This window comes from Pseudoalteromonas sp. T1lg24 (assembly GCF_002964745.1).
Lineage (GTDB): Bacteria > Pseudomonadota > Gammaproteobacteria > Enterobacterales > Alteromonadaceae > Pseudoalteromonas > Pseudoalteromonas spongiae.
Window position 1 is genome coordinate 1509461 of sequence record NZ_PQCB01000033.1, and the last position, 115343, is coordinate 1624803.

The window sequence follows — 115343 nt, forward strand, 5'->3', positions numbered from 1 at the left end:
AGCGATGACGCGATAGTCAGAGCTGAAACTGCATTAAAAGAGTTTGCGACAACGCTGCAAGGGTTTAACGCAAATCACGTAAAAATTGTAGCAACATACACGGTACGAAAAGCAAAAAATAAATATCACTTTATTCAACGTGCGAAAAAAATCATTCCATTTAATATTGATGTAATTTCTGGATTGGAAGAAGCACGATTAATTTACCAAGGCGTTGCTAATTATCGTGTTGATAACGATACAAGACTGGTGATAGATATTGGCGGTGGCAGCACCGAGTTTATTGTTGGTAAAGGACCCAATACGCATCAGCTTGCTAGCCGAAGCATGGGATGTGTTACATTTCAGCAATTGTTTTTTGCTGATAATAGTATTTCACATGATAGTTTTAACCGTGCCATTGTTGCTGCGAGCCAAGAAATTGAGCCTATTCTTAATGCCTATCAAAACACCAATTGGCAGTGCGCTATTGGTACATCGGGTAGCTTTAAAGCAATTTTGAGTATCGTACAGCACACACTCGTTAATGACTCAGAGCATGATCAAATCACATTATCAGACTTAAACGTAATCAAACATAAGTTGATTTCGTTTGGCGATATTAAACATATCGAGTTGCCTGGGCTGGGTGACGAGCGTAAGGGTATTATCTGTTCTGCTGTTGCGATTGCCATTGCGTGCTTCGAGTTACTCAACATAAAGTCGTTAACGTATTGTGATTTTTCATTACGCGAGGGTGTATTACACGAGTTAATTAATTGCAGCGACAATCATAACCTAAAGCAGCAAAGTATTGATAACTTCGCCCAGCGTTTCGACTGTGATAAAAGTCAATCTAGTCGTGTAAAAGCGATGCTTACTTGGTTGTTTGAACATGCAAACAAAGGTTGGAATGTAACCTTGCAATTGCAGAAAATCGTTTTTTTTGCTGCAGACGTCTATGAAGTAGGCTTAAGCATAAGTTCGTCTAACACTCGTAAGCATTCAGCTTACATAATCGCGAATAGTTTACTTCCCGGTTTTAGCCAAGAAGAGCAGCAGCTGTTAACCTTACTAGTGCGGAATCATCGAAAGAAATTAAAGTTAGAGTCTGAACAGCTTGAATCAAACACAGATTTTAAAGAATTTATACAAGCGATTTCTATCTTTAGATTAGCACTGTTGTTTACACAAAAGCGTCAATGTGACTTTGTTAAAATTGACCAGATCAGGTTTTTGGAGCACTCGATAGATGTAACGTTTGAGCAAAATTGGTGGCAAGAACAACCTCTATTACAAGCCGACTTCGAAAAAGAAGCTATGTTACTGGAACCCCATGGCATCAACTTAAATTGCTTAAACCGTTAATATTAAAGCAAACTATAACCTAGCCGATATATAGGTAAGTTCTAGGAGTAATGTATGGATATTTTAATCCCATTTTTGCCGCGTATTAACACTGTGCACCCAGTGGACAAATCTACCTTATATGTCGTTGGCGTGAGCGACAATAAGACTACAAAAGTGCGTCTTAAAAAGAATGAGGCGACTCTGTCCGAACTTAAAAAACAAAAAGAAGATACGACAAAAGAAAGCCATACAAGTGAAGATGATGAGGAGCATATTGACACTTGGGCTTGATTCTCACCTAAGAGCTAATGTTTTAACACCGCCTTTAGTCTTATTAATACGCGCAAAAATTGCTGAGAACCGATAAAGCTATCTGTAGGGTGCTGGTTTATTGAAAGTGGATTTACCATAACACCCAGTACATCCTACTTAGCCAATCAACACTGAAATACACCCTTTAACACATAAACGCCCCGGCTTTGTTGAGGTTCTAATACGCTTCTAAGTCAAAAGAGTGGGGGACAAAATATGCGTTGTGTGTGTAAAGAATGTGATTTACAGGTGTGGAAAGGCTATGGGGAAATAGGGTTTGGTTGTAAATGCGGTTATTCATGGTTACCTGAAAAGTACTATGCTGCGCTTGATGGTAAGGGAAGATTTAACTTTAGCGCTTTTTCAACGCATTTAAACACAACTAAAGGTACAGCAAGTAAACACGCTTGCCCGCAATGTTCAAATACACTTGTTGATAAAAACTTGGATGAAATAACACTTACACATTGTGAGAATTGCAAAGGCGTTTTGTTTAACCTTACGCAATCCCAAGCTTTTTTTAAATATTATAAATTACCTAACTATGATAACCGTGCGTTATACATGCTAAGTGATTTGCCATTTATTGCGCTTTTGTTTAGTTGAGGTGTAAAGAACACATCATACTGAATAATTGTGAAAGTTCAAAACGGTGCTAATGCGTTAAACGCTTACATTTTTCACACCAAAGATATGCGAAGTACTGTTTATTACAAGAGGAAAGTAACCTTACGAGGAACTCAAAAAAAGGCCCAATCTTTGAGTAATTCGGAATCTTTATAAGCTGGGCCTTTAGGGTTTAATTATTTACCTTTGGTCGGGGTGGTAAACAGTCGAGCGATAATATATCAGTAAGCTCGGGCCAAGGTTTGTCATAAGCTTGTCAAATTGTGAAAAAGTGTAGCATCTAACTTGCTTTCAATATTTTCGCATTGTCGACGCAATTAAGCCAAACTAGACCAAAACCGATTATATAGTTCTCAAGCTTATATTGCCTTATTTGTGAAATTAGCGTCGCTTTGTCTTTATCATCAAGTCCAAGTAAATTTACGGTTGCTAATAACACGCTTTGACTAACTTCTGAATAATCATATTGGTACATAGGTTTAGAGCGCTTACCAAAATGCCCGTTTAAACCAAGCCGGCTGATTAACCCTGGGTATTTTTGTCCAAGTGTTAAACCGCGGTTTAAAGGTTTATTCGTTTTATCCCAAGGTAATGCAGCAAGTTTCGGCGATAAATCAGATATTAGTTTGCGATGAAAAGCACTGTGTAATTTGTACTTGGCAGGTAGATTCAACATGGTACACACGACCTCATCATTTAAAAATGGGTGTGTGCGATTATAGTAACTGTCGAGTAATTGCTGTCCAGCGACAACCATTCGCTGGCAACGGGCTTTTAAGTAAAATTGATCTGCCTGCTTCGCTGCATCGACATATTTACAGATGTGCGCTTTCATAAAGTCGTTAACCGTTTTTTCTATACTTACACTGTCTTTTAAAAGTAGTTGAGCGATTGGCAACGTTTGTTTTGTTAATTCTTCACTAATATAACGTTTGATGCGAGGCACTGTATACTTGTTAAGTGAGCTTTGCCCAAAGAAACGAAAACCAGGCATGCCTCGGTCGTAGTAAAACGCACGATACGTTTCTGCGCCCGTACCGGTTATAATTGTTCGACCTCGGGTTTGGTTTAATAGTTGCTCGTCGATTAACGCATGCGCATGGTGAAACGGGACTTCTCCAATGCTTGCGTTGGTAATTCTTTTTATCGTTTGTATATCAAAATTCGTGGTTGAATTTTTTGAATGGAACAGTTTCAAATTACATGCATTAGCAAGCTTAATCGCATACTGAACATCCGTACTATTAATTTCGCCATAACACAGTCCTTCGGGTTTCAAGTTCAAAACCTCACATGCAGACAATATAGCGCGAGAATCGAGACCGCCTGACAATGACACTAACGGGTAACTATCGTTTTTGAAGCACTTTCTTACTGCTTCGATAAACGCATCTTTTGCATGGCTATATTTGGTGGTTTTGTTTAAACATTTAACATATTGCGCCTGTATTTTTTGTTTCTCAAGTGTGTGGTTGTTAAGGTTAACCTTAATCAGAGATTCACCAGTAAAATGTTGGGTGTGCTTAATTATACAATCGCTGTTAAAAAGCTGGCCCAGTGCAAGCAGGTTACGCAAGGCTGTCTGATTAAATTCAACGTTATCTTCTAAGCAATTGATTAGTGCAGTTCGCGAGCTTGCAATAATGGTATGTTGTTGATGCTGATACACCAGTAACGGAAACGTACCAAATTCATCACTTGCGGCGTAAACTATGCGGGTTTCTTTATTAATTAGGACCCAAGAGCGACCGGTATAACACTTTTTTAGTCCATTCAGTAGATCAGCGGTTATTTGCCTGTCTTGATTTCGATAGGCAACATCACCCCAAATATAAATGTCGAACAGATGTGTCGAATGACAGGTTGAGGCAAGGCTAGTGTTAAAGTCGGTGATATTTGCTTGAAACCATTCGCCAATTTCGTTTCCAATAGATTTTGCTACGTTAAGACTAAATTGCGCCATATCAGGTACTCAAATAATAGTTTTCTTTATCTGAGCAATGAATGTGCCTTAGTTAATCCATTGATTTTTAATGAATACTAAGGCAGATTCAGGAAGCTTTCGCATTATGCGACGCAATTTAAGTTTAAATCTACTCAATTACCATTAGTTTTCGGTACGTATCATAGGCAAATTGATCTGTCATATTGCCGATAAAATCTTGTATTAAACGTGCACGATAATAAAACTCGTAGATTGGGTCGTTTTGTTTCAACGCATCTAATGTATCGACCGATTTTTTATATACGGACAGATATTTCGATGAAATTCGGTTTAGTAAGCGCGATTCAACCGAGAAATTAAATTCACCAGCGAGTAGTTTATTAAAGTCGTTCTGGGAATAGTCGAGCAAACACGCATATTCGTTAAGCAACGTAGTAATAATCTTGTGTCCTTGTAATTCAAGCTGCTGTACTTCGTGATGACAAAATACATATTTAAACGCTACTGACTTAAGGGCTTTAGTAATCGCATGTTGATAGCTATTATCTTCTAAGAGAGAGGCATTAAAGCTACCATGGAAAATTTCTTCAATATTATCGCAAAATCGAATTGCACTGTGTTTTACTAACGGGTGGAGCAAGTTAACGCGCAGACGAATGAAGAAATTGTTTTCGATATTGTAATCGTGTTTTTGTGCGTAATCGTAGGCATGTTCGCACTTACGCTGCATAAATGAGTTAAGTTCATCTTCATTAATATTAAACTGTGATAGTACATTGCGGTACTCTCGGTCTAATACGTCTATTAAGAAAGGGATGGAGATTAATCCTTTTTCTACTGCATCCTCTATGTCAGCTAAACAGTATGCAATATCGTCTGCGGCTTCCATAATGTAACTGGCAGGATGGCGACGACCTAACTCTATGCCAAGTTCGCCACAAAGCGTTTCAATAAATTCACTTTCACTAAAGTAATAGCCAACTTTTTTCATTAAATACTGTTTATTTACTGGCACTTGCTGTTTAGGCAATGTGCCACAACGTGTGTATTTTAAGATACTGGCTGTTTGACAATAGGTTAGGTTAAGCGCAAATAAGCTGTGAACATTTCTTATCGCCTGTGCATTGCCTTCGTAATGACAAAGTTCGTGTAGTATCGATTGCGTAGGTGAAAGAGGGGTATCTTCACCCATATTTTTAGAAAATGCGTGCTTTGAAAGCGGATGAGCCTTTAAGTATTTAGTAAACCAAGCATTTATCGCGGCTTCACCAAAATGACCAAACGCAGGATTACCGATATCGTGCATCAAGCACGCCATTTCAACTAAACTTTCTAATTCACGCTCAAGAGGCTTTAACCCGTATTGGGTTAGCTGGATTTCGCTCAGTGTATTAAATATGGTGTGTACAATAAATCGGCCATTTTGTTGCACTTCGAGAGAGTGGGTGAGACGTGAACGAACGGCAGCATTACGCTCAAGGGGAAATACTTGTGTCTTTTGCTGTAATCTTCGCAATCCTGAGCTATTTATAATACGTCCACGATCGCTCTCAAGTGCGGTTTTTGTATTGTTCGTTTGATTCAACGGACGTTTAGCATTTATTTTTTGTTTGAAATCCATAGCGATATCGTTTTTCTGTTTTTTACAATTTAACACTCAGGCAAAACGGATTCTAGCGTGTTTTACTTGGTTCACTTAATGTTCAGTTTGATTTTGGCATGATGATGCTAACTTAAAGCCTAAAAGATGATTTTAAGTTTATATCCCGAGTATTTATGAGTTTATGAAAAGCAAAAACCCGCTGGGCTAGCGGGTTTTTTATTTTTAGTATGTCACCGTTAAATCTACTTCATGTACGGTGAATGATCCATTTCCATTATCTAAACGACACTCAACTTGATTTGTACCTGTCGATTTTGCAGATATATAACCACTTGAACTTAATTCAACGATGTCTGACGAGAATCTTAGCTGCCAGTCAGCTTGTGTCGTTACATCAATTCGCTGCTGAACACTTGTGTCTTCAATCAATACGTAAACGGCGTAACACGCCAATTGTTGGGATTGACCCACTCGCATATTAATTGGTTCAGGGTTTACTTCCATATAATAAAGCGAGAACTCAGAAACGGTTAGTTTAGCTTCACCTGAAGTGCCATTGGAGCTTGCGATAACGTTAGTTACGCCACGTTGCTTAGTCGTTACTTTACCATTGCTTTCGTTAACGGTAGCGATTGAATCATCTTCAATCGTCCAATTTACCGATTCTGTGATATCAAGCTCAGTGCCGTTTGCGTATACCCCTTTTGCGGTATATTGGATTGTCTGTGACTCGGGAACAACCTCATTAGCAGGCGAGACAATTATCTCTTTAAGTTGTGATGCATATACTTCGACATCGGCTGTATCACTCATCCCTGCATAGTTAAACAGTAATTCTGTGTTTCCGGGGCTTACACCTACTACAAAGATATTTGGGCCTTGCGGGTTCACAAATGCTATGGATTCATCAGCCATGCGCCATTGACCATCTTGTGTTACATCGAGTGTATTGCCATCAGAAAAATCAGCGTAGGCTTTTGCTTTTACTTCAGATTTACCATCGGCACTGACGTGAACCGAAAATGAAGTTGGGTCAATATACACATTTGACAGAGTTGGGCCAGTAACGGTTACAACGGTAGTATCAAACTCTCCCTTAAACATCGCTTTGATTTTCGATGTACCAACCGCAATTGCGCTTGCAGTTCCGCCTTCTGCGCCTGTCGGCACGATAGATACCACCGAGGTATCAGACGATGTCCAAGTTGCCTGTGTTGTCACATCTTCAATATGGCCAGAAACGTAAGCTGCAATTACCTTAAATCGACCTATTGTTTCAATTGGCACTTCTGGGTCGTTAGGTGATATTTCGAGATATTCGACTGGATCATCGAATACATTTAGTTGAGTCGAGCCTGTTTGACCTTGGAATGTTGCATTAACCTGTGTTGTGCCAATTAATGTACCATTTACGAGACCTGGGGTTGAAATGAATGCCAACGAATCATCATCAATTGTCCAATCACTGGTATTGGTAACGTCAATTAAATTCGTAAAATCATTGTCATATATAGCGTAGGCACTGAGCTGACGAGAACCGTTAACGTAGACATTAACATTTGCAGGCTCAATCACAATACCGGTTAATTGTGGCGGTAGTGCTAACACAGTTAGTTGACCATTACCCGTTAGCCCAGCATAAGTGGCAGAAATTCTAGCAACACCATCATTATTACCGGTCGCGAGACCGCCGTCTGCTCCTGAGGTAATAACTGTTGCAACGCCTGTATTATCCGATTTCCATGTAGCAAGTGTTGTAACATTGGTAAAAGAACCATCAGGGTGAATTGCTTGTGCTTGAAAATTAAAGGTTTCACCTTCATTAATTTGTTTTAAGAATGGTGTAACAGATATACGGTCAATTGCTTTGCCTGTCACTGTGATATCTGCAAGAGCAATTTTACCTCTATATTCAGCTTGTACTTGGGTGTAACCTTGCTGATTCGCTGTTACTAGACCCGACGTTGAAACCGTAGCAATCGAAGTATCACTAATTTGCCAATTTGAACTGTTAGTAACTTCGAAACTTGTACCATTAGAGTAATTTACGAAAGTTTTAAATTGTTTTGTTTCACTTACATTGAGTTCAGCGCTAACTGGCGAAATAGTTAATGAATCGATAACTGCGGCTGTTACTATAAGCTCACCTGTAGACGTCAGCCCCTGATAATCAGCTTGAACGGCTGTAGCACCTTCAACTAGTGTTGCAAATAAACCATTACCATTATGAACTGCAATCGATTGTTCTAAAGATTGCCAATTTACCAATTTAGTAACATCAAAGTTACTTGAGTCACTGAAATAAGCATGCGCTTTGAACTGTATTTCTGAACCAGCAGGCGTCTCTTGAGGGGTAGGATAAACAACAAGTCTTTCAATAATAGCAGGACCAACAGTCAGGTTAGCGTCATTCGATGTAATACTGTTATAACTAGCAGTTATTGTTACATCACCTTCAGCATTACCAGTTGCTAACCCCACAGCATCAATCGATGCAATACTAGTATCATCACTAAACCAGGTTGCAAACGTGGTAAGATCTTTGTTTGATGCGTCAGTATAAATACCAAATGCCTGATACTGTACTTGACCACCTACATAGGTTGTTTTTGTAACTGGTGATATGTTGATGGATACAAGCTCAGCATCTGTAACGGTAACTTCAGCTGTTCCTATCATACCGTCATAACTCGCACTAATCTGAGTAGTGCCAACAGCCTGGGTCCATGCGAAACCAGCATTAGCACCTATTGAATCGACATTCGCAATTGATGAGTCATTAGATTGCCAAACGGCAAGAGAAGTAACTTTTTCACTGTGTCCATCAGAATAAAATGCCTGTGCATCAAATTGACCTTGTGTACCGAGTGGTACAGAAACTGTTGCAGGCGTCACTTGTAGTTTTGTAATAACGGCATCAGTAACAGTAATTTCAGCACTATCAGACATCCCTTCGAATGTACCTGTAATTTGGGTTATACCTTTACTATTAGCTTTAGCAAGACCTTTGTTATCAATACTTGCAATTGTTGACGTTGTGGCAGACCAATCAGCAGATAAAGTAACGGAAATTTGTGTTGCGTCAGTATAATGAGCAACTAATTCAAATTGAGTAGTTAAACCTATTGGTATTGAAGTCGTTTTAGGTGTAATTACAACATTAACAAGTTCTGCATTTATAACTTCAACCGCTGAAGTATCAGTCATACCATCAAAGCTTACCTCAATAATTGTATTTCCTTTATCGTTTCCCGTTACAAAGCCACCTGTTGTTATATTACCAACACTCGCAACTGAACTGTCGTCACTAATCCAAGTAGCAAGTGATGTAACATCCTTACTCGAAAGGTCAGTATAATATGCTGTTGCTTTTAATTGAGTAGACGTACCTTTAGCGATAATATTTGCTTTAGGGCTTACTTCAAGGTGTGTGATAACCGCTTCATTAACTTTGAGTGCTGCTGTTGCTGTTTTTCCTTTTACATTTGCACTTATCGTTACGGAGCCTTGTAAATTCCCCCTTGCTAACCCGGTATTTGAAATAGAAGCAATTGTATTATCACTGCTTTGCCATGTTGCTTGTGCTGTTAGATCGCGGGTTGAACTGTCGGTATAAATACCCAGTAAATTATATTGTTGCGTAGTGCCAGCTGGAATACTTGCAATTTCCGGTGATATAACTAAGGTAACAAGCTCAGCATCGGTAACCGTTGCATTAGTTTTACCGGTTTGACCGTCAAATTGGGCTGAAATTTCTGTGGTCCCAACATTTTCACCAAACGCGAGGCCTGGGTTTACTGAACCTGTTTCGATAGACACGATACTTGCATCTGCCGATTGCCAAAGCGCTTGAGTTGTCACATCTTTTATTGTTTTGTCAGAATAGATAGCTTTAGCAGTGTATTGTCCTTGGCTGCCTTTTGGTTTTTTAATATTTACTGGTGTGACTTGTAGCTCAGTGATAACTGCCTGTGTGACTGTTAGCACACCAGAATCATTCATGCCTTGATACTGACCAGTAATATTTGTTTGACCTGCAGTGTATGTTGTAGCTAAACCTGCAGTATTCATTGTTGCGACAGCGCTTGCGCTAGAGATCCAACTGGCTGATGATGTTACATTATTAGATGTGCCGTCAGAATAGATTGCACGAAGGGTATATATTTGATTAACACCAGCTGCAACAGTTGCAACTTTTGGCTCTAACACAACTTGGTCAAGTATAGCTTCTGTGACGGTGATTAACGCGTCATCTTTCATTCCGTTATAAGTGGCTGTTACGGTTGTTTGACCAATTTCTAATCCATATACCAATCCACCACTAGCGCCTGAAGCTGTCACAGCTGCAATACTGCCATCAAATGATTTCCACGTTGCGATTTGGGTGATATCTGCAGATGTCGAATCTGTATAGTAGGCTGTTGCTGTTAACTGACCTCTATGGCCTTTAGCTATTTTTAAAGAAGTGGGCATCACTGCGATATGGGTAATCTCTGCAGAAGTAACGGTTAGTTTTGTAGATACTTGTTGATCTTGAACTGTCGCAATAATGTTAACGCTACCGGTATTTGCACCGACTGCGATTGAAGGTGAGGATATATAGGCAATATTGTTATCACTTGATTGCCAAGTTGCTTGACTAGTTAAATCTTTAAAACTGCCGTCAGTATATTGACCTATAACTTCATATGATTGGCTATTACCTTTTGCAATAGTTGAATTAGATGGGCTTATTACTAAGGAAACAAGATCAGCTTCTGTAATAGTTAGCGAGGTACTGTCTATAAGTGATTCAAAGCTAGCCGATACATTTGTTTGCCCTACAGATTTACTAATTGTATAGCCACCATTTAGGCCAGAGGTTTCGATGGCAGCAATGTTTGTATCACTAATTTGCCAAGTAGCAATGTTCGTTACATCTACTGTGTGCCCATCAGTATAGTGTGCTGTCGCGGTATATTGGCCTTCTGTACCAAGTGGTACTTGTGCATCAACTGGGGTAATAACCAGTTTTTCTGATACAGCTGCGGTTACAGTAAGTGAAGTACAAGCTTGTTTATCTAAATAATTAATACAGATTTGGGTAACGCCAGGGGTATAAGTCTTTGCGATACCAGATTGGGCACCAGTGAAGCCAATATTAGCTATTTCTTGTTCAGAACTTGACCAAACACCTAACTGAGTAACATTTTGTACAGATTCATCAGTAAAACGAGCATAACCGGAATATGAAACATGGGTACCTAAAGGCGTTATATAATTAATAGGTGTTAATGTCAGTTCAACAAGTTCAGCATTCGTTACTTCAACAGAAGTGTTGGCTCTGAGGTTTGCAAATTGAGCTGAAACGGTGGACTTACCAACACTGGTAGCAATTGCATAGCCAGCGTCATTACCATTTGGTGAAATTAAACCAATGTCATCCGCTAAACTCCATGAGCTGCTAAGGGTTACATCTTCAACGTGACCATCACTGTAAAGTGCTTCAGCTTTATACTGGCCTTGAGTACCCAAGGGAAATACACCATCTTGAGGTGTAATTAATAAACGTTCTGCAACAGCATCTGAAACAGTCACAGAAGTTGAGTCAGTTAAGTGAATATCTTCATAAGCAAAGGCTGCTGAAATAGACGTTGAGCCAACACTTGCAGCATTAAACACTTGTGTTCTATTAAATTGACCAATTGTATCGTCTTCAATTTTCCAGCTTGATTGCAGTGTTACATCTATAGACTGTCCATTTTTAAGAATTAAGTTCGCTTGATATTGTGCTTGTGTACCAAGAGGGAGTCGTTTATCGATAGGTGTTATCACAAGTGACGAAACAGGGCTATCAATAATCGCAAGTTGACCTTGGTTTTCGAGTGACTTAAATATAGCTCTGACATAAGTAATACCTGTTTGTTTTGCAACTACAGAAATAGAGTCTGAATCGTTTACTTGGATCTCAGCTAGTTCAGCGTCTTGAATTTGCCAGTTAGTAGATTGTGTTACATCAAATCGTTGACCACTTTGATAACGCGCATATGCACGGTACTCTGTCGTTAACCCTACTAGTGTTTGATGCTGCAGTGGCGTAACATCAAGCCCAATTAAATCAGCATCATTGACGGTTAAGGCAGTGTCATCTGATACGGTGACACCATTACTTGCTGAATAACTTGCAGAAACAGTTGTGGCTCCAACGCTAACCGTTGTTGCCAAACCAGAGGCTGTAATTGTTGCAATAGAATTTTCAGCGATTTGCCAAGACGCACTGTCAGTAACATCATGTGTCGAGCCATCACTCAAGGTGACCATGGCGGTGTAGTTTATATCAACTTCAGTAGGCACAGTGACATTATCAGGCGTAACGACGAGTGCAACGGGGTAGGGATCACAGGGATTATTATCACCACCACAATCACTTTTAGGGAGGCCAGAATTATCACCACCACAAGCACTGAGCAGTAAAAATGCATTTAGGGTCAATAAAAACTTAACAAACTTAGCCATTTACTGAACCTCTTTATTAATTCTAACTTCAATTTCTGACGATGTGACTACTGCACGACGATTATGTTTTCGATGATCTTCTGTATCATTATCCATAATGGGGTGAGTTTCACCAAAGAATGCAACTGTAATTCTGCTTTCGTCGATTCCATGATTTGCTAGATAATTTTTTATCGCTTCAGCACGTTGTTTTGAAAGCCGGTTGTTATATTCAGCTGAGCCTTTACTGTCGGTATACGCTTTGATGGTAATCTGAGTTGTTGGGTAGCTTTTTATATGTGTTAAAAACTCATTAAATTCAGTTGAGGGCACAAAATAACTACTATCGAATGCAAATAAGGTAGTAATTGATTGTTCTGCCACTACTTTTGTTAGTTCTTTAACCGCTGGTATTTGAATGGATTTTTCTTTTGTAGTTTGCTGAGGTTTTGCAGCAGGAACGATATGCTGTGGATCAGTTTGTTTTTTACGTTTAAATTGATATGACAAGCCTAGCCAACCAATATGGCCATTACTGCTCCCAATTTTTTGGCTACCTAAGTCATTTATATATTGATAGGTTAAACGCGCTTGCCAGTTTTCAGCAAAATTGTATTTCAAGCCGAGTGATGCTGTAGTGGTAAAACCATCATCTTTACGCTTTTGTGAAGGTGATTGTGTTTCACCATACCAATTAAGCACACCTACTTTTGCGAATGTGTAAAAATTATCACTCAGTTCTAAATCATAGCCAATCGCAGCATCCCATGCTTTAATTTCTCCTTGGTAAGGTACATTAATACCACTTTCAAAATACGTTGCATTTACATCACCTAAGTCTATCAAGGATGATTCAATGAAATAATTGTTTTTAAATTGATACCCAATTAAACCACTAAACGCTGTGTCACGTTTATCACAATTAACTGCCCAAGGCTCGCAACCGTGTTGATAACGAATTGAGCCAATTTGAGCGCCAAGGTAAATAAAGTCACTTTCGAATTGTTCGTGCTTTGCCAAATCTTTATTTGCTAGTGCGTGAGAAGTATGACAAGAAGTTAAAAACAGGGTGATAACCGATAACTTCCATTTACTAGTGAGAATTGTCATTACGAAATCCTAATTAATCCTTTTAAGTCTATTTTTATCAGTTAATTGTTTAAAAACAAAACAAACTGCAACATTTTTTAAAATTTAATACTATTTTTTCAACCTTTTTTGATCTCGATGCGACTAAGTAATAAATACTCAATATCTGGGATGATAAAAATGGATTTAAGTTACTTTTTAGCAAACTATGCAGACCTTCTAAGCCTATTACTTTCGCCGGTTGTAAGCCTATGGCTTTGTTTTATCGCAACACAATTACTCGTAAAGTCTAAGCAGCAGGCCGTTTAAGCAACAAGATCATTAAATTACTAACTTAAAATCAATTTTTTTGGTGATTTTGCTTAAAAAATGACAAATACGTATTGCCAAGCCAGAAAAAATGCATAACTATAGGGTCTGCAAAGGCAAAATAATAAAGATAGGAATCTATAATGAACAAAGCACAATTAGTTGAAAAAATCGCTGCGGACGCAGAAATTTCTAAAGCAGCAGCAGCTCGCGCATTAGACGCATTCACTGGTGCAGTGTCTACATCATTAAAAGACGGTAACTCTGTAGCGCTAGTTGGTTTCGGTACTTTCTCTGTTAAAGCACGTGCAGCGCGCACAGGCCGTAACCCACAAACTGGTGAAGAAATTCAAATCGCTGCAGCTAACATCCCTACTTTCAAAGCAGGTAAAGGTCTTAAAGACAGCGTTAACTAATTTGTAAAAGTTATCATCCCAATAACTTTAAAAAGGAGCGTTAAGCTCCTTTTTTATTGTCTGTTATTCAACTGTGACTTAAACCCATCTGGTAATTATTCGATAAAATGGTGCTGGGTAGAAACATGCTAACCAGGCTGAACCTGCAACGTAGTTATTTACATTGAATAATCCAACCTAGTTTGCAAAACAGCGTAATTTCCTATTTACTTTGGTCTTAACGCTTTGTCGCCACGACTTAAACCAACTGCGCCAGATCGCACAACCTCAATCACCTCAGTTTCATTTTTTAAGGTATCAATAAAAGATGCGAGCTTGTCAACTGCGCCAACTAACTGCAGTGTGTAGGTTGTTTTACCCATATCTAAAATTGATGCACCGAAAATATCAACCACACGGGTTACGGCCGCACGTGTTTTCTCTTCATGAGCCATCACTTTAACTAACAATAACTCACGTTCAATATGACTTGCATCACTCAGGTCAATCACTTTATGTACATCTACTAACTTATTAACTTGCTTAGTGATTTGTTCAAGAATACGGTCATTACCTGTGGTGGTTATTGTGATGCGCGATAATGAGTCATCATCAGTTGGACCCACAGTTAAGCTGTCAATGTTGTAGGCGCGCTGCGAAAATAAACCAACAATACGTGATAGGGCGCCTGGCTCATTTTCTAAAAGAATGCTTAAAATATGACGCATTATGCTTTTACTCCTTTTTTCAGCCACATCTCATCAACTGAGCCATGACGAATTTGCATTGGGTACACGTGTTCATTTTCATCTACATTGATGTCGATAAATACCAGTTTGTCTTTATGGGAAAATGCTTCTTTTAACTTTTCATTAAGTTCGCTTGGGTGGTCAATGCGAATACCAATATGGCCATAACTCTCTGCGAGTTTTACAAAATCAGGCAGGGATTCCATATAAGAACATGAGTGGCGACCTGAATAAATCATGTCTTGCCATTGGCGTACCATGCCAAGTGATCGGTTATTTAAAGACACTATTTTTACTGGCAAGCCATATTGCATACAGGTTGATAATTCTTGAATATTCATTTGAATCGACCCATCGCCGGTAACACATACTGATTCTTTTTCAGGAAAAGCGAGTTTTACTCCCATCGCTGCAGGAAAGCCAAAACCCATAGTGCCAAGGCCACCAGAATTAATCCACTGACGTGGTTTTGCAAAAGGGTAGTGTTGTGCAGCAAACATTTGGTGCTGACCCACGTCTGAACTAATATAGGCATCACCCTTGGTTACTTCGTAGAGCGCTTTAATTGCGGCTTGTGGTTTAATTTTCTTTGAGTCATTTTCAAAACTTAAACAACGCTGTTCGCGCCAATTATTAATTTGTCGCCACCAATCTTCTTGCGCAGCGCGGTCAATTTGAATCTCGCTTTTACTAATCGCACTTTGCAATTGTGCAAATACAGTCGCAAGATCGCCAACAACCGGTATATGACAGTGAATGGTTTTAGAGATAGACGTTGGGTCAACATCAACCTGCACAATGGTTGCGTTGGGGCAAAACTTCTTAACATTGTTCGTTACGCGATCGTCAAAGCGTGCACCTAATGCAAGAATAACATCGGCATTTGCCATTGCTTTGTTTGCTTCCAAATTACCGTGCATGCCAAGCATGCCAATAAAGTTAGGGTGTGTGCCTGAAATACCACCTAATCCCATAAGGGTGTTGGTACAAGGCGCATTCAAGCTTTCAACTAGCTCTGTTAATTGCTCTGATGTATCTGATAATACAACGCCGCCACCTGAGTAAATAACAAGGCGTTTAGCATTTAAAATAGCCGATGCTGCTTTTTTGATTTGCTTTGGATGACCTTTGGTATTGGGGCTGTACGAACGCATCGATATGTCATCTGGCATAATGTAATCAAACGCAAGTGCCGGATTCAATATATCTTTTGGCAATTCCACAACAACGGGGCCAGGTCGACCTGACGCAGCAAGATAAAACGCTTTTGCTAGGGTTTCTGGGATCTTTTCTGCATCACGACAGTTAAAGCTGTGTTTTACGATTGGACGTGAGCAACCAACAATATCCGTTTCTTGAAAGGCGTCATCGCCAATTAAATTGGTGGGTACTTGGCCAGATAAAACTACCATTGGAATTGAATCCATATAAGCAGTTGCAATACCAGTAACGCAGTTAGTTGCACCAGGCCCTGATGTGGCAAGTACAACGCCCACTTCACCTGTTGCGCGCGCAAAACCATCGGCCATATGTGTCGCTGCTTGCTCGTGACGCACTAAAATATGATCAAGCTCATTCTCGGCAAATAGGGCATCATAAATATCTAATACGCTACCACCGGGATACCCAAAAATATATTTAACCTTAAGTGCTTTTAACGCTTTAACAACAAGCTCAGCACCAGACATTTTATTACTGTCCATCCTCATTCCTCTGTGCAGTAGATAAAAAAAACCCCCGCTAGTTGCGGGGGCTTATTAAATTCAGTATGACAAAATTAACTAATAGCTCCCCGCTGGCGACTTAATTAAGACCAGGACGAAGACTGTTAGTAGAAGAAATAATGTCATTTAAATTTGCTCTAAAAATTGATTAACGTATTTGTATTATTTTTGTTAACCGTTGTCAACGGTGAATTCTTCAATTGACATAAATAATTCATTATTATCAGTATTAAAATTAAAAATGTGGTTTTTCTGGTTATCTTTGATTGCCGGTGAATTGAAAATGCAATCTTTTGAAAGTGTATACAATAATTTGTTATTACTGAATTAGTACGTTAATTTATGTCGGAATTTTGTACATAAAAAAAGGCCCAATTAGGGCCTTTATTCAAATAGGAAAATAATTATTTATTTTCTTCTTTTTTCGCTTTTAAATTTGCTGCGTGGTCAATCTTGTACTCTGGCATTTCAGTTTTACCATTTAACAAGTAGTTATCCATCCAACGCATTAAACGTAGGCTGTAATCATATTTAGCAGCCATACGCTTGTTACCGTGACCTTCGCCTGGGTAGTAAATTAAGCGTACGTCTTTACCTTGTACTTTCATATAACGGTAAAGTTCCATTGATTGTGCTGGGTGAACACGAGGATCGTCTTTACCGTGCATGATCAATAATGGTGTTTTAGATTGACCAGCCCAATAAATAGGTGAACGCTCTAAATACCATTGCCATTTGTCCCAAGGGTAAGAACGCGCGTGTACTAGGTGCATTTCGTTCGAAATGTCAGTAGTACCAAATTTTGATAATTGGTTAGTTACACCAACAAACATTACCGATGTTGCAAAATGTTCAGTGAGTTTTGTAGCAGCCCATGCTGACGCATAACCACCGTACGAACCACCTGTAATACCAACGCGTTTAGTATCAACTAAGCCTTTATCGACAAGGTGTTGCTTGAAACGAACAAGATCGTTGAACTCTTCGCCTGCATAGTCATTTTGACCAAGTTTAGAGTAGTCAACGCCTTTACCTGTCGAACCACGGTAGTTAGGGTACAGAACTGCGTAACCACGTGCAGCAGCTACTTGACCAGGACGAGAGTAATTAGTTACCCACCCATCTTTGTCGTGACTTTCAGGGCCACCGTGAACCGACATAATTAGCGGATAACGAGTACCTTCTTGATAATCTAATGGATAAACAAGTACGCCATCTAAACGTGTTCCATCTTCGGCTTTGAACGAGATAGTTTCTTGTTTAGCTAGACGTTTGTCGTTTAACCACGCGTTTGAATCTGATACGCGAATATCTTTTTTACCACGTAGCATAAACGCTTCAGTCGGGTGTTTACGTGAGTGACCCGCAAACGCAACTGTCTTATCTGAATCTGAAATAGATAAACGGCCAGCAATTAATTTACCGCGTTTAAGCTTGGTTTTGTATTTACTTGAGCCCGGCTTAATTGTTGCGATAAAGCTCTCAGTATCAATTTGCGCAACGAAATGCAGGGTATTTGACTTATTTGCCCATTCGAAATCGCTGATGTGGCCTTCAAAATTAGGTAACCAGTTTTCAATTTTACCTGATTCTGCATCTGCCAAATATAAGCGGCCTGTTGCTGGGTCGTGCTTGTCTTGTGCACCAAGAATTGCAACATACTTACCATTTGGTGAAAATTCAGCTGCGCCTAATTTGCCTTCAGTTGCAAATGAAGTAACTACTTTTTTGCTCGAAAGATCAAAGATATGCCATGTTGATTTCATGTACTTATCGTCGATAAGTGCTGAAGGCTGTGTTTTAACTAGTAGCTTTTTAGCATCACTTGACCAGTTAACATCGCTTACGTATTGATCAATTCCTAACCCTTCAAGGGCGATTGGCTTTTCGTTTACAGCTAAATCAACAACCATTAATTCTGCAGTTGTTAAACCAAGCTCATAAGTTTCTGCTTTAAAGCCTAATTTTGCCAATTCTTTGTCTGTTTTCGGTTTAGCAGGCTTTGCAATTATCGCAACCTGTTTGTTGTCTGGACTTAGGTCATAAGACGAAATAGACGTGCCTTTTAAGGCAATTACTTTTTGCCATTGACCACCATTTACCGGAATGCGGTAAAGGGTTTTAAATTTGTCTTCTTTAAACTTTGCTAAGAAGTAAACAAACTTACCGTCCGCAGAATACTCAAGACTTGAGATATTTACTTTACCAGTAATGAAAGGGCGCTCATTACCTTTAGCGTCAGTAAGATAAAGTTCGCTGTAGTTAAAACCATCTTTTTCGACATAAATTTCACGTGGCACAGAGCGGGTAAATGCAACTGCATCGCCATCTGGGCTAATTGCAGTTTGGCCAACTGATTGGATTTTTGTTAAATCTTCTAGTGTTAGTGTGTCATTAGCAAAGGCAGCGCTTGTAGATAAACCTAGCGCGACAGCTAATGCTGATTTGATTAGTTTCATTGTGTCCTCGTTTACTGATTGTCAGCGGGTAGTAGTCTAAAATGACGAAAGTAAAAGGCAAGAAAATGCGATAAAAAAAGGTGACTTACGTCACCTTTTTAAAAATTATAATGCTTCGATAACTGCTTGGGTAAAGTCAGTCGTTCCGTGGCTACCACCTAAGTCGCGTGTAGTACGGTCGCCTGTTTTAATTACGTGAGCAATGGCTTTACGAATACGCTCAGCTTTTTCTGCTTCACCTAAATACTCTAGCATTTGAATAGACGCAAGAATCACAGATGTTGGGTTTGCAAGGTTTTTACCAGCGATATCTGGTGCACTACCGTGTACCGCTTCAAAAATAGCAGCATCTTTACCAATATTTGCACCTGGTGCCATACCTAAACCACCAACAAGGCCAGCACATAAATCAGAAAGAATGTCACCGAATAGGTTAGTTGTAACCATCACGTCGAATTCTTCTGGGTTCATTACTAGCTTCATGCATGTCGCATCTACAATCATTTCAGCAGATTCAATTTCAGGATAACGCTCAGCAACTTCACGCGCTACTTTCAAGAAAAGGCCCGATGTCGATTTCAGAATGTTTGCTTTGTGTACAGCAGTTACTTTTTTACGACCTTCACGTTTTGCTAGTTCGTAAGCGAAAGTAACGATTTTCTCAGCACCTTCACGTGTGATCTTTGACATTGCCTCTGCTTCAGTACCATCTTCAGATACAACTTGGCCAAGACCAGAGTACATGCCCTGTGTATTTTCACGGATTGTAATGATATCAATGTCGTCGTAACGCGCTTTAGTACCTTCAAATGACTTAACTGGACGAACGTTAGCGTACAAGTTAAACTTTTTACGTAATGTAACGTTAATTGACGTAAAGCCTTCACCTACAGGTGTTGTTAGCGGGCCTTTTAAAGTGATTTTGTTGCGTTCGATTGCATCAAGGGTTGCTTGTGGTAAAAGCTCACCTGTTTTTTCAAGTGCAGCAAGACCCGCATCAACAAATTCATACTCATAATCGCAACCAACTGCATTTAGGATCTCAAGCGCTGAATCAATGATGCTTGGACCAATACCATCGCCTTTAATAACCGTAATGGTTTGCTTAGACATTAAATTTTCCTTTAACTGAATCGAGCTACCCGGTTGGGTAACTGTGTACGTGAGATTGTCACGAACAAGCATAGCATCGTGATGCCAACTGGTTAGTTATTAATGCTTGCTCATATTATTATTCAACGGCTATTTATAGCAATTTTTAGCAGATTAATCCACAAAAGGCGTAAAAATGACGGTATTTGTAATTATAAAACCCTGTTAACAGGACTAAAGTCTAATAACTTGGTTAAATAATTATCTAAATTTTCTATTTGAAGTTGTTGTTGAGCATAAATCATCTGCTGCTTTATGTGCGCCGGTTGTTGCTCTAACGTTTGGCCTAAGTAAACCAAATTACAAATTACTAAGTGGACAAAACACGCACTGTGTACCTCTGTACCCTCAGTTAATTGATACCCATTTTGGCTAATTTCAAAAAACGGATTTGCTTTTACCTGATCAGGTAATTCTTGGTTATGTAACGCATAGAAATTAACTAACGAATTGATATCTGTAATGCTGTGTTTGGGCGTAGTGGTGTTTATCGGCAAAACTATGCCGTGCGGAAACAGTTTAAACGTAAATGCGATGTACTTTAATGCGTAATTGATGACTTTTTGACATGGAAAATGCGGGTCGATTATTTTGTAGCTTTCAATAAACGCAATCAACAACGAAACGCGATTTTCAACGTAATGCCAATTGAGCTTTCCTAAACTGCGTAAACGTTGCAATAACTGCTGATTTTCTAATAAGTCAGGTAATTGCTCAATGCCTACTAGTGCAATGGCGTGCCTAATATCTGATATGGGATTGTGTGAAAATCGCTGTGCTAAATTAAGCACTAACGTGTTGGCATTTGGATTTTTTGCAAGCTCGCCAAGTAATTTTCCAATACTAAAATGCGCCGCTTTTCGAATTACGTGTAAATCATGAGTAGTAAAGTATTCATTAATATGAGGTGCGTTGACGAACTTCACTAGCTCCGGCAATTTTTGCCACAAACCAATAAGCGATTCAATTTGATTCGTCGCGGCAACGCGATGCTTAACTACACGTGCACTGGTTTTTACTTCTTTAAATGACTTACTATCGGTGTGGTAACACAGTAATTTATTGTTTGATACTTGTCCCAATACACGTAATTCGAGCCCTTCGTTTCGAACCGTCTCTCCGGGTAATGGGTTATTAAATAGTTGGCCAAGTTCAGTTAAAAGTGACTTATCTTCAGTACGGGTTGCCTTTAAATAAACAGTGTGTATTGCGTCACGTAAGGTGCGCGCTGGCATATCATCAACACAGGTAATCGCTTTTGCCAGTACGTAACTTAAACGCACAATTCGGTTATCGATAGAATAGTGCGGTTGCTGTTTTATTTTAGCGACAAGATCGGTTTGCAATAACGGCAATTTGCTTAAATGTGGTTTAACAAACTGATAGGTGTAGCGATAACGGTTTTTGTAGCGCTCATGTTGTTTTGCATTTAACAATGTTTTTGCAGCAACACAATTAAGTTCGTTAGATATGGATACACAATGCGATATCGCACTTTGCAGTAATTTTACGCACGCGATACGATTTAAACCGCTTATCTTTGCAAAAATACAAATTAAAATACATTGGCGACTAATCAAATTAGTTGCGTAACTGTACTTTGCGTTATAAACAGCAAGGGTTGCTATCGAGACGTTTTGATTAGCGTGAAATGTTTCTTCAATGCGTGTCGCGGCATCAACAAGTAATGGGTAGGCTGAACGCCATTGGGTTTTGTCATTATAAACGTTAAATAGTTTGTCTAAACTATCCACGCTCTCCATTAATTGCTGGGCTAAATCCACTCAAATGTTCACTTATTCTTCGTTAATTAACTCTATCATACGCAATTTCTGCGCCAGGACCCCACGCAACGAGTTGTTCATTTTTGAAAAACATCCCTGTGCATTCATCTTTGGTAGTAATACCATCAGAATGTTCATGCTGCGTGCGGTAATAGATAATTTGAAATACGTCGTCACCTTTGCGCTTTGCAAACGTTAAGTCAGGTGACCCTAAGTTGTTAAATACTTGATCTAAAAACACAGGAGAGTCGGCCTTTAATTTACTAAGATACCGTTTATTGAAAGATTCCCTATCTTGCCAATACATGCCTTGTGGGTCGTCTTTATAAAAGTTGATAATAAGGCCCGCGGCAATCGCATAAATCCCTAACCCTAAGACAATGTATTTCAGAATTTTATTATTCATACTAAGAACTCGGTAAACGTAGCGCCTTCAAACTGAAACCAAGATGAATATCTTGGCGCAAACTTACCAATAGCTTAGCACGAATATACGCATCATGATTGTCGTTTAACTTGTTGAAAACACGTTTTAACTCATCTGGATAGTCAGTCGCTAAAAGGGCATCTTCAACTGACGGGAATTGCGTTAATAAATTGACTGCGCCTTGCTTGCCAATTCCACTTACCCCCGGAATATCATTCGTTTTATCGCCGTTGAGCGCCCAAAAATCGGTGAGTTGTGAGGGGGCTAACGAAAATTTATCAATTACAGACTGAATCGAAATATATTCGCTTTTAAAGTAGTCATACACATGAATGTAGTCGCCAAGTAAAGGCAAAAAACCTTTGTCGGTAGAGACTATTGTTGACGTTACTTTATTGGTAGACGCTTTACTTGCCAGTGTTGCGATTACGTCGTCTGCTTCATCGTGCTCAGGAACATAAACCGTTATGCCAAGTTCTGAAAATGCTTGGTAAAGTTTTGGCAATGCGTCAGCCAACTCATTAGGCATTGGCTTTCGTGATTGTTTGTAATCTGCATAATAGTGATAGCGCCAGCTCGTATCACCATCAAACACGGCAATAGCATGTGTAGCGTTCGTATTTTTTAACAGTTTTCGCGCCGCATTAACGACCCTAAAATAGGTATTTTTGGCAGCCAAATTTGCATCATTTCCTGCTTGTTGACTATCAACAGCATAAATTCGCCTTATTAAATTAAGCGCATCAATGAGTAGTAAATGAGTTGCCATGAATACCTTAACGTTAAGAAAAACTAATACGCGTTGTAAATGAACTAAATTATGAACATAAAAAAGGCGCTAATGAAGCGCCATTTTACCTGTTTTTGTTCAGAATATTAAGTTTCTATACGATAGCAGGGGGTATAAACCGCACCAGGTAGTTTCATTCTTCCTTGAGCTACAAATGCAGCGAGCAGCTTATCCATTTTAGTCATTAATTCTTTGTCGCCCGAAAGTGCAAACACACCATTGCGCTTAATCGCTTTAATGCCTTCATCTTTAACGTTACCGGCAACAATGCCAGAAAACGCACGCCTTAAATTAGCGGCTAATTGCTCTTTCGGTTGGTTCAAGTTTAAATTAAGGTTTGCCATATTATTATGTGTTGGCTCAAACGGTAATTGAAATTCAGGCTCAATTTTCAAAGACCAGTTATAGTGGTAAGCATCGCCTCGTTCTTTACGGTATTCTCTAACGTTAGCCATATTTTGACTAAAATACTTACCAACTGCTTCAGGGTCATCAATGATCACTTTAAATTTAGAAAGTGCTTCGTCGCCAAGGGTCTCTTTTACAAAGTTAACCAGCTCATCAAAATAAGCACGCGACGATTCAGGGCCAGTTAACACCACCGGCAGTGCTTGTTTTGCGTTATCAGGGTGAAGCAAAATGCCCAATAAATAAAGTAATTCTTCGGCTGTGCCTGCACCGCCCGGAAAAATAATTATACCGTGCGCAGTTCGAATAAATGCCTCTAAGCGCTTTTCGATATCAGGTAAAATTACCAGCTGATTAACAATTGGGTTAGGGGGCTCGGCCGCAATAATACTTGGTTCAGTTAACCCTAAGTAACGGTTTTGCGTAAAACGTTGTTTTGCATGTCCAATTGTGGCGCCTTTCATCGGGCCTTTCATTGCGCCTGGTCCACAACCAGTGCATATATTTAAATTACGTAAGCCTAGTTGATACCCAACTTCTTTGGTGTACTTATATTCAACTTCTTTAATAGAATGCCCGCCCCAACACACGATCATGTTGGGATCTTCGCTTGGCTTTAATACCCGAGCATTACGCAGCATATCGAATACAACATGGGTAATGTGCGATGAACTCGTAAGGTTAATTTTGCCATCTTGATATTTGTCTTTAATAAACACAATGTCGCGAATAACTGCGAGTAAATGTTCGTTAATACCGGTAATAATTTTACCATCGACAAATGCATGCTCAGGGGGGTTAATAAGTTCTACTTTGATACCGCGCTCACGACACAGTAAATTGATATCAAAGTCTTGGTATTTATCGTAAATTTCAACACTAGAATCGGTATGACTACCGACATTAAGAACTGCGAGCGAACAATTACGGAATAAGCGATAAAGCTCGCTGGTTGATGAGCGTTTAAGCGCTTCAACTTCTAATTGTGAAAGTAAATCTAACGCGCCTGTTGGATTGATCTGTACTTGCATAGGCGACTCCTTGTACGTCTAAACTATATTTAAATTATGCAAATTATAATAAGCACTTAATTTAAATATAGTTTTTTATCATCACTAAGCAAGCTAATTTTTTAGAACAATGCGGTCACGTCCTGAGTTCTTCGCTTGGTACAAAGCTTCGTCTGCTCGGTCGAAGGCTTCTTGCATTGAATCGCCTTCTTTTAACTGTGTTGCACCAAACGAGATAGTAATGGTTACTGCTTTTTGTTTAAATTTAAATGGAATTGCCTTAACGGAACGCCTTAGTTTTTCCAGTGGTACCGAAATTTGTTCTAACTTGCTATGGGGCATAATAAGTACAAATTCTTCACCACCAAAGCGAGCGATAAAGTCGGTAACACGAATGGCTTTTTTGAGTGCTTTAGCCACTACTTGCAAGGTTTTATCACCCGCGCTATGACCGTAATTATCATTAATCGCTTTAAAATGGTCGATATCTGCAACCACAATACACAGGTCGTGGTGGTCGCGCTTAAAAGTGTTGTATTCAAGCGCAAAGCGTTCATCAAACGCTGCGCGATTTGGCAGTTGAGTTAGGCTATCTTGTAAACTCTTGAAACGTTGCTCGGCTAGACGCTCTTGATATTGCTCGGTTTCTTTCTCGAGTTTATTAACACGCTCACCCATTTCTTTTAACGTAGTGACCAGCTCTTCTCGTTCTTGTTGCTCTAGCTTTTCTTTATTTGCGAGATCAACCGTTAACGATTCCATTTTTTCGGAAATAAGCTGTTTTAGCGTGGTTATATTTTGCGCTTCATCAACATCTTGGCTAATGGTGTGCATTTTGTGCTGAATTTGCGCGTTTAAATCTTCCATTTGCGAGTTTATTTGGCTAGAGCGTTTTACTGACTCCATTAAACTCGCTTGCAATAAACTTAGCGTTTCATTGATTGCAAATAAGAACTTCTGTGCAGACGCACGTTCTTGAGAAATTGTTTCAACAATAATTCGAATAATTTCGACGCAACAATCCAGTAGTACAGGTAAACTAAATTCCTGTGACACTTTTTGTTTTATTGAATCAATGCGTTTACCACTTTCGCCTTCAAACGCTAATTCACTGAGTAAATTTTGTAACTCTTGCGCAAGTTCTGCAGATTCTACTATGGCGTCGCTACCGTCTGCTTGGTGTTTTTTCTCTAACACTGCATGATAAATTTCTACAAGGCGCGTTAATACAGGAATAAACTCGGTGGTTGCTTTTACATTCTCTAAATCACTTGTCAGTAAAATGCGAAGATTGCGACGTAAATCGTCAGGCAATCCCTTTTGGCGTTGAAGCTTTCTGCCAGCGGAGTCGACGCTTTGGTGTAACGCCTTTAGATTGGTTTCTGCGCGAGTGGCTTGCTCTTTAAATAGTTTCGAGATCTCTTCAAGTAGCGGGACTAACTGTTCGTAATCAACACCTTTTTGAATCGTACTGCGATACTTTGCTAAGCGATTATCTAATTCAAGGTCTAAACCTTTGCAAACTAACGATAGTTTGGCGATGAATTGAGTTAAATAGTCAACTTGTACTTTATAAGCATGTTCGAGTTGTTTACGCCCTTTGATTGCTGAGTCTAACTTTGTGCGTAGAATACTAACTTGCTGAGACACCGTAATTTTTACCTATTTCTTTTGAGCAGTTGAAGTTTATCTCAATGCGCTGTCAATTTCGAGTCAAAATATGCTTATACTAAAGCATAGTTGCTTTTTAAGAATTTGTTCTTATTCGACTAAATACATAAAATTTAAATAGTTAGCTTAGCTATTGTTGTGATGTTCTGGATTAAGGTTTTGAATCTTCTAAGGTATAGCGATTTTGTTGCAAGTTGATTGTTGTTAATTTAATGATAATCACACTAAACGGTTATAATCATTTTGTTACATCATGGTTACTCAATTATTCATAACGTTACATATAGAATATAAACAGTAGGCGACTACCTCAGATGCTGGTATTAAAAAGTGAAAATTGCTAGGGTTACGTAATTTTCTACTTTGCTTAATGGTATTATGAAACGTTTTATTCCTGCTTTTCTTCCGTTTGTTACGGCGTCATTATTTTATACAAGTCCGGTATTTGCCAAGGTTGATTATCAACTAACGATTGCACAAGGTGAACATCATTTAGGTGATGTCAGCGCCGAGTTTCCGAGTGGTTCAGAACAATTAATCGTAAAATTACCTTCGTGGCGTACTGGCCGTTATGAATTACTGGATATGGCGAACGGCATTCGTTTATTTAGTGCACAAGACGAAAGCGGGAAAGCGTTAAATTGGCAAAAAATTGATTCTAACTCTTGGCAGATTAGCACCACACCTAATCAAAAAGTAAAAATCAGCTATCAAGTTTACGCAAACGAGTTAGGCATGCGTTCACGTCATATCGATGATAGCCATGCATTTATCGATGCATCAGGCTTTTTTATGTTTTCAGAAGCCTATCGTGACCAAAAGGTGACTGTGGACTTAAACGTACCATCTGATTGGCGCAGTGTATCAGGCATGGATAATGGTGAGCACGCACATCAATTCGTCGCCGATAACTATGATATTCTTGTTGATTCACCCATTGAAACCGGTATTAATAAGCTATTCAAATGGCAAGTAGATGATCGCGACTATGAACTTGTTGTATGGGGTGAGGGTAACTACGACACTGATAAAATGATTACTGACCTTAAAAAGTTAGTTAAAACAGGTTCAGATATTTGGCACGCCTACCCATATAAACGTTACGTTTTTATGGTACATGCGACCAGTGGTGCAAGAGGTGCGACAGAACACCTCAACTCAACCATCATCCAACGTCAGCGTGATTCTTTTCGTGAAAGAGATGATTACATAGGATTTATTACCACCGCCTCTCACGAATTTGTTCACACTTGGAATGTAAAAGGGTATCGCCCACAAGGCTTAACGCCTTACAACTATACAGACCATAATTACACAGATTTACTTTGGGTAGCGGAAGGCTCAACCAGCTATTTTGACGACTTATTGTTAATTCGTGGCGATATTATTACGTTGAAAGAATACTTTAAGGGGTTGTCTAAAAACATTAATAAACACCTTGCACGACCTGGTCGTGAAATCCAATCGGCATCTGAAACCAGCTTTGATAAATGGATAAATCAAGGGGGAGATCATGATACTAACTTTTCGACCAATATTTACAGTGAAGGTGCCTTGTTATCGTGGGCGCTAGATGTAAAACTTATTTCAGATAGTAATGGTAAGGTCAGTTATCGCGATGTACATCGTGCGCTTTATAAAGATTTTGCCTTGCCAAAAGGATTCACTAGCGGCGATGTAAAAACGATTTTAAAGGCGGTATCTGGCAACGATTACACTGCGTGGTGGCAACAAAATATTGATAGCCCCGCAATGCTTAATTTTGATGACATGCTAAATACTGTTGGCCTTAAGTTTGATTATCCAAAAAGCGTAAGCTTTGCTGCAAGTGCTGATTTAAATGGTGATTATAAAGAAGGCCAAGTTTTTATAAATAAAGTTAAGCGCGAAGGAAGCGCATGGAAAGCAGGATTAACTACTAGCGATATTATTGTTGCGATTAACGGTCAGCGAATTAGCGAACCATTTGATAAATATCTAAAACGCTTTAAGCCAGGTCAATCAATTGATATCAGTTATTTTAGACGTGACACCTTACATTCAACTAAATTATTACTGAGTGAAAAAGCGAGTAGCCCTAAGGTTATTAGTTTAGTTAAAAAACCATCTCGCAAACAAAAAGCATTGTTTAAAGCGTGGTTAGGTGTCGATTACCCTAAGAGCTTATAAGTTACGATAAAATGGCGCGCTCAACCAGTGTTGAGCGCGCCACTTTAATCTTTAACAAACCATTCCTGTTATTATTCATTTCCACTAAACGTGCTTAGTCAATAACGCATTGAAAAATTGTTGTTTACTTTGACAACATTACACTCAAAAATAACACGACTCAATTACACCCCAAGGAATAGTCGTGTTTAAAAATATACTTAAGCCAGCGCTCTTATTGATGGTACTTGTTAGTGTTTCTGCTTTTTCAAAGGATTATAGTAGCCTTTATAAAAAGCTCGATAAATCTGTCGTTATTATTTATTCAGACAGCCAAGAAGTAAGAGCTGAAGACGACAAGTTAGTGACCAAAACAGCGAGCAGCTTGGGCTCAGGCACGCTGATAAATCAACAAGGTTTAATATTAACCGCGGCGCACGTAGTAAATAGTGCAGATGAACTTACGGTTACGGTAAAAGAACGCGGTACTTACAAAGCAAAAGTATTGGCTAGTTTTGAAGCTGCGGATATTGCGTTAATTAAATTGATCAGCAACGAAACTGATTTTCCGTTCGTAAAACTGGGGGATTCAAATAATGCTGAAATTGGTAATGAGGTGTTTGTTATTGGCACGCCTTATGGGTTAGAACACACATTAACAGTAGGGCACTTCAGTGGTAAACGCATTTATCAGCGCCCTGGATTTAATAAAATTGAGTTTATTCAAACAGACGCTGCAATAAACCAAGGTAATTCCGGTGGCCCATTATTTTTAGATAATGGCGAATTAATTGGTGTTGTCAGCTATATCCAATCTCGTTCTGGCGGTAACGAAGGTCTTGGTTTTGCTGCAAGCACTGCAATGGTTAAAGATATTTTAATCGCGCAACCTATGGTGTGGTTTGGTTTTGAATACACTTTTTTAACACCGGTAATGGCAGCTGCATTAAATATTCCGCAACGAGCAGGGTTATTAGTTGAAAAAGTAACAACGCAAAGTTTTGCGGAAAAACTCGGGCTTAAAGGCGGAATAGTGCCAGCCATTATCGATAACAACCCAATTATCTTAGGAGGGGATGTTGTTTTGTCGATTGGCCCGCATATATTAACGGGTGAAGAGCAAAATTATCTTAATATTCTAAATTATATGCGTTCACTGAAAGGTGGCGATAAAGTAACGTTTAAAGTGTTGCGCTTAGGTCATGAAATAGAACTTGAAGCAGCATTACCAAATTTAAAAATTAAACTTATGTAAAACATTAAGCTCAAAGTTAAAAATAAAATTAGCACCTTAGTATCGTAAAGGTGCTAATTATTACCTTAATTAACAAGCTGATATCGAACGCGCTACAAATAAAAAAGAATATTTAACCCTTTCTTTTCAGGTAGTTTATACTTATGATAACGTCACATTAAAAGGAGTTTAATAATGGCAAAATCACAAGGCAAAGGATCTGTTCATAAAGACATCATATTGTACTTTATTCTTGTACTGGCAATCGCCGCAATTCCAATCTTATATTTTCAATTTATTTAGTAAGCGGTATCAACACGCACGGTATTTGACTGTAGATAAACGATTCTCACCGTTGACCCTTTGCTAAATTGCATGTGGCTGTCGTAATCTTGTATTACCATAACGCGTTGTTTATCTTCAGTTAAAATCATCATTTCAATCAGCTTTACAGTACGCTGTCGGTAATCCGGAATATTATTTTTAGCAATCGACGCGCCAATGATAGAGCCCAGTATGGTTGCGGCAACTTGACCGCTTCCATCACCAAATTGGTTACCAATAACGCCGCCAAGAGTGCTCCACCAAAGTGTTTCCAACCCGCTGATTTATCGCGTATCAATTCAGTATCAGTAATATGGCGAACAGTCTCTACTTTGCCATAAACCACTTTTTCTACGGGAACCGCTTTATTACGCTCATAACCAAGGGTTTTACAACTCACTATAGCTAAAACGAGTGTCGAAATTATGACAAAAATGCGCATATTCATAGCATTACCAACCTACACGTTTTTTCTCACGATTTTTACGGATCTCTGTTTCATCAGCCCATTCAACTAAGCCAGTTTTAAGGTCCATTAATCGCATAGTGAATTTGTAATAAACATCTTGTTTGTCTTTGTTGAACTTTACAATGCTTGAAAGATTGCCATATAACATATATTCAGCGCCAACATGCTGTCCAAAAGCAATCGCCTTACTTTGATCCACCATGCCACCATCTTGCTGAAACGTTAATTGCTCACGGGCTGCTTCAACACGCGCCATATCAACAAAACGCACGCTTCCAGAGCGTAATAGTTTAGTTGATATAGAGTCTGTAATCGATTCTGTATCTATGTGTTCGCTGGTTTTGTTCTTGATACGTTCAACGAAAAAGATAGGTCTGCCATTTTGACTAAACTCTTTCATCGCAGCAGAAACCAATAGCGAATCCGTCATTTCAGCCGCGACTTTTTGTAAGTCGGTCGAACCAAAACCAATGTCGACTGTTTCTACTTCTGTTGCATCGCCATATGTCACCACTTCTCGGTTTGCACACCCACTAATCGCTAATGTTGTTAATAGGCTTAATGTAAATAAACTGTTTTTCATAGTAATTCCTTAATATTTTTCGCACAGAGCTTATGTACTAAAAGCGATAAATTGTTTCGTTGATTTCGCGTACATACAAACGAAATTTCACAACGTCTTTTGTTGGTGCAATTGCACCTAAATTTACAACTTGATGACCGTGAAGTGGCAATGACTTCCACGGCTCTTTACCTTGCTCAATTACAAAGCCGTCTTTATCAAACCAATTAAAATGGTACTGTAGGTTTTGCGTTTTTTTATAGCTGCTGGTTAATTCTAAATTTACGTCAAGCAGGCCATTGGTTGTACGCGTGAGTACATTTGAAATGACTAATCGTTTTGCAAGTGTTGGATTATCAACTTTTAAATGCGCCTGCCAATTATCGTTTGCTGTGATCTGTTCGGTTCCTGTTCCAGATGTGACGGGCTTGCCGGCACAACCTTGTAACAACGCAAAGAAAATTAAAATGCCAATTATGTTTTTCATATTCATCACCTATATCGTATAAACCGTTGTATTTAGTGTCGAACCAAGATTAACGACCTTAATCAAAACGGATTTGTTACCATCTGTTGAAAACGAAACGGGATGTGTTATCCCATTTAAATTTATCGAAAGCGTATGCTCACCGCTTGTAAGATATGTTTTTGCAATTTGATAATTATTCGCGAGCGTTAACCACGAGCGAGTATCTGCACGCTCGCTCGCAAGGTTGTAAAGTGTTGCGATTATATTGCCAACATCACCGCCATTGCGCGCGGCGCTTTTTCTAAATTGCTCTTTTGCGATTAGCCGTGTTATTTGCCTTGCAACGATTCCGGGCATACGCTCCTTTAAATCTTTTGCCGCAAGGGCAGAGAGTTTAACGATTGTCTCGCTTTGTAATGTTTGTTCGCCAATATTAATAGATAGAGGTGCTGCGTATTCATGGTTATTTGCATAACTTGGTAATGCAACACTATAAAAACGAATATCATCGCGGGATGTAAATATTGGCAAATCGATACGAGCTTCTGTTTTTTCAGGAATTAAGCCTTGCTCTATTAACACAAGCACTGGCACTTGGTTATTCTTCGTTTGGGGCAAATCAGCATTAAATCGCGCTTTGAAGTAGTCATATTCGTCACTAAAGCCAAGGTACTTAGCTAAACGCAAAATATCTTGCTGTAAATAGGTGTTTTCAGAATATATATCGATTGCACGTTTGTAATCGATATAAGCGGCATTGTATTCACCCGTAGCTTCGTATAAAAAACCTGACAAATAAAACGTAAACGCATTTTGAAAGCCATTTTTAACCGAGCCAATCATATCGTCCATAGTTGGATAGCGGCTGTATAGGTCGTTTAAATCTAACGATGTTTTTGCTGCTGCTTTTTCTAATTCGTTTTGATTTTTTTTAAGTGCCTGTTGCTGTATTAAATTAGCGCGTCTAACTTCTACTAACGCACCTTCTATATTTTTTAAAGCGACATAGTTAAGCGATTGCAGCGTGTGCACCATAGTTTGTTCAAAGTAGGGGACGCGGTAGTCTCTTACATTGTCATTAGTTAAAAACGACGCCGTTGTTTGCAATCCTTCACTGATTTCAATATTTGCTGCAAAATTTTGTTTATCAATCTGATGCAGGGCGTTTTCGAATGCAACTTTGCTGTCTGTGTAATTTTCAGAGAGTTGTGACACCCTTGCATTTTCAAGCTGACCTAGCGTATTAGATACGTTATTTGCTGAATGTGTTGGTAGCAAACTTGCGGCTTGTTGCATGTTTGCGCTCTGTAATGCGTTACGAGCAGGGGTGAGTTGTTCAGTGTAGTTGGAAAATAGCTGTCCGCTGGTTATGCTGCTGCAAGCAGACAAAAAAACCAGTGCACATGTAATAATTGAAGCATGAAATACTAAACGCAAATTTCACCTAACAGCCATATTCATTAAATTAAATTCATATACAGTATGAGCGTCTAAATAGTTTATTTCACGTTTTATGTTGTTGAAATTTGTAAGTGATTAATAACAAAAAAGCCATGCAATGCATGGCTTTTTTGGAGCTAACCTTAATTAGTTAAACGTTGGCATTGAACGCTCATCTCTTCTTGGTCTGCTTTTCTTTTTAAATGTTTTAATAGAACGATCATCGTTGCTACGCTCACGTTTACGAGGTGGACGCTTACCACGATTTTCAGAATCATATTGACCCGTTGCACCTTCAACAATGCTTGGGTTAATTTTATGACGACGAATTGTCACGTTCTTTAATTTTTCAAAACCTTGGCTAGGCAACGTTTTTGGTAATTCAACGTGACAGTGGTTATCAAACAGTTTGATATTACCGATTTCACGAGAATTAATACGTACTTCATTAGCAATTGCGCCAACGATGTCACTTGGTTTAACACCTTGTGCACGACCAACTGCAAATTTATAGGTAGCGAAATCACCTGGATTACGACGTTCACGACCGCCTTCACGACGACCATCTCTGCCACCGCGCTCACGGCCACCTTCACGACGACCATCACGTGCGCCACGCTTATCTACCGGATCCGCTTGTGGGAATAGTGGTAGTTTTTGCTGTAGCTGATACAACATTGCAGCTGCTAATTGTTCCGTTGTAATTTCACTTTCTTCAGTGAACTTTGCAAGTACCTCAGTGTATTTTTCAAGGTTCGGGCTTGCTGCAACGCTTAGTAGCTTTTCTTTTGTTTTTTCAATGCGGTGCTTGCTTAATTGGCTTGCATCAGGCATTTCGAATGGCGTGATCTGACCTTCAGTTGCACGCTCTAGACGGTTAAGAAGACGCATTTCACGGTGTGATGCAAATAGAATCGCTTCACCTTCACGACCAGCACGACCAGTACGACCGATACGGTGAACATATGATTCACTATCAAATGGTAAGTCGTAGTTAATTACGTGGCTGATACGTGGTACGTCAAGACCACGCGCTACAACATCGGTTGCAATTAGAATGTGAATACGACCATTTTTAAGTTGGTCAACGATGCGTTCACGGTCTTGCTGCTGCATATCACCATTTAGTGCAGCTGCCTTGAAGCCTTTGTTTACAAGGTGCTCGGCTAGCGTCAAGGTGTCATTACGAGTACGTACGAAAACAATCATTGCATCGTAATCTACAACTTCTGCAATACGCTCTAGACCCGCTGTTTTACCAATAGCACCTACACGCCATGCACGTTGCGTGATGTTAGCTTTTGCTTGTTTTTCAACAGCAATTTTAACGTGAACAGGATCAGTTAAGAACTGAGACGTAATTTTCTTAATAGGTGCTGGCATAGTTGCAGAGAAGAACGCCATCTGCGTATCTTCTGGCACATGGTCTAAGATCCATTCGATATCGTCTAAGAAACCCATGTTAAGCATTTCGTCTGCTTCATCTAATACACATGCTTTTAGGTTGTCTAGGTTTAAACGACCTTTTTCAATGTGGTCCATCATACGACCTGGTGTACCTACAACAATTTGTGGGCCACGTTTTAGATCGCGGTTTTGGATAGTATAAGATTGGCCACCGTAAACAGTCGCAATATTTAAGCCGCGAATGTTTTTAGCGAAATCTGTAATTGCTTCTGCTACCTGAATAGCAAGCTCACGTGTAGGACATACCACTAACATTTGTGGTGCGTTTAGGTTTGCATCTAGGCGTGCTAGTAGTGGTAAACCAAATGCTGCAGTTTTACCTGTACCTGTTTGCGCTTCACCTAGTACATCTTTACCTGCTAATAATGCCGGAATTGACTGTTGTTGGATTGGAGTTGGCTCTACAAAACCAAGTTCTGTAATTGCACTTAGAATAGGGGTAGGAAGGTTTAGTTCTTCGAATAAAATTTTGTCGTTTGACATCTACTACTCAACTTTTTTGCGGCTTTCGCCTAAATAAGATACACGGAGGTAGAGGCCAAAATGTAGAAATATACATGGCAGCATATAGCACCCAAATAGCGTTAGCTATTTTAGTTATGTTTGGTCTTTACCTCGTCACACAGTTAACGCGTAATTTAGCGTTCATTCCGACGATTGGCTGATAAAGTCCCAAAACACAGCGCTTGCCGGAGTTGGTGCACTATACAGTAATATACTGCCAATGCAAGTAATTTAGCGGTTTCGCGTTGATTTTTTAAAATTAGTCAGTTTATTATTTAACCACTCATTACTGTTAACAGCTTCTTTATTAGGACATTTTATCTTATAGGCTATACCCGTCCACGCGCTTTTAGTTGCGAGGTTTTTAATAAAGGATTTGCCGTTTTGTGCGTATGATTTTCCATTATTATATTTTAATGTTAGGTGCTCAGCGGCACGTTTCGCTGGATGGGAAACGCCATTGCGTATAAACAAACAATCGCTTTGTTTTATCTCGTTTATTAAAAATTTTACCTCAAGCGGCATTGCTCCGTGGGCAAACGTAGATAAACATAATAGTAATATACTTATTTGAATGCTTATTTTAGAGCTCACTGAATTCTAGCTCCGCAACAACAAAGGCATGATCCGACAGCGCGCCTTCAACATTGTAATATGACTTAAAAGTAAAGTGTTTAGATACCATTATCCAATCGAGTCTTTTTGCGCCAAAGGTATTGAGTTCATTAGACTGTGCATTATAAATACGTAAGCCATAGTTATCTGATAAGGTTTTAACGATTGAATTTTGCCAACGCCAATCGGTATTAAAGTCGCCCATAATTATCATAGGGGTGTTCACATCCTTAAGTGTGGTAAGAAGTTTCTTAATTTGCTTATTACGTACTGATGCTCTCGAGAAATCTAAATGCAAAGAAACCACAATGATATCTTGAGTTTGCTTGTTTAAACTAACCTTAGCGTAACTAAATCCCTTATTAGTTGTAGGCCAACTTGGGGCAAACGTAATGCCATCACAATCAATAAGTGGAAGTTTAGAAAAAAGCGCGGTTCCATAGTCTCCCCACCAGGCTTTTACATGACTCGAAGCAACGTAATTTTGAAAATTTGTTCGTTTTAATAAGTAATCCACATGACTAAATTGACCACTCCACCAAGAGGCTTTGTCTATTTCTTGAAATGCAACAATATCGGGATTGATTTGATTCACCTTTGTCGCAATCGCGTTTAAATTTGTTTTAATCTGCTCAATTGAGCTGGTTATCTGAGAGAAATTGGTACCGCGCCCGTGGGCGATGTTGGCACTCATTACCGTAACTGTATTTTTCTGAGTATATGAGGCAGAGCGAGTGTTATCACAATAACTACTGGCTGCAACATTTAAACACCAGACACTTATTATCAAAATGGTTAACTTAAATACTTTTTGCAAATTGGTCACCTTTAGCCTGCCATTTTCATCGTTAATATGAAAACAGCTTGTTAATGATGTGAGCTTAATGATCACTGAGTTAGTTTAATTTGTAGACAGTTTGGTTTTAGCTATATTTTCCATTGTTAAACTAAATTTAGTGTATATAATTCGCTCAAAATTCATTTAGGAGCTATATTATGCTTAAGTTAATTTCAGTACTTACTCTCACTATGTCGTCATTTGCCTTTGCAAGCAACGATGTGTCTAAAGATACATTCTATACTTCTGTATGTAATGTAGCCAAAACGAATGGATTTCAAGCTGCTAAAGCATTTGCAAAAGAGCAGGGCGTATTTATCAGTGAACATTATTCAGATATTGCGTGTAATGGCGTTTCACTTAAAACCTTTGCTAAAACGCAAAAAGAAAATCAAAACTCAACGCAAGAGTTTAATTTAGTAGATGATAGTGACGCGACGCAATTATGTGCAAAAGCGGCTAAGCTTGGTGTTAAAGCAGTTGCGAAGCGAAGTAAGAATGTTAAAGCAATTACCTGTAATGGCATGCCAGTCACTGAGTTTGTGAAAAGCATTAATACTGCAAGCTAACGTAAAATTGTATTTAATTAAAAAAGGTGTGATTTTTAATCACACCTTTTTTTGTATTAATTCGCTAAGAACTCAGCGCGAGTATTGCTATTGGTTTTGAAATCGCCACCTAATGCAGTGGTTGATGTTTCAGACGTGGCATCCATTACACCACGGCTTTTAACACAATAGTGAGTTGCGTTAATTGATACTGCAACATTGTCAGTTTCAAGCAAGGCTTGTAAAGCAATGAGTATTTGCTGTGTTAATCGCTCTTGTACTTGAGGGCGCTTAGCAAAAAAGCGCACAATACGATTGATTTTAGACAGACCTATGATCTTTTCATTTGGAATATAAGCGACCTTGGCGTAACCATCGATGGTAACAAAATGATGCTCGCAGGTACTCGTTAGTGAAATGTTATTCACTTTAACCATTTCATCTACTTGCATTTTATTTTCAATTAACGCAATTTTTGGAAAGGTTTCGTAATCAAGCCCCGAAAAAATCTCATGCACATACATTTTTGCAATGCGATGTGGCGTTTCGGCTAGGCTATCATCATTAAGATCAAGCCCAAGTGTATCAACAACTTCTGTAAATAAGCCTTTTAGTTTGTCATATTTTTGTTCTGAACTAAGGCCTACGTCTTTGAGAGGTGTTTCTAACCCCTTAGCAATAAGCGCTTCTTTTACAAGAGTGGCTTCTTTGGAAATCATGTTACTTCCTAAATATGGCTGAACGATAGCCAGTGACCTCAATCAATAGTAATTGAGATGATTAACGACGCATTTAAAGGGGTATATTGTAGAGATTTTGCCAAAATTCACAATCATAAAAACGAATTCTATATTTCAAAACAACCACTTTGCTTAATTTATACACTGCCACTTATTTGGCAATACGCTATTAACACTTCATAAATAGTTTATTTTCTAATACCTATATCTAATTTACACACACAAATGTATTTAACGCTAAAACTAGTAAAGTGAAAATAAGTAGGGTAGTTTTGTAGAATCTATGAATAAATAGTCAGTGCTTATTATGAAATTACTTGCGTTACTCTCTGTAGTAATTCTGTTTGTTTTGTTACTCAATCTCTTTGGAAAATTCTTAGCTAAGAAAGCGGGCAAAAATAAATAGGAATTTAAATTCGCTTCTTGATAGAATAACTTCACGATTAGTAAAGAAGTACATACTATGGATTTAGTTCAGTCCCTTTTTAATTATGCTTGGCAGATTGTTGTTTACTTATTTCTGCTTTGGCTCGTTTATTATTTCTTTACTAATACCTCTCGTACCACCAAGGTATCCGTTACCTTAGCATCAGCACTTATTATCGCAGTGGGCGTAAGCACCGGCATGTTAGAAAACCAATTCAACAATATTGATGCTGCGTCTGAACAACACATTAAGCATATCAAAGCGATACAGGAAACTTACGACTCTTAGTCATCCAGTACATTTGAGTTATCAACAAAGCCTTTTAAGGTTTTATACAACAGGTTTTTATCAATTGGCTTAGCGATGTGGCTATTGAACCCAATGCGGTGATAGTTCAATACATCGTTTTTCATCACATTCGCCGTTATCGCAATGATTGGAACGTCGGCATTTTCGCTTTTTATACGACGACACGCCTCCATGCCATCCATTTTTGGCATTTGAATATCCATTAAAATTAAATCGGGTGATAACGCTGTAAATTGTTCTACTGCATCAGCGCCGTTAGTGACAAAGTGAAGTGTTGCATTAGTTGCCTCCATCATAGCTTTGATAATTACGGTGTTAAGTGCGTTATCTTCCGCGATTAAAATTGATAGATGCTTTAAATCGGGTGGGGTAATTGTTTGTTCTTCACACACCAGGGTATTTTTTTTACTTTGCGCTAATGGTAAAAACACAGATACCTGCGTACCTTGGTTAATGGTGCTTGTTGCGCTGATTTCCCCTCCCATTATAGTAACAAGGCTTTTCGTAATTGCCATTCCTAAACCTGTGCCACCAAACTTGCGGGTAATACTCGAATCGGCTTGGGTAAATCGTTCAAAAAGTTGAAGTAAAGCGTCTTCACTCATGCCTATCCCTGTATCGGTTACCACAAAACTCACGCCGTTAATGTTATTTAATTGTTTGCGGCAAACAGACACCGTAACACCACCGGTTTCTGTAAATTTCACTGCGTTTGACGTTAAATTAAGTAAGATTTGACCGACACGCACCGGATCGCCAATCCATAAATCGCTCATGTCTTTATCTTTTTCTATGGTAAATGAAATGCGTTTTTCGGTCGCTAAAGGTAAAACGTTAGACGATAAACTTTCTAAAACGTCAACCAAAGAAAAATCAACCTGTTCAATATTGATCCGCTTAGCTTCAATCTTAGAAAAATCCAAAATATCATTAATAATGCTCAATAAAGCTTTACACGAGAACAACGCCTTGGAAGCTAAGTCGATGTTTTTACCTTGCTTTAAGTTACCTTGTAGTAATTGTAACGATCCCATAATGCCATTCAGCGGTGTTCTAATTTCATGACTCATATTTGCTAGAAAATCGGATTTAACGCGCGCGCCTTCCAACGCTTTATTTGTTAGTTCGTGTTCTTTTTTATTTGCTGATATTAATTTAATAAAATAAATAGCGAACAAACAAAGAAAAATCACAATACTAGCAATATGAACGCTATAGGCGACAGAAAAATGGTTGTTTATTAATTTTCCTTGCTTTGTTAAACGAGATTTAAGTTCACTATCAAACTGTGCAAACGCTTTAAGTGCGGGTAAATCATCCACTTTTACAACAGCATCAATCTGTTCACTGGTTTTACCTTGGCTAACCATAACTAACATGATATTTAGCTTTTGTTCGTAGGCATTAACCGTTTTGCTAATGATATTAATTGACTCAGGCGTATACTGATTAAACTGCTTAAGCCTTTCTAAAGTAGACTTTATATCTTGTAGGTTTTGATTAAGTAATGGCAGGTAACGATCAACGTCTTTACGTAATACTAAATTTTTAAAATTATGAATGAATCCGCCGTATCCCATTTTTTGTATAAGCTTGTCATGTAATGAGTATACTTGCTGTGCATCAGTTGAATACAAACGCCATTGCTTATCAACCTGACTATAAAAATACAGTGAGACAAATGTAAGCGCAATAGCAGTTACAATAACCGCGATTGTGTATATGCTGAGTAATTGACGTTGTTTTTTTATGTCACTCATGTAAAACGTAATTTATAAAATAATTTATTCTTTATATAGTTAAGAACATAATTCGAAAATTGCACTAAAGAATTGGTATAGGTTGATAAGCAATGGCGCCACACCTAAACACCTGTAATGTACGTTATGTTAAATTGCATGTTTTGCGTCATAATGTGTCTATTTCCTTGTACCCGCCAAAATTATATAAAACCCCGTAAAATCCACACTTTTCAATTTACATCAAAAACACATAGAACATTTTGGAATATATTTAGAACCCTTATTCCTTTACATCAAACCGCGCGGACGTTGGTTACTTACAAAGATTCAAGGAATACGGATAGATGAACAGACAACGTGTGATTATAGAAGCCAGCTTTGAGGAATTGATATTTTATGCGGGATTTGCCAAAGCCTGCAACACACATGCGCGAATTGATAAATCCCGTGTATGTGAATATTTATCGGTTTCAAAACGTACGCTTGAACGGTGGATAAGAACAAATGACCCGCGCCCACGTGCGCGAACCCTTTTAGAAGTCCGTTATCGTGGTGCCATTGGCTGGGGTGAGCAATGGGAAAATGTTTTTATCAATCGTGATGGTTTATTGCAAACCGAAACGGGCGCTTACTCTCTTAGTGATATTGAGAACATTAAAACCTTACATCAAAGCCTTAATTTTTAGCAGACTCAGGTGCATAAACGCAAAATGAAAATAGCCAAACTAGAAAAGTTGGTTATAGCGCGTAAACGTACTAAATCCGCGCAATTACACTGGAACGCAAATTAAGCCGCATTAATTACGGTTATTTTAACGTACCTATAAAAACAAGCATTTTAACCCTACAAGAGCTCAATCATGCTTGACAGGCCATGGTAGTTTGTTGACCTATCGATATGAAGAAGCAGACTTTTCTATAAAACCATCATCTAAAACGTGTTTAAAATTACGGCTAAGAAATGCTTTAAAATCGTTAGTATGTGTTAATAACGAACACTTTGGACCTAAAACAATACCCTTTAAACTTTGAGCGTGAAAAGCATGCTCATAATAAGAAACAATATTCCCGTTAACACACCTAAACTTACTATCCTTGGCATCGCTAGAGTTGTAGATTAGCCTAACCTCTTCTTCTTCACTAAAAGTGTAATTTTTAAAAAGTAGTGGTGAAATAAAATAGTCTTTACTAACCTTGACAGATTCCAGACTACTGTTTGTTTGCTTAATCATCATATGACGAATCAATCGTTGAACTAGTTCTTTACTGTAGCTTTCTTGCTCAGCTTTATCATAAATTACATCTCTAACTTCAACTGGAAAACCTAAATCTTTTTTAATTGATGATTCAATTTCAGCCCTATCAAAAGCTAGGACAACCCCCTTACCATCATCACCATACGCTCTCCACTGACTAAGCTTATCTCTTTGATTTGAAAAACAGCAAATATGCGGAAGCAAAGCTGCTGATATAAAATTCAAAGAAGATGATATAAGCTCACCCATAGTTCCTTTACAAAGATCTCGTAAGGTATCAATAAATTCAGGGTTGCCCTCCATGTCAGGTATCTTGCGTAAGTGTGGTGTTATAGGATTTGACTTCTGATACTTTTCCATAAATTCAATTACGTCTAACGGGCTAAGTGATAAATTAGCTAAAGCAGATTTCAGAAGTGAATCATGTAGCTTACCCTCAAGACTGTCGTTAACACCGTTTATACTTGTAACCCATAGAGATTGAGTTTCAATGATACCAAGAAAACCTTGAATTGAAGTGTAGTGATATATTAAGCCATCTTTATTTTTATTCATATTAACCTAAGGGTAATTATCTGTAGCCACAGAACGAAAATTACTTTATAGAAACTGGTACATGAAGGCAAGAAATCAAGATTACTGTAATGCGGTTGATGGAGTAAATATAGCGGGAAGAAGCAGAGTTAATTTACAAACTCAACTTTTAAATGAAATAAATTTCAATCATTGACTAAGCTTAATTAGATTTCTGACATGGAATGTCGGTTCAAATTGAATGAAAACAATAAGGACTTTATTTAAAGTCCTTTTCTTGTTCTATAAACCTACCCCACCATAACTAAATCATGTGTACATCTAAACCAAACATCACAACTAGTACATGATTAACAATTGCTGTATTGTGAATTATTACCACAATGGGACAATCAGCATAGGGACTTTATGCAGCCTAAAAACGTCATTAATCTAGCTTTTTTTATACTATTTCTTGCCCTGTCTTCTAATGCCGAAGCGTTAGTAAAGAAGTCTAAATCGGGTATCTGTCACGACACTTACAGCGCTAACTATACGCAAACAAAAAACTATGAATCATTTTCAACGCTACAATCATGTTTAGACTCTGGAGGGGATTTACCTAAAAACTACAAAGGAAATTCGCAAGCAACCAAAAGTTCGCTACATAAAACAGATAGCTCTATAAAGGATTCCCGCAAACAGTTCGAGAGTGAGTGGGTAGAACAAGACGGAGATTGTCGGAACTTCAGAATGAAAAAGCTTATTAAATTTTCATGGTCACAAGTTCAGTTTAAATCATCTAAAAAATGCGAAGTAAAATCAGGAAAGTGGTTATCATTATTTACTGGGGAAGTAATAAATAACGTTTCAGAAGTAGATATTGACCACTTCGTTCCCCTCGCTTGGGCGTGGAAACATGGTGCTCATTCTTGGAGTAAAGCGAAAAGAGTAGAATTCGCAAACGACCCAGCAAACTTACTAAGTGTTGAGGCAAGTTTGAAAAGGCAGAGAGATGATAAGGATATTGATAAATGGTTACCACCTAAATACAAATGCAAGTACATTACTAGGTTTTTGAAACTACAAAAATCATATGCACTTGAAGTAAGTAAAACAGAAGCTGTAAGATTTAAAGAACTTAAAAACACCTACTGCAGATAGATAGCTTTGAAACAAAAAGGACTTTATTTAAAGTCCTTTTATTTTTCTACCACCCCTACTTTTACGCGCAGGTTTGTGACTGTTTCTTGAAGCTTTACCAGCCATTGCTTTAATTCCGTGTTTTGCACTTATATCAGTATTACATGATTCCTATTACTCACGATGACGCTTGTTATTAGAACCGCTTGCACCAGGACAAAGATAAAACCTTTAAGCTAATCCATTGTTTTTCCTTTTTTTCTGCGTTGATTTTTGCCAGTTAGCCAGCAAATTTTCTGGTACTACATTTTTAAGCGTTGAAATACCATAAACGCCGGCATTAAACGCAATCTTAAAATGTTAACGGATTAACTGCGATATGGAGTTATAGGGTAAGGGTCATGGGTATATCTACCATGCCGTCTCTATTGCGTATGCCTGATAGTCGTTTAAAACCAAACGATAAATAAACACTTTCAGCTGTTATTGCCGAATTAACCGTGAACTGCTTGGTATTATTGATACGCTCTGCATCACGCTTGATGGTTTGCCACAAGGTTTTAGCAATTCCCCGCCCTTGGTGATTATCACAGACAAATAAATGATAAAGATGGCTATAATCTTTTAACCCCGCAACACCGATAAGTTGTTTGTTGGCGTTTTCTGCAAGCAAGTAATAGTAGCCATTTTGTAGGTTGTTGCTTACCTGCTTAGAACTCATTGAGCTCAGTAGTATGTGGTGAACCTTACTTTCACATGATGGTAATACGTACTTTACCGTTAATCTGCTTATCAGTTCACTTATCGCAACTGAATCTTCAAGCGTTGCCTGTCTTACCAACATACGAGTCTTTAATTTAGAATAGATAAAGATTTATTTTACATATAAACAAGTACTTAGAAAGTAATTTATACGTTTAGATATGTACTTTTTAAATTTAAAATACAAAAAAGCCACCCGCAGGTGGCTTTAAACAATAGATAACTAATATTAATCAGTAATGATACGTAACATTCTACGCAGTGGCTCCGCAGCGCCCCAAAGCAGCTGATCACCAACCGTGAACGCACTTATATATTCTGGGCCCATCGATAATTTACGAATACGACCAACAGGAATAGATAGGGTTCCGGTTACATTAACTGGCGTAAGTTCTTTACTTGTTACTTCACGCTCATTTGGTACAACTTTTACCCACTGGTTATGTGACGCTAAAATTGATTCAACTTCTTCTACCGAAATGTCTTTTTTCAATTTGATTGTCATCGCCTGTGAATGGCAGCGCATAGCGCCAATTCTCACGCATAATCCATCAACGGGAATAGGCTGCTTATTGCTACCTAAAATCTTGTTTGCTTCAACTTCCGCCTTCCATTCTTCTTTACTTTGACCTGAAGGCATTGGCACATCAATCCATGGAATTAAGCTACCTGCTAACGGCACACCAAATTGATCGGTTGGCAAAGTGTCTGATTTAATTTTTTCAGAAACGAGTTTATCCACTTCTAAAATAGCCGATGCAGGATCAAGTTTGTCGGCTACTTCGTGATGAATTTCACCCATTTGTGCAATGAGTTCTTTCATATTGCGTGCGCCTGCGCCTGATGCCGCTTGGTAAGTCATTGGGCTTACCCACTCAATAAGGTCTTGCTCAAACAAGCCACCTAAAGCAAGAAGCATAAGTGAAACAGTACAGTTACCGCCAACAAAGGTTTTAACCCCCTGCTCTAACCCTTGTTTAATTACATCAAGGTTTACAGGATCTAATACAATAATGCTGTCATCAGCCATACGTAGTGCAGATGCAGCATCAATCCAGTAACCATTCCAACCGGTTTCACGTAATCCTGGGTACACAGCTTTGGTAAAATCGCCGCCCTGACACGTGAGTACCACGTCCATTTTAGCCAGCTCATTGATGTCATTTGCGTCTAATAATGGTTTTGCGTCACCTGCGATATCAGGTCCAAGTTGGCCGGTTTGTGAGGTGGTGAAAAAGGTCGCATCAATTTTCGTAAAATCACCTTCCTGTTGCATACGCTCCATTAATACGGAGCCAACCATACCACGCCAACCGACTAAACCAACTTTTAACATAATTCTAATTCCTAAATAAAATGTAATAACTTTGATGCGTGAGAGTTATTAATGTTCTACAAAGTGCAGAAATTTAAATCTATCATTTAGACTTCTAGAAATCTACCGTATAAAAGGCTTTGTTGAATAAAAATCATAAAAAAAAGCCCAACCGAAGTTGAGCTTTTTGGCTAGGTAAATTAATACGCTAGGTTTAGTTGAAAGTCTATGTTGTTAGAACTCGTATGAGAAGTCTAAGCTGATTTCCGTTGGCATTTCTTTTTGACGAATTAATACGTCATTTTGCTCGACTTCAAAGTCTTGACCTAGTAGGTTTTTAACTTTGAACGTAATCGTTGAGTTAAAGTTTGGATAATAACTATATACAAGGTCTAACGAGTTAATTGGTTGCTCGTATGCATCGTCAAAGTTATTAACACCAGCCGCAAGAATACGGTCGCCAAATACATTGTAGATAACGGACGCTTGATGATTACCATTGTGAGAATCATAGTTAAGCTGAACGTTTGCAACGTACTTAGAGTGACCTGTCATTCGACGTTTAAGATTTGTTAAATCGCCGCGCTGACTCTCTAAAATTGTAACTTCTGAATCACTTACCGTTAAGTTACCAGATGTAAAGAACGCACCGCCTAACATATCGGCACTTAGTTCTGTCATCCACTCCGCTTCAATACCGTAAACAACTGCGTTGTCTGCGTTATCAAATTGCAGTGTAAAACGACCATCACTTTCAGTAAGTAACGCTTCAATTGGGCTATCAATATCTTTATAGAACGCGCCAATTGAGTAGTTATCACCGTTGTCTAGGTAAAACTCCACACGTGTGTCAAAGTTATCAAGGTAACTTGACTCTAAGTACGGATTACCAAGGGTACGATAATCAGTGAGTGGGTCTTGATATTGAACAGGCGTAAGTTCACGTAAATCCGGGCGAACAACCGTGTTGCCGTAACCAAAACGTACTTGGTAGCTATCTTGACTGTACGTCATAGAAAGTGAGCCAAAGTAGTCGTCTTCCATTACTGTCGCTTGCTCAATGGCTTCGCTGCTTAGCTTATCTTCAAGTAATGCAGGGTCAAATGCACTTCGTGAAAACGCTAACGCAACTTGACGGAAATCTTCATAACGCACACCACCGCTTAAACGCCAGTTGTTATTAATGGTGTAATCGAATGCACCAAAATATGCGTCAATCATTTGCGCCGCTAAGTAGTCATCTGCTGTTGGCTCTTGGAATAATAGCTCAACATCTGTGTTATCTACTGTGCTGTCGTTACTGAAGAAACTGCCAATGTTTAATGCATCATCTTCACTTTGAGCCAGTTCTACTTGCTGAGTTTGTGCAAAGCGGTAGTTAAAGAAGTCAGTGCGATAATCACGCGCTTTTTCTATAAAGTAACCACCACCTGAAAGCTCAATGTCAGAACCATCAAAGTAAAATACCTTGTTTACATTTACGCCCCAGTTTTCAACCTGATCTTCCATATCAACGAAGCGATATAAATACGGGTTACCACCGAGTGAGCCATTATAGAAGGTACGTTGGTATTGACCGTCTTGATACTCATCGCGGACGGTGATTTCAAGTTCACCTGGAATTTCTGTCGTCGCCGTTGAATCGGTATAATGCCAATCTATACCAACGCCATCTAATACACTCCACGTTAAATTATGCTGACCGCGAACTTGAAGAATATCTAATTCACGCTCTTCAAATGACGTTGTATGACTGCGCTGAACTTGACCATCATCAATGCTTAATGATTTTGATGGCTCTTGATAAATAGCAACTGACGCTTCGTCTTCGGTATCACGAAGTTTCATGTATGTTGCCGTTAATTCATGGCCATCAAGTTTATAACCTAAATTTAAAGAGGTATTTAGCTTGATATTATTTTTGGTCGTTTGCTTATCATTTTTAGCTGAATAGCAGGCAAAACTTTGTTTTGAACAGTCGCCACTTTGCGCCGCATCTACCGCCGATAGTACTGCAGAAAACTCTTGTGAGTTTGACCATTCATTATCGTAAGCAACACTTGCTAAAAAGCCAAGCGACCCGCCAAAGCCAAACACGTCATCAAAACGGTCACCATAAACTGCTTTAATACCAAAATCTGGATTTAAGCTTTCTTCTTGTAATCCATAATCACGCGGTAACGCTTTAATTAGGTCTTTGTTTAACGCAATCGCGGCGTCTTGACCGATATCTTCACCAAGCGCTTTTGACTCAATATCACGAATGTTTCGAATAGAAATATCCGATAAACCGTTAACATAACGATTAAGTGCAGCACGCACAGTACCAGGCATAGCGCGTGTGCCGTCGTCGGTACCTAACCAATCATCGCTGCCACCTTCGTATGTGTAACCTTCATCATTGGTGTCTTTATAGCTTGCACCGATATCCACTTTAAACACGCGATCATCAGGAATGCTTTTAGTACGAATATTTACGTCACCACCACCGAACGCCGCTGGCATATTTGGTGAATAGGCTTTTTGTACTGAAAGTGATTCGATAATGCTTGATGGGAAAATATCAAGTGGAATAACGCTACGCGTTAAATCCGGGCTCGGTACAGATGCGCCATTTAATCGAACGCTTGAGTAACGCTCACCTAAACCACGTACATAAATAAATTTATCGTTTACTAAGCTTAAACCTGTTACACGACGAAGCGCAGATGCAGCATCTGAATCACCGGTACGTGAAATTTGCTCAGCACCCATGATGTCGGCAACGAAAGCTTGGTTTTTACGCTCTTCAATTACTGCACTTGCACTGCCTTTTAAACGGCTTGCGGTTGCAACAACTTCTTCAATTTCCTTTTGTACTTGTGCTTGTTCATTCTCATCTGCAACAGAGGAAAATGACGAAAACGCACAAAGCACTGAAAGCGTAACTAAATTAGCTTTAAACTGCTTTTTTGGTTTCATTATATAATCCTCTAAACCTATAGTTTTTATAAAGAGGTGTGGCTAACGCCACACCTAAACTCACTACTTGGCTTAGATTAGTGACCAGCGCGCTCTAGCGACGCTTTAACAAACTCTGCCCAATCGCCTGTTGCACCTTCTTGAATTGCACCAACGAAACCTGCGTTGTCAAAGAATGAGTTCACTTCGCTCATGTCTTTTGCAACAACTGTCACTGCGTTGCCGTCTTTATCCATCATTGCCGATTTAGTAGATACGCCATCTGCTGCAAAGATGTTTTCAAAGTTAGCAAAACCAATTGTTTGGTTGTTGTTACCTGCCGCAAACCATGCTGCTATATCAAAACCAGCTAAATCGCCTTCAAGTGCTGTGTTAACGTCTTCAAAGTTAAGACCACATGCAAAAATTGCGCTCTCAAATGAAATATCGCCATTTTTCGCATTGGCATGTACACCCGCTGCACCTGACTTATCTTTTTCGTTGTAAAGGTCAAAACAACCAGCGCCTGCTTCTGTAGACGAGTTTGCGAATAGGATATTAGCCATTGTTGCTTTACCCCATTCTTTCATTTCCATACCTGCACCAGTACGGCGACCTTCAGCACCTGCTGAACCTGTACCAATTACTGTCGCGTTTGCGATGATTGGGTTTGATACTGTTGTTACTAAGCCTTGGCCGTCATCAGAAAGCGGATCTTTTTTCGCACCATCAGTTTCAAAGCCGTGGTTACCGTATTCTTTTGAGTGAACAAGGATGTATTGACCCATGCCTTTCCAACCCTCATCCCAGTCAATACCGTCATCACCAGTTTCAGTTACAACAATGTGTTTAAGATTAACTGAACCACCGAATAGCTCGATACCGTCATCGAAACCGTTATGTACGTGAACGTAATCGATAGTAGTGCCAGAACCTACCGCATTAAGTGTTAAACCGTTAAGTTCATCACCTTCAACACCGAAACCTGCGTATTTGATAACAATATGCTTTAAGATACCGCTGTTATCTTGTGGATCGTTACCACCGTAGTATGAAACAATACCTTCAGCTGCGTGGTTACATAGGTCTTGCGCTGCAGCGTCTGCAGTACAACGAATTGAATGACCGCGACCATTTACTTGAATACCACCCCAGTCACCAATTTGTGCTGTTGTTGAATCATCGCCATCAATCTCTGAAATAGAGGTAAATACGATTGGCTTGTCTACTTCACCAATTGCTTCGATATTTGCACCACGTGCAATACGAATAAAGCTTTCTGGCTTAGTGAACGCGATAGTTGCGCCCGCTTCAATTGACAGTGTTGGACCATTATCGTCAATAGTTGCGCCCGTTGACGTATCGATGTCTTTACCAATAAATAAAGCACCTTCGAAGATATGTGCGCCGTTATCTTCAAGCGCTGGGATTACGAAAGAGCTTGTGATGTCTTTTGCGTTACTTGCAAATGCTTGGCTGTAAACACAGTTTACGCCGTCTGCTTCACCTGTGAACGATGCACCGTCAAGCGTATACGTTGCACATGAAATTGGGTCTGGATTTGAACCACCTGGGTTTGTTACAGAGTTGTCTACGCTGTTATCGACTGTAGTTGGTGTAATATTGATATCGCCGCCACAACCTGCAAGAGTAAGTGCTGATGCAACCATGCTCACTTTAAATAAACCAGAAAGTTTCATTGTTTTCTCCGTTGATAGTTTTTAAGCTTTTTCGCTTTTTATGTGCGTGTGCACTAATTTAGAACTGGCTCTAAGTTAGAGGGTTTATGTGTCAAATGGGTTACACTTACTTAACATGTGCGTGACAGTTTCTTGTCAGATTTCTTAAACACTACGAACTTACACGTATACATTAGTGGTTTTAAAAGTGTTTGAAATACAAAGAAATAAGGGACCATGAAGGTCCCTTAGGGTTGATTACAAATTTATTTTGATAGGTATGTTACAAATAAGCCTTGGCTAACGTGTCTTTATCAAGTTTTTCACGTTTCACATATTGCAGCCACTGGGCCGCTAGCCGTTCTGACTTTTTGTATTTTTTAGCTTGCTCAAATGCAAGGATAGCTGCATCGAAGTTCTCTAGGTTGTATTGCGCCATTCCAAGCGCAATATAGGCGTTTGATTCTTGCTTTAAACTGCCTTTATTTAACGCAGCACGCGCAGAATCAGCCGCTTCATCAAATAATTCTAAGTTTAAGTACACTTCTGCTAAACGGCGATCATATTCACCAGTATCAGTTTGTTTTGCAGCCGCAATAAAATACGGCACCGCTTTTTTATCTTCTCGCGCTTGCATATAGGCTTCTGCTACAAAGATAAGATTCTTTGCTGATTTTTCGATATTGCCTTTTTCAAACCCAAGCTCCATTGCGTTTGCTGCTTTGTAAGCAAGACCTGAATACATGTATATTTGTGCCAGATTTTTAAGCTTAGTTGCATCGTCCAAGAAACCACGTTGTTTTGCTGTTTCAATGAGTGCTAGTTGCTTATCGTCCTGGCCTACTTCGCCGTACATGCCAGCCAGCTGTACCCAGTATTCAGGTTTGTCAAAACGTAGCACCATTTCTTCTAATACACGTACCACTTCTTTTGGTTGGTTTAGCGAATAGTGAGACGCACGCAGTAAGATAAACCAGTTTTCTTTTACGTCTTTATTATCAACTTTGTTAAGGTTAATCGCGGTATTAATGTATTTAATTGCGCTTTGGTAATCCTTCGCTTGATAACTAGCGTTGGCTTTAAGCTCATAATAGTTTGCCTGTGGCGGTTTGGTATTAAGCGACTCCCAACTATCGAGATAACTCAGCACTTTATCGAATTGGCCTTCAGCCATTGCTAATTGTGCTAGCGAGAAAATGGTATTGAGCTTTAAGCTTTCTGGGATCGGGTCTTGCTTTACTACATTTTCAAATGCAGCCATAGCCTCACTAACACGGTTTTCGTTGTAATAAATAAAACCGTAAAAGTTGTACATCATGGCTACTTCATAGCTATTCATACTTGATGATTTTTTCTGGACAATATCCAGTGCTTCAAGGCCTGCTGCTACATCGCCGTCGTCAGCCAGTTTTTGTGCACGCGCAAGTTGCGTATACACTTTGTTGCGAAGTGCTGGAACACGTTTAGTTTTAACTTCTTCAGCAGATACTGATGCAAACTGTGTCTGGAACATCGCGTCGCTCATTGGCGCGCCAAATACACAGCCAATTAATGCAATACTAATTAAATTTCTTTTCAACATTGTAATTCAACCTAACTATTTAAAGTGTTAGCGGGACGTTCCCGCTAACAAACTACCCATTAATTTGGAATGTAATTTTGTTTTGTACACCGGCTACTTCAACGGCTTCACCGTTAACAACGCGCGGTTTGTATTTAAACTTAAGCGCGGCGTCCATTGCGGCACGGTTAAAGATTTCTTCTGGCTCCGCTTGTATTACACGCGGCTCGCTTACAGTGCCTGATTTCGTTACGGTAAATTCAACAATAACGTAACCCTCAATACCGCGGCTTAACGCTCGACGAGGATAAACTGGTGATACCTTAACAATTGGGAGGTATTCACCATCACCGGAATCAAGCGCAAGCCCAGCAGCTAAATCAACATTGGTGTCAACATTGGCAGAAAAATCAAAATTACTCGCTGTATCAGTGCTTTCGCTGCTGCTCGCTTGTGGCGCCATTGGCGGTGGTGGCTCTTTTGGCTTTGGCGGCTTTTGCGGCTTTCGTTCTTTCTTTTGCACAGTCTCTTCTTGTTTAAGACGCACAAAATCAAGAACATTGCCTTTTACCGGTTCACTTGCCACACCATCACCACTTTGAATTAGCGCCTGCATGCCGAAAAACAACAACGCAGTTACAACAATCGCGATTAAAGTGGAAATTAAATAACGCATTGTTACGCTTCCTGCGCCGCAATTGATACGTCAAATACACCTGCCGAACGCGCCGCATCCATTACCTTAATTAAGGTATCAGTAGTGGCTTTTTTATCTGCTTGAATCACCACGCTGCCCTGCGGGTTTTCTGCGTGTAAACGTTCGATATTAGCTTGAACCGCACGCACGTCTACCTGGCGTTTGTTAATCCAAATTTCGCCTTTATCTGATATAGCGACAAGAATATTGGCTCGTTCTTTTTGTACTGCTGTCGCCGCTTCAGGTCGGTTTACATCGATACCCGCTTCTTTGACAAAAGTGGCCGTTACAATGAAGAAAATCAGCATGATAAATACAACGTCCAGCATTGGCGTCATATTAATTTCTTCGTTTTCTTCTTCTTGAAATACATTTGCTAATGGTGCTCTCATTACTAGCTCCTAAAATTCGTTTAAAATTGGTGTTAGTGGTCTAAGACCAATTTATCGTCAAGTAGCGCTACTTCGCGCTTTGCTTTACGCTGTAAATACGTTGAGGCAAAGACCCCTGATAACGCACCTACCATCCCTGCCATTGTTGGAATAGTGGCTTTTGATACGCCCGATGCCATTGAGCGTGCGCTACCCGTACCGGTAATTGCCATCACATTAAACACCTCAATCATGCCGGTAACCGTGCCAAGTAAACCAAGTAATGGACACAGTGCTACTAACATATTAATCATGGGTAAATTGTGATTTAGTTTTAAGCTAATACGCGAAATATTTGCTTGTTTGATTTGCTCCGCTTCCCAACTATTGCGCTCTTCGCGTGCGAACCAGTTGGTGATCACTGATTTTTTACTTGAACGATATGTTGTAAACAAAAACATAAAGCGCTCAATCACCAATAACCACATTGCGCAAATCAGGACTCCGATCACCAGCAGCACAGAGCCGCCGGTGTCTAGAAAATCGCGTATTGCGTTGATGAAGTCCGCAAAGATAACCATCTTACTGCGCACCTTTCTCACTGCGCTCAGCAATAATGCCTGCGCTTTGCTCTTGTAAAATTACCAATAGGTTTTTAGAGCGGGTATTAAGTAGTGTGTAAATAAATACCGTAGGAATTGCCACAACAAGGCCTAACACTGTGGTTACAAGCGCCGTTGAAATACCGCCAGCCATTAGTTTCGGGTCACCAGTACCGAATAACGTGATTGCTTGGAAGGTATTAATCATACCGGTCACAGTACCGAGTAGACCCAGTAACGGCGCAACGACAGAAATGATTTTAATCAGCGTTAAGTTACGTGTAATACGCGGCATTTCACGTAGAATTGCTTCTGATAATTTGAGTTCTAGGGTGTCGTAGGTTACATCTGGGTATTGATCTTTCACCTTCATTACACGACCAAGTGGGTTATCTTCTGATGCAACATCCGTTTTAAGCTGACGTTTGATTTTTCCGCCCATAATCATAAGAGAAACGAAGCGCTCTAAGGCAATTAATAAACCGATTAAACCTACCGCTAAAATAACGTAGCCTACCGCACCACCTTGGTGTACTTGCTCTTCGGTACTTGGGGCTTGAACTAATAAACCAAGAATTGAGCCACCTGTTGGGTCTAGGGCAAAATCAACAAAACCTGAGTTTGCTGCTTGTAAATCTGCCGCACTTGACTGAAAACGTGAAGCTGGTTGACGCGTCAATTCTGATAACGTGTTAGTGGTTTCGTTGTAAGTAAGGTATTTGCCATCCGCGATTAGGTTGAATGAACCAACACGTACCACTTCTTTATTTACTTTTTCGCCGCCTGCAACAATCACATCACGGTTAAAGCGCGATACTTTACCTTGCTCAGTCATTTCGCGTTGTAATTCAAACCATACTTTTTCAATATCTTCGATTGACGCAAGTTTAGAACTCGAACCCATTTTTTGTGCAAGTTCACTTAAGAAAGCACCACGACCTGGCAATTCAGCAGATACGTTTGACGTAATAAATTTACTTTGTGTATCGCCCGCTACTTGCTGTAACACACCAAATAGTTCTTTTAATGAACCCATGCGCTTGTTTAGCGTTTCGCTCATATTCGCTAGTTTGATTTCATTTTCTTCAAACTGAGTTTCAAGACGCGTCGACGCAGAAATTAATCCATCACGTTCATTAATACGTGAACGTAGCATCGCAGCTTGTTGATTATTTGCTTTAGCAAACTCAGCTTCGCGGCGTTGGTTATCTTGTGATTGTTGGTAGTTACCCTGCTCAAGTGTTTTTAACAGTGAATCAAGATCTACTGGCTTTGCTACAACTGCACTTGCTGTGAATAGCGTGCTTGCAGCAATAACAGATTTTACGAATTTCTTAACTAACATAATGGCCTCTAATTAAACTGCTTTAACAGGTAGCGTTAACATGTCTGGTGCAAGTTGCTTTTTAGCAATGCGAATTGCTTTATTGATTTGTGAAATATTGCTATCTGGTAAGCGTTCAAACGCCTTAGCATCGGTATTCCATACACCCGCTTTCTTGCCATCTTTCGTTAGGTAAATAAGGTCAAGGCGACCAATACGTAAAAAGTCCACTTCACGCTCTTGGCCATCAACATCGATAAGACCGGTGTACGCTTCAATGGTACGGCCATAGTCAACTTCGATTTGATAAGCTTCTAATACGCGACGGAATTTTTCACTTGATGCTACATCAGCGCGGTCCATTAACTGCTTTAATGTGGCTAAGCGTTCTGCGCGCTCGTTTGGTAAGAAAGGCACATCTAATGCTACAAACTGCTCAAGTGAGGTGATCATCTTAAGCATTAATGGCGTAATTTGACGTTCAATAACCGATACTTGGTCAATTGATACGTTAATGTTGTCCATTTCTGTTAATTGATTTGCGATTTGTTTTTCTAGTTGCTTGTTATAAATCGTTAAACCATCAATCTCTTTATTAACAGTTTTAAATTGCTGTAAGCGACCTTGCATTGTGTCAGCAATTTTATCTATTTTTGCTTGCGACTTTTGTGCTGATTTATTAATTTTATCTGCGCTGTCGATCACAGGCTTAAGTTGATCATTAGCAACGGCAGTTAGCGAACATCCAACTAGCGCTGTTACCAATATCTTTCTACTAAACTTAGTTGTAAACATTTTATGTAACCCTATTAAATGATTGCGCATAGTCTAGAGGCACAAAATGACACAAGGGTTTCATAAACATGTCATTTACATTACATGGCAGTAAATTTGAAATCTATAGATATTTTTTCTTTACAAATCAATGATTAATGATTTTTATTTTATCTCGCACAGGGAATCTGTTAACGAATATGTAACCGTGATTTTTCATTGACATGACAAAAAATCGTGCGCGTTGTCATATTTCTTGGATGACTTTGAGCAAAACAGATACGGCTAAGTTGGCATGAGGTAGAGTGGTAAGAATTGGCTATGCGGCAAAAACACGAATTAATGCCGCATGTGAAAATGAGATTGCTAGTTTTTCTTTTTAAACGTAACGCGATTATTGTTATCGCGATTTTGCAACAAAAACTCTCTTGAGTAGTCAGTGTTAGTAGCCTTTGCAAGTCTGTCGTATAAAACCACATTAACCGTTGCTGCAAGATTCATACAGCCAACTGTCGGTACATAAACAACATCATCGCAGTGCTTTAGTACGTCTTTACGAATTGACCCATCTTCAGGTCCTAATACATAAATGGCATTTTCAGGGTGCTCGAAATGCGGTAACGGTGTTGCCCCATCAATTAATTCAATAGCGATTATTTTAGTATCGGACTTAACAAGTATTTCAATACTTTCAAGTGCGCACAGTGGTATTTCATCGATACGCTGTTTTGTGTCGGTTGCAAATTTTTGTGCAAAACCATAACGATTACCTGTGTGATGAACCTTTTCAACGCCATAACACCCTGCGGCACGCATTACGCCACCCACATTTGTTGCGCTTTTAGGGTTAATCAGTACCACTTGTACCTTGCTCATTAGTCGTGGTCCTCTTTAGGCCAATCGGCTATGTAATCCTCAAACAAATCCATATCGATTTGGTTATCCTTCATTACACGGCCTTTAACGCTAATCCCCATACGATGCATTACCGCTTTACTGCCGTTATTTAAAAGTGGATGCCAAGACGCAAGGCCACGTCCTTCATGTAAACGACGGTAGCTACAACTTGGTGGCATAAAAAAGATATTATCGATGTTATCTTTGGTCAGTTTTACGCAGCTAGGTACTAAAGTTGTGCGGTTTTCATACTCAGTACAAAAACATTTTTTAGTATCGAGATAGCGACACACAATCGCAGTATAGATAATCTCTTCGCCTTCGCGCAGTACATCGGTACTTTTAAAATTTTCGTCTTGTTCATCGCTATCAATAAAGGTGTGTAAACAACATTTACCGCAGCCATCACAAATGGCTTCCCATTCATCGTTGTTCATCTCTGCCAACGATTTTTTAAGCCAAAATTTATCTTCTAACATATGTGCCCCTAAATTTCAGGGCGACATTTTAAGCTAGTTGTGTAAGAAAAGCGAAGAGAAAAAGGTGCCAGATAAAACGACTGGCACCGATAAAAAGGTGATTAGATTTTAGGGTAGCCGATACGGTCTGATAAATAGCCAACTGAAGTCGCAAAATAATAAGAGCGATTCCAATGCATTAGCGCCTTGTAATTGTCATATGCCAAATACATACGGCCATTTTCATCGTCTGGCATAACAAGCGCTGCGGTAATTCCAACATTTGGTAAATCAGTGCCATCAGTACGGCGAAGACCAAGTGCCTGCCAATCGGCTAGACCACGTTCTGATTTATTCCAATTCTCGAGCCATTGTTTTCGAGTACGCGTGCCACGCTGCAAAATATGTTCACTATTGAACCCCTCAGGCAACAACACCTGACGGCCCCATGTTAGTGAGTCATTCCAGCCCGCTTTTTTCAAATAGTTTGCAATAGATGCGAAGGCATCGAGCTTGTTTTGCCAAATGTCTTTTTTACCATCACCGTCGTAATCAACCGCGTAAGCATTAAACGACGTTGGCATAAATTGTGTTTGACCCATTGCGCCTGCCCACGAACCTTTAAAGTGGTCAAGATCAATATGGCCTTCTTCTAGAATCGTTAACGCAGCCCAAAGTTGGCGTTTATACAGCGCCTCGCGACGTCCGTCGTACGCTAACGTTACCACTGAAGAGATAACCGGATGTGAGCCTTGGATTTTCCCAAAGTTACTTTCAAGGCCCCAAAGCGCGACGATAAAACGCGCTTGTACGCCATACTTTGCGGCAATTTTTTCAAGCTCTGTTTGATTTTCTTTATACAGTTTACGTGCTCTATCGATTTTCCACTTAGGTACACGCTTAGGCAGGTAAGTTTCTAACGTTTCTTTTACTTCAGGCTGATTTTTATCCGCTTTGATAACTTTTTTCTTAAACTTAACAGTTGCAAAGGCGTTATCAACGATTTTTTGTGAAAACCCTTTTTCAATTGCTTCCACTTTTAAATCTGCAACGTACTGGTTAAATTTTGCTTGCTCTTCATCTGCAAAGGTAGAGACCGAAATAAGGCTTGCTGTGATTAGGGCGAGTTTTTTAAACACTAGTCAGTGACTCCATTTTGTTTTCTAAATTCATCTAATAAACTTTCTTGTTTTGGCGGTAGCTGTAAATAAAATCCTTTTTCAGCTAATTCTTGCTTCACTTTTTCAAGGTCAGCCGTACCAAGTTGTTCACGTTTTGCTAAATTAATTAGCATTACAAAACTTGGTTGACCAAAAGTTGCCATTAAAGGTTCCGGAACTTTTGAAAAATCATCTCTTTTTTCAACGTACAGATAGGTATCTGCCTTTTTTTTACTTTTATACACTGCACTGAGCATTCAAACACCTTTTACTTCTTGCGTAACACTGCGTCACACTATACCATGGCATACACTAAAAGTGAGATAAATTGCGCTTAATGGCTGGATTCTTCTAAAAAATCAGCCTGTGATTTTTATAATAATAATTGAGATTATGTCGGAACAAATTTTTGAACTAAAAGGGAACCTTTTTACACTATCTGTATTGCATCTATTTAAAAACGATCTAGATAGTTTGATTAGTCAACTTGACGAAAAAATTGCTCAAGTACCCAAGTTTTTCTTCGGTGCGCCAATTGTCGTAAACCTTCAGTCTGTACCAAACGAACACATTGACTTTGCAAAGTTAAAGCAAGCTTTAATTGACCTACAGCTTAACCCTGTAGGTGTGTGTAACGGTACGGACGAGCAAAACACTGCCGCTAAACTGCACAAACTATCAATACTAAATTACAGTAAAGACCAAACACCTAAAGCAAAGCCACAATCAGCTGCGAATACATCAATTGTAGAAAAAGAAGTATTTGTTCCAGCACAAATTATTAGTGGCAATGTGCGTGGTGGTCAGCAAGTGTATGCGAAGAACCGCGATCTCATTATTACAGGCTCAGTAAGTCCAGGCGCTGAAGTGATTGCCGATGGCAATATTCATGTTTATGGCACATTACGTGGCCGCGCTATCGCTGGCGCAAAAGGGCAAGAATCCGTTATATTCTGCCAAAAGCTTAATGCTGAGTTAGTTTCAATTAACGGAAACTACTGGCTGAGCGACTCACTGCAAGGTGAATCATGGGGCAATGCTGCATGTATTTCACTTGAAAACGAATCATTAAAAATTTCAGCTTTGGTTTAAAGGATAGATTTCATGGCAAAAGTTATTGTTGTCACATCAGGTAAAGGCGGTGTTGGTAAAACAACATCAAGTGCAGCGATTGGCACTGGGCTTGCGTTAAAAGGATACAAAACCGTTATTATCGATTTTGATATTGGTTTACGTAACCTAGATTTGATTATGGGTTGTGAGCGCCGTGTTGTTTATGATTTCGTTAATGTAATCAACAATGAAGCAAACTTAAACCAAGCATTGATCAAAGATAAACGTGTAGAAAAGTTGTTTATTTTACCTGCTTCGCAAACACGCGATAAAGACGCGTTAACCAAAGAAGGCGTTGAGCTGGTATTAAACGAGCTTAAGAAAGATTTTGACTTTATCATTTGTGACTCGCCGGCGGGTATTGAAGCCGGTGCAATGATGGCACTTTACTTCGCAGACGAAGCAATTGTTACGACCAACCCTGAAGTTTCATCGGTGCGCGACTCAGATCGTATTTTGGGTATTTTACAAAGTAAGTCAAAACGCGCTGAAGAAGGGCTCGAAAACGTAAAAGAGCACCTGCTATTAACACGTTACAATGCAGAGCGTGTTGCAACGGGTGAAATGCTGTCGGTAGAAGATGTTCAAGATATTCTAGCAATCGATTTATTGGGCGTTATTCCTGAGTCAAAAGCAGTACTTAATGCATCTAACTCGGGTCAGCCTGTAATTCTTGATTCAGACTCTGATGCGGGTAAAGCGTATTCTGATGCGATTGACCGTTTATTAGGTGAAAAAGTTGATTTTCGCTTTTTAGAAGCTGAGAAGAAAGGCCTACTTAAACGGATATTTGGAGGTTAATGTGTCATTACTTGATTACTTTCGCTCACAAAAGAAAACAACAGCAAGTTTAGCTAAAGAACGATTACAGATCATCGTAGCGCATGAGCGCTCAAGTCGTGGTACGCCTGATTATTTACCACAGCTTAAACAAGATATTCTTGAAGTGATCCGTAAATACGTAAATATCGAGCAAGATCAGGTTCAAGTTCAGCTTGAGCAAAACGAAGATGACTTGGCTGTACTCGAACTCAATGTCACTTTGCCTGACGATAAGTAAACATAAAAAAGCCTGCGTGAAGCAGGCTTTTTTAATATCAGTTTAAAACCAGTCTTTTAGTGAATGCTTAACCATTTCACCGCGCCAACTCGTCATTAAATCGGGTTTTAAGAGCGCACCTTCATCAAACTTAGACTTGCCTTTCCACTTCCAGCTGATCAATTGATTCATTTGCTTTTTACTTGCTAGTACATCAAGTGGAATATCATTGTCTTTGGCGATTTTTTCAAGCTCAGCACGTAGCTCTTTTAACGTTTTTTTATAGCCATGAAAGTCTATTAAGCGTTGGATTTTTTCTGGATGCTCGGCTTCGTCTTTATCTAAACCGATTTTCACCAGATTTAACAACGTTTTACCATAGCGATTAAGTAAGCCTTGGTCGCCTTCACATAAACGTTTTAATGCACCAAAATGAGTTGGCTGTGTTTTGGCTATCTCAAATAAAATGTGTTCTTTGACGATAAAATTAAGTGCTAAGTTTTTCTCACGGGCGCGATTTAAGCGCCAAGCTGCTAACTGCTGCAGCACAGCTAATTGTTTCGGGTTAAGTTGCCACGCGTTTTTAATGTCTAGATAGGCAAGTTCTAACGGCGTTTCATATTTGCGTTTATTAGCAATAACTGCACTTTCACCAAACACAATCCCTTGCTTATCATCATTTAGTTTTTCTTTAATAATATTAAAACAAGGCATTAAATAAAATACATCGGCAGCTGCATAATCTAACTGGGCTTTCGTTAAGGGGCGTTGCAACCAATTAGTGCGTGATTCACTTTTGTCGATTTGCTCTTCAAGTAACATTTCAACCATATTGGCAAAACCAACACAGTTGCGCTCGCCTAATAAACTTAATGCAAACTGAGTATCAAACAAGGGCGCTGGAGTACAATTACCGTGGCGCGCAAATACCTCAAGATCCTCAGATGGCGAATGCAACACTTTAATAATATTCGGGTTTTCCATTAGCTGCCAAAACGATGACAAATCAAGATCTAACGTTGGATCAATAAGACAAATACGATCGCCGTCGTAAATCTGCAATAATGCAAGCTCTGGGTAAAGGGTGCGACGTCGCATAAACTCGGTATCTACCGCGAGTACCGATTTATTTTTATAACTAGCGACCGCTGAATCTAATTCTTGTTGTTCTGTAATAAATGAGTATTGCACTACTTTTCCTCATAAAAAAACCGGCAGATTGCCGGTTTTTCTTTTTAGGGTATTCCCTATTTTAACTTGCTTCTTTAAGTGCGCGTCTTAAAATTTTACCAACATTTGTTTTTGGTAAATCTTCGCGGAATTCCACGAACTTTGGCACTTTATAATTGGTCAAGTTTTCACGACAGTGCTTGATTATATCTTTTTCTGTCAGACTTTGGTCTTTTTTCACGACAAAAATCTTAACTTGTTCACCACTTACTTCATGTGGTACGCCGACAGCCGCAACTTCAAGCACACCTTCATGCATTGCTACCACTTCTTCCACTTCATTTGGGAATACGTTAAAGCCAGATACAATAATCATGTCTTTTTTACGGTCAACAATATAGAAGAAGCCTTCTTCATCGTATTTAGCAACATCACCCGTTGCAAACCAACCGTCTTTTAAACATTCTGCACTTGCTTCTGGACGATTGTAATAACCTTTCATTACTTGAGGACCTTTAACCCAAAGCTCCCCTGCTTCACCCAGTTCTGCTTCAGTACCGTCTTCTTTTACGATTTTAAGTTCTGTGCTTGGCGCTGGTAAACCAATTGAACCATTAAATGCTGCAAGGTCATACGGGCTAACAGTAACAAGTGGCGCACATTCAGTTAATCCATAACCTTCAACTAAGCGAGAATCAGTAACCGTTTGCCATTTTTCAGCAACTGGGCGTTGTACTGCCATACCGCCACCAAGCGATATTTTTAGCGATGAAAAATCAATTTCTGAGAATCCAGGCGTATTTAACAGGCCGTTAAACAAGGTATTTACACCAGTCATTACGGTAAACTTTTTGCCCTGAAGTTCTTTAATAAACCCTTTCATATCGCGCGGATTAGTGATTAAAAGGTTATGACCACCGTACTTCATAAAGGTTAGGCAGTTCGCCGTTAAGGCAAAAATATGATAAAGCGGTAGCGCCGTTACTACCATTTCTTTACCTTTATTAAGTAGTGGGTCTAAACAACCCGTTACTTGCTCAAGGTTTGCTACCATATTGCCGTGTGTAAGCATGGCACCTTTAGATACACCGGTAGTACCACCGGTATACTGTAAAAATGCTAAACAATCTTGCGTTAAATGTGGGCGCGTATATTTAGATACATCGCCAGATTTCATCACATCTGTGAAATCGATAATGTTTGGCAGGCTATAGCTTGGCACCATTTTCTTAAGGTGTTTTACAACAAAGTTAACTAAGTGCTTTTTAACACCACCTAACATGTCGCCAATTTCAGTAACTACGATGTTTTTAACATTCGTCTTTGGTAATGCTTCTTCAAGTGTACGAGCAAAGTTAGCAAGAATAATAATAGTGCTTGTTTCTGAATCGTTTAATTGATGCTCAAGCTCACGCGTAGTGTAAAGCGGGTTTACATTTACAACAGTCGCGCCCGCACGCAGTGTACCAAGAATTGCTATTGGCGTTTGCAATAAGTTCGGCATCATCACCGCAACTTTATCACCTTTTTTAACGCCCAGTTGATTTTGAAGATATGAAGCAAATCGTTTAGTTGCGTCATCCATCTGTTGGTATGTATATACCTTACCCATATTTTCAAAGGCAGGAAGATCTGCATAGTCTTGAAAGCTTTTTTCAAATAGTTCAAGCAGGGAGTCATAGTGCTGTGGATCTATCTCAGCAGGAACACCTGCTGGGTAACGCTTCAACCAAATCTTTTCCACGATAGGCTCCTATAAATTATATTTATTGTTTGTATTTTTGTGTTCAACTTAAACCTTAATTCATGTAAGGCAATTTAACAATTGAGTAATTACTCTAAAGGGCTAATATTCACATATTTAGGCACGTTATACAAACTTTAGTTTACACCGTTTACGTAAACGTCAACCTCTTTCGCAATCACGTGCGCATATTCCATATGACAATGATGCCCACCAGGGACCTCTATTACACCTAAATTTGTATAGAGTTGTCCATAATTTTCAATCGCTTGCGATATCATTTCAAATCCATTTAGCGCTTTTATTAGAAGCATTGGTACAGTTGTATCTGTACAAATAGCTTGGCATTGGCTTGGACTAAGCGAAAGCCTGAGTGATGTTTGAGTTTTAGGTCAGTCAAAAGTTTAATGCCACCTTCTTCTTGCTGTGTGTTTCTTTTCATAATGAGTGCAGCATTGTCGTAATCTAAATCACTTACTGCAAGTCGCGCATTAACAACTTGATCAAAGCGTTTAAACACGCGCTTGCTACTTTGTTTAGCACGGCTTTCAATGGCATTTCTTAATTGCGCCGTTACTTCACTTTCTGGTGTTGTAACACACGCTAGCCCCTCAATTGCAATAACGCATTTAACTTTATCAGGAAAACAGGCAGCAAAAAGGTTAGCAACCATAGCCCCCATTGAGTGACCAACAATAATCACCTTTTCATTTGGTGCGATTTGCTGTAACACGCGATAAACATCATCTACATAATCAATAAAATAATAATGCGCTTGTTTATTGCGCCAGCTTGAAAGTCCATGTCCTGGGAAATCAATCGCGTACCAATCATATTGAGGCATTTGATTAATAAGAGGTAAAAACGAATTACTATTATCTTGCCAACCATGCAGTGCGATAATTTTTGTATTGCGATTGTCTAATCGCTGACATGCGATTTCTAATTCATCAATTTCGTACGATGTTTCTGTTATTGTAACTTGCAATGTAATTTCACCGATAAAAATGTAATTTAGTGCATAAATACGTTATGTTTAGCGCAAAATAACACAGAAAAACAATACACATGAAAAAATCGTTAATTGCCTCAACAGTATTATTGGCAAGCAGCAGTTTAGCGTATGCAGAAGCACCGAAGAATATTATTTATATGATTGGTGATGGCATGGGACCCGCCTACACTACCGGTTATCGCTACTTTAAAGATGACAAAAGTACTAAATACGTAGAGCGTACTATCTTTGATGAGCTGTTTGTCGGCCTTGCTAGCACAAGCCCTGATGATGATACAGTGGTTACAGACAGTGCTGCAGGTGCAACGGCACTTTCAACGGCTACTAAAAGCTACAATGGCGCAATTGCAGTTGATACCGCAAAAAAGCCATTAACTACTATGCTGCAAATCGCAAAATCAAAAGGTCTTACTACCGCGTTAGTTGCAACATCACAAATTAACCATGCTACGCCTGCAAGCTTCGCCGCGCATAACGAAAGCCGCCGTAACTATGACGAAATTGCTAACGATTACGTTGATGTTAAAGTAGATGGAAAGCTAGCGGTAGATTTAATGCTTGGTGGCGGTACTAAATATTTTATTCGTGATGACCGAAATCTTGTTTCTGAATTTAAACAAGCGGGTTATCAATATGTCGATGATTTTGACAAACTAGAGTCGATTAAGTCGCTACCAGCGCTTGGTTTATTTTCTGATGTGGCATTTGCGTATGCAATTGACCAAAACCCTACACGACTTGCTGATATGGCAAAGAAAACCCTGTCGTTACTTGATAACAATAAGCGTGATGGTTTCTTTGTAATGCTTGAGGGCTCGCAAATCGATTGGTGTGGTCACGCTAACGATATTGCCTGCGCGATGGCTGAAATGGATGATTTTGCCAATGCGATTAAGCATGCAAAACAATACGTAGACCAAAATCCAGATACCTTACTTGTGGTTACTGCAGATCACAGTACTGGTGGGTTAACTCTTGGTGCCAACGGACACTATTCTTGGCATACCGATGTAATAAAAGGCGTTAACGCGAGTATTACTAAAATTGCCAAAGCGCTGATGAAAAGTGATCATCTTTTAACTACTTGGTCAGACAAAACTGGCATTAAGTTAGATAAATCGCAATCAGAGCAGCTGGCTATGCTTACCGCCAGTGCTAAGAGCGAAAAAGATGATGAGCACAAAGAAAAAGAAGCATTGGTAAAACATGTACGACAACTAATTAGTGATGCGTCAAATACAGGTTGGACTACAGGCGGTCACACCGCGATTGATGTGCCAATTTTAGCGTATGGCAAAGGTGCCGACGCCTTTAAAGGCCACTTAGACAACACCGAAATCGCAAATCAGTTAATTAACTACATTAAGCAAAGATAAACCCAAACAAAGACTGTGCCGATAGTTATCGACACAGTCTTTATACTTAACCTATTCTCGTCCCGGTAATTTTTTCCACGTTACCGTGTCACGTACATAAACAGGCTGCGCATCTGCGGCAACCACCGTATTGCCAGCGACCAGTTCACGCTCTGCTAGTTTCGTCATAAAACGTGCATTTGGTAGCGTTATCTCATCTAAAATCGTTAAATTTGTTGCTTCAAAGTGCGCTTTATACGTTTGACAACCGGTACCCACCACTACGGCATCGTATTCTGGCAGGGTTAACTCTCCTGCCTTTATCACCATTTCGTTTGACATAAACGCTGCGAGATTATTTTCATCACGCTTAAATTCTGCGTAATAAATTTCGCCCATACGCGCGTCTATCGTTGCGATTGCATAATCCGCTTCTGTCGTGTCAAATGCCTGTTGTGCCATCATTTGTAAGTTCGATATACCGATTACAGGTAAATTTGCGGCATATGCCAGCCCTTGCGTAACCGAAACACCAACGCGCACACCAGTAAAGCTGCCAGGACCGCGGCCAAACGCGATAGCATCCAGTGCTTTTAGATTCGTGTTTGCGCTATTTAAAATACTATCGACCAACGGCAGCATTTTTTGGCTATGTTGTTGAGGGCACACCTCAAAGTGAGCGTTTTCTAAATCACAGCTAACGGCTACAGACAACGCTTCTGTAGCAGCATCTATAAGAAGTATATTTGACATAATCTATTTAATTTTTTCTAAAAATGCAGACGCTTTTGCGAGATCGCGAGTGCGCGCCATATTGGGTAAACTTGCTAAAAAGATTCTACCATATTCCCTAGTCACTAAGCGATTATCACAGATCACCAGCACGCCTTTATCTTTTCGGTCACGAATTAAGCGGCCAACCCCTTGTTTTAACGCAATGACAGCCCCAGGCAATTGCAGCGAATAAAACGGGTCATTGCCCTGCCCGCTATGGGATTTCATCTTTGCCTGTAATAAGGGATCATCGGGCGCTGCAAACGGCAATTTATCAATAATCACGCATGACAGCGCATCACCTCGCACATCAACCCCTTCCCAAAATGATGCTGTACCAAGCAACACAGAGTTACCATGCATCACAAATTTCTCTAACAAAATACGTTTTGACGCTTGCCCTTGAACTAAAAGCGGATATTCAACACTGTGCGATAAGCCATCTGCCACTAAGTTAAGCATGCGATAACTGGTAAACAAGATAAAACAACGCCCTTTTGCCGCTTTAATCATTTGCTTTGCAATGCTAACGATGGAAAAACCCATTTCCGATTTACTCGGCTCAGGTAAATAACGCGGTATACACAATAACGCTTGGTTTTCGTAGTCAAATGGGCTGTCGTACACTTCCATAATCTTGGTATTTAAGCCTAAATCTTTTGCGAAGTGGGTTAAATCGCCATTTACCGCAAGGGTTGCCGAGGTAAAAACCCAGCTCGACGTTGCATTATCAACAAGTGCTCGAAATCGTTCTGATACATTGAGAGGCGTAATACTGAATGTTAAATGACGCTTAGTTGTTTCAAACCAAAAACTAAATCCCGGTTTTTGTGCGTCGTACATGGTTTCTAACTGGCCTTTTAGGCTGGCTGTGCGTTCAAACAATTTTTCAATTTTGTCATTGCGTTCAAGGCATAACTTAAGCACTTGATATAAAAAGCTAATATCGTTTATTACCCGTTCAATGGCTCGATACACATTGGCTTGTTTGATCATTTGTTGCCAGTCACCACGTTGGCTGTCACTTGGAAATTGCAAGCGTAAATCAAATACCGCAGTTTCAAGTTTATCTAATGTTTTGCCCAGCTGGATCATGTCGAAGAGCTCAGCGCGATACACTAAACGAATATCGCGAACAAGCTCGATTACCATACGTGTGCTTACGCGCGAGGCAAAATAGTCTGATGCAATGTTTGGTAACTGATGCGCTTCATCGAAAATATAACAATTAACATTTGGAATAAGTTCGCCGAAGCCCGATTCTTTAACAACTGCATCTGCCAAAAATAGATGGTGATTAACCACCACTAAGTCTGATTCAATGGCTTTAACACGGGCTTTTCTGACAAAACAGTCTTGAAATGACGGACATTCTTTACCAAGACAATTATCAGTTGTAGATGTGACATAAGGTAAAACTTTGGCATCTTCTTCTATCCCGCTGCAATCGGCCATATCTCCTGAGCGCGTTTCGCCCGAAAATTTTGCCACCATGGCAAGTTGATGCATAACATCGGGGTCATCTACGGGTACATGGGCAACGTGCTGATTTAAACGTTCAATACATAAATAATTGGAACGCCCTTTTAATAGCGCAATTTTTTTGCCTTTTCCGAGGATCTTTTTTAACGCCGGTAAATCACGATGGAACAATTGCTCTTGCAGTGCTTTGGAGCCAGTCGACACCATCACTTTTTTATCTGATAGTAACGCAGGGACCAAATAAGCAAATGTTTTACCGGTCCCTGTTCCTGCTTCAACAATTGCCTGCTCGTCTTTTGCAATCGCTAAAGCGACCGATTTGGCCATATCAATTTGTGGTTGCCTGGGTGCGTACCCTTTTATCGCGAGGGCGAACGGGCCTGATTTACCAAACAAATCGTCGATACTATTCATTTAAAGCACGTGTTTTAAAAATGGAGTGCAAGTGTAACGATTAAGCATACTGACAACAAGAAAAAGGCCGTTTTAAATAAGCAAGCTAACACGCACTAATGACTTAAATGACAGCATTAGCGCTATGATTTATCAGTAAACTCGCTTCTTCTTTTGTTAGTAACGTTATCGTTGCATTGTTGAAATCGAAATCTTCTAATTCGATTTTGTTGTGTTTTACCAGCAGCGATAACATTGCAAGTTGGTTAGCTTGATAAACACACCCACCAATAGGATATCGCTCAAAATATTGCTGTAACTCATGCTCTGTGCTGATTTTATTTTGTACTGCTAAGCTTTCTAATATTTCACGAGGAAAATTCCAAAGTTTTGCGATATCAAGGGTTAAACGCTGACCATAATCCGTTACTAAACGTTTAATATTTTGGGCATTTGGCTGAGTATCAGGACAGACGCTTGAAAACGCATCAATCATTAATTGAAAAATAACCATACTGCCCAAATTTACGAGCAAACCCACTAAATAAGCTTGCTCTGCGTTAATTTGATATTTAATGGCTAACTGTTGACTTAAGCGCCCTGTAGTTTGGCTATGCGACCATAAATGCTTGCCATAGTTTTTAAAATAGATTTGTGCTTTGGGTACCATTTGTGCCACAAAGCCGTTAATCACCCCCTCAGACAGCCCTTTTTGCCCGAGCAACATAAATGCTGCTTTAATATCTGAAATCGGCTTGTTTGCGCGGTTGTAAAATGCAGAATTCGCCAGTTCAATGACTTTGGCCGCAATAACAGGGTCATCGCTAATCAGATTGACAAGTATTTCAACATCAAATTCCGCCTGATTGAGCGTATTCATCACTTGGGTTAGCGAACTCGGTACAAGTGGCAACGCTTTCAAGATATATTGCGGCTGGCGTAATAACTGTAGGATTTTACTTTCAATAAATTCATTTATCGGGTCGCACTGAGATGTGGTGATTGCGCTATTAAATAACAGTTCAAAAAAGCGGTCTTGATAATGAACTGTATTGTTTAATTCAAAGGTAAGGTCAGACACGTCAGCAGTATTTTGATTATATTGAATATCTAGGTTTTCAGGCACATCTTTAGTGTCTTCAAAGAAGTAATGATTTGCTTCAACTTCCTGTTTTAAAGTTGGAAAAACCTTTGATATTAACCGTCTAAACATACTACTGCGATTCACGTTAAATAATGCTTAATTGTAAACCGTAACGTCTAAGATGCGAAACGACAAATGCATTTAAATTTGCTATCGCTTTATACCTGCCACATTGCGACTTTTAAGTTTACTTTTGTTCCTTTAAACACAATTCCTTCTTGTTCAAGCAGCGATTTTTGCTGTTGATATTTTTCGCTGTTTTCGGGGAAACTAATTTTACCTTGTGAATTAATCACTCTAAACCAAGGAATACGGCTGCCAGTTGGCAGTTTTTTCATCACGGTTCCCACTAAACGGGCATGCCCATTTAGTGAAGCCATTTCTGCTACTTTGCCATAGGTACAGACCTTTCCGCTTGGAATGGATCCGACCACCAGTAAAATTGCTTGTACTTTTTCTTCTTGCGTCATGTTAAAACCTAAAAATTAGTAAAGTTCTTGTAGCCCTTGCCAAATTGCACTGGCAACCGGTCCGTAAAAATTACGATTACTGCGAAATGCACGTAACTCAGATTGAAATTGGTCTTCGTCGTCACGTAATCTTATTTGCACTAAATCGCCATTTTCCAGTTCAGTTTTACACACGTGTTTTGCAGCTAACCCCCAACCCACGCCCTGTAATAATAAAGAGCGCAATGTTGCCAACTCTTCCACCATCACCACTTGCGAGCCTTTTGCAAACGATAATTTTTCATCGTCAAAAGGTAATTCTGTGGGTTTTAAGGTTAAACATGGAATCGCATCAAGTTCATCACTTGCTAAAGTTGTTCGGCCTTCAGGTAAGATTTTGGGTGACGCCACTAAAATGACGTCGATCGGTTTTAGCAAAACGCTTTGGAAATCCCCTGACGCGTGAAAAATATCAAACCAAGGACCAATGCCAATATCAACCTCTCCTTTGGCGAGTTTTTCAACTGCTTGAAACCGCGAACCACCGACTATTTTGAACTGTGTACGCGGAAATTGTTGAATAATTTTACCAAAGAGTTGGCTTATACGTTGATCTCCCGCCAATTGCTCATACGCAATACAGATACTCGGTTCATAACCAAGTGCTAATGTTGAACTAATTTTATCAAGCTCATCGCAGCCAGATAACACCCGCTTAGCTTGCTTATAAAAGCGCTCGCCAGCTGGCGTTAATTTTAAACGATAACCACTGCGGTCAATTAAGGTAAAACCGATGTCCTGTTCTAACTTTTGCATCGCCATGGTCAGTGCAGGCTGGGTTTTATGACACTTTTCAGCTGCATGTTTTAAGCTTTGAGAACTAACAATTGCGTCTAAAATCTTCAATTGACTCAACTTCATTATTAAAACTTATATAGTTAGTAATTTTTTATAAATATTATTTTATATTATGTTTCGTTATTCTGGCTATAGTTAATTAACTTTTTCTTTTTAGGATAATAAGATGCGCGCCTTTTTACTGTGTTTACCAGTAATGCTATTAACTGCCTGCAAAGATGCAGCGCCAGAAAAAACTGAATCTGTCATTTCTCGTCCTGTTAAACTTTTTACCGTACCTGATTCAGGAAGCCCGAACATCAGGCGTTTCCCTGCTAAAGTAGAGGCAAATCAAGGATCTTATTTATCGTTTAGAGTGAATGGCGAACTAATTGAATTTCCTACACTCGCAGGCCAAGCAGTCAAAAAAGGCGATGTGCTTGCCAAGCTTGACCCAGAAGATTTTAAACTGCAGCTCGCTGACAGAGAAGCGCGTTACAAGCTCGCGAAAAATCAACTCGAACGTACCGAAACGCTAAAACAAAAAGGCATCGCATCACAAGCGGAATTAGATCAAGCAAAGGCCAATATGCAAGTTGCGCTCTCTGCATTAGAAAAAGCGCAAACTGATTTAGAATACACGGTTTTACGAGCACCGTTTTCCGGCACCATTAGTAAAGTATTTATTAAGAACTTTGAGAGTGTTGTCGCAAAGCAAAATATTATGCGCATTGAAACCCGTGATTTGATGGACGTAACCATTCAAATTCCGGAAAAATTGGTAGCGCGTGTTGATAAACAAACGAATTATAAGCCACAAGTTGTATTCGATAGCTTTCCAAATAAGGCGTATTCACTGTCACTTAAAGAATGGGATACCCAAGCGGATCCGTTAACGTTAAGTTATCGTGTGGTATTTACCTTGCCGCTACCGAGTGATTTTAATCTGCTCGCAGGCATGACGGGCAATGTACTGATCGATTTAAATAAAGTGTTCCGATCAGATCAACAAAAATTCACTATTCCAACGACCGCAGTATTTAGTGATGCAAGTGAAAACTCGTTTGTTTGGCGTTTTAACGACGGTTCAATAGAAAAAGTTAAAATCACCTTAGGTGAAATTCATAAAAGTGGTATTGAAGTCGAAAGCGGCCTACAACCGGGCGACAAAATCGTGAGTGCAGGCGTACATCAATTATCGGAACAAAGCTTAGTGCGTCCATGGACTAAAGAGCGAGGCTTATAATATGAGCATTGCTGAAACGTCAATTGAAAAACGCACCATAAGCTGGCTGTTTACGCTAATTTTATTACTCGGCGGTGTGTTTTCTTATCAGCAACTTGGTCGTTTAGAAGACCCTGAATTCACCCTAAAGAAGGCCATGGTGATAACACGCTACCCAGGTGCGTCGCCAGAGCAAGTTGAACAGGAAGTTACCTACCCCATTGAAAACGTGATTCAACAACTGCCGTATGTTGATTATGTTACGTCTATTTCCTCACCCGGTTTATCGCAAATTGCGGTTGAGATGAAAAGCACCTATCGCAAAGAAGAACTAAGGCAAATTTGGGATGAATTGCGCCGTAAAATAAATGATTTATCACCGCGCTTACCTTCGGGTGTTTATCCGCCAAGTGTAATGGATGATTTTGGCGACGTTTATGGTGTGCTTTACGCAATTAACGGCGATGATTACTCTTATGAAGAACTTGAAAATTACGTCGATTACTTACGCCGTGAATTAGTACTAGTAGACGGTGTTGGTAAAGTCACCGTTGCTGGCGAACAAAAACCGCAAGTGACCGTCGAGATTTCGAGTCATAAACTCGCGCAACTTGGTATTTCCGCAAACGTGATATACCAGTTATTGCAAAATCAAAATACAGTATCAAACGCGGGTAAAGTAACCGTAGAAGGCGAATCAATTCGTCTCCACCCTACTGGCGAATTTAAAGATGTGTCGGAACTTGAAGATCTGCTGATCTCAAAACCAGGCGCAAAAGAAATTATCTATTTAGGTGATGTTGCCACGGTAAAACGTGAATACCCTGAAATACCTAATAATCCGACCCATTATGCAGGTAAACAAACTCTGCTTTTAGGCGTCTCGTTTGCATCAGGCGTTAATGTGGTTGATGTGGGCGAGCGTTTGTCTAACCATCTTGCATCACTTGAATATCAAAGACCGTATGGCATTGAAATTAACACACTTTACAACCAGCCTAAAGAAGTTGAGAAGTCAGTTGATGATTTCATTATGTCGCTGGCACAAGCGGTTGCAATTGTAATTGCGGTACTGCTGCTATTTATGGGGTTTCGCAGTGGCTTACTGATTGGTGCGGTACTACTGATTACCGTTTTTGGTACCTTTATCTTTATGTTGGTTCAAGAAATTGACCTGCAACGTATTTCTTTAGGTGCTTTGATCATTGCATTAGGCATGCTCGTTGATAACGCCATTGTTATAACAGAAGGTATTTTGGTTGGCCTTAAAAAAGGTTACAGCAAAGTAAAAGCGGCTAACAGCATTGTTAATCAAACTAAATGGCCATTATTAGGCGCAACGATTATCGCTATCACTGCTTTTGCGCCAATAGGTCTTAGCTCTGATGCAACCGGTGAATTTGCTGGAAGCCTATTTTATGTATTGCTAATTTCGCTTTTATTGAGCTGGGTAACGGCTATTACAATTACTCCGTTTTTAGCCAGTGTGCTGTTTAAACAAAGTGAAATTGAAAATAACCCTGACAATGAACTTGATGCTGATGAACTTTATAAAGGGGCATTATTCGTTTTTTACGGCAAAGTACTTAAAACGGTTTTAGCGTGGCCAAAAAGTACACTTGCAATTATGTTCGTATCATTACTTGGTGCATTAGTCCTGTTCGGTAATGTTAAACAGTCATTTTTCCCACCATCAAACACGCCGATGTTCTACTTAGACTATTGGCGTTATCAAGGGTCTGATATTAGAGCAACGGAAAAAGATATTTCTGCGTTAGAAGAGTACTTACTTGCCAAACCACAAGTTGTTGAAGTAACGAGTACAATTGGGCAAGGTGCTCCTCGCTTTATGCTGACCTATGCGCCAGAAAAAATTCACCCTGCGTTTGGTCAATTAATTATCAGAACGACGGATCTAGAATCACTTAATGAATTGTTAGCTGATGTACACAATTATGCCGATGAAAATTTACATAATGCGGTTATTAAACTAAAACGCATGGAGATTGGTCCATCAACCGATGCAAAGATTGAAGCGCGTTTTCAAGGGCACGACCCTAAAGTGCTACGCGATTTAGCTAACCAAGCCATCGACATATTAAATGCAGACGGCGCGGCGTATAACATTAAACATGATTGGCGCGAATTAACGAAAGTTATCCGTCCGCAGTTTAATGAACAAAAAGCCCGTCGATTAGGCATTAGTAAAGCCGATTTAGACAATGTGTTATTAACGACCCTGTCGGGACGTCAGGTTGGTTTATATCGAGATGGCACACGCATGTTGCCGATAATCGCGCGCTCACCTGCATCAGAGCGTCTTAATGTAGATTCGCTTTATGACTTACAAATTTTCAGCCCAACGCTCGGTATTTACGTATCAATAGAGCAAATCGTTGATGGCTTTAATACCGAATGGGAAAATAACTTAATATTGCGTCGCGACCGTAAACGCACCATAACGGTTATGGCCGATCCGGATATTCTAGGTGATGAAACCGCGGCAAATTTATTAAAGCGTGTAAAACCACAAATTGAAGCGATAAAACTGCCGCAAGGTTACCAATTAGATTGGGGCGGCGAGTTTGAATCTGCATCTAAGGCACAAAAAGCCATCTTTGGCTCATTACCGCTTGGCTACCTAGTGATGTTTATTATCACGGTTCTGTTATTTAACTCGATTAAAAAGCCATTAATTATTTGGGCGACTGTACCGCTTGCGGTAATTGGCGTTACCATTGGTTTGTTTACCATGAGCAGCCCATTTAGCTTTATGGCCTTACTTGGTTTGTTGAGCTTATCGGGTATGCTGATTAAAAATGGCATTGTGCTGATGGATCAAATTGAACTCGAGCTGAGCGAAAATAAACACCCATACACCGCCGTTTATCATTCTGCACTGAGTCGTTTGAGACCGGTATCTATGGCCGCCATAACGACGATTCTAGGTATGATCCCACTACTATTCGATGTGTTTTTTAAATCAATGGCAGTGACCATTATGTTCGGTTTAGGATTCGCAACCATTCTTACTTTGCTGGTAATTCCTGCGCTGTATACTTTAGTATTTGGCGTTAAACCAGAAAACAACAAAGCCTAGCGACAACTGTCCCACGTTAAAGCGCCTTAGCGTGGGACATCCACTTTCCAGCACGTTACTTTGAAGGTAAATACTAAGTTTAGTAACACATTAGTTTAACTCGCTATTGTTATCAGTATACTATGTATAAAAAACGGTGTGCTCAATTATGCTTCGTGATCCCTATTCGGTGCTTGTGGTTATTCAAAATACTAAAAATCAATTTTTGGTGATGCAACGTGCAGACGACCCATCCTTTTGGCAATCGGTTACTGGTGGCATTGAACAAAACGAAACCGCCCTTGCCTGTGCATATCGCGAAGTGCTTGAGGAAACAGGCATTAATTGCCATAAGCAAGACCTAACAATCAAAGACCTAAATATTACAAATCGCTATGAAATTAGACCACAGTGGCGTAGTCGTTATAAACCTAACTGTACTATTAACACTGAGTTTGTATTTCATTTGTTGGTACCAGTGACACAATCTATCGTTTTGCATCCCAATGAACACTTAGCTTATAAATGGCTTAATTACCAAGACACCTTAGAAATTTTATGGTCCGATTCGAACAAACAAGCGATAACGTCTTGTTATGAACAAACAATGTGTAAACTTATATAGCCATTTTTACAAAAAATATAACCTAAAAAACCATTTTCGATAACAGCAAAATTGCGATAGTCAATTTATGTTTTAGACTTAATTAGAACTTAATACTGATTAATTAATTCATGGATTAGCACTAAGGAAGGTTATGACTAGGTTACCGCTAACTTTACGCCAATACTTTGCAAACATTAACTTATCTAAAAAGTTAACTCTTTCGTTTTTAGTTGTTGCAGTCGTTCCGCTGCTGATCGTGTTTATTATTGCCTATTACAACTCGTCAAACGCAATTAAATCACAAGTTTATAATCAGTTATCTGCAATAAGCAGTATCAAAAAAAGCGGCCTCGAACGCTACTTTAAACAAGTAGAGCTCAAGTTAGTGACCACCGCACTGAGCCCCACGACAAAGTCAGCCGCCATCGAATTTAGACAAGCGTTTGATGAAGTTAATACTGATAACAACTCAAAACCTGCCCTCAAAAACTATTACAATAATGTCTTTTTTGATGAATTTAAAAAAACAAACCCGAATATTCAGCAGCTTAACGTTAATTTTGATGCCTTAAGTTCAACGGCTGTTGCGCTACAAACCCGCTACATTTTAGACAATGCTAATCCAATCGGTAGTAAACAACAGCTAAGCACTAGCGGTATAGGTGATTCGTACGATAATGTGCACAACAGGTATCATAACTATTTTACCAATCTAACGGAATATTATGAGTTTTATGACTTGTTTATTGTTGATAATCGCACTGGCAATATTATTTACTCTGTTTATAAAGAGTTAGATTTTGCGACATCGCTACTTGATGGCCCTTATGCAAACAGCAACATTGCCAGTGTTTTCAAAAAGTCACAGAGCATAAAAACAGGGAATGACGTTGCGTTTATTGATTATCAACCTTATTTCCCCTCATATAACAATCCAGCAAGTTTTATCGCAATGCCGATCGACGGCGAAACTACCTTAATTTTTCAGCTTTCGATAAATGCGCTTAATAACATTATGAGCAATCGCGATGGTCTAGGTGAAACCGGTGAAACCTACCTTGTAGGCCCTGATAAATTAATGCGCTCAGACTCATATCTTGACCCGGAAAATCACTCGGTAATTAATTCATTTAAAAACCCTGAAAAAGGCAGTGTAAATACCTACGCCATAGAACAATCATTACAAGGCGTAGCTGGGCAAAAAATTATTGATGACTACAACGGTAACCCCGTACTTTCAACATATCAACCACTTGAGGTGTTCGATATTACCTGGAGCTTACTAGCCGAAATTGATGAAAATGAAGCTTTTTCCGCAGTAGATAGACTTGCACTTATTCTTACCTTAGTGCTGTTATTAGTGATTGCGGCTGTTGCATACACAGCACCTAAGTTTGCTGCATTTTTAGCAGCACCGATTAAACATTTATCTGAATTAATGAAAAGCGTTGAAAATACCGGCGATTTTTCGAAACGTACGACTGAAATGAATAACGATGAGATTGGCGATACGGCGGGTGCTTTCAACAACTTGCTTGCGAGTTTACAAGCATCAATTATGGACACCAATCGCGTTATGCAACAACTTGCTAAAGGTGATTTTGACGCTCGCATAACCACAGAATGTAAAGGCGAACTGGCATTGCTAAAACAAGCAACCAACGATAGCGCAGAATCCATAAGCTTAGCGATGTCAGAGTTAAACTCAGTCGTAAACGCAATGTCTCAAGGTAAGTTTGATAAAACCATCAATTCACCTATGGCAGGCGATTTAAATACATTAAAAGACAATATTAATTCAACGTTATCAACGTTAGATTTAGCAATAAGTGACATTGTTAATGTCATGCAATCTATGGCTCAAGGCGACTTTGAACAACAAGTGACGGTTGACTGTAACGGTAAGTTAGACGAACTCAAACAAGGCATTAACCAAACTATATCAAGCATTAACAACGCAATAAATACCATAGATTACACTATGGCAGAACTTAGTGATGGTAACCTTGACGCGCAAATTAGTGTGCCACTCAATGGCCAACTAGATCTGTTAAAACAAAAAATTAACCAAACCATTCTAAATATTTCTACTGTTATTAACGACATTTCATTTGTTATGGCAAACGTCAGTGAAGGTAATTTTAGCTCTCAGGTTGAAAGTGAAATGACAGGTCAGTTCGCGCGCCTTAAAGATGATGTCAATATCAGTATCAAATCGGTAAATCACGCCATCAACGATATTAGCGCGGTAATGAATGGTATTAGCCAAGGCGATTATCGCCAACAAATAGACGCTAATATGAAAGGACAGTTAGATGCGTTAAAAACCAATATTAATAGTTCAGTCAATAGTGTCAAAGAAGTTATCGCATCGCTTAGCGATGTCGCCGAAGCGATGAAAAAAGGTGACTTTACGCAGTTTATTGAACTTGAGTTTAAAGGTGATTTAGCGCAGCTGAAAACAGATATCAATAGCTCTGTTACTGCAACAGCCACAGCCATTAACGAGGTTTCTACCAGTTTAGAGGCATTAGCGAACGGTGATTTGAGCAAGCAGATGCAAGGTAACTTCCACGGTATTTTTTCGCAGCTACAGCAGAATATTAATCGCACAACAAAACAACTAATCGATGTAATCGGCAATATTCAAGCGTCTGCCGAAGAAGTAAAACAGTGTGCGAAAGAAATCTCGGTCAGTAATACGGAAATAAGCGAACGCACGGAAGAACAAGCTGCAAGCCTAGAACAAGCAAGCGCCAGTACTAAAACATTACTCGAAGAAGTATACGGCGTTGTAGAACAATCAAAGCGTGCGGTATCACAAAGTAATATTGCCACAGAAAGTGCCAAACAAGGCAAGTCACTGTCGCTTGAAACCCAGCAATCCATTGAAGAAGTTGAAAAGTCCAGTAAGAGTATTAATGAAATTGTTGAAGTAATTGACGGACTTGCCTTTCAAACTAATCTGTTAGCACTAAATGCCGCGGTGGAAGCTGCACGCGCTGGTGAAAATGGACGTGGTTTTGCGGTGGTTGCTAATGAAGTGCGTGAACTTGCAAGTCGCAGTGCCAAATCGGCAAAGCAAATTCGCGATATTATTTCTGACAGTAACGATAAAGTCCATTTAGGTAGTCAGTTATCGGTTGCATCTGGTGAGAAGCTATTACAAATTGTGGAGCGCGTTGAAGAAGTAAATCAAAGTATTCATAAAATCAGTGAAAGCTCTAACAATCAAAGTCATAGCTTAAAAGAAGTCGATGTGGTTGTGCAGCGATTAGCGACTATCGTACAACAAAATTCAGCGGTAACAGAAGAAACCATGGCAGCCGCTAACTTAATGGCTGAGCGTGCGAACAATATGAATCATTTGCTGGAGTACTTTAAAACCAACAGCCCCACTGAGCCGACACCAATGATTTCAGGTGAACTGATCCCAGCCAGTAGACGCGCATAAACATTACGTGGCGTTATATTCTAAACCGAGTTTTTGCAATTAGCGCTTAAACTTGGTTTCTAGAATAACAGAAGATGTAGTGCGCTCTACACCATCTAAATTACCGATTTCGTCGAGTGTATGACTCAGTTGTTCTAACGAGCTTTCTTCTACCACTGCTATTAAGTCATATTCACCGCTTATTGCATAGAGCTGTGAAATAGCGGTGAATCGCTTTAATTCGACATTGGTTTGTGTTGTTAATTTTTGTTTAACCTTAATGGATACATGGGCGCTCACCCTATTTTTTAAATAATCTTCACCAAGCTTTACGCTGTAACCAGTAATGACACCAGTAGACTCCAGTCGGGCAAGTCTGTTTTGTATGGTTGAGCGGCTCAAAGACAGCTTTCTCGCTAAGTCTGAAACGCTCAAACGGGCGTTTTCTTTTAGCGCATTAATTAAACTTTTATCTGTATCACTAATCATATTGACCAAACACATAAACAATTTGCTAAATAATATCGTTAATATGGTTATTTTTACACTACAAAATAGCCTTAATAGATTCAATAATTGAAATAATTAAATTTTAAGTAATTAGACAACAAGATTGAGGAAAGAATAATGGCTGTAAATCGTGCTTTATTTGATGATGTAATGGTACCTAACTATGCCCCTTCAGCGGTAATTCCAGTTAAAGGTGAAGGTTCACGTGTATGGGACCAAAACGATAAAGAGTTTATCGATTTTGCAGGCGGCATCGCGGTAAACTGTCTAGGCCATTGTCACCCAGCTTTAGTAAATGCGTTAAAAGAACAATCAGAAAAAATTTGGCATTTATCGAACGTATGGACAAACGAACCAGCACTTCGTCTTGCTAAGAAGTTAGTAGATGCTACTTTCGCTGACAAAGTTTACTTTGCAAACTCAGGTGCTGAATCAAACGAAGCGGCGCTTAAACTTGCACGTCGTTTTGCCCTTGATAACTTCGGTGCAGAAAAATCAAAAATTATCGCATTTAACAAAGGCTTCCACGGCAGAACGTTCTTTACCGTAACTGTGGGTGGCCAAGCGGCCTATTCTGACGGTTTTGGTCCTAAGCCTGGTGATATCGTTCACTGTGATTACAACGACCTAGATTCATTTGCGAAAATAATCGATGACAACACATGTGCTGTAATGCTTGAACCACTGCAAGGTGAAGGTGGTATCATTTCACCAACGCCTGAATTTATCCAAGGTGTTCGCGAGTTATGTGATAAACACAATGCACTACTTATTTTTGATGAAGTGCAAACAGGTGTTGGCCGTACAGGCACACTTTATGCGTATGAAGGTTTAGGTGTAACTCCAGATATCCTTACAACAGCGAAAGCATTAGGTGGCGGTTTCCCAATTGGCGCGATGATCACCACGACTGAAATCGCTAAACATCTCAAAATTGGTACTCATGGCTCAACATATGGCGGTAACCCACTAGCGTGTGCAGTTGCAGAAGCTGCGTTCGATACCGTTAACCAAGCAGATGTGCTTGACGGTGTTAGCCAAAAAGAAGCGCTTTTCCGTGAAGGGTTAGATGCTATTAACGCTAAATATAATGTATTTAGTGAAGTACGCGGCAAAGGTTTATTAATCGGTGCAGTTCTTAACGATAGTTACAAAGGTCGAGCTCGCGATTTCCTAGTAGCGTCTGCAGATAACGGCCTTATGGCGCTTGTAGCAGGTGCTGATGTAGTACGTTTCACGCCTTCATTAGTTATTCCAAATGAAGATATTGCTGAAGGTCTAGCACGTTTTGAAAAAGCCGTAGCGGCGGTTGTTAACGGTTAATAACCAAGCTGGCTATGTTAGTACTTAGACCAATTACAAAAGACGACTTTGCTGCTTTGAAAGAAGTAGCAAAAGCGTCTGGCCACGGCTTTACATCACTCCCTGTTTGCGATGAATTACTTGAAAGTAAAATTAATCGCGCAGTTGAGAGTTTTGAAAAAGACGTAAGCGCACCACGCGATGAAGGCTACTTATTCGTATTAGAAGACACCAATACAGGTGAAATTGTGGGCACTACTGCAATTGAAGCTGCTGTTGGACTTGATGTACCGCTTTATCATTATCATATGGGTAAGACGGTTCATCATTCTAGTACACTTGGTGTTTACAACACCGTTGACATTCTTACCATGTGTAACGATTACACAGGTGCTACTGAAATCTGTACCTTGTTCTTGAAAGAGTCACACCGCAGTGGTTTAGCTGGTCGTTTTCTATCGCGTATTCGCTTTTTATTTATGGCCCAGCATCAAGCACGTTTTTCAAACCGTGTAATCGCAGAAATGCGTGGTGTTTCTGATAAAAATGGCCATTCACCATTTTGGCAATGGTTACAAGAACACTTCTTTTCAATTGACTTTCCAACTGCTGATCATTTAATTGGCACAGGCAACAAGGTATTTATCTCCGAACTGATGCCTAAATACCCTATTTACGCCAATTTGCTCAGCAAAGATGCACAGGCCGTCATCGGTAATGTTCATGATAAAACAAAACCCGCGTTAAGATTGCTAGAAAAAGAAGGCTTTGAATTTCGCGGTTATGTTGATTTATTTGATGCCGGACCAACCGTTGAAGCGCAAATGGATAACATTAAAAGTGTACGAGAAAGTCGTTTGCTTACGGTGAAAATTGGTAAAGGCCAAAGTGTTGATACCTATGCGATTGCAAACCTTGAAGTCAATGCATTTAAAGCCGTATTTAGCTGTGATATTTCAATTGATGATAATGATGATACAGCAATCATCGACAGCGAATTAGCATCAGCGCTTAACGTTAAGTGTGGCGATTCAATACGAATTTTAAAATTAAGTTAGGTCGTGCTTAAACCTACTTTAATACACAATTAAAGTGTTCAGGTCGCCCTGTTCACTAATACAAAGGTAACATTATGCACAACAATGTAGATACATTATTTGAAAACTTATGGCAAAGCTATTTAGACGTAACGCCATCAGCAGTTAAAGTTCACAAATTGTTAGGTGATACGCAGCAAACAGACGTGATTAATGACCACATTGCATTACGTACATTTAATATCGAAAAAGTGGGGCTTGAAAAACTTGCGCAACACTTTTTAGCTGTCGGCTACACAGAGTGTGGCGAGTATCATTTTGAAGCTAAAAAACTGTATGCAAAGCATTTTGAACACAGCGATCCGACTAAACCAAAAGTGTTTATTTCAGAATTACTTGTTGAAAAGTTTTCGCCTGAACTACAAAAAACAATTCACGCATTAGTTGATCAAATCGACGAAGACGCAATTACTGCTGATAATTTCTTATACTCAGGTACGCATTGGCAAATTGACTCAGCGACCTATGCAACACTATTAGAAGAATCTGAATATGCTGCTTGGACAGCTGCTTGGGGTTACCGTGCAAATCACTTTACGGTTAGCATTAATCACCTCGCTAACTTTGAAACAATTGAAGCTGTAAACACAGCACTTAAAGATGCCGGTTTTGAACTAAACAGTTCAGGTGGCGAGATCAAAGGTTCACCAGAAGTACTGCTAGAGCAGTCCTCAACGCTTGCTGACAAAGCAGACGTAACATTTAGCGACGGTGTTAAAGCGATCCCTAGCTGTTTTTACGAATTTGCCCTACGCTACGCAAAACCAGATGGCGATATTTACACCGGTTTTGTCGCAGCATCGGCAGACAAAATTTTTGAAAGTACCAACGCACGCTAGTTGGAAATAATAAAAAACGAGCCAAAGGCTCGTTTTTTATTATTCGCTCACTATACTTAATAAACTGTGTTGTAACTGCTGCTATTATTTAGAAAGCGTGTTTATCAAGAGCCTAAATACCGTTTGATGAAATATATTTTACTGCTTTTATTTATTTTACCGTTGCAACTAGCCGCAAGACTAAACCAAGTTGAGGTATATACCTATCATAATATGCCGCCTTACGTTATCGACTTGGAACAAAAATCAGGATTATATTTTGAGTTCGTCGAGTTACTCAACCAAATGAATTCTGGCTATCAGTTTAAATTGGTGTACATGCCGCGAAAACGCATCGACCATCGTTTGAAACAAAACAAACTAAACGGTGTAGTCATAGGTGTAAATCCCAAGTGGTTTAGAGACCCTACTCAATCACGCTATCATTGGACGCCGAAAATGATGTCCGATCAAGATATATTTGTGAGCTTAAGTAAGCACCCTGTGATTGTGAACGAATTATCAGATCTTGAAAACAAACGGGTTGGTGGCATTCACGGCTTTAAATACGTAGGTGTAGATTCGTTAGCAAATCAGCAAAAATTAACCCGCGTAAATACACAAAGCGAAACGCAATTATTTGATATGTTGAAAAAAGAGCGTATCGATACTGCGATATTGAGCTATTACACCTTTCTTTATTTAAGTAAACAAGACCACAACGACTTCTACATTGCAAAAAAACATCACGATACATTTACTCGCCATATCATGTTGCCTAAAAGCCAAAATAACAGCTTATATTTAACGTTAAATTCTATTTTAATCTGTGAAGACTTTACGAAACACTGGAAACAACGCCTACTAAATTATACTATGCCTGTTCATTAGTATTTTATTTCTCTCACATGTCACATAAAAATTGTCTGCTAGCTTCATTTATGACAGCGCTTGTCAGCGGGTGTTTTATTCTTTTAGATGTTGATTTTCTTCAACATTCTAATGAGATATTTTGGCATGTTCCCTATCGCTCCTTTGTCATCATGCTATGCCTAGTTGCCATTGCCAGCTCTGCAAAATTAATCGCACATTCAACATTTTTGCAACAGAGCATTGCCAATATTGGACTATACGCCGCATTAAGTTGGTTTCCAGTATCGTTAATTTTCTCAGGTAACGTGCGCAATATATTTAGCGCAAGTAGTTTAGTCAGTTATGATGTATGGCTTATGTTTAGTTTGCTGCCGCTCGCGAGCGCAATCTTAATTAGCCTGATGTTTGTTTACCAAAAAATTTTTAGTCACTAAGTTGTTGGTATTGTTACCGAGTACGTAACAATATTATTATCTGAATGTGCCACTTGGTGGGTCTCTAAGTTATTTGTTTTTAATCGATAACTAAAAAAACAATGACTAGTATTGATTGCACCTAGCCCACCCAAAGACTTTAACCAAGGCTTTGCATACCAAGTGCCATAAAGTCCCATTGTATAAGCACATGAACGTAAGTTCGTTAAATTTGGAAAATACTTAGACCACACCGTTGTATACAGCTCGGTAACAACCAAAGAGTAAGGCGACATATTATCACCATTGTTTAATCGCGCCTCTAATGTATTCAACATTAAATTGCGACGTCGCCAATTAACCTCTGTTGTCGGTCTCGGTGGGTGCATTGCAAATACATCGAGCGTTTGCTTGCTAAATACTATACCAAGAGACACCAAATCCCCTCTTTCATCTAAAAAGGATGTTTTTTGCTTTTTACTGATTGGGTACTTACTGATAATTGCAATATTACTCGGCAGGCTTTCTTTTTTGCGAATACCGTAATTAAAGCGCCCTTCACTTAATGTTTTTAATTGATTGATATGCAATTCATTGACATTGAAAAGAATTATTAACTCGGCATTTTGTAGTGTTATTTTTTGGTAAATCGGTGAAAGCGCCAAGTCGAGCGAATCATCAAACGTGTATTGCAACACTTTTATCGCATCGCTCTCACGTTGGTTAACTAACTCTTCTGTTTTGCTAATAAACAATGTGCTGTTTAGATAGGCATTAAAATTTGCAGCAATCAATAATCCACTAACGAGCAGAAAAATTACCATTACGGTACGATTCCAAAAGCCCAACAGTAGACTTAGTGCGATTGACAGCATCGCAAACTGGGTTTGTAGACTGGCTATCAAATCAATTTGATAAATCGATTTGATGATTTCAAAGCGTGGCGTTAATTGCCCTAAAAAAACAACAAACAAAGCTAATAAAATCAGTGTACGCACAGGTTATCTCGGGTTTTAACTTAATGTTAAAAGCGTAGTCTAATGTAGGCACTTATGCTTAATTTTTGTTGATATGTTATGAAGATAGCAGCTTGGTTACAGTGCAATAAATCGCAGACAAGATAGATAAATCTTACACATAAATGCTTTATTAAAAGAATTTCAGTGCAAAAATGGGTGGCACGCACCCATTGTTTATTTGCGTTTTAAACTTAACGTGCCTGAAAGGCGCTTTGCAGGTTTTCTGGATTGCTCTTGTCGTTTACGCTTATCACGAGGTTTTTCGCTGGCTTTTGAGGCTTCGTTTAGCACAGGTTTAAACGTTTTCTTCGCTTTTTTATTATGGTCCGTTGAACGTTCTTGCGTTTTACTTGAATCGGCGATTGATGTATTAATTTGCGCCATTTCACTGTCGCTTAAAAAGCGCCATTGCCCCACCGCTAAATCATTTAACGATACATTCATAATACGAACACGTTTGAGCTTAGTTACTTCAAACCCTAAGTATTCACACATACGACGGATCTGACGATTAAGCCCTTGTGTTAGAACAATATTAAAGCGTTTCTTGCCAAGTTGTTTAACTTTACACGGTTTTGTAATGGTATCGAGAATTGGAATACCTGACGCCATCTTTTCAACAAAACGCTGGTCAATTTCTTTATCGACTGTGACTATATATTCTTTCTCGTGATTATTGCCTGCGCGTAATATTTTGTTGACGATATCACCCTCGTTGGTCAAAAAGATAAGCCCTTCTGACGGTCTATCTAGGCGTCCAATTGGGAAAATTCGATCTTTGTAATTGATTGCAGAGACAATATTACTTTTAATTTTCTTTTCGGTTGTGCAGGTAACACCCACAGGCTTGTTGTATGCAATATAAACGCGTTTTGGTTTTGCCTTTAATGACTTACCGTTAACCGTAATGTTATCAGCATCAGATACTTTTAAGCCCATTTCGGCAACTGTTCCGTTAACCGTAACTTTTCCCTCTGCGATTAACGTATCGGCTTCTCGACGTGAACAAATACCGGTTTCACTGATATATTTGTTTAAGCGCTTTAATTCACTCATATCTAAACAACTAAATAATCTATGGCGCTATTGTAATTCAGCCACATTTAAAACGCTTGCGTTTTCTCAGGTAAATGCACATGTTAGAATAGCGTTTTTGTTTTAGCACTTTGATTTTATGTTTTTAAAACCCAACTGGCGTATTATTACCATTGGCGATGGCGACCTCACCTTTTCGTATTCATTACTTGCTCATCATCAAATAACACATTTATCTGCGTCAGTGTTGGATGCGAAAGCAACCATCATGAATAAATATAGTAAGAACGGCATTAACGGATTAAACCGATTAAATGCGAATGTTCATTATGAACTTGATATAACAAACGCTAAAACTTGGCCAAATACCCTTTGTGGTGCGTTTGACTTAGTGATTTTTCAATTTCCGCTTGTTCCTGCAGTTAAGTCAAAAGATGCGTTTGATCAGGCCCCAAATCAAAATATTGTCAATCGAAACTTGCTACGTAATTATTTACTTGCGTGTTTTGACTACTTTTTAGATAAAAACGGTGCGCGTCTCAGTTACATCACTTCAAAAGAGGTTAAACCTTATAGCCATTGGCAGATTGAAACTGATCTTGTCAGCGACACATCAATCGCTTACTTGGGTAAACAAGCGTTTAACTATTCACTTTTTCCTGACTATCAAATTCGTAATGTTGACCGTGATAAACAGGTTAAAGACACTAAAGGCTTTATTTATTGCTACTCCGATGTATCACAGCCAGAATCGGTGATAAATCAATTTACACCTTTTGCTTTTAATAAAACCGGTTATTGCCCGCTATGTCGCGTCGGCCCGTTTACATCTGAAGAAAACAAGCAACGCCATTTCGCTTCGAAAAAACACATAAAACTAGCCTCATATCAACAACAGTGGTTTAGCTTCTTAGCACAGCAATAATCGCGCTGCTTGGCGGCGTATAGCGCGGTTAACCGCATCAGCCTTGGTAATATCTATGTATTATGGTATGTTGCGGGCATTTTTATATTAACCGTTATTATTCATGTCAACGATAGAAGTAAACTCTCAAGATAACCAAAATAAAGGGTTGTTTAATCGCTTTTTAGCAACCGTCGAATTCCTCGGTAATTTACTGCCTCACCCAATCACCCTATTTGCAATGTTCTGTGTTGCTATTGTTATTTTCAGTGGTATTGCTGATTGGATGGGGGTTAGCGCCATTGATCCACGCCCAGAAGGTGCTAAAGGCCGTGCACCAGATGGTGTGATTGAAGTTGTATCGCTTATGAGCGCTGAAGGTTTACAACGTATCGTGACTGGACTTGTTACTAACTTCACCGGTTTTGCGCCACTTGGCACGGTACTCGTTGCCTTATTAGGTGTAAGTGTTGCAGAGCATTCAGGTATGTTATCAGCGGCAATGCGCGGCATGGTAATGGGTGCGCCAAAGCGCCTAGTAACGTTTATGGTGGTGTTTGCCGCGATTTTGTCTAACACAGCGTCAGAACTTGGTTATGTAGTACTTATTCCGTTAGCTGCAATGATCTTCCACAGCCTCGGTCGCCACCCGTTAGCAGGCCTTGCTGCCGCGTTTGCTGGTGTTTCTGGTGGTTACAGTGCCAACCTGTTGCTGGGTACAATTGACCCATTACTTGCGGGTATTACAACGCCAGCAGCACAAATGATTGACCCAACATATGAAGTAGGCCCAGAAGCAAACTATTACTTTATGGCGGTTTCTGTTGTATTAATCGCCTTTGTCGGTACCTGGGTTACTGAAAAAATTGTTGAGCCTCGCTTAGGTAAATACAACAATGACGAAGCAAGCATTGATTTAGCAGATAACAAAATCGACCATTTAACTGACGTTGAGCGTAAAGGTTTACGTTACGCTGGTCTTGCATTTTTAGCGACATGTGCCGTACTTGCTACAACAATCGTGCCTGAAAACGGCATTCTACGTCACCCAGAAACCGGATTAGTAGCTGGTTCACCTTTCTTAAAAGGGATTGTTGTATTTATATTTGTAACCTTTGCTATTCCTGGTTTTGTGTATGGTCGCGTTGTTGGTTCAATGAAAAATGACCGCGACATCATTGATGCCATGTCTAAAAGTATGAGCTCTATGGGTATGTACATTGTGTTGGTATTCTTCGCTGCGCAATTTGTTGCATTCTTTAAATGGACCAATTTAGGTACTATTTTAGCGGTTAAGGGCGCAGCTATGTTAACCGCCTTAAACTTAACTGGCCCTGAAGTATTTGTACTGTTTATTTTTATGTGTGCAGTGGTTAACTTGAGTTTAGGTTCATCGTCGGCACAGTGGGCAATCACCGCGCCAATATTTGTACCTATGTTAATGCTTATCGGTTATGCGCCTGAAACAATTCAAGCGGCCTACCGTATTGGTGATTCGGTAACTAACCTTATCACGCCAATGATGAGCTATTTCGGCTTAATACTCGCGGTGGCAACCAAATACAAAAAAGATATGGGCATAGGAACACTTGTCGCAACCATGCTGCCGTATTCAATGTTCTTCTTTGTAGGCTGGGTATGTTTATTCTACTTATGGGTATTCGTACTAGGTATGCCAGTTGGCCCTAATTCACCAATCTACTATACGCCGTAAAAGGTTAAGCTTGGCGTAAGCTATTACAATTTGAAATAAAAAAAGGAGCAATAAATGCTCCTTTTTTGTATTTAACTTTCGCTTTGTCAGCTACTCGAGAACAACGAAATATTAAACTTGGTTATTACTTTTTAAATGCTTTTCTGATTTTCTGACGATTTTGCATCTTGGCTTCTGCACCGTACTGCGTTGCTCTATTAGAACGAATACGCTTTTGCAGCGAGGTTTTCTTACCGATCTTCTTAATTAAGCCGTCGCGGTTACTTACTTCAAAGCCAGGGTAATAAATACGCTTAACTTTGTCTTGAATTAAGTCTTCAATTTGCGCAAGTACGTGCTCTTCTTCACGGCTAACTAATGAAATAGCAAAGCCTTTTTGCCCCGCGCGACCTGTACGCCCGATACGGTGAACATAATCTTCGGCAAGGTATGGCAAATCAAAGTTAATTACACGTGGTAGTCCGGCAATATCCAAACCGCGAGCCGCGACTTCCGTACCCACTAAAATAGTGGTTTTCCCTTCTTTAAATTCACGTAATGCACGGCGTCGATTACCTTGGCTTTTATCGCCATGCATCACACCAACAGTAACGCCGTACTGTGTAAGCTCGTCAACAATTAACTGTACGTCTTCTTTCATGTTGACGAAAACCAGTACTTGCTTCCACCCTTTACGACAAATAAGCTCTGACAATAGCTCTAATTTTCTGTCGTTTGATACCGGATATGCAACGTGGGTGATTGTACTCGCCGTTTCGTTATCTCTACTTACCTGAACAATTTTCGGGTTTTTAAGTGCTTTTGTAGCAAACTGTTTAACTGCCGACGGATACGTTGCTGAAAACAACAATGTTTGTTTATTTTTGTCACATTGCTCTAAGATGGTTTCAATATCAGAGCGAAAGCCCATGTCTAGCATACGGTCTGCTTCGTCAAGTACTACATGACACGCGTTATTAAGCGCAAAATTGCCTTTACGTAAGTGTTCAATTAAACGCCCTGGCGTTGCAACAAGAATATCGCAGCCTTTATTAACACGGTTAATTTGTTTGTCGTGCTCTACACCACCGAAAATTGCAACCGACTTTAAATTGTTAAACGCCGTAAATTGCTTAATGTTGTGATCAATTTGGTCAACTAGTTCACGCGTCGGCGCTAAAATCACAGCGCGAATTGACTCGCCATTAGCGTTGCTATCAAGTAATTTTTGAATAATCGGCAGCGCAAACGCTGCTGTTTTACCTGTGCCTGTTTGCGCACTTGCAAGCACGTCGTGACCACGACGCACATGTGGTATCGCCATTTTCTGTACTGGCGTTAGTGATTCATAACCCATTTTCTCTAGTGCTGATAAAATCGAGTCAGCAAAGCTAAAGGATTTGAAATTCATAATATTGGAAACCTATTGAGGGAATTGTATTGATTATAACAAGGAAAGTACGGAGCAGAATAGCTAAAAGCGATCGTTTAACCGATCGCTCTTAAAAAAAAACGGGCGTTATGGGGTAACGATAAAATCGCTTTGTGCGAGTTGATTAAGCGAATCCCCAACCAGCTTATCTTCAAACTGGCGCATTAACCCCATGCCTGTTTCGATTTGCTGATCGTTTAGCGGCACATACGGTAAGCGGAATACAGGTTTTACCGCGCCCGATAACGCCAATGCGGTATTAATCGCAATTGGATTTGGCTCACAAAATAACCAGGCCATTAATTGCTGGCATTGATCATTAAGTTCATTATTTTCACGGTCCATTAATTCACGAAATACACTCGGAATTAAATTTGACGTAACTGAAATCACACCATGTGATTTGGCTTTATGGCGACTCTCATGGGCTTCGTCGTCGTTACCAGACCAACATGCAATGCCTTTGCTTTCATAATATTCAATTCGCTCATTACCGGCGCATTCTTTTACACCAATAAAGTTTTCTGACTGAGCAAGCTGTTCAATAATATCAGGTGTTAAATCTTGACCCGTACGCCCAGGTACGTTGTAAATAAATGCAGGGCCAATCGCTAATACACGTTCAAAGTGAGCAATAACCCCTTGATTTGACGTGCGTCCGTAGTAAGGATTAATCTGCAGTGCTGCATCCATACCTGTAGCAAAACCATATTCTGTGGCTTTAATTGCTTCTTTAGTATTGTTACTGCCGGTGTTACCAATAATAAGTAATTGGCCTTTAAATTTGTTAACGCTGTGGGCGATAAGCATTAAATGCTCTTCCCAGTTCATTAACTGGCCTTCGCCCGTTGTACCACCGACAATAATGCCATCTACACCGGCTTCGATTTGCTTTTCAACTAGCATGTCGTAAGTGGGTAAATCAATTTCGCCATTGCTGTGGTAAGGCGTTTTAATTGCGGTGATTAGACTCGCTTGTTTAATTGTGGCAACGTTTGTCATAGCTACTTATCATTATAAAAATTTGCACTATTTTAACCATAAACAAGGTGTCACGTAAGTAGGTAACAAGTCTTAGTTAAAATTTGTTGTTTTTTTTATTGGTTACGATAAGATAACTGTACAAATATACAGTTAATTATTTTGCAATGGCTATATCCGAATACTTCGAAGATTATTTCTACTCGTTAAAACAGCTTTCTCTACACACAGGGGTAAAAGAGCACACCTTAAATGAGTGGCAAGACGCCTGTATTTTGCCAAGCGCCGCCTATCATTTAAAAAACCAAGTGCAGTCGAGCTCGTTTTTTGGCATTTGTGATTTCAATGAAGAGCAAGAGTATTACGCCCGAGGCTATACTAAATGGATAGATTTGTTAAAAAATCACTCAGAGCTGAGCTCAGCGCAAGCATATACCTTGTTCTATCAGCAATATGCAAAATCAGTAAACGATTTGGCGGCAAAAGGCTTTGAACTTAACGCCGAATACTTTGAAAATCTTGAAGAGCAAATTCAAAACCATTGGCAATTATTTTTGGCAGGTAAATATGGCGTTATTACAGCAAATGGCTTTATACATGAAATTGTTGCGCTAGAAGCGGTAGATTACTTAGTTAATAACTGTGAAATCGGCGACGAACAGTTAAGTAAATGTTTGCGTCTCCTTGAGCGCACTTTAAGCTACCCACCACAGCAGCTAAATTGTGTGTCAAATGCCCATAAATTACTCAAGCGCCTGAAAGATTTATAGTCGAGTACTTAGCGATATTAAGAATATCGCTAAGTACTGAATTTAAAATCGGAACAGTAACGACACACTTAAGGTATCGGTTTTAATTTCAGCGATTTCAGTTTTCTCATAATCGAGGGTAAGCGCCATTGATTTGCTGATGCCGTAACCGATTCCCAGCCCACTTACTACAGACGTCCCGCGGTCGTCAATTTTTTGCGTGGCTAATGCGCTGTCTTGATATATCAGTTGCTCCATTTTATTGTCCCAACCGACCACTCCCACTTGCGCTTTTAAAAATAGCTTATCATTTATAGGTAATGTACCGACCAAACGTAAATCTGCCGCTAACGTTTCAAATTCGCCTTTATGCTTTGTCGTACTTGTTTTTTTGCCTTTGCTATCGGTGCTTTGCTCTGTCACTTTGAAATCGGCTACCCCAAAACGCGACACACCGCCTTCTAAAGCAACAAATCGGTTAAATTGAAAGCCAACTAAAACCCGTGCACCAAAACCACTATCACTGGATTTATACTTATATTCACCTAGGTTTTCGTCCACAAATGATGGTTTAAAATTAAGCGATTTAAATTTTTGCTGTTGTAAACTCAAACCGTAATATGCAAATTGATTGTGGTTTTTCGCATATAAATTAAGTGAAAACACACTGACAATGAGAAAAAGTAAATAAGTTAAGGGTTTCATTATTGTCCTTAAAATGAAAATAAAACGGTGATCGCGCACCAGAACCGATTAAAACGCTCTTATCTGTGAGATAAGCGCTAAGACGTTATCAAGGTTACAAAAGAAACGCCGAATAACGGCGCAATATAATGCAAATTGAAAAATGATTTATCAAGTCAAATTACAATTATTAACAGTTAGTTACCAAATAATAGCTGCCAGAAACTGGGCTCATGAATTTTGTGATATTGCTTGCGTAATTTATCAATTTCGGTCAATTGTTTTTTAGCAGTTGGCAAGTCGTTTACGTTTTGCTTAATTAACGCAACGTGTTTAAGTACACGCTCGATACCTTGGTTCGATTTCTGTGATTCACGGTTAAAGCCAATTTGTTGCGACTTACGTAAGGCCTTTTCTATATCAGTTAAATGAGTAAGCAACTCATCTGATGTTTGCGCTGTTTTGGCTTGTTTGTAACTTAGTGCCATTTCTTTCATCACTAACGCTAGCTCTGATTGTTCAGCTGAGAGTGAAAAACACAAGATAAAAATCGATAAAAGGAAGGTTTTTTTCATATTGCTCTCTTGTTAGCTAAATCCCTAAGTATTCTAATTAATAGTGCCGTGATACGAATACAAATTCAGTTAAGTAGCTGCTCATCCTCGCGGGATAAATATCATGATAACAGCGTTAGAGTGTATCAATGCGAAACAGCTACATAAGAGATATCCCGCCTTCTAATCATTTCATTTATCAAGCACTATCCCTGATCTCACACTCAGCAGAATTGGTATTAAAAATCGCGTCTATTGTAACAAGAACATAAAAAAAGCCAATCACATGGATTGGCTTTGCAAGTACGTTAGGATTCTAATTAGCTAACTTGTTTTAGCTTTGCCTGTTCTGGCTTTAGTAAATTCATATCAAAGTCGAATTCGTCAACGCGTATTGCAAGCTCACGTTTTACGTTGTAGTCAACCAGCATTTTATACTCGTCAGCCGTAATAACGTTTGCTACCAAAGCGTTATCGAGTGTTTCAGCGAAACGTACGCCAGCTTTAATTTGTTTCTTGCGTAGCGACTTTTTAATCTTAGCTAGCATCTCTAAACACTCTAATTTAGCGAGATACGCTTGCTGATTAATGTCGTGTCCATCGCCATTCGAAGCATGCACTAAATGCGTTAATTGCTTTTTAAATTTGGTATTTAACTGACACTGATGCGCAAGTTCTCTTACCAAATCATCATTGATACGCATTGAGCTTTCTGAGTAAGTTACTGTGATCAAGCGCATAAACTTACGTGTTGCACCAGATGGGAAGTTTGCTAAGAAATCGCTGATTGCGTTTTCAGCTTGTGCAATCGCCCAACGTGTTGCGTAATGGAAGTATGGCGCTGCTTGAGCACGATCTTCAGCAGATACTTTTTGCTCATAGTAACGAATTGATGCCATTGCTGCGTATAAATAACTCATTACATCACCTAAGCGCGCTGATAGTAGTTCAGCTTGCTTAAGTTTTCCGCCAAGTACAAGTAATGAGAAGTCTGCGTAAACTGCAAGTTTTGCTGAAAGTTTATTTACTGCTTTTTCGTACTGACGCACTTCAGACAGTTTTGACTTCGCGCCTGCGGTGAATGGCAGTAAACCTTTAGTAAATGCACTTAAACTGTTACCAACACTGTAACCAATTGGTTTTAGTTAACAAGCCGCGGAACGTAGCGTCTGCATTTTTTTCAGTACTGTGAATTGATTCAACCATGCTTTGTAGATGTGGGTGACAACGCATTACACCTTGACCAAAGATCATTAGGTTACGCGTAAGAATGTTTGCACCTTCTACTGTGATTGCAACTGGTTGACCAAGGTAGCCTTGCGCTAAGGTATTTTGCGGACCGCATTGAATTGCTTTACCGGCTTGAATATCCATCGCAGAATTTAGTACATCACGGCCAAGCTCTGTCATATGGTATTTTGCAATTGCTGTTACTACTGATGGTTTTAAGCCTAAGCCCAAGCCTTCTGTTGTTAATACACGCATTGCTTCTTGTAAGTACGTTTTGCCCGCAATATCAGCCAGTTTTTCTTGAATACCTTCAAATAAGCCAATGCTTAAACCAAATTGCTCACGCACTGCTGCGTATTCTGATGCTGATTTAAGTGCTACGTGGGCAGTTGAACAACCTAACGCTGGTAATGAGATACCACGGCCCGCGCCCAAACAACTTACAAGCATTTGCCAACCGCGACCAATGTTCTTTTGACCACCAATGATAAATTCCATCGGTACAAAAACACTTTGACCACGTGTTGTACCATTGTAGAATTTAATGCCCATTGGGTTGTGGCGATTACCCAGTTCAACACCTGGATGATCTTTTGGAATTAGCGCACAGGTAATGCCTAAATCTTCTTCGCCGCCAAGTAAACCTTGTGGATCTTTTACTTTAACCGCAAGACCAAGTACCGTTGCAATGGGTGCAAGCGTGATATAACGCTTATCCCACGTTAGCTCTAAACCAAGTACTTGTTTGCCTTGGTATTCGCCCATAGTTACGATACCTTGGTCTGGAATACCGCCAGCATCAGAACCCGCTTCAGGGCTTGTTAGGGCAAAACATGGAATATCTTGGCCGATAGCTAATTTAGGCAAGTAGTGCTGACGTTGCTCTTCCGTACCATAGTGCATTAATAGCTCACCCGGGCCAAGTGAGTTTGGTACCATTACGGTTACTGCTACAGCTGTACTTTTGGTGGCGATAGTCGCAACAATCGTTGAATTCGCATATGGGCTAAATTCTAAACCGCCATACTGTTTAGGAATAATCAGTGAAAAGAAGCGATTTGATTTAATAAACTCTAGAATATTGTCAGGTAAATGATTTGAACTTTGGATCTCAGTTTCATCAATCATGTCTAACAATTGCGCTACTGGACCATCTAGGAATGCTTGCTCTTCGTCGCTTAGTTTTGCTTCAGGCACTGCACGTAACGCATCAAAATCAGGCTTACCTTGATAGATAGAACCTTCTAACCAAACATCGCCTGCATCTAAGGCTTCTTGCTCTGTTACAGAGATACTTGGTAATACTTTTTTCAAACTTGTTCTTAAACTCATGGCTACTCATCCGACCAGATAATTTGTATACATTACGTCATAAAATTTTGTTTAGATCAATTACTCTAGTTAAAAAAATTAATAAATTCATTACATTTAGCAGTTACATCACTGATTTTAAATAACTTTTAAATCGACACACATGTACGCTGAAACGTTATTTGAGCATGGTTTTGTGGGGTAAATTTGCGCAGTAAAGCAAAGCGCAGGCTGTAATTTAAACAAGACTATAAAACCGCGCGATAATAAAAAAGGCCATAAAGGCCTTTTTTAGAGGGTATCACTTTTCATTTGTGACTGAATATAATTTGGTAATCCAATCAGTTTAATTAAGTTCAGATGCTGCTCTAACCAGTAGATATGATCCATTTCAGTATCATCAAGTAAGGTTTCGAGTATTTCCCGTGTCACATAGTCTTTTTCGTCTTCACATACTTTAATGATTTCGATAAGACTTTGCTGAACCGTGTGCTCTGCTGCTAAGTCGTTTTCGAGCATTTCTTGCACATTACTGCCAACGTTAATTGGCTTACGTGACGCTGTGTCAGGTGATCCTTCTAAAAATAGAATACGCTCAATCAATTTGTTGGCGTGCTCTAGCTCTTCCTCATATTCGTGGGCTAATTGCTTGTGTAGTTTTTCAATGCCCAAATCTTCATAAATTTTACCGTGCGCCAAATACTGATCCATTGACGTTAACTAAGTGTAAGCTGGCGGTTAAGTAAATCAATTATCTTCTGATTGCCTTTCATCACTTACTCCTCAATTTGGCTTTGTAGGTAATTTTCAATACCGATGTTACCGATCAGTGAGAGCTGTGTTTCTAACCAATCAATATAATCTTCTTCATACTCTAAAATATCTTCGAGCAATTCTCGGCTAACATAATCTTGTTTGTCTTCACACAGTGCGATTGCTTGTTTTAATAAAGGAACTTGGTCCATTTGCATAGCGAGGTCACATTCAAGCATTTCAGTGGCGTTTTCGCCTATACGCAAACGCTCTAAATGCTGAAGGTTTGGTAAACCTTCTAAGAATAAAATGCGTTCAATTAAATCATCCGCTTGTTTCATGTCTTTAATTGATTTTTTATAAGCCTTTTCGTTTAGTTCCTCTAGGCCCCAATTTTTAAACATACGTGCGTGTAAAAAAAACTGATTAATTGACGTTAATTCATGTGTAAGCACTTGATTTAACGTTACCAGTACGTCTTTATTTCCTTTCATTACGATTACTCTACGCGATACTAGATGTAATAACTCTAGCGCATATAAAATGAGAAACAAGGGTTCTAAAAGACTGTTTTTATATTAAAAATTCAATAACCTAGCTAAAATGTTTAAGCAATTTTAAAGGCTATTGAAAATGATTGTTAATTGGTTTAGTAACCAAGTTTGAACTATGCAATTTTTAACAATGTACTAAACTTGGAATATTGAGTGGTAAAGGTAAAGCGCTATGAAAATTGCATTTAATAAAGCCATTGCAGTTACATTATTGTTTGTTATCACAAGCACGCTATTACTCAATATTCTTATGACAGAATACACTGGCTGGACTAAAAAATTAGCTTGTTACGACAAATGTGAAACACTCGGGTTTGAGTCATGTGTGTTAAAAACGAGTAAAAGCGATATACATCAGCATCAATGCAACGGCATTAACAACAACGATATTATCGTGTTGGTACTAAACTAACCTGAAAATTAACATGTATTGCTCATCAAAATTAGATCAATAAAACCTAGTGATAAGCCTAAATCAATTGGTCTTCAAGCTCAGTAAATAGGTTTTCTAATTCAGCTTTATTGTACACAGAGCTTGCTGCGCAGCTGAATTTTAACGGCTGTCCAAGTAGTTTGTCTTTATTGATTGAAATTGCTTCAAAGCGTTTTTTAAGCGTTTCTACATCACCTTGTTCAAGCCCAGGGCATACACAAATAAACTGTCCTGCTTGCCAATATGCAACAAGTTGATCGCCTGTTAGCTCTTTCGAGATATGGTATAAAATTTCAATTAAAACATGTTCGATAACGGTCTGACCGAGTAACGAGCGAATATTTTCAAGTCCTTCGATATCTACCAACAACACTCCTACTGGGTATTCTTTATTTTCGTTTACTTGATTTAATATGCGTTGCACGGCACGTCGGTTAGGCAAATTTGTCATTGGGTCAATCATTGACAACTCTTCGGCATAAAGCGAAAACGCTTTTGTATCTTGCCAACGTCTGTAGGCATACGCCGAAAATCCTAACGACAACACACACAACGTAGGAATAACTTCTGCAATCCCCCTAACCCCTACTTCGTGGCTAATATGATGAAGCCAATCAATCACGTTGAACAACAAGAATAGAAAGTAACTCACAACAAATAACAAAATCAGCGCAATTAAGTCCCAAAACATACGCTTTCTTATTTGTTGTTTTATTACGTCTATCATAACTGCTCTCGGCTCTACTTAACTGCTAATTGGGTTTTCCTCAGAGTATAGCAGTGTGCAATGGGTTAACGTGCTTATGTGCCACAAAACGTACGATAACTTGTATCAAAATGGTGGTTAGCGTGAAGTTCGTTAGCACTTTGATTGTTTAATAATGCAAAATAATGCGAAATGATTTGAGGTGCCTGCTCGGGATTAGTTACACACTTATCAAGCAAGGTTTCAATGTCGCTGTTGGAAAAATATGCATTTTGTATAACATGACACATTCGTGGTATTAAGTCCAATTTTCGCTGTGATTGCCATAACTTAAACCATTGTGATTTAACAATATCGTAATCACCATGTATGTTTTTTTCAGACATTGCCAATTGACTAAACGCACCATTAAAATCTTTTTTTTCCTGTTCGAGATACTTCAATAATGCTTGAACAACTGGTTTCGATTGAGGTTCTTTAGGATCAAGGGCAAGCTTTTCACACATTCGCTGGTGGAAATAGCTTTCATATTTTTGTGGAAACAAATTCAATACATTTGAAAGTAACGATATCGACTTGTCTTCATCTTGTGCGACAAGTCCAATGAGACTCTCGGCTAAGCGTGCAAGATTCCAGTGCATTATGCCTGGTTGATTGCGGTACGCATAGCGCCCTTGCCTATCAATACTGCTAAACACTTGCTCAGGTTTATAAACTCCCATAAATGCGCATGGTCCAAAATCAATACTCTCTGCGCTTAATAAAACATTATCGGTATTCATAACCCCGTGAATAAAGCCATTAGCCATCCAACTTGCTACTAGATCAGCTAATCGGTCACTTACAACATCAAACAATGAGAGGTATGGATTTTCATGGTCAATAAGTTCTGGGTACAGTTGCTTTATCGTGAAATCGGCAAGTGTTTTTAATACATCGCTATCTTGGTGCATCGCCGCGTATTGGAACGAGCCAATGCGTAAGTGACTTTTTGCAACTCGGCATACTACTGCGGCTTGCTCAAGATCATCGCGCATAATTTTATCGTCGCCTGCAACCACGTACAGACTGCGCGTTGTTTCAATCCCAAGTATATGCAGATATTCACTTACGACATATTCTCGAAGGGCAGCTCTAAGTGTTGAACGACCATCGCCACCTCGCGAATATCGCGTACGTCCACTGCCTTTAAGTTGCAAATCATAATGTAACCTATTCTCTGCGCTCACTTGACCCAATAAATGCGCACGGCCATCACCAAGCTGCGGGGTTAAATTGCCAAATTGATGCCCCGCATAACCAAGTGCAAGAGGATTGCACGAATCAATCAATTCATTACCCGCTAAAATCGCTGGGTTTTTCGAACTAAAACTAACAGGCAGGGTTAAACTTGACGCTAACTTATCGTTAAACACAATAGTTTTAGGCTGTGCCAGCGACTCTGGTTTAATCGATTGAAATAACGCGTCAGGTAGTTCACTATAGTATTGAATTAAAGACATAAACGATCCCCAGAATAATTTAGCGCCAACATGGAAAAGACGTGTGTAATGATTAAACCGTTATTCGACACTTTTGCTCAACTGCCTTATCAAATCGATTACGCACAACATCATTTTAATGTTGGAAATTATACACATTTAAGTAGGTTAACGCAGGCGCAATTAGACGACTTAACGTTTTGTTTAAAGTACTTACAGAAAGTAGGTGTAAAAAGTGAAAACAGTTTTAATCGTTTCCGTAATGAAATAGAAAAATTATTGCTATGGCTTTGGTTCAAACATAATTGCGGCTTGGCGTCGATTAATAAAGAGTTATTAACCACATATACAGTGTTTTGCCAATCCCCGGACGCCACTTGGTGTACATTACAGCATAACGCGCGCTTTAAACTACGTAATGGCGAACGACATGTTAATGAAAACTGGCGCCCCTTTAAATCAGCGGTAATGAGTTATGAATCGCGCGCGTCTATGTTTACGGTGCTTAACCACTTCTGCGATGCCTTAACGCAAGCGGCTATTATAAAAGACAATCCAATAAAAACGCTGAGAAAAAACGACGTAATCTTAAACAAGAAAAATAAACCTATAACGCGCTCAAAAGCGATTAACGAAAACATGTTGCGCGATGCGTTTGCGCGCTACAAAAACGACATTCATAAAATGCGCAACTTGTTCTTGCTTTACCTAGTTAAGAAAGCGCAATTACCGCTGCAAGCATTTTCACAACAAAACGCTGGTTCCGCACCACTATTGGCCCACCTAGACCTTACCGAACAGGTACTTTTTGTTTTCGATAATAATCAGTTAACCCCGCATCGTTTGTGTGAGATTGGGTTACAAATCGCGACATGTTACAAGCAGCTTCGCGGAAATGCGCTTACGCAAGACGCCCCCTTACTTCACAGAGAAAGGGGTAATGGCAGTTACGAAGTGAGGCAGTTGCGACGTTTAATCACCGCCATGGAAAAAGAGATTAGCTAGTTATGGAAAATGAATACGCAATTTTCGTCGCAATTACGAGCTTAGTTATTGTCTATTCGCTTTTTGCCAAACGCATCGGACAACTAAGCATCACAGGCCCAATGTTTATGCTGTTTTTTGGCTTTTGTTTTGCGTATTTTTTTAGAGCACCTAACCACTTAGAATTTGATGTTTCCGCATTTCAAATTTATATCGAACTTACCTTGGCACTCATCTTATTTGGCGATGCGGCGAAAGCCAAGATATCAGTGTTAACGCACAGCTACGCCTATCCGCTTTTACTGTTACTTATAGCAATGCCGTTAACCTTTTTATTTGGCACCTATATTGGCACTATTTTATTTCCTGACGAGCCCTTTATCCATTTAGCTTTGTTAGCGATTATTTTAACGCCAACAGACGCAGCGCTCAGCAGCAACTTTATCGACAATCAAAAAATTCCGGCGCAAACACGTGAGGCGGTAAACGTTGAAAGCGGATTAAATGATGGTTTAGCGGTACCCGTATTTTTATTGCTTTTATATTCCGCGAGCAATCAACAAACCATAAACCTTACAAATACACTTATGATTGCAGTCAAAGAAATTGGCATTGCGGTTATCGTTGCTGTTGTTGTTTCAATACTCGTCTTTAAGCTTGTGATATTTTCTGAAAAATACCGACTTTACAACAAACAAAATGAAGTATTCATTTGTGTTGCTATCGCTATTTTAATCTTTTTAGTTGCACAACTATTTGGCGGTAGTGGTTTTTTTGCCGCCTTCACCGCAGGCTTGTTGTTTGATTTTAAATTTAAAAAAGCGTTTAAACCTCAGCGACTCAGTAACGCCCATGCCTTAGCTAACACCTGTGCACTCATAATCTGGTTTATTTTTGGTAACTTTGCCTTTAATTATTTGATTGATGGTGTGTCATTATTAGTTTTACTTTATGCATTATGCGCGTTAACTGTTATGCGCATCATTCCCGTGTTGTTGTCTCTGTTATTTACGCAACTTAACCTTAAACAACGATTTTTACTTGCATGGTTTGGCCCTCGCGGTTTAGCTTCCGTTGTTTTTACATTGATTTTATTGCAGCAATTAGATGGAGTCTCAGAACAGTTAATCGATATTGCTATTTTAACAATAATATTAAGTGTGTTTCTTCATGGAATAAGCTCTAGAGTCAAGTGATTAAAGGTTTTGAAAACAATATACATTAACAATTGTTTACACTCACAAATGTTAAATAGTTGTAACCGCATGTAACTCACTGTTACATTCCAAGTTCCTATAACGACAACAACCTGGGAACTATTATGACAAACAAACCTCTTAAGCTTTGTTCACTGGCAGCGGTAGCGCTTGCAGTTAACACCGCAGTAGCGACTGAAGCTGAAGGCTTATTAACAGTTAACTTATCAGACCGTGCAGCCGTAAAATCACCTTTACCAAAGCGCTATATCATTAAATATAAAAACAATTCAGCGTTTATGAATTTCGCACACTCAACAAATGTTGAGTTCGTAACTACTGATCGTTTATCAAAAATGGGCGTTAATAACGCGCAATTCAATGCATCTATTAATGCGAATATTGCACGCTTATCAGATTCACAATTGAAGCAATTACAAAACGACCCTAACGTAGAGTACATTGAAGAAGATTTACCGCGTCGCTTAATGGCACAAACACAGCCTTACGGCATTGCAATGGTACAAGCTGATCAGGTTGATGATTCAGTTGCATCAGCTGCAAATAACGGTAAAAAAATCTGTGTAATCGACTCTGGTTTAGATCTTCCACATGAAGATATGGGCACTAATGGCGGTACCGTAACTGGCACAAACAACAGTGGTACAGGTAACTGGTACCAAGAAGGTGGCCCTCACGGTACACACGTAGCGGGTACAATTGCAGCCATTGATAATGGTGTTGGTGTACGTGGTGTAATTGGTTCAGATCCATCACTTCATATTATTAAAGTATTCAATGCAAGCGGTTGGGGTTACTCATCTGATCTTGTCGCGGCAATGAATGAATGTAAAAACGCAGGCAGCGACGTTATTAACATGAGTCTTGGTGGCTCAGGTTCAAGCACATCAGAGCGTAACGGTATTCAAGCAATCGCTGACGCTGGTTTATTACTCATTGCGGCTGCTGGTAACGATGGTAACCCATCAAATACCACTGATATTGAAAGCTTCCCTGCATCATATGATTCAGTAATGTCTGTAGCAGCGATTGACAGTGCAAAAGCACTGGCTGATTTCTCACAAAAGAATAGCCAAGTTGAAATTGCAGCACCAGGTGTAGATGTGTACTCAACTTACCCAGAAGGTACAGGCCAAGTTGTTTCGTTATCTGTTGGCAACAATGCATACAGCGTTAACGCAATGGAAAACAGCGGCTCAGTTACTGCACCACTTTATGATTTTGCTACAGGTGAATCTACTGATTCAGGCGCAAACGGTAAAGTATGTCTAATTCAGCGCGGTAACATCTCATTCCACGACAAAGTTAAAAATTGTCAAGACAGCGGCGGCGTTGGCGCGGTAATCTATAACAATGCAGCAGGTAGTTTCGGCGGTACATTAGGCGATACAAACCAAACATCAATTCCAGCGGTAACAGCTACCGACACTGATGGTGCAGCAATGCTGTCTCAAACTGGTCTATCAACGACAATTGATATTGGTACTGGTAACTACGGCATGATGAGCGGTACTTCGATGGCATCACCACATGTAGCGGGTGTAGCAGCATTAGTATGGAGCCATCACCCAAGTTGTAGCGCAGACGATATTCGTAGCGCACTAAATGCAACGGCAGAAGATTTAGGCGCAGCAGGTCGTGACGTGAAATTCGGTTACGGTTTAGTACAAGCAAAAGACGCAATTGACTATTTACAAGCAAATGGCTGTTCAGGCGATACAACACCACCTAACCCAGGCGAAAATGTCCTTGTTAACGGTCAGACGGTATCAGGCATTAGTGCAAATACTAATGAAGAGATCCTGTACACATTTGAAGTACCAGCTGGTGCTACTGACGTAACCGTATCAATGAGCGGTGGTTCTGGTGATGCTGATTTATACACGCAATTTAATGCAGCACCAACAGACAGCAATTATGAGTGTCGTCCATACCAGTCAGGTAATAACGAAACGTGTAACCTAACGCAATCTGGCGGTACTTATTATGTGCGCTTAAAAGCTTACAGCAGCTTTGCAAATGTAAGTCTTACTGCAAGCTATACTGAAGGTAACGACGGTGGTACAGGTGAACTTACGCCAATTAACGATACAGTAAACGATGTATCAGTTTCACGTCGCAGCTGGCAGCGTTATACAATTGACCTAGCAGCTGGTTACACTGATTTTAATGTAACTATGTCTGGCGGTACTGGTGATGCGGACTTATATGTAACGCATGGTGCTCAATCAACAACGAGCAGTTATGATTGTCGTCCATATGAAAGTGGTAACAATGAATCTTGTTCATTCAGCACACCACAGGCTGGTACTTGGTACATTGATGTATACGGTTATCGCGCAGCGAGCGGTATTACGCTAAACGTGCAAGCTAACCCATAAGCAACACGAAATATTAATCATTTGAAAGCAAGGAAAGTGGCTAGCCACTTTCCTTTTTTGTATTAATAAACCTCTTGCGGGCCGTCAACCGCTACACATTTTTCATTTTTACACATGCCTTTTGGTTCAAATAGGTGCTGACAAATCCCCATTGTCCCCTCTAACGCATGTTTACTCTTTTCTAAGCGAATAAGTTCAGCAGTAAGTGCTTCAATTTCATCTTTATTACTGGTTTTAGATGATAAAACTGCATAACCACTTGCGCCACCACAGGGATTAACACCGGTTGACACAACATAACATTGCGCACTTGTGTCACAACTTACGTCCGATTGGGCAAGCTCGATACGCTCTTTAAACCCATCTAGCGTTTTACTATCCGTTTTTGCAATGCTCACCTCTTTATCAAGATCTTTAAGCTTGTCTGATGTCTCTACTTTCTTAACGCTTTGCTGTGCTTGAGGCTTTAACTCTTGCGTTAATTCTTGTTTTACGTCGTTATTGCCATTAACTTCGTTGTCACCACACGCAGTTAACATAAAAAGCGCCGACAGCGCGATTATTTTTTTCATTGGAGCTACTCCTAATATTTAACCTCAAATATAAATTACACATTTGCTTATAACTTTCATTTAAGCGAGCCTAAGTCTTTAACTCAGTAGAAATCACTCGCTAGGACAAATAAGTACTTTTATATTTTCAAGACTTTGATACGGCGTAATTTTGTATCTTACATTCAAGTTATTTAAACACGATTATCCTTAAGAAAAAGATACCAGTCTTGTAACAAAGACACAAAATCATCTAAGCCGCATTCACTTAGATCATTTGTTGTATCAACCGATAGCATTTCTTGATCAAACCGCTCTTGTTCAAAATCGCTAACGCAATGTTGGTTCACATGCACAGCAACTTCTCCATCGACAATCGACATCACCATCTCTTTACCTCGGAATTCAACATCATGGGTAAATGCGCTTGTTTTTTGATTAATTTCAACGAGCAAATCGTTCACCGCGCTGCTACTTATGCCTGTTTCGTCGACAAGCCAACGGGCGATATTTGCTTGTTCATCGCTAATCAATAGTCGAAATCCATCGATCGGATCTTTGATAAACTGATATTCCACTGCTTAAACTCTCAATACTAATTATGCTGCTAATTGTACGCGTTTGTTGTAACAACAACGACATCGATTTTGTGTTATTGCCAAATAAACACCTACCCTCGCAAAACCATTACCTCAACTGCACACCGCTGCGTCGATTACAATGAGCTATTAACTAGTATGATGTGTTCTTTTTGATTATTTTAAATAAAATAGAAATAACTAATAGCAAAGCCCAAGGTCATAATACCGTGCGGTAACATCACATGAGGCCAAAACAAGCTTCTGTAAAACAACGTTCTGCCTTGCTTATTGTATTCACTAGTCCAAAATGCATTAATCTGTAAACAATCGATCTCACTAATTGTACCGTTTAAGTACCCTTCTATCTCGGCAATACGTTGATAATTAGCGCTTTGAAATGTTTTCCAGTACCCTTCGATTAGCCAAAATAATAATGCCGCCATCGCCGCATACAACAACACATTGTACGTTTTGCTAAATGCCCCCGAGCTTAAAACAGCCATTGCCAATGACACACTCCACGCCTTAATGGTTAGCGACTTAGCATCAAAGCTTTCCACACGTGCCTGTAAATGAAAGTATTCCTTTTCTAAAAAAACGATTTTTTGTTCTTCTGTCACTTTGTACTCCTTTTAAAAACAAGGCTCATCTTGCGGTTACCACAGTTGTTTGTCTACTAAATTGTTCCATTCGTCCTGATTTCGCTGTTAAAGCCAATTAACTAAGATATGGTGCTACAAACTAAAGTAATAAAAGGCATTTTATGTTTACTCCAACCAAAGCGATTATGCTAATTGGTGCATTTACGGCGTATGCAGTACCCAGTTTCGCAAATACATTTCAAGCAAAGGACGTATTTCAGCTAGAGTATGCAAATTCACTTAGCGTATCACCTAATGGCAAACACATTGTGTATGTTAGAAATAGCAACAACATCATGCGTGACGCCACTGATAAGCACTTATGGTTGGTAAATTCTGAAACAGGTGATCAAACACCGCTCTTTTCTGATGATAAGCAATACAGTTCGCCTATTTGGTCACCAAGTGGCGATAGGATCGCATTTATTAGTAACCTCTCAGGAAACAAACAAATACACGTCCACTACCTTAAACAAAACCGCACAGCAAAAATTAGTAATGTGCAAACTGGCGTTACTAACCTAACCTGGTCACCCGATGGAAGGTGGCTCGCTTTTAGCCAAAAAGTAGCTGAAAAACCTAGCGTCATCGCAAAAATGCCTACTGCACCTAAAGGGGCTAAATGGTCAAAGCCGGCCATTGTCATCGATAAAGCCTATTATCAAGCTGACGGAAGTGGGTTAGTTAAGCCCGGATATAATCAACTGTTTGTAATTCCTTCAGAAGGCGGAACACCGCGCCAAATCACGTCTGGTAATTATCATCACAAAGGCCGTTTAGCGTGGCGCCAAGATAGCAAAGCGATTGTGTTTTCAGCAAACCGTATATCAGACTGGGAATACAAAACGTTGGAAGGCGACTTGTTTCAAGTAGACGTAAACAACTTAGAGTTAACTCAGCTAACAAACGCGCCAGGACGCGAGTTCAGCCCACAATTTTCAAAAAACGGGAAAAAGCTCGTTTATTTACAAAGCTCTAATGCACTGAATCCATATCGCAATAACATCTTGAGTGTGATGGATTGGCAAACGAAGCAATCAAGCCAAATCAAGCCAGACTTTGACCGCTCTGTTAATCAGCCAAGTTGGATTGGTAAAAACACCATCGCATTTAGCTATGATGATTTTGGTAAACGTAAAGTCGCCACTATTACTACGAAAGGTAAGTTAAAAGACTTAACTGATACCTTGTCAGGAACCACACTCGGTCGCCCGTATATCAGTGGTGAATTTAGTGCAAATTACCAAGGTGATATTACATTTACGCACGGTAGTGCAACAAAACCTGCCGATGTAGCGATAGTTTCAACAAAAGGTAAAGTTACCCAACTCACGGCGCTCAATAACGACTTACTAAACCATAAAACATTGGGTCAAGTTCACGAGATTAACTACAAATCGTCTTTTGATGGGGAGCAAATTCAAGGTTGGTATATCACCCCACCTAATTTTGATCCTAACAAACAATATCCAATGATTTTAGAAATCCATGGCGGTCCGCATTTAGCCTATGGCCCGCATTTTTCGGCAGAGCTACAGCGTTTCGCTGCCGAAGGCTATGTTGTGTTTTATGATAATCATCGTGGCAGTAGTTCATATGGCGAGCGCTTTGCGATGCTTTTAAAGTATAAATACTCGTCAAAAGAAGACTTTGCCGATCACAATTCAGGCGTTGATGCGATGATAGCGAAAGGCTTTGTTAATCCTGACCAAGTTTATATTGCTGGTGGTTCAGCAGGGGGTATTGCAACAGCCTACGCCATTGGCCTTACCGATCGCTTTAAGGCTGCAGTTGTCGTAAAACCAGTTATTAACTGGCTAAGTAAAGTGCTCACTGCCGACAGTGGCCTTCGCCAAATTCCAACACAATTCCCGGGTATGCCTTGGGATAACGTGGAACACTATTGGCAGCGTTCGCCACTCTCGCTAGTTGGTAATGTAACAACACCGACCATGCTGATCACAGGTGAAAAAGACTTACGTACGCCGATGGCAGAAACTGAGCAATATTATCAAGCACTTAAACTACGAAAAATAGATAGCGTATTGGTAAAAATCCCAGGCGCTTACCACGGTATTGCAAGTAAACCGTCACGCATGATTAGTAAAATTGAACATACGCTCGCGTGGTTTGAAAAATATAAATAATTTAACTGTGGGAATTGGCAAATAACAATCACGGTACACAACCTCAATGCCAATTACACATTAACCGTTTTCCCAACCATTTTAAGCCAGTTTCGACTGGCTTTTTTTATGCCCGAATTTTCGCGCCACACAATTTGATAAATTTATTTACGTTTTAATTTATAATTGATTAATTTTACCTTGATTATTTAAACGCACAGCTTCACTATGCAGTTATCACCAACAGAATTACATAATAATGAATATCGACTATCAACTACTGTCACCAGAATTAAGACGTACAGCGCCGCTTGAACAATGCGGTAACCTCGGATTCGGCCAACAAAGAACCGACCATATTTTCTTAATGGACTATAAAGATGGCCAATGGATAGCGCCGCGCATTGTTCCTTATCAAGCACTGCAGTTAGCCCCAGGCGCAATGGCATTACATTATGGCCAATCTGTGTTTGAAGGAGCCAAGGCGTTTTTACACCAAGACAACGAGATTTATACCTTTCGACTCGACAAAAATTGCCAGCGTTTAAATGTATCTGCCAGTATATTATCGATGCCCAGTGTACCCGAAGATATGCAAATGACGGCAATACACGCGCTGCTCGATGTAGAGCGATTATGGATGCCACGTGCAAATGGCGCATCGATGTATATTCGCCCATTTTTATTCGCTACTGAAGACAACCTATCGGTTAGAGCCAGTAACAGCTACACCTATGCGGTTATGTTAAGTCCTAGCGGTTCTTATTACCCAAAAGGAATGACAACCTCGCTTAAACTTCTTATTTCAAACACTTATCACCGAGCGGTGTCAGGTGGTACTGGAGCTGCTAAAGCAGCGGGTAACTATGCGGCATCATTACGTGCGCAAAAACAAGCTGCAAGTTTTTCAGCAGATCAAGTATTGTACCTTGATGCAAGCAACACGTATCTTGAAGAAGTGGGCGCAATGAATCACTTTCATATAACTAAAAGTGGTCATTTAGTCATTCCAGAATTTACCGACACCATCTTGAAATCAATTACCTCTCAATCCATTTTAGCGTTGGCAGCGCGTCTATCTGACGAGTTTGGCCTAAAACCGATACAACAAAAAATAGCCCTTACAGATTTCTTAGACGATATAAAATCGGGTGAGATAATTGAAACTGGTGGATTTGGCACAGCAGCAGTCACTGCATCCGTAGGCCATTACATATTAGAAAATGGCGAGCATTATACGGTTGGAAACGGTGAGATTGGCAAGCTGACCTTAGCACTTCACCAATTTTACAGTGATATGCAACAAGGTCGTATAAACGCCCCTAGTGGTTGGATGCAAAAAGTAGCAACAAACGCCTTATAACCTGTTAACTATGGCTTAGCTTGGGTTTTCCACCGCTCAGCTAAGCCGTATGGGTTCTGTACCGTTTCTCTTTCTTCCTTGAAGCCTCTGAATTAACACTCATTTTTTGCCGATTTTCGATTCTTTGACTAGAGTAGTTATACCAATTGTTTTAATTTTTTCGATGAGTTTAAAGATTACTCAACAGCATAATTAATAACGTTGGGGTTAGAAATATGTTTCTTTTGTCACATTCAGGGACGAAATATGAAAAGTATCAAAGCCAAGCTAATGACAAGTGTATTGATAGGTCTTTTTTCGATTCTTATCGCCGCACTTATCTCAGTATTTATCTTACGCTCGCTCGCCAAAGACTTTGACAGTGTTATCAACCAAGAGCTGAATTCACGTGAACAAGTAAATAAGGTTTTGAGTAATTTCAAAATCCAAGTGCAAGAGTGGAAAAATATCTTGATCCGCGGTCACGATGCAACGCAATACAAAAAATACGTTGAGCGATTTACACAGAAAGAAACTGAAATTCAAAACGACTTGGCATCGCTTCAAACGAAAGATTATTTACCAACCAAGCTACGAGCCCAGATATCTGAACTGCAAGCACAACATAAAGAGCTTGGTAAGCAATATCGTGAGGGCTTGGTGCAATTTGAAAATGCCGGATTTAATACACAAGCTGGCGATAAAGCAGTTAAAGGTATAGATCGCCCTGTAGTCGCAGCCCTTAATATGCTGAGTGAAGAGATCAATCAAATTGCGCTAAACCAAACCTCACATTTAACAAAGCAAAAAGACAGCTTAATTAATTACACCTTATTTGGTCTTTCGGTAATTACTATATTAACCATAGGCTTATTGCTGAGATATATACGAATTTTAATCACCAAGCCAATTAACCAAGCGTCTAATGTCGCAAATGAAATTGCCAATGGAAATTTAAATAACCAGATATTCGGTCATAACAGAGATGAAATTGGCTTATTGTTAAACGCCCTGTCTCGCATGCAACAAAATTTAAATGAAGCAAATGCAAACTTAACAAGCCAGATGGATAAACAAAAGGAACTCGCAAAAGTTAACGGGCGCATTAAACAAGCACTTGATAACGTTGCTGCCCCCGTTATGATGTCTGACAGCTCGCACAAGGTTATTTATTGTAATAACCAATGCATGTCGCTGCTAAATAATCACCAGTCTAATATTCAAATTACCCAGCCACACTTTACCAGTTCAACATTGATAGACCATGCCGATAGTCTGTTGTTTGATAACCAGCCAGAATTTGATGTATTGAAAAATGCCATTTCGACACAAGTAGAGTGCGAATTAACTTACCAAGATAGCGTTATATTTGTGATAGCAGGGCCGGTTAGAGATAGCTCCGGTAACGTAATAGGCATTGTTTATGAACTTAATGATTTATCAGAACAACGCCGTGCAGAGCAGCAAGTTGCAACCATTATACAAGCTGCAGTAGAAGGAAAACTGGCAACACGGATTGATGCAAGTGAATTTGGTGGCTTTATGTTGACACTCGCAAACGGCATTAACCAAATGCTCGATGCCATCGTAAAGCCCGTAAAACAAACTCAAGAATATTTAAATTTAATTGGCAACGGACAGATCCCAAATAGCATATCAGGCGACTATAAAGGTGATTTTCTATTAATTAAAGAAAGCTTAGAGCAATCCACCAGCGCGATTGCAAAACTAATTAACGACACTAACGCCATTGTACAAAGCGCTGTTATTGGCGAATTATCAAAACGGGCAGACGCCGACAGTCACAACGGTGATTATAAGAAAATTATCGAAGGCATTAACGCAACACTTGATGCCATTGTTACACCAATAAACAACACCTCGTTATATTTAGACCAAATAGCGAAAGGTGATATACCAAACACCATTAGTAACGATTATAAGGGCGACTTTTTACAAGTTAAGCGCAGTCTCGAAACCTGTTGTAGTGCCATTGAAGGGTTAATATCAGACACTAACCTATTAGTTGATGCTGCGTCGAGTGGGCAATTATCAACTCGCGCCGACAGCACTAAGCACAGTGGCGATTTTGCTAAAATAGTTATTGGCTTTAATGACACCTTAGATGCGATTACCCACCCTTTAAACGAGTGCCAAGATGTAATGCAAGCGCTGGCCGATGGTAATTTATCTAAAACTGTAAATGGCCATTATCAAGGGGAGTTTGACACATTAAAACAAGCGGTTAATCGTAGCGTTGAAAACTTATCGTTATTGGTAAAGCAAATTACCGATACCGCCTCTAACATCACTGACTCTGCAGATGATATTAAACACGGCATCAACGATTTAAGCAGCCGAACCGAATCGCAAGCCGCATCAATTGAAGAAACAACCGCATCAATGCACGAAATTACCGAAACAGTTAAACGTAACTCTGAAAACGCGCAGGTAGCAAATCAATTAGCGACGCAAGCTGATGAACAAGCGCAAGAAGGCGGTCGCCTTGTTGGCAATACAGTCGATGCGATGAAAGAAATAAGCACAAGCTCAAGTGAAATATCGAGCATAATTGAAGTAATTAATGAAATTGCATTTCAAACTAATTTGCTTGCGTTAAATGCAGCGGTAGAAGCGGCAAGAGCTGGTGAAAAAGGTAAAGGGTTTGCGGTTGTTGCAGCCGAAGTACGTTCTTTAGCACAACGAAGCGCGGATGCGTCAAAAAATATTGCTGATTTACTCAATGATAGCGCAACAAAAGTGGAACACGGCATGGCGCTTGTAACGCAATCAGGTGATACGCTTGCATCAATCGTATCTAACATTCAAGAACTATCTGCCAATATGGCGAAAATAGCCGATGACAGTGCGGAGCAAGCCAACGGGATAAATCAAATCAATACCGCCATTAAGCAAATGGATGGAATTATTCAACAAAATAATGGGCTAGTAGAGCGTGCAAATGCATCCAGTAATAATATGGCCGAACGAGCAAACGAGTTACGGCACTTGATGACACGTTTTTCTCACTAACAGTGAACTTATCGCCTTTACAACCAAAAGCCCGTTTTTTAACGGGCTTTTATTATTTAAAAATGAACTCAAGCGTTAGTCGTTTACGCGATACCGCCTTGTGTTAATTTTTCAGGGTTGAGTAAATTTTCAAGCTCTTGTTGTGAGAGTTCGGTTTCTTCTAGCGCAACATCAATGATTGGTCGATTTTCTTTATAGGCTTTTTTCGCAATGTCTGCTGCCTTTAAATAACCAATTACCGGATTTAGCGCTGTGACTAAAATCGGGTTCTTATTGAGTGATTTATTAATGTTCTCTTGTTTTACCACAAAGGTCGCAATTGCTTTATCCGCAAGGTGGTAACACGTATTCGTCAGAAGATTAATGCTCTCTAATACATTGTGGGCAATAACAGGCAACATCACATTAAGCTCAAAATTACCTGACTGACCCGCAACCGTAATTGTCGCGTCATTACCAATAACCTGCGCGCCCACCATTGCAGCAGCCTCAGGAATAACTGGGTTTACTTTACCCGGCATAATAGACGAACCTGGTTGTAATGCTTGAAGTTCAATCTCACCCAAACCTGATAGTGGGCCTGAGTTCATCCAACGTAAGTCGTTTGCAATTTTGATAATGGCAACTGCCAGCGTTTTTAACTGACCTGACAAAGCAACAATGGCATCTTGCGAACCAATGTTATAGAAAAAGTTTTCACTTGGTTTAAAGCTAATACCAACTGAAGCACTCAGGTTACTTGCAAATTTACCGGCAAATTGTGGATCCGCATTTATACCCGTACCAACCGCCGTACCACCTTGTGCAAGCGGCTTCACTTGTTCAAGCGATGTGTTAATACCCGCAATGGCATTTTCAATTTGGCTTTTCCAGCTATCAAGGGTTTGTGCAAACGTGATTGGCATCGCGTCCATTAAATGAGTACGGCCTGTTTTACAAATATGCCCTACTTCTTTCGATTTTTGAGTTAACGCATTAATTAAGTGGTTTGCCGCTGGCAGTAAATGGTAGTACACACCAATACAACAACTCACCTGAATACTGGTTGGAATAACGTCGTTAGAACTTTGTCCCATATTCACGTGGTCGTTTGGGCTCACTTTTTCATCAAGAGAGTTCGAAGCAAGTGTGGCAAGTACCTCGTTCATATTCATATTTGAACTCGTACCCGAGCCGGTTTGAAACACATCCACTGGGAATTGGTTATCATATTCCCCTGTTTGTACTTTTTCACATGCATCAACAATGGCTTCACTAATATGTGGCTGTAAGTGACCGAGTTCTTGGTTTGTTTTAGCTGCCGCAGACTTTACGTATGCTAATGCCTGAATAAACCATACAGGCATGGTTAAGTCACTAATTGCAAAATTATCGACTGCACGTTGCGTTTGAGCTTGATACAAGGCATTGGCTGGTACCTTTAATTCGCCCATGCTGTCTTTTTCAATTCGGTACTGTGTCATAGTTCACCTTTTACACGCTAAAAATTCATTACTTAAAATGCGTAACTCTCGTTCCAACTTATAATATGCCTCTAACTTACCATGATACGTGCGATAAAACCGTTTAAGTGCAAACAACGGTTGATATGTAAAATCAAGGCAGATGCGTTGCACCACACTACCAACAAGTGGGTCGCATACTTTACCCAGTAAATCAAAGAACAAACGCCTTAAAAAAAGCTCTTGTAGCAACGATTGTTGGCGCTCACCATAGAAATTTGCAAGTACTAAACCGGTCGAAACCAATTCATCCACTGTTTGATATGCACATGCAGACGAACATTTGCTTAGTTTAGTTAAAAGCACTGAATAGTGGCTATGAGTGTCGCTCGCATTCATTTGTAAATGATTGTTATTATCAATTGATTGAGAGCTTAATATAGATGCAAATTAAATGCAAACGATTATCAATTACACAAGGTTATCAACACAACGATCTATTTGCTGATCTTCCCAAACGCCACAAGATGACATTTGTCATATGCAATTGCTGACAAACGTCTCTAACCACCAAGCTCTTTTTGTATAACACTATAACTGCGCCGAAAAACGGTCAGTCATTAATCATATAAAGGAAATTACTATGTATCTAATTACGAAAAACATCTACGCGTTACTTATTGTTACTGCAACGTTTACAGCTAACTATGCAAGCGCTGATCAAACGACTATTGATCAGATTGAATTGGCATCACAGCAAAATAATGTGGCTCAACTTACGCAAATCGCAAACACAGCCAAAGGCTATGACGCAGCGCTCGTTAACTACCGCTTAGCTATTGCACATAACATTATGGGCGAGCAAGAAAAAGCGATAACCTTACTCGATAGCGCACAGATGATTTTAACGGATGAAAAACTAAGCGAAGATGAAACAGAGGTTAACGCATTACTTGCCCAAGTGTACGGCTATCGCATTTCGATAAAGCCAATTACAGGTATGTACTACGGCATTAAATCGTCTAACGCGCTTTCAAACGCCAGTGAAACGGATGAAACAAACCCGCGTGTGCATTTAATTAAGGGCATTATCGCTTACAACACACCAAATATTTTTGGTGGTAGTAAACAACAAGCGCTTAAGTCACTCAATACTTCAATTAACCACTATCAAAATGACGATAATCTGGGTTATCAGTGGGGTCAGGCTGAAGCATTGGTTTGGCGTGGGCTTACTCACTTAGCGCTTAACGATGTAAAAAGTGCGCTTGATGATTGGCAGGCATCACTCGACATCGCACCAAACTACACCTGGCCACAAATGCTTATTAGCAATAATCAAGGTTAACCGCACAACAAACAGCTAATGGGCAGCATGCTGCCCACTCTCTACTTAGGATCTATCATGAAAACACTAGAACAGTACCGTGAAGAATTTAAACAGAAAAAACTACTCGCAATGCCAATCGCTGGCTGTTTCACATGGGCCGTATTGGGTATTTTAGGTACCTTTATCGACAGCCAATACATGGGGCTTATCACATTTATTGGTACCGGAATGATTTTTTACATCGCGTTAGGTGTCGCCAAGTTCACGAATGAAGCCTTGTTTGTTAAAAAATCCGAGCGCAACCCATTTGATAATTTGTTTTTAAGTACAGTTCTTATGTCTTTGATGGGTTACGGCTTAGTGATCCCAATGACTCAACTTGATCACACCACCGTACCGTTAAGTGTGGGTATTATATCGGGGTTAATGTGGCTTCCGCTTTCTTGGACGTTGCAGCACCCACTCGGTATTATTCATACAGTCACACGCACAGTATCCCTTGTAATTTTATGGTATTTATTTCCGGAAGATAGATTTGTAGTACTGCCTTTTGCTATTGTACTCATCTATTTATTTAGTATTTACCAACTGTATTCACGCTGGCAAAATCAACTAAAGCAAACACACTCAACGTCATTAAACGTAGGTCTAAATGGATAATTTTAAACAAAGCCTCGCGGTAGAAGGAAAGTCATATTGGGTGTGGGGGCCACTTGCCTTTTCTAGCTTTTATTTTTTACCACTTATTTTTAGTTTTGAACGGTTTGCGCTATTTAAAC

The 115343-nt window shown here is 39.6% G+C and carries 96 protein-coding genes and 3 pseudogenes (2 of these 99 running past the window's edge); 36 read left to right on the forward strand and 63 right to left on the reverse strand.

From position 1 onward, the window contains the following. The 3 genes from C2M30_RS18960 to C2M30_RS18970 all read left to right on the forward strand — a co-directional run. Positions 1-1347: the 3' portion of a Ppx/GppA phosphatase family protein gene (locus tag C2M30_RS18960; protein WP_105172883.1), read on the forward strand. 153 nt of this gene lie to the left of the window's left edge; the window shows 1347 of its 1500 coding nt (coding positions 154-1500); its start codon lies off the left edge, out of view; it ends in the stop codon at positions 1345-1347. A 54-nt stretch (positions 1348-1401) separates the two neighbouring features. Continuing rightward, positions 1402-1620 carry a hypothetical protein gene (locus tag C2M30_RS18965; protein WP_010559143.1) on the forward strand — a complete coding sequence of 73 codons (219 nt, stop codon included), beginning with the start codon at positions 1402-1404 and terminating at the stop codon, positions 1618-1620. Positions 1621-1857: 237 nt separating this feature from the next. Then, positions 1858-2247 (forward strand): TFIIB-type zinc ribbon-containing protein, encoded by a 390-nt coding sequence (locus C2M30_RS18970; protein WP_105172884.1) that lies wholly within the window; start codon positions 1858-1860, stop codon positions 2245-2247. A gap of 301 nt (positions 2248-2548) precedes the next feature. Here C2M30_RS18970 and C2M30_RS18975 read toward each other — a convergent pair whose 3' ends face one another. The 4 genes from C2M30_RS18975 to C2M30_RS18990 form a co-directional block, all read right to left on the reverse strand. Further along, complete coding sequence (locus C2M30_RS18975; RefSeq protein WP_105172885.1) at positions 2549-4231, reverse strand: hypothetical protein; 1683 nt, start codon at positions 4229-4231, stop codon at positions 2549-2551. Between the two features lie 130 nt (positions 4232-4361). Beyond that, positions 4362-5834, reverse strand: a complete 1473-nt coding sequence (gene dgt, locus C2M30_RS18980; protein ID WP_105172886.1) for a dGTPase — start codon at positions 5832-5834, stop codon at positions 4362-4364. 204 nt (positions 5835-6038) lie between these two features. Next, positions 6039-12311: an Ig-like domain-containing protein gene (locus C2M30_RS18985; RefSeq protein WP_105172887.1), complete on the reverse strand. Its 6273-nt coding sequence runs from the start codon at positions 12309-12311 to the stop codon at positions 6039-6041. After that, positions 12312-13400 (reverse strand): OmpA family protein, encoded by a 1089-nt coding sequence (locus C2M30_RS18990; RefSeq protein ID WP_105172888.1) that lies wholly within the window; start codon positions 13398-13400, stop codon positions 12312-12314. It abuts the gene before it with no gap. A 431-nt stretch (positions 13401-13831) separates the two neighbouring features. Here C2M30_RS18990 and C2M30_RS18995 point away from each other — a divergent pair, with 431 nt between their 5' ends. Beyond that, the gene (locus tag C2M30_RS18995; RefSeq protein ID WP_010559147.1) at positions 13832-14104 is read left to right on the forward strand and encodes an HU family DNA-binding protein; all 273 of its coding nucleotides are present in this window, start codon (positions 13832-13834) and stop codon (positions 14102-14104) included. A gap of 206 nt (positions 14105-14310) precedes the next feature. Here the strand turns inward: C2M30_RS18995 and ilvN are convergent, their stop codons facing one another. From ilvN to C2M30_RS19040, 9 genes are all read right to left on the reverse strand, one after another. Beyond that, the gene (ilvN, locus tag C2M30_RS19000; protein ID WP_010559148.1) at positions 14311-14811 is read right to left on the reverse strand and encodes an acetolactate synthase small subunit; all 501 of its coding nucleotides are present in this window, start codon (positions 14809-14811) and stop codon (positions 14311-14313) included. Beyond that, on the reverse strand, positions 14811-16535 hold the full coding sequence (locus C2M30_RS19005) for an acetolactate synthase 3 large subunit (RefSeq protein WP_105172889.1): 1725 nt from the start codon (positions 16533-16535) through the stop codon (positions 14811-14813). Before C2M30_RS19005 ends, ilvN begins: the two co-directional genes overlap by 1 nt. Positions 16536-16960: 425 nt before the next feature. Continuing rightward, the gene (locus tag C2M30_RS19010; RefSeq protein ID WP_105172890.1) at positions 16961-19015 is read right to left on the reverse strand and encodes an alpha/beta hydrolase family protein; all 2055 of its coding nucleotides are present in this window, start codon (positions 19013-19015) and stop codon (positions 16961-16963) included. Positions 19016-19120: 105 nt separating this feature from the next. Beyond that, positions 19121-20128 (reverse strand): isocitrate dehydrogenase, encoded by a 1008-nt coding sequence (locus C2M30_RS19015; RefSeq protein ID WP_010559151.1) that lies wholly within the window; start codon positions 20126-20128, stop codon positions 19121-19123. Between the two features lie 191 nt (positions 20129-20319). Continuing rightward, positions 20320-21921, reverse strand: a complete 1602-nt coding sequence (locus C2M30_RS19020) for a hypothetical protein (protein WP_158683579.1) — start codon at positions 21919-21921, stop codon at positions 20320-20322. 52 nt (positions 21922-21973) lie between these two features. Beyond that, the gene (locus C2M30_RS19025; RefSeq protein ID WP_010559153.1) at positions 21974-22357 is read right to left on the reverse strand and encodes a DUF3192 domain-containing protein; all 384 of its coding nucleotides are present in this window, start codon (positions 22355-22357) and stop codon (positions 21974-21976) included. A 1-nt stretch (position 22358) separates the two neighbouring features. After that, on the reverse strand, positions 22359-23147 hold the full coding sequence (xni, locus tag C2M30_RS19030; protein ID WP_105172892.1) for a flap endonuclease Xni: 789 nt from the start codon (positions 23145-23147) through the stop codon (positions 22359-22361). A gap of 107 nt (positions 23148-23254) precedes the next feature. Then, complete coding sequence (gene ppnN, locus C2M30_RS19035; RefSeq protein WP_105172893.1) at positions 23255-24607, reverse strand: nucleotide 5'-monophosphate nucleosidase PpnN; 1353 nt, start codon at positions 24605-24607, stop codon at positions 23255-23257. 93 nt (positions 24608-24700) lie between these two features. Next, complete coding sequence (locus C2M30_RS19040; RefSeq protein ID WP_105172894.1) at positions 24701-26236, reverse strand: GGDEF domain-containing protein; 1536 nt, start codon at positions 26234-26236, stop codon at positions 24701-24703. 399 nt (positions 26237-26635) lie between these two features. On the opposite strand from C2M30_RS19040, the gene C2M30_RS19045 reads away from it, so the two are divergent. Both C2M30_RS19045 and C2M30_RS19050 read left to right on the forward strand, forming a co-directional pair. Further along, positions 26636-28426, forward strand: coding sequence for a M61 family metallopeptidase (locus C2M30_RS19045; protein WP_105172895.1), 1791 nt, complete (start codon positions 26636-26638; stop codon positions 28424-28426). 184 nt (positions 28427-28610) lie between these two features. Continuing rightward, complete coding sequence (locus tag C2M30_RS19050) at positions 28611-29660, forward strand: S1C family serine protease (protein ID WP_105172896.1); 1050 nt, start codon at positions 28611-28613, stop codon at positions 29658-29660. Positions 29661-29938: 278 nt separating this feature from the next. Here C2M30_RS19050 and C2M30_RS22175 read toward each other — a convergent pair. The 7 genes and pseudogenes from C2M30_RS22175 to C2M30_RS19085 form a co-directional block, all read right to left on the reverse strand. Beyond that, positions 29939-30405: pseudogene (locus tag C2M30_RS22175) on the reverse strand (glycine zipper 2TM domain-containing protein). A 10-nt stretch (positions 30406-30415) separates the two neighbouring features. After that, entirely contained in the window at positions 30416-31015 is a 600-nt protein-coding gene (gene lpoB / locus C2M30_RS19060) for a penicillin-binding protein activator LpoB (RefSeq protein ID WP_105172897.1), read from the reverse strand. A gap of 37 nt (positions 31016-31052) precedes the next feature. Beyond that, entirely contained in the window at positions 31053-31481 is a 429-nt protein-coding gene (locus C2M30_RS19065) for a YcfL family protein (protein ID WP_105172898.1), read from the reverse strand. Between the two features lie 9 nt (positions 31482-31490). Beyond that, positions 31491-32759 carry a COG3014 family protein gene (locus C2M30_RS19070; protein ID WP_158683581.1) on the reverse strand — a complete coding sequence of 423 codons (1269 nt, stop codon included), beginning with the start codon at positions 32757-32759 and terminating at the stop codon, positions 31491-31493. 291 nt (positions 32760-33050) lie between these two features. Beyond that, positions 33051-34853 (reverse strand): DEAD/DEAH box helicase, encoded by a 1803-nt coding sequence (locus C2M30_RS19075; protein WP_100915200.1) that lies wholly within the window; start codon positions 34851-34853, stop codon positions 33051-33053. A gap of 252 nt (positions 34854-35105) precedes the next feature. Further along, complete coding sequence (locus C2M30_RS19080) at positions 35106-35468, reverse strand: DUF5329 family protein (protein WP_105172900.1); 363 nt, start codon at positions 35466-35468, stop codon at positions 35106-35108. Then, the gene (locus tag C2M30_RS19085; protein WP_158683583.1) at positions 35458-36306 is read right to left on the reverse strand and encodes an endonuclease/exonuclease/phosphatase family protein; all 849 of its coding nucleotides are present in this window, start codon (positions 36304-36306) and stop codon (positions 35458-35460) included. The genes C2M30_RS19080 and C2M30_RS19085 overlap by 11 nt, the downstream gene beginning before the upstream one ends. Positions 36307-36485: 179 nt before the next feature. Here C2M30_RS19085 and C2M30_RS19090 point away from each other — a divergent pair, with 179 nt between their 5' ends. After that, positions 36486-36896: a DUF3718 domain-containing protein gene (locus C2M30_RS19090; RefSeq protein WP_105172902.1), complete on the forward strand. Its 411-nt coding sequence runs from the start codon at positions 36486-36488 to the stop codon at positions 36894-36896. A gap of 56 nt (positions 36897-36952) precedes the next feature. On the opposite strand, the gene folE is transcribed toward C2M30_RS19090, so the two are convergent. Then, a complete protein-coding gene (gene folE / locus C2M30_RS19095) occupies positions 36953-37594 on the reverse strand; it encodes a GTP cyclohydrolase I FolE (RefSeq protein WP_054978838.1) in 642 nt (213 codons plus the stop codon). A 484-nt stretch (positions 37595-38078) separates the two neighbouring features. Between folE and C2M30_RS19100 the strand changes: the two genes are divergently transcribed. Continuing rightward, a complete protein-coding gene (locus tag C2M30_RS19100) occupies positions 38079-38330 on the forward strand; it encodes a hypothetical protein (protein WP_105172903.1) in 252 nt (83 codons plus the stop codon). Here the strand turns inward: C2M30_RS19100 and C2M30_RS19105 are convergent. Then, entirely contained in the window at positions 38327-40111 is a 1785-nt protein-coding gene (locus tag C2M30_RS19105; RefSeq protein ID WP_105172904.1) for an ATP-binding protein, read from the reverse strand. The genes C2M30_RS19100 and C2M30_RS19105 overlap by 4 nt on opposite strands. Before the next feature lie 326 nt (positions 40112-40437). On the opposite strand from C2M30_RS19105, the gene C2M30_RS19110 reads away from it, so the two are divergent. Continuing rightward, positions 40438-40779, forward strand: a complete 342-nt coding sequence (locus tag C2M30_RS19110; protein WP_105172905.1) for a hypothetical protein — start codon at positions 40438-40440, stop codon at positions 40777-40779. A gap of 204 nt (positions 40780-40983) precedes the next feature. On the opposite strand, the gene C2M30_RS19115 is transcribed toward C2M30_RS19110, so the two are convergent. Next, positions 40984-41904 carry a DUF2971 domain-containing protein gene (locus C2M30_RS19115; protein ID WP_105172906.1) on the reverse strand — a complete coding sequence of 307 codons (921 nt, stop codon included), beginning with the start codon at positions 41902-41904 and terminating at the stop codon, positions 40984-40986. Between the two features lie 387 nt (positions 41905-42291). Between C2M30_RS19115 and C2M30_RS19120 the strand changes: the two genes are divergently transcribed. After that, positions 42292-43026 carry an HNH endonuclease family protein gene (locus tag C2M30_RS19120; RefSeq protein WP_105172907.1) on the forward strand — a complete coding sequence of 245 codons (735 nt, stop codon included), beginning with the start codon at positions 42292-42294 and terminating at the stop codon, positions 43024-43026. A 364-nt stretch (positions 43027-43390) separates the two neighbouring features. Here the strand turns inward: C2M30_RS19120 and C2M30_RS19125 are convergent, their stop codons facing one another. The 14 genes from C2M30_RS19125 to C2M30_RS19190 all read right to left on the reverse strand — a co-directional run bounded on the left by C2M30_RS19125 (position 43391) and on the right by C2M30_RS19190 (position 57802). Continuing rightward, positions 43391-43849 carry a GNAT family N-acetyltransferase gene (locus tag C2M30_RS19125; protein ID WP_105172908.1) on the reverse strand — a complete coding sequence of 153 codons (459 nt, stop codon included), beginning with the start codon at positions 43847-43849 and terminating at the stop codon, positions 43391-43393. A gap of 147 nt (positions 43850-43996) precedes the next feature. Next, a complete protein-coding gene (gene asd / locus C2M30_RS19130; protein WP_105172909.1) occupies positions 43997-45103 on the reverse strand; it encodes an aspartate-semialdehyde dehydrogenase in 1107 nt (368 codons plus the stop codon). Between the two features lie 213 nt (positions 45104-45316). Beyond that, complete coding sequence (locus C2M30_RS19135; RefSeq protein WP_105172910.1) at positions 45317-48043, reverse strand: TonB-dependent receptor domain-containing protein; 2727 nt, start codon at positions 48041-48043, stop codon at positions 45317-45319. 77 nt (positions 48044-48120) lie between these two features. Next, on the reverse strand, positions 48121-49722 hold the full coding sequence (locus C2M30_RS19140; RefSeq protein ID WP_105172911.1) for a hypothetical protein: 1602 nt from the start codon (positions 49720-49722) through the stop codon (positions 48121-48123). Between the two features lie 262 nt (positions 49723-49984). Continuing rightward, positions 49985-51283 carry a tetratricopeptide repeat protein gene (locus C2M30_RS19145; protein WP_105172912.1) on the reverse strand — a complete coding sequence of 433 codons (1299 nt, stop codon included), beginning with the start codon at positions 51281-51283 and terminating at the stop codon, positions 49985-49987. A gap of 52 nt (positions 51284-51335) precedes the next feature. Further along, on the reverse strand, positions 51336-51938 hold the full coding sequence (locus C2M30_RS19150; RefSeq protein WP_010559197.1) for an energy transducer TonB: 603 nt from the start codon (positions 51936-51938) through the stop codon (positions 51336-51338). A gap of 2 nt (positions 51939-51940) precedes the next feature. After that, positions 51941-52351: an ExbD/TolR family protein gene (locus C2M30_RS19155; RefSeq protein ID WP_010559198.1), complete on the reverse strand. Its 411-nt coding sequence runs from the start codon at positions 52349-52351 to the stop codon at positions 51941-51943. A 32-nt stretch (positions 52352-52383) separates the two neighbouring features. Continuing rightward, the gene (locus C2M30_RS19160; RefSeq protein WP_010559199.1) at positions 52384-52911 is read right to left on the reverse strand and encodes a MotA/TolQ/ExbB proton channel family protein; all 528 of its coding nucleotides are present in this window, start codon (positions 52909-52911) and stop codon (positions 52384-52386) included. 1 nt (position 52912) lies between these two features. Beyond that, positions 52913-54277, reverse strand: coding sequence for a MotA/TolQ/ExbB proton channel family protein (locus tag C2M30_RS19165; protein WP_105172913.1), 1365 nt, complete (start codon positions 54275-54277; stop codon positions 52913-52915). Positions 54278-54289: 12 nt separating this feature from the next. Then, a complete protein-coding gene (locus C2M30_RS19170; RefSeq protein WP_010559201.1) occupies positions 54290-55051 on the reverse strand; it encodes a DUF3450 domain-containing protein in 762 nt (253 codons plus the stop codon). A gap of 345 nt (positions 55052-55396) precedes the next feature. Continuing rightward, positions 55397-55906 (reverse strand): RNA methyltransferase, encoded by a 510-nt coding sequence (locus tag C2M30_RS19175; RefSeq protein ID WP_105172914.1) that lies wholly within the window; start codon positions 55904-55906, stop codon positions 55397-55399. Further along, a complete protein-coding gene (locus C2M30_RS19180; RefSeq protein ID WP_105172915.1) occupies positions 55906-56406 on the reverse strand; it encodes a YcgN family cysteine cluster protein in 501 nt (166 codons plus the stop codon). The genes C2M30_RS19175 and C2M30_RS19180 overlap by 1 nt, the downstream gene beginning before the upstream one ends. A 101-nt stretch (positions 56407-56507) precedes the next feature. Beyond that, positions 56508-57488: a lytic murein transglycosylase gene (locus C2M30_RS19185; protein ID WP_442792815.1), complete on the reverse strand. Its 981-nt coding sequence runs from the start codon at positions 57486-57488 to the stop codon at positions 56508-56510. Positions 57489-57523: 35 nt separating this feature from the next. Then, a complete protein-coding gene (locus C2M30_RS19190; protein ID WP_010559205.1) occupies positions 57524-57802 on the reverse strand; it encodes a YcgL domain-containing protein in 279 nt (92 codons plus the stop codon). Positions 57803-57938: 136 nt separating this feature from the next. On the opposite strand from C2M30_RS19190, the gene minC reads away from it, so the two are divergent. Genes minC through minE form a run of 3 tightly spaced genes read left to right on the forward strand, consistent with a single transcriptional unit; the run spans position 57939 to position 59718 of the window. Continuing rightward, positions 57939-58637 (forward strand): septum site-determining protein MinC, encoded by a 699-nt coding sequence (minC, locus tag C2M30_RS19195; protein ID WP_010559206.1) that lies wholly within the window; start codon positions 57939-57941, stop codon positions 58635-58637. A gap of 12 nt (positions 58638-58649) precedes the next feature. Beyond that, the gene (gene minD, locus C2M30_RS19200) at positions 58650-59459 is read left to right on the forward strand and encodes a septum site-determining protein MinD (protein ID WP_010559207.1); all 810 of its coding nucleotides are present in this window, start codon (positions 58650-58652) and stop codon (positions 59457-59459) included. 1 nt (position 59460) lies between these two features. After that, a complete protein-coding gene (gene minE / locus C2M30_RS19205; protein ID WP_010559208.1) occupies positions 59461-59718 on the forward strand; it encodes a cell division topological specificity factor MinE in 258 nt (85 codons plus the stop codon). 42 nt (positions 59719-59760) lie between these two features. Here the strand turns inward: minE and rnd are convergent, their stop codons facing one another. The 4 genes from rnd to C2M30_RS19220 form a co-directional block, all read right to left on the reverse strand. Further along, complete coding sequence (gene rnd, locus C2M30_RS19210; protein ID WP_105172917.1) at positions 59761-60888, reverse strand: ribonuclease D; 1128 nt, start codon at positions 60886-60888, stop codon at positions 59761-59763. A 61-nt stretch (positions 60889-60949) separates the two neighbouring features. Beyond that, entirely contained in the window at positions 60950-62611 is a 1662-nt protein-coding gene (gene fadD / locus C2M30_RS19215) for a long-chain-fatty-acid--CoA ligase FadD (RefSeq protein ID WP_054979813.1), read from the reverse strand. A 137-nt stretch (positions 62612-62748) separates the two neighbouring features. Continuing rightward, positions 62749-62892, reverse strand: a complete 144-nt coding sequence (locus C2M30_RS21570) for a hypothetical protein (protein ID WP_158683585.1) — start codon at positions 62890-62892, stop codon at positions 62749-62751. 23 nt (positions 62893-62915) lie between these two features. Next, positions 62916-63599, reverse strand: a complete 684-nt coding sequence (locus C2M30_RS19220) for an alpha/beta fold hydrolase (RefSeq protein WP_158683587.1) — start codon at positions 63597-63599, stop codon at positions 62916-62918. Positions 63600-63679: 80 nt separating this feature from the next. Here C2M30_RS19220 and C2M30_RS19225 point away from each other — a divergent pair, with 80 nt between their 5' ends. Beyond that, on the forward strand, positions 63680-65002 hold the full coding sequence (locus tag C2M30_RS19225; protein WP_010559212.1) for an alkaline phosphatase: 1323 nt from the start codon (positions 63680-63682) through the stop codon (positions 65000-65002). A 51-nt stretch (positions 65003-65053) separates the two neighbouring features. Here C2M30_RS19225 and tsaB read toward each other — a convergent pair whose 3' ends face one another. From tsaB to C2M30_RS19250, 5 genes are all read right to left on the reverse strand, one after another. After that, positions 65054-65734 carry a tRNA (adenosine(37)-N6)-threonylcarbamoyltransferase complex dimerization subunit type 1 TsaB gene (gene tsaB / locus C2M30_RS19230; RefSeq protein ID WP_105172919.1) on the reverse strand — a complete coding sequence of 227 codons (681 nt, stop codon included), beginning with the start codon at positions 65732-65734 and terminating at the stop codon, positions 65054-65056. A gap of 3 nt (positions 65735-65737) precedes the next feature. Further along, positions 65738-67651 (reverse strand): ATP-dependent DNA helicase, encoded by a 1914-nt coding sequence (locus C2M30_RS19235; protein WP_105172920.1) that lies wholly within the window; start codon positions 67649-67651, stop codon positions 65738-65740. A gap of 103 nt (positions 67652-67754) precedes the next feature. Beyond that, positions 67755-68843 carry an HDOD domain-containing protein gene (locus C2M30_RS19240; protein WP_105172921.1) on the reverse strand — a complete coding sequence of 363 codons (1089 nt, stop codon included), beginning with the start codon at positions 68841-68843 and terminating at the stop codon, positions 67755-67757. 89 nt (positions 68844-68932) lie between these two features. Continuing rightward, positions 68933-69244: an MGMT family protein gene (locus tag C2M30_RS19245; RefSeq protein WP_105172922.1), complete on the reverse strand. Its 312-nt coding sequence runs from the start codon at positions 69242-69244 to the stop codon at positions 68933-68935. A gap of 15 nt (positions 69245-69259) precedes the next feature. Then, positions 69260-70144, reverse strand: a complete 885-nt coding sequence (locus C2M30_RS19250; RefSeq protein WP_105172923.1) for a LysR family transcriptional regulator — start codon at positions 70142-70144, stop codon at positions 69260-69262. 103 nt (positions 70145-70247) lie between these two features. On the opposite strand from C2M30_RS19250, the gene C2M30_RS19255 reads away from it, so the two are divergent. From C2M30_RS19255 to C2M30_RS19270, 4 genes are all read left to right on the forward strand, one after another. Then, a complete protein-coding gene (locus C2M30_RS19255) occupies positions 70248-71306 on the forward strand; it encodes an efflux RND transporter periplasmic adaptor subunit (protein WP_105172924.1) in 1059 nt (352 codons plus the stop codon). A 1-nt stretch (position 71307) separates the two neighbouring features. Further along, complete coding sequence (locus C2M30_RS19260) at positions 71308-74385, forward strand: efflux RND transporter permease subunit (RefSeq protein ID WP_105172925.1); 3078 nt, start codon at positions 71308-71310, stop codon at positions 74383-74385. A 148-nt stretch (positions 74386-74533) separates the two neighbouring features. Beyond that, positions 74534-74989 carry a dihydroneopterin triphosphate diphosphatase gene (nudB, locus tag C2M30_RS19265; RefSeq protein ID WP_105172926.1) on the forward strand — a complete coding sequence of 152 codons (456 nt, stop codon included), beginning with the start codon at positions 74534-74536 and terminating at the stop codon, positions 74987-74989. 133 nt (positions 74990-75122) lie between these two features. Then, complete coding sequence (locus tag C2M30_RS19270; protein ID WP_105172927.1) at positions 75123-78425, forward strand: methyl-accepting chemotaxis protein; 3303 nt, start codon at positions 75123-75125, stop codon at positions 78423-78425. A 39-nt stretch (positions 78426-78464) separates the two neighbouring features. On the opposite strand, the gene C2M30_RS19275 is transcribed toward C2M30_RS19270, so the two are convergent. Continuing rightward, complete coding sequence (locus C2M30_RS19275; RefSeq protein ID WP_010559222.1) at positions 78465-78893, reverse strand: Lrp/AsnC family transcriptional regulator; 429 nt, start codon at positions 78891-78893, stop codon at positions 78465-78467. Positions 78894-79031: 138 nt separating this feature from the next. On the opposite strand from C2M30_RS19275, the gene C2M30_RS19280 reads away from it, so the two are divergent. The 5 genes from C2M30_RS19280 to C2M30_RS19300 all read left to right on the forward strand — a co-directional run bounded on the left by C2M30_RS19280 (position 79032) and on the right by C2M30_RS19300 (position 83438). Then, positions 79032-80237, forward strand: a complete 1206-nt coding sequence (locus C2M30_RS19280) for an aspartate aminotransferase family protein (RefSeq protein ID WP_105172928.1) — start codon at positions 79032-79034, stop codon at positions 80235-80237. Positions 80238-80251: 14 nt separating this feature from the next. Next, a complete protein-coding gene (gene astA, locus C2M30_RS19285; protein ID WP_105172929.1) occupies positions 80252-81274 on the forward strand; it encodes an arginine N-succinyltransferase in 1023 nt (340 codons plus the stop codon). A 74-nt stretch (positions 81275-81348) separates the two neighbouring features. Beyond that, positions 81349-82152: a DUF1338 domain-containing protein gene (locus C2M30_RS19290; protein ID WP_105172930.1), complete on the forward strand. Its 804-nt coding sequence runs from the start codon at positions 81349-81351 to the stop codon at positions 82150-82152. Between the two features lie 126 nt (positions 82153-82278). Next, entirely contained in the window at positions 82279-83022 is a 744-nt protein-coding gene (locus C2M30_RS19295; RefSeq protein ID WP_105172931.1) for a transporter substrate-binding domain-containing protein, read from the forward strand. A gap of 50 nt (positions 83023-83072) precedes the next feature. Further along, positions 83073-83438 (forward strand): hypothetical protein, encoded by a 366-nt coding sequence (locus tag C2M30_RS19300; RefSeq protein ID WP_158683589.1) that lies wholly within the window; start codon positions 83073-83075, stop codon positions 83436-83438. Here C2M30_RS19300 and C2M30_RS19305 read toward each other — a convergent pair. Both C2M30_RS19305 and rluF read right to left on the reverse strand, forming a co-directional pair. Next, positions 83435-84415, reverse strand: coding sequence for a hypothetical protein (locus tag C2M30_RS19305; RefSeq protein WP_105172933.1), 981 nt, complete (start codon positions 84413-84415; stop codon positions 83435-83437). The two genes, C2M30_RS19300 and C2M30_RS19305, sit on opposite strands and share 4 nt — an antisense overlap. 195 nt (positions 84416-84610) lie before the next feature. Next, entirely contained in the window at positions 84611-85492 is an 882-nt protein-coding gene (rluF, locus tag C2M30_RS19310) for a 23S rRNA pseudouridine(2604) synthase RluF (protein WP_105172934.1), read from the reverse strand. A 118-nt stretch (positions 85493-85610) separates the two neighbouring features. On the opposite strand from rluF, the gene C2M30_RS19315 reads away from it, so the two are divergent. After that, a complete protein-coding gene (locus C2M30_RS19315) occupies positions 85611-86396 on the forward strand; it encodes a Rossmann-like fold-containing protein (RefSeq protein ID WP_105172935.1) in 786 nt (261 codons plus the stop codon). Positions 86397-86499: 103 nt separating this feature from the next. After that, the gene (locus tag C2M30_RS19320; protein ID WP_100915145.1) at positions 86500-88089 is read left to right on the forward strand and encodes an AbgT family transporter; all 1590 of its coding nucleotides are present in this window, start codon (positions 86500-86502) and stop codon (positions 88087-88089) included. Between the two features lie 124 nt (positions 88090-88213). On the opposite strand, the gene C2M30_RS19325 is transcribed toward C2M30_RS19320, so the two are convergent. Then, positions 88214-89479 (reverse strand): DEAD/DEAH box helicase, encoded by a 1266-nt coding sequence (locus tag C2M30_RS19325; protein ID WP_100915144.1) that lies wholly within the window; start codon positions 89477-89479, stop codon positions 88214-88216. A 108-nt stretch (positions 89480-89587) separates the two neighbouring features. Beyond that, complete coding sequence (gene dapA, locus C2M30_RS19330; RefSeq protein ID WP_105172936.1) at positions 89588-90502, reverse strand: 4-hydroxy-tetrahydrodipicolinate synthase; 915 nt, start codon at positions 90500-90502, stop codon at positions 89588-89590. Between the two features lie 146 nt (positions 90503-90648). On the opposite strand from dapA, the gene C2M30_RS19335 reads away from it, so the two are divergent. Next, positions 90649-91251: a DUF6058 family natural product biosynthesis protein gene (locus C2M30_RS19335; protein ID WP_054979791.1), complete on the forward strand. Its 603-nt coding sequence runs from the start codon at positions 90649-90651 to the stop codon at positions 91249-91251. A gap of 42 nt (positions 91252-91293) precedes the next feature. On the opposite strand, the gene C2M30_RS19340 is transcribed toward C2M30_RS19335, so the two are convergent. The 5 genes and pseudogenes from C2M30_RS19340 to bfr (C2M30_RS19360) form a co-directional block, all read right to left on the reverse strand. Next, a complete protein-coding gene (locus C2M30_RS19340) occupies positions 91294-91935 on the reverse strand; it encodes an outer membrane beta-barrel protein (RefSeq protein WP_105172937.1) in 642 nt (213 codons plus the stop codon). A gap of 176 nt (positions 91936-92111) precedes the next feature. Then, positions 92112-92489 (reverse strand): cytochrome b562, encoded by a 378-nt coding sequence (locus C2M30_RS19345; RefSeq protein WP_105172938.1) that lies wholly within the window; start codon positions 92487-92489, stop codon positions 92112-92114. Between the two features lie 299 nt (positions 92490-92788). After that, positions 92789-95030, reverse strand: a pseudogene (locus C2M30_RS19350) (acyl-CoA dehydrogenase). 270 nt (positions 95031-95300) lie between these two features. Next, positions 95301-95782 (reverse strand): annotated as a pseudogene (bfr, locus tag C2M30_RS19355) (bacterioferritin). Positions 95783-95785: 3 nt separating this feature from the next. Further along, entirely contained in the window at positions 95786-96256 is a 471-nt protein-coding gene (gene bfr, locus C2M30_RS19360) for a bacterioferritin (RefSeq protein WP_054979786.1), read from the reverse strand. A 232-nt stretch (positions 96257-96488) separates the two neighbouring features. Between bfr (C2M30_RS19360) and C2M30_RS19365 the strand changes: the two genes are divergently transcribed. After that, positions 96489-96728: a hypothetical protein gene (locus C2M30_RS19365; RefSeq protein ID WP_100915136.1), complete on the forward strand. Its 240-nt coding sequence runs from the start codon at positions 96489-96491 to the stop codon at positions 96726-96728. Positions 96729-96786: 58 nt separating this feature from the next. Here C2M30_RS19365 and C2M30_RS19370 read toward each other — a convergent pair whose 3' ends face one another. Both C2M30_RS19370 and C2M30_RS19375 read right to left on the reverse strand, forming a co-directional pair. Further along, complete coding sequence (locus tag C2M30_RS19370; protein ID WP_105172939.1) at positions 96787-97476, reverse strand: diguanylate cyclase domain-containing protein; 690 nt, start codon at positions 97474-97476, stop codon at positions 96787-96789. Between the two features lie 74 nt (positions 97477-97550). Further along, on the reverse strand, positions 97551-98957 hold the full coding sequence (locus C2M30_RS19375; protein ID WP_105172940.1) for a protein adenylyltransferase SelO family protein: 1407 nt from the start codon (positions 98955-98957) through the stop codon (positions 97551-97553). A 48-nt stretch (positions 98958-99005) separates the two neighbouring features. Here C2M30_RS19375 and C2M30_RS19380 point away from each other — a divergent pair, with 48 nt between their 5' ends. The 3 genes from C2M30_RS19380 (at position 99006) to C2M30_RS19390 (ending at position 103518) form a co-directional block, all read left to right on the forward strand. Next, positions 99006-99941 (forward strand): hypothetical protein, encoded by a 936-nt coding sequence (locus C2M30_RS19380; RefSeq protein ID WP_105172941.1) that lies wholly within the window; start codon positions 99006-99008, stop codon positions 99939-99941. A 2-nt stretch (positions 99942-99943) separates the two neighbouring features. Next, the gene (locus tag C2M30_RS19385) at positions 99944-101116 is read left to right on the forward strand and encodes a cation:proton antiporter domain-containing protein (protein WP_105172942.1); all 1173 of its coding nucleotides are present in this window, start codon (positions 99944-99946) and stop codon (positions 101114-101116) included. A gap of 125 nt (positions 101117-101241) precedes the next feature. After that, a complete protein-coding gene (locus tag C2M30_RS19390) occupies positions 101242-103518 on the forward strand; it encodes a S8 family serine peptidase (RefSeq protein WP_105172943.1) in 2277 nt (758 codons plus the stop codon). Between the two features lie 62 nt (positions 103519-103580). Here C2M30_RS19390 and C2M30_RS19395 read toward each other — a convergent pair whose 3' ends face one another. The 3 genes from C2M30_RS19395 to C2M30_RS19405 form a co-directional block, all read right to left on the reverse strand. Then, positions 103581-104090: a hypothetical protein gene (locus tag C2M30_RS19395; RefSeq protein ID WP_105172944.1), complete on the reverse strand. Its 510-nt coding sequence runs from the start codon at positions 104088-104090 to the stop codon at positions 103581-103583. Between the two features lie 173 nt (positions 104091-104263). Continuing rightward, positions 104264-104647, reverse strand: a complete 384-nt coding sequence (locus C2M30_RS19400; protein ID WP_105172945.1) for a YacL family protein — start codon at positions 104645-104647, stop codon at positions 104264-104266. A 182-nt stretch (positions 104648-104829) separates the two neighbouring features. Further along, positions 104830-105270, reverse strand: coding sequence for a hypothetical protein (locus C2M30_RS19405; protein WP_105172946.1), 441 nt, complete (start codon positions 105268-105270; stop codon positions 104830-104832). 167 nt (positions 105271-105437) lie between these two features. On the opposite strand from C2M30_RS19405, the gene C2M30_RS19410 reads away from it, so the two are divergent. From C2M30_RS19410 to C2M30_RS19420, 3 genes are all read left to right on the forward strand, one after another. After that, entirely contained in the window at positions 105438-107438 is a 2001-nt protein-coding gene (locus C2M30_RS19410) for a S9 family peptidase (RefSeq protein ID WP_442792816.1), read from the forward strand. 238 nt (positions 107439-107676) lie between these two features. Next, on the forward strand, positions 107677-108780 hold the full coding sequence (locus C2M30_RS19415; RefSeq protein ID WP_105172948.1) for a branched-chain amino acid aminotransferase: 1104 nt from the start codon (positions 107677-107679) through the stop codon (positions 108778-108780). Between the two features lie 246 nt (positions 108781-109026). After that, positions 109027-111792, forward strand: coding sequence for a methyl-accepting chemotaxis protein (locus C2M30_RS19420; protein WP_105172949.1), 2766 nt, complete (start codon positions 109027-109029; stop codon positions 111790-111792). An 83-nt stretch (positions 111793-111875) separates the two neighbouring features. Here the strand turns inward: C2M30_RS19420 and C2M30_RS19425 are convergent, their stop codons facing one another. Further along, positions 111876-113255 carry a class II fumarate hydratase gene (locus tag C2M30_RS19425; RefSeq protein WP_105172950.1) on the reverse strand — a complete coding sequence of 460 codons (1380 nt, stop codon included), beginning with the start codon at positions 113253-113255 and terminating at the stop codon, positions 111876-111878. A gap of 3 nt (positions 113256-113258) precedes the next feature. Beyond that, positions 113259-113600: a hypothetical protein gene (locus C2M30_RS19430; protein WP_158683591.1), complete on the reverse strand. Its 342-nt coding sequence runs from the start codon at positions 113598-113600 to the stop codon at positions 113259-113261. Positions 113601-113877: 277 nt separating this feature from the next. Between C2M30_RS19430 and C2M30_RS19435 the strand changes: the two genes are divergently transcribed. The 3 genes in view from C2M30_RS19435 to C2M30_RS19445 are tightly spaced (at most 57 nt apart) and all read left to right on the forward strand, a layout consistent with a single transcriptional unit that may run on beyond the window. Further along, positions 113878-114582: a tetratricopeptide repeat protein gene (locus tag C2M30_RS19435; protein ID WP_105172952.1), complete on the forward strand. Its 705-nt coding sequence runs from the start codon at positions 113878-113880 to the stop codon at positions 114580-114582. 57 nt (positions 114583-114639) lie between these two features. Next, positions 114640-115224 (forward strand): DUF7010 family protein, encoded by a 585-nt coding sequence (locus C2M30_RS19440; protein WP_105172953.1) that lies wholly within the window; start codon positions 114640-114642, stop codon positions 115222-115224. Next, positions 115217-115343: the start of a sensor histidine kinase gene (locus C2M30_RS19445; protein WP_105172954.1), read on the forward strand. It continues 953 nt past the right edge of the window; the window shows 127 of its 1080 coding nt (coding positions 1-127); the start codon lies at positions 115217-115219; its stop codon lies off the right edge, out of view. Before C2M30_RS19440 ends, C2M30_RS19445 begins: the two co-directional genes overlap by 8 nt.

What these genes read in the sequence shown, in the direction of transcription:
- C2M30_RS19255 (WP_105172924.1), top strand. Translation starts at nt 70,248, where the DNA reads ATGCGCGCCTTTTTACTGTGTTTACCAGTAATGCTATTAACTGCCTGC.
- dapA (WP_105172936.1), bottom strand. Translation starts at nt 90,502, where the DNA reads ATGACAAACGTTGCCACAATTAAACAAGCGAGTCTAATCACCGCAATT.
- tsaB (WP_105172919.1), bottom strand. Translation starts at nt 65,734, where the DNA reads ATGTCAAATATACTTCTTATAGATGCTGCTACAGAAGCGTTGTCTGTA.
- C2M30_RS18970 (WP_105172884.1), top strand. Translation starts at nt 1,858, where the DNA reads ATGCGTTGTGTGTGTAAAGAATGTGATTTACAGGTGTGGAAAGGCTAT.
- C2M30_RS19420 (WP_105172949.1), top strand. Translation starts at nt 109,027, where the DNA reads ATGAAAAGTATCAAAGCCAAGCTAATGACAAGTGTATTGATAGGTCTT.
- C2M30_RS19135 (WP_105172910.1), bottom strand. Translation starts at nt 48,043, where the DNA reads ATGAAACCAAAAAAGCAGTTTAAAGCTAATTTAGTTACGCTTTCAGTG.
- minC (WP_010559206.1), top strand. Translation starts at nt 57,939, where the DNA reads ATGTCGGAACAAATTTTTGAACTAAAAGGGAACCTTTTTACACTATCT.
- bfr (WP_054979786.1), bottom strand. Translation starts at nt 96,256, where the DNA reads ATGAAAGGAAATAAAGACGTACTGGTAACGTTAAATCAAGTGCTTACA.
- ilvN (WP_010559148.1), bottom strand. Translation starts at nt 14,811, where the DNA reads ATGCGTCATATTTTAAGCATTCTTTTAGAAAATGAGCCAGGCGCCCTA.
- C2M30_RS19170 (WP_010559201.1), bottom strand. Translation starts at nt 55,051, where the DNA reads ATGTTTACAACTAAGTTTAGTAGAAAGATATTGGTAACAGCGCTAGTT.
- C2M30_RS19180 (WP_105172915.1), bottom strand. Translation starts at nt 56,406, where the DNA reads ATGTTAGAAGATAAATTTTGGCTTAAAAAATCGTTGGCAGAGATGAAC.
- astA (WP_105172929.1), top strand. Translation starts at nt 80,252, where the DNA reads ATGTTAGTACTTAGACCAATTACAAAAGACGACTTTGCTGCTTTGAAA.
- nudB (WP_105172926.1), top strand. Translation starts at nt 74,534, where the DNA reads ATGCTTCGTGATCCCTATTCGGTGCTTGTGGTTATTCAAAATACTAAA.
- minD (WP_010559207.1), top strand. Translation starts at nt 58,650, where the DNA reads ATGGCAAAAGTTATTGTTGTCACATCAGGTAAAGGCGGTGTTGGTAAA.
- lpoB (WP_105172897.1), bottom strand. Translation starts at nt 31,015, where the DNA reads ATGAAAAACAGTTTATTTACATTAAGCCTATTAACAACATTAGCGATT.
- C2M30_RS18990 (WP_105172888.1), bottom strand. Translation starts at nt 13,400, where the DNA reads ATGACAATTCTCACTAGTAAATGGAAGTTATCGGTTATCACCCTGTTT.
- rluF (WP_105172934.1), bottom strand. Translation starts at nt 85,492, where the DNA reads ATGAGTGAATTAAAGCGCTTAAACAAATATATCAGTGAAACCGGTATT.
- C2M30_RS19090 (WP_105172902.1), top strand. Translation starts at nt 36,486, where the DNA reads ATGCTTAAGTTAATTTCAGTACTTACTCTCACTATGTCGTCATTTGCC.
- folE (WP_054978838.1), bottom strand. Translation starts at nt 37,594, where the DNA reads ATGATTTCCAAAGAAGCCACTCTTGTAAAAGAAGCGCTTATTGCTAAG.
- C2M30_RS19300 (WP_158683589.1), top strand. Translation starts at nt 83,073, where the DNA reads ATGACAGCGCTTGTCAGCGGGTGTTTTATTCTTTTAGATGTTGATTTT.
- C2M30_RS19290 (WP_105172930.1), top strand. Translation starts at nt 81,349, where the DNA reads ATGCACAACAATGTAGATACATTATTTGAAAACTTATGGCAAAGCTAT.
- C2M30_RS19345 (WP_105172938.1), bottom strand. Translation starts at nt 92,489, where the DNA reads ATGAAAAAAACCTTCCTTTTATCGATTTTTATCTTGTGTTTTTCACTC.
- C2M30_RS19245 (WP_105172922.1), bottom strand. Translation starts at nt 69,244, where the DNA reads ATGACGCAAGAAGAAAAAGTACAAGCAATTTTACTGGTGGTCGGATCC.
- C2M30_RS19010 (WP_105172890.1), bottom strand. Translation starts at nt 19,015, where the DNA reads ATGAAACTAATCAAATCAGCATTAGCTGTCGCGCTAGGTTTATCTACA.
- C2M30_RS19365 (WP_100915136.1), top strand. Translation starts at nt 96,489, where the DNA reads ATGAAAATTGCATTTAATAAAGCCATTGCAGTTACATTATTGTTTGTT.
- C2M30_RS19275 (WP_010559222.1), bottom strand. Translation starts at nt 78,893, where the DNA reads ATGATTAGTGATACAGATAAAAGTTTAATTAATGCGCTAAAAGAAAAC.
- C2M30_RS18995 (WP_010559147.1), top strand. Translation starts at nt 13,832, where the DNA reads ATGAACAAAGCACAATTAGTTGAAAAAATCGCTGCGGACGCAGAAATT.
- xni (WP_105172892.1), bottom strand. Translation starts at nt 23,147, where the DNA reads ATGGCAACTCATTTACTACTCATTGATGCGCTTAATTTAATAAGGCGA.
- C2M30_RS19260 (WP_105172925.1), top strand. Translation starts at nt 71,308, where the DNA reads ATGAGCATTGCTGAAACGTCAATTGAAAAACGCACCATAAGCTGGCTG.
- C2M30_RS19015 (WP_010559151.1), bottom strand. Translation starts at nt 20,128, where the DNA reads ATGTCTAAGCAAACCATTACGGTTATTAAAGGCGATGGTATTGGTCCA.
- C2M30_RS19075 (WP_100915200.1), bottom strand. Translation starts at nt 34,853, where the DNA reads ATGTCAAACGACAAAATTTTATTCGAAGAACTAAACCTTCCTACCCCT.
- C2M30_RS19340 (WP_105172937.1), bottom strand. Translation starts at nt 91,935, where the DNA reads ATGAAACCCTTAACTTATTTACTTTTTCTCATTGTCAGTGTGTTTTCA.
- C2M30_RS19115 (WP_105172906.1), bottom strand. Translation starts at nt 41,904, where the DNA reads ATGAATAAAAATAAAGATGGCTTAATATATCACTACACTTCAATTCAA.
- C2M30_RS18965 (WP_010559143.1), top strand. Translation starts at nt 1,402, where the DNA reads ATGGATATTTTAATCCCATTTTTGCCGCGTATTAACACTGTGCACCCA.
- asd (WP_105172909.1), bottom strand. Translation starts at nt 45,103, where the DNA reads ATGTTAAAAGTTGGTTTAGTCGGTTGGCGTGGTATGGTTGGCTCCGTA.
- C2M30_RS19270 (WP_105172927.1), top strand. Translation starts at nt 75,123, where the DNA reads ATGACTAGGTTACCGCTAACTTTACGCCAATACTTTGCAAACATTAAC.
- C2M30_RS19415 (WP_105172948.1), top strand. Translation starts at nt 107,677, where the DNA reads ATGAATATCGACTATCAACTACTGTCACCAGAATTAAGACGTACAGCG.
- C2M30_RS19065 (WP_105172898.1), bottom strand. Translation starts at nt 31,481, where the DNA reads ATGAAAAACATAATTGGCATTTTAATTTTCTTTGCGTTGTTACAAGGT.
- C2M30_RS19325 (WP_100915144.1), bottom strand. Translation starts at nt 89,479, where the DNA reads ATGAATTTCAAATCCTTTAGCTTTGCTGACTCGATTTTATCAGCACTA.
- C2M30_RS19045 (WP_105172895.1), top strand. Translation starts at nt 26,636, where the DNA reads ATGAAACGTTTTATTCCTGCTTTTCTTCCGTTTGTTACGGCGTCATTA.
- C2M30_RS18975 (WP_105172885.1), bottom strand. Translation starts at nt 4,231, where the DNA reads ATGGCGCAATTTAGTCTTAACGTAGCAAAATCTATTGGAAACGAAATT.
- C2M30_RS19425 (WP_105172950.1), bottom strand. Translation starts at nt 113,255, where the DNA reads ATGACACAGTACCGAATTGAAAAAGACAGCATGGGCGAATTAAAGGTA.
- C2M30_RS19335 (WP_054979791.1), top strand. Translation starts at nt 90,649, where the DNA reads ATGGCTATATCCGAATACTTCGAAGATTATTTCTACTCGTTAAAACAG.
- C2M30_RS19280 (WP_105172928.1), top strand. Translation starts at nt 79,032, where the DNA reads ATGGCTGTAAATCGTGCTTTATTTGATGATGTAATGGTACCTAACTAT.
- ppnN (WP_105172893.1), bottom strand. Translation starts at nt 24,607, where the DNA reads ATGCAAGTACAGATCAATCCAACAGGCGCGTTAGATTTACTTTCACAA.
- C2M30_RS19235 (WP_105172920.1), bottom strand. Translation starts at nt 67,651, where the DNA reads ATGAATAGTATCGACGATTTGTTTGGTAAATCAGGCCCGTTCGCCCTC.
- C2M30_RS19160 (WP_010559199.1), bottom strand. Translation starts at nt 52,911, where the DNA reads ATGGTTATCTTTGCGGACTTCATCAACGCAATACGCGATTTTCTAGAC.
- C2M30_RS19315 (WP_105172935.1), top strand. Translation starts at nt 85,611, where the DNA reads ATGTTTTTAAAACCCAACTGGCGTATTATTACCATTGGCGATGGCGAC.
- C2M30_RS19190 (WP_010559205.1), bottom strand. Translation starts at nt 57,802, where the DNA reads ATGCTCAGTGCAGTGTATAAAAGTAAAAAAAAGGCAGATACCTATCTG.
- C2M30_RS19120 (WP_105172907.1), top strand. Translation starts at nt 42,292, where the DNA reads ATGCAGCCTAAAAACGTCATTAATCTAGCTTTTTTTATACTATTTCTT.
- C2M30_RS19150 (WP_010559197.1), bottom strand. Translation starts at nt 51,938, where the DNA reads ATGCGTTATTTAATTTCCACTTTAATCGCGATTGTTGTAACTGCGTTG.
- C2M30_RS19390 (WP_105172943.1), top strand. Translation starts at nt 101,242, where the DNA reads ATGACAAACAAACCTCTTAAGCTTTGTTCACTGGCAGCGGTAGCGCTT.
- C2M30_RS19100 (WP_105172903.1), top strand. Translation starts at nt 38,079, where the DNA reads ATGGATTTAGTTCAGTCCCTTTTTAATTATGCTTGGCAGATTGTTGTT.
- C2M30_RS19240 (WP_105172921.1), bottom strand. Translation starts at nt 68,843, where the DNA reads ATGTTTAGACGGTTAATATCAAAGGTTTTTCCAACTTTAAAACAGGAA.
- C2M30_RS19005 (WP_105172889.1), bottom strand. Translation starts at nt 16,535, where the DNA reads ATGGACAGTAATAAAATGTCTGGTGCTGAGCTTGTTGTTAAAGCGTTA.
- C2M30_RS19105 (WP_105172904.1), bottom strand. Translation starts at nt 40,111, where the DNA reads ATGAGTGACATAAAAAAACAACGTCAATTACTCAGCATATACACAATC.
- C2M30_RS19370 (WP_105172939.1), bottom strand. Translation starts at nt 97,476, where the DNA reads ATGATAGACGTAATAAAACAACAAATAAGAAAGCGTATGTTTTGGGAC.
- C2M30_RS18985 (WP_105172887.1), bottom strand. Translation starts at nt 12,311, where the DNA reads ATGGCTAAGTTTGTTAAGTTTTTATTGACCCTAAATGCATTTTTACTG.
- C2M30_RS19145 (WP_105172912.1), bottom strand. Translation starts at nt 51,283, where the DNA reads ATGTTGAAAAGAAATTTAATTAGTATTGCATTAATTGGCTGTGTATTT.
- dgt (WP_105172886.1), bottom strand. Translation starts at nt 5,834, where the DNA reads ATGGATTTCAAACAAAAAATAAATGCTAAACGTCCGTTGAATCAAACG.
- C2M30_RS19385 (WP_105172942.1), top strand. Translation starts at nt 99,944, where the DNA reads ATGGAAAATGAATACGCAATTTTCGTCGCAATTACGAGCTTAGTTATT.
- C2M30_RS19410 (WP_442792816.1), top strand. Translation starts at nt 105,438, where the DNA reads ATGCTAATTGGTGCATTTACGGCGTATGCAGTACCCAGTTTCGCAAAT.
- C2M30_RS19125 (WP_105172908.1), bottom strand. Translation starts at nt 43,849, where the DNA reads ATGTTGGTAAGACAGGCAACGCTTGAAGATTCAGTTGCGATAAGTGAA.
- C2M30_RS19380 (WP_105172941.1), top strand. Translation starts at nt 99,006, where the DNA reads ATGATTAAACCGTTATTCGACACTTTTGCTCAACTGCCTTATCAAATC.
- C2M30_RS19110 (WP_105172905.1), top strand. Translation starts at nt 40,438, where the DNA reads ATGAACAGACAACGTGTGATTATAGAAGCCAGCTTTGAGGAATTGATA.
- C2M30_RS19225 (WP_010559212.1), top strand. Translation starts at nt 63,680, where the DNA reads ATGAAAAAATCGTTAATTGCCTCAACAGTATTATTGGCAAGCAGCAGT.
- C2M30_RS19070 (WP_158683581.1), bottom strand. Translation starts at nt 32,759, where the DNA reads ATGCAACAAGCCGCAAGTTTGCTACCAACACATTCAGCAAATAACGTA.
- C2M30_RS19320 (WP_100915145.1), top strand. Translation starts at nt 86,500, where the DNA reads ATGTCAACGATAGAAGTAAACTCTCAAGATAACCAAAATAAAGGGTTG.
- C2M30_RS19295 (WP_105172931.1), top strand. Translation starts at nt 82,279, where the DNA reads ATGAAATATATTTTACTGCTTTTATTTATTTTACCGTTGCAACTAGCC.
- C2M30_RS19140 (WP_105172911.1), bottom strand. Translation starts at nt 49,722, where the DNA reads ATGAAACTTTCTGGTTTATTTAAAGTGAGCATGGTTGCATCAGCACTT.
- C2M30_RS19435 (WP_105172952.1), top strand. Translation starts at nt 113,878, where the DNA reads ATGTATCTAATTACGAAAAACATCTACGCGTTACTTATTGTTACTGCA.
- C2M30_RS19375 (WP_105172940.1), bottom strand. Translation starts at nt 98,957, where the DNA reads ATGTCTTTAATTCAATACTATAGTGAACTACCTGACGCGTTATTTCAA.
- C2M30_RS19440 (WP_105172953.1), top strand. Translation starts at nt 114,640, where the DNA reads ATGAAAACACTAGAACAGTACCGTGAAGAATTTAAACAGAAAAAACTA.
- C2M30_RS19395 (WP_105172944.1), bottom strand. Translation starts at nt 104,090, where the DNA reads ATGAAAAAAATAATCGCGCTGTCGGCGCTTTTTATGTTAACTGCGTGT.
- C2M30_RS19025 (WP_010559153.1), bottom strand. Translation starts at nt 22,357, where the DNA reads ATGAATAATAAAATTCTGAAATACATTGTCTTAGGGTTAGGGATTTAT.
- C2M30_RS19175 (WP_105172914.1), bottom strand. Translation starts at nt 55,906, where the DNA reads ATGAGCAAGGTACAAGTGGTACTGATTAACCCTAAAAGCGCAACAAAT.
- C2M30_RS21570 (WP_158683585.1), bottom strand. Translation starts at nt 62,892, where the DNA reads ATGATATCGCAAGCGATTGAAAATTATGGACAACTCTATACAAATTTA.
- C2M30_RS19165 (WP_105172913.1), bottom strand. Translation starts at nt 54,277, where the DNA reads ATGTTAGTTAAGAAATTCGTAAAATCTGTTATTGCTGCAAGCACGCTA.
- C2M30_RS19250 (WP_105172923.1), bottom strand. Translation starts at nt 70,144, where the DNA reads ATGAAGTTGAGTCAATTGAAGATTTTAGACGCAATTGTTAGTTCTCAA.
- C2M30_RS19155 (WP_010559198.1), bottom strand. Translation starts at nt 52,351, where the DNA reads ATGAGAGCACCATTAGCAAATGTATTTCAAGAAGAAGAAAACGAAGAA.